Raw genomic sequence first — 80,782 nt, forward strand, 5'->3', positions numbered from 1 at the left:
TTGTACTGATGGCTTGAACATGGGTACCAGTACAAGCTTTTATACTAAATTATTAACTACCAATGCATCAGCCAGGGCTGCAAACTCTTTTAGAGTGAAGGTCTCACCACGGCGGCCGCTGTCGATACCGCTCTTGGCGAAGGCTGCCTCAATGGCTTCCTTGGTGAAGCCTGCCCCCTTCATGGCATTGGCAATGGTCTTGCGGCGCTGGCCGAAGGCCGCCTTTACCACCTTGAAGAACATCTTCTCGTCCTTTACCTCCACCGCCGGCTTCTCCCGCACGTCGCAGACGATAACCACGGAATCCACCTCCGGAGCCGGAATAAAGGACCGCGGTGGTACATCAAAGGCAATATGTGGCTTGGTGTAATACTGCACTGCCACGGACAAAGCACCATATGTCTTGCTGCCCGGCTTGGCAATCATGCGCAGGGCCACTTCCTTCTGAACCATGGTAACCAAAATGCTGATAGGCAAATGCTTCTCCAAAAGCTCCATAAGAATAGGAGTGGTAATGTAATATGGCAGGTTGGCTGCCACCTTAAATGGGCCCTCCCCCATTATTTCCGGAATGTTGACCTTCAAAATATCCCCCGGCACAATGCGGACATTATCATATCCCGCCAAGGTTTCTGCCAGTACCGCCGGCAGCTTCTTGTCCAGCTCTACTGCTGTAACATCCGCCCCGGACTCCGCCAGCCCCTGGGTCAAGGTACCAATACCAGGACCGATTTCCAAAATCTTGTCCCCCGGCTTGGCACCGGCAGCATCCACAATGCCCCGGACAATATTGGCATCCACCAGAAAATTCTGGCCCAACCGCTTGCTGGCCCGAAGATTAAAGGCCTTCATAATATGGCGGGTAACGCTGGGAGTAGCAATGTTGGTTTTCAAGCCATTGAGATTCAGCTTTTTTTCCTTGTGAATCTCGCTATTCATGTCTTTATCTAAATCCAAGCTCATTATTTATCTCCCTCCTCAGCCAGGGCAGCTTCAAATTCTTCCCTGGTGACGCCATAATGATTCAATCGTTTTAAAAAGGTCTTGGCATTGGCATAACCGATGCCCAGACGGGCACCCATTCTGGCCCGCCGTTCACTGGCACCGTCACCGCCGCTGATGCCGGCCTTTATAAGATCTGCCCCGTTAAACTCGTTGCTGGGCTCCCAGTTCAGGGTCCGGACCTTTTCCAGGGCCTTGCGTATGGCCTCCGGGGAGGCCTGCTCAATACCAATGTCATTGTTGGCGGTAGCATCCTCCACAGGCACAAAGGCGTGCTTGGCGTTAGGACAGCGGCGGGTAACGTAGGTACGGATCCGCTCCCCCGCACTGTCAGGGTCTGTCAGGATAATGATGCCCCGCTTTTTATATGCTTTTTCTATGGAGTCAAGGCAGGCAGGCTTCAGATTAAAGCCCTCAGTGATGATGCAGTCGGCCTCAACTGCTTTGTTGATGGCCACCACATCCATCTTGCCTTCGACTACTAATACTTCTTTTATCATATTTTCCCTTCGTTAAACTAACATATTGTATCTTGCGTTATAGGCAGTGGGCTGGTGGATTGAACATTTAGTCACGGTACGTTAAGAAACTTTTTATTGCTATTCCTTGATTATAGTGTAAAAAATCATCTGTCTGAGCGCCCCATTCAAATGGGAAGCGAGTTATGATTTTTTACGCTATATAACAGCAAGAAAAAGTTTTAGTGCCGTGACGGCGTGAAAGCCACAGTCCACTGCCTATAGATAACTCTTTACTGCATTATATACATCTGTGTGAATGGCCTCAATACTGCGTGGCTCCCCATTTTCACTGCACACGACCTTCTTCCAGCCGTATTTGTCTGCCACCCAGTTGTATGCCTCGTGGCAGCGGTGAAGATATGCGGAGTCCTTTTCGTGAATGTCCTTTTTGCGGTCGGCATTCTGGGCTGCCCGTTCACTTATGAGGCGGTCGCTTACTGCCGGATCCATGTCCAGATATACCACCACGTCCGGCACTGGCAGCTTCAGCTTGCCAAATTCAAAGTCCCACAGCCAGGTGAGAAATTCCTCCCGCTCTGCAGGGTCCTGGAGCTTAACCGCCTGATGCACCATATTGGAAGTGGTGTAGCGGTCCGCCAGAATAATGGTTCCTTCCTCATAGGCCTGCTTCCAGTTCAAATGATAGGAGGCATAGCGGTCCACAGCGAAAAAGGTGGAAGCACCATAGGCATCCACATCATCGGCATGCTGACCAAACTCCCCGCCCAGATACATTTTCACCAAAGCAGAGGAATCGGACTTGTAATCCGGATATTCCACCTTCATTACCTTGTAGCCATCCTTTGCCAGATGCTCCATAAGGGCCCTGGTCTGGGTGGCCTTGCCGGAGCCGTCCCCGGCCTCTATTGTAATCAGTTTTCCCTTTGCCATTATTCCTTCACCACTTCTATGTATTTCAGGGTGCTGTCTGAGGGTCCTACCACCCGCATGCCAGCAGCCCGCTGTTTCTGTATTGCTTCAATCAGCTCCGCCCGAATGACCTCTCCCGGGCACAACACCGGCACCCCCGGAGGATAAAAGGCCACTGTCTCCGCCGCCACACAACCCACTGCATCACATAACCTTATTTTTTCCCGTGACGCATAAAAGGCCTCTCTTGGACTCACCGCCACCTCATTGGTGGTAAATAAATCCCTTGGCACGACAGCGCTTTCCATAGCTTCCCCGCCATGGTCCTCAGCCAGCAGCTTCAGTACCTCCAGCAAACGCCGGGCAGTTTCCTCCGTATCAGCCATGGAAATAATAAACAATAAATTATTGTTATCCGACAGCTCACACTGAACCTTGTATTGGTGGCGAAGAATAAGCTCCGCCTCGGGACCGGGCAGACCGATTCCCGTCAAATTCACCGTGATACGGGTCCTGTCCAGCCACTTTGTGGTGGTATTATCAAGAATTTCTTCCCCCACACAGTAAAGTCCTTCTATTTTATTAATTTCCCGCCGCAACCACTCTGACAGCTGCACCGCCCGTTCCAGACGGTTCCTGCCCTCAGTGGCCATCTGCAGCCGGGCAATATCCAGTGAAGCCAGCAACAGCTGGTTGGGACTGGTTGACTGCAGCAAAGCAGCCGCTTCACGTATACGAGCCCCGGATACCCTATCACTGCCAATATGCAGCATGGAGGTCTGGGTCATGCTCCCCAGCACCTTGTGGGTACTCTGGGCCACCACATCTGCCCCCAAATCCAGGGCCTGCCGCGGCATTACCTCCAAAGATTCAGCAAATTTCAAATGGGCCCCGTGGGCCTCGTCCACCAAAAGCAGCATATTATGGTCATGGAGAATGGTGGCAATGGCCTCCAAATCCCCGGCCATTCCATAATATGTAGGGTATACTGCAATCAATGCCCTGGCCTCGGGATGGGCCTGCACTGCTGCTGCCACAGTATCAGCTGTCAACACTCCGGCGATACCCAAAGCTTCAATTATTTCCGGCTCAATATATATAGGCACTGCCCCCGCCAGGATGATGCCCCCGATAATGGAGCGGTGGGCATTGCGGGGTACCAGCACCCTGTCCCCGGGACTCAATGTGCCCATTATCATGGCGTGAATGGCCCCAGTGGTACCATTTATCATAAAGAGGGTATCCTTGGCTCCCCACAGCCGGGCCGCCAGAGCTTCCGCCTCTTTAATGCACCCCGACGGGTCGTGCAGGTCATCCAGCTCCTCCATGAGAGAAACCTCCTGCCGCAGGCCCTCCTCAGTAATTAGCCGCTTCAGGCGGTCATGGGCACCCAGGCCCTGCTTGTGCCCCGGGGTATGAAAAGCAAGGGCGCCGTCCCTGGCATATTTGTCCATTGCTTCAGAAATCGGCGCCTCATTTTGATTAATTTGCAAATTATTACTGTTGGTATCCTTATACATACATCATAAGTCCTGCATTTTTATCTTGGCTGAGGATATGGCATCTTTATATTCACCCTGGTGCCCTTCCCCGGCTCAGAGCTGATGGAAATATTGGCACCTATAATACGTGCCCGCTCCTCCATGCCAATAACGCCAAAATGGCCATCTCCCGATGGATTGCGGCGTTCCTCCGCCAGTTCATCCACATCAAAGCCCTTGCCCTGGTCGGAAACCATAATAGCCAAATGGTCTGCGGTAAACAGCATACGCACAACAGCACTGTCCGTTCCCGCATGACGGTGGACATTGTTCAGGGCCTCCTGCACCATACGGAAAATGGTAACCTCCACATGGTTATCAAATTTATATTCCTTGCCATCAATCTGCAAATCTGCGTTGAGAACCTCCCGCTCAGCCAATTTTTTGGTAAGCTGGCGCAAAGCCGGAATAAGCCCAAGATCATCCAGGGTCATTGGGCGCATATCAAAGATAATCTGACGTACATCCGCCAGACATGTACGAATCTGCCGACGCAGCTCCTGCAAATTGGCCTTGGCTTCATTTGGTCGGGTATCCACAAGGCGCTCCACCACGGAAGCCTGATAAATCAGGTTTACCATTTCCTGGGCTGGACCATCATGTATTTCACGGGAAACTCTAAGACGCTCATTTTCCTGTGCCTTGATAATCTGCATTCCCAGAAATTTGTTCTTGGACACTATCTCCATCTGGGTTACCACATCACTGAGCTGTGAGGTAAGGTAGCCAATTACAGAACCCAGCTTGGTAGCCAGGGTCTCTGCCATGTGCAGTGTCTTCTCCATGCTGTAAAGCCGCAGCTCCAGACGGTCACGCTGACGACGGGTCTGATACTCCTTCTCCTTGGCAATGGCCAGCTTTACCTGTACGGTCTTTACGGCCTCATAGCTTGCCCGGATACGGTCCTCGGAATAATTGGAAAAGTTGCCGCTGACCTGTACCAGCTTCTGCTTTTCCTTTTGTTCCAGCCGAACCAGATCGTCCACTTCGTCCTGCAGCTTGCGGGTCTGCTCCTTCAGCTCCTTGAGCATAGTCCTGGTGGACTCCACATCCTCCTTGGTATTTTCGTATATCTGGAAAATCTGGCCTTTACTGCCTTCCATGGATTCTATACTCTGCTTAAAAGCATCACGAAGCAGGCGTTCACCCTGACCATCATCCATATCCATATTAGATAAATCGATGTTCACGTTAAAAAACCTCCCACCTGTCCTTAGTGTAATTTTAACGTAAACCCCCTATCAATGCAAAGTATTTTTCGTGGTGCCCTGCATATTCTTTCCTTTATGACTTGCATTTAATGAAGAATACTATTAAAATCTTATATGGTTATGTCTATTTTTATCACAAGGAGAGTTCGTATTATATGGGTATATTTGACAGATTTTTACCAAAGAAAAAGCCGGTTGAAATAAAGAATAATATTCCACAGGAAAAAGAAAGCATCAGAAGATCCTTCGGCGTTTATTGCAACAAGAACCACAGCACCAAGGGCGACAAGCTGTGTCCAAAGTGTACCGCACTTTTGGCCACTGTTATGACAAAAATGAACCGTTGTCCTTACGGCATCACCAAGCCAATCTGTGACCGTTGCGAAATTCAGTGCTTCGGCGACAAGAACAACAAGATGTTCAACGAAATTATGAGTGCTTCCAGCACTGGCATGATGTTCAAGCATCCTATCATGTCCTTCAAGCACAAGATGGCCAGCATGAGCGTTGACTATTCCAAGAGCAAGCAGGAAAAGAACGAGCAGGAAAAGGCCAAGGCGAAGGCAAAGAACGCTGCTGAAAAGGCCAAGGCCCGTGAGGAAGCAAAGAAGAAAAAGCAGGAAGAAAAGTAATTTCTTCCATAAAGACATTAAAAAAAATACTCCTGACCAGATGGTCGGGAGTATTTTTATTTCCGAAACTAATTATTTGTAGTTGGTAGGCAGAACCTGGAAATGAGCCTTTGGATGAGCACAAACAGGGCACTCCTCAGGAGCAGCCTCGCCAGTGCATACATAGCCGCAGTTGGAGCACTGCCAGATAACCTTTTCGTTCTTCTTGAATACCTTATCCTGCTCTACGTTCAGCAGCAGAATCTTGTAGCGCTCCTCATGCTCCTTCTCAATGGCTGCTACTGCCTCAAAGAGAGCTGCAATCTTGTCGAAACCTTCTTCACGGGCAACCTTGGCGAACTCTGGATACATGGAAGTCCACTCCTCATTTTCACCAGCTGCAGCTGCCTTGAGGTTCTCAGCTGTGGAGCCAATCTTGCCACCGTTTACCAGCTTGAACCAGATCTTGGCATGCTCCTTCTCGTTCTTGGATGTCTCGGTGAAGATATTCTGAATCTGCACAAATCCATCTTTCTTAGCCTGGGATGCAAAGTACTGATACTTGGTATGAGCCTGGGACTCACCGGCAAATGCCGCCCACAAATTCTGCTCAGTCTTACTACCTTTTAATTCCATGAAAAAACCTCCTTATAATATATATACACACAACGGATACCCATTTTTTCGCAACGGATAATAATTATCCGTTAGATTTAGTATACCACTTTTTAAGGAGTTGTCAACACTTACATATTTTTTACCGGAACAGGGCCACGACTCAAAGCAATGGCGCCAGTTCTGGCTATCTCGATAATCTCGAATTCCTCCAGCATTTCGCAGATGGCATTAATTTTACTCTGGGAGCCGGTGAGCTCAATAACCACATTCTCAGGACTGACATCCACGATTTTTCCCCGGAAAATATCCACAATATTGCGGATATCTGCCAGGGAGCTCTTGGTGGCCCGAACCTTCAACAGGATCAGCTCCCGCACAATGGAATCCACCAAGCCCAGATTAACAATCTTTATAACATCAATGAGCTTGCTCAGCTGGTTTACCACCTGCTCCAGCTCCCGGTCATCCTCCACGGACACCTCAATATTAATACGGGTAACATCCTCATCCTCGGTATAACCGGCGGAAATACTTTCAATATTAAATGCACGACGGCTGATAAGACCCGATACATGGGTCAATACGCCAGGCTTGTTGTCTACCAATACGGCCAATATATACTTTTTCATGCTTCGGCACCTCCCAAAACCATGTTGTCCAGCTGCGCTCCGGGAGCTACCATTGGCAATACGTCCTCGTTGGCCGGCAGCATAACATCAATGAGCATTGGCCCATCCACTGCCAGAGCCTTTTCCAAGGACTGTCGCAGCTCCGCCGGCTTTTCAATACGGCAGGCCTGCATACCCATTGATTCAGCCAATTTTACATAATCTGTCTTGCCCCCCAGCAGGGTCTGGGAATAACGCTTGCCGTAGAACATGCGCTGCCACTGGGTAACCATGCCCAACACCCGGTTGTGGAGCAGAACCACCTTTACATCAATATCATTGTCAGCTGCAGTGGACATCTCCTGACAGTTCATCATGACAGAGCCATCACCTGTAAAGAGTACCACCTTTTTGCCAGGACATCCCAGCTTGGCCCCAAGGGCTGCCGGAAGGCCATAGCCCATGGTTCCCAATCCTCCAGAGGTAATGAACTGGCGTGGATTGCGGCTGTTGAAGAACTGGGCCGCCCACATCTGATGCTGGCCCACATCCGTAACCACAATGGTATTTTCATCCACCAGCTCACTGACCGTATCAATAAGCTGCTGTGGCATAATAAACTGGTCATTGGTTTCGTAGCTGAATGGACACTCCCTGTCCATATCCACCACCTGCTGGTGCCACTTGCCAAAGCGGTTCAGATAATCCTCATTGGATTCACGGAGCTGCTCCCTGAAAATTGGCAGAGACCAGCGAAGATCACCAAGTACTGGATAATGGGAGAAAACATTCTTGTTGATTTCCGCCTTATCCACCTCAAAATGAACAATTTTCGCCTTAGGAGCAAAGGCATCCAGCTTGCCGGTTACCCGGTCATCAAAGCGGACGCCGATACCGATAAGCAAATCACTTTTCTGGACTGCCATATTGGCCGCGTAGGAGCCGTGCATGCCCACCATGCCCACAAAGCCATCCTGCTTGGCCGGAATGCAGCCAAGGCCCATAAGGGAGCTGACCACCGGAATGCCGGTATGGTCCACAATATCCCGCATAACCTCTGTCTGGTCAGACAGGGTAACACCGCCGCCAATGAAAAATACAGGACGCTTGGCCTCCTTCAAGGCCTCCACCACATCGGAAATCTGGCTGTCGTCCCCTGTAAAATCCCCCTTGTAGCCACGGAGCTTCACCTTCTGGGGATAATCATAATCTACCATGGTGGTAAATACATCCTTGGCAATATCAATAACCACCGGTCCAGGACGGCCGGTGCGGGCAATAAAGAAAGCTTCCTTAATGATTCTTGGCAGCTCCGAGGCCTTCTTTACCAGATAATTATGCTTGGTTATAGGGGTAGTGATGCCCACAATATCCGCTTCCTGAAAGGAGTCCTTGCCTATAAGGGGATTGGTAACCTGTCCCGTAAAGCACACCAATGGTACGGAATCCATATTGGCTGTGGCAATGCCGGTAATAAGATTGGTGGCACCAGGGCCAGAGGTGGCAAATACCACACCCACCTTGCCGGTGGCCCGGGCATAGCCATCTGCAGCGTGAACGGCCCCCTGCTCATGGCGGGTCAAAATATGGGGGAACCTGGCCTGATATACGGCGTCATACAAATCCAACACTGCACCGCCCGGATAACCAAAGACCAAATCTACATTTTCTCTTTTCAGGCTTTCCAATATAGCCTGCGCACCATTCATCTGCAAGAAAGACTCCCCCTTATATGTGAATTGGGCTGTAAAGTTGCAATTTAAAAACTGTAAATCACAATTCATGAGCCACGGACATATATAATAACATTGTCCACTGAGTACATATTATACAATAACATCTGTACACTTATCAACAATTTGTTGATAAATTGTGTATACTTTTTAAGAATTATTAACATTGTTATTGGCTATGAACACACAAAAAGAGGCATTTTACCACCTTACAGGCGTTAAAATGCCTCTTGTATATAAATATTCCCTTCAGATTACAGCTTAAACTTCATGGTAGTATCCTGGAGATTCTGTGCGTAATCAGCCAATGTACGGCTTGCAGAGGCAATCTCATCAATTCCGGCAGACTGTTGTTCTGTCGCCGCGGACACTGCCTGGGATTCTCTGGATACATTGTCAGCCTGCTTGGTAACATTGCCAATATTCTTAACCAGCTCATCAATAGGCCCCATAAGGCTCTTAACGGTATCGTTGATGCCGGAGGAGGTTTCACTTACATGATTTACCCTCTCCAAAATCTGGTTAAAGGCGTCTCCCGTAGTGGCCAGATTTGCCTTGCCAGACTCAGCCGCCCTGGCACCCTTTTCCATGGAAGCCACCGCATCATCGGTTTCCCTCTGAATGTTGGCAATAAGGTCACTGATCTGCTGGGCTGCACTCTGGGATTCCTCAGCCAGCTTCCTTACTTCCTCTGCTACAACGGCAAAGCCACGGCCCTGCTCACCGGCCCGGGCTGCCTCAATGGCGGCATTCAGTGCCAGCAGATTTGTCTGTCCGGCAATACCGGAAATAACTGACACAATCTGTCCAATTTCCTTGGAGCGCTCTCCCAGACGGGCCACCCGCTGGGTGGATTCCAGAACAATATCCGTTACGCCATTCATTTCACTGATGGTGGCCGATGCCAGCCTGTTACCATCATTGGCCTTTTCAACAGCTTCGCTTACAGACTGTCTGGCCTCTTCCACGGCTGCAGTTACGTTCTCCATCTCAGCCAAAAGATTTCTGGCCTTTTCATCAGCCTCATTCAGCTCCCGGGTCTGCTGCTCGGAGGACTCTGCCATATCCCCCACAGACTGGGCCACGCTCTGAGTGGCATCCGCCGACTGATGGGCACTGGCCGTCAGCTCCTCGGAGGAAGAGGCAACCTTTATGGCGGTCTGCTGAATATTCTGGCACATGCTGCGTACATTATCTATCATATGGTTGAACTGTACACCGATAGTGGCAAATTCATCTCCACCATTAACATTCACCTTGGTACGAAGGTCTCCTCCTGCCACCATGGTAGAAATCCTTACCAGCTCCTCGGCAGAGGATTTTATGTTTCTGTTGAGAAGAATCATAACGCCGATACAGAAGAGGGCAGCCACCAGAGTAAGGGCCAGGGACATTACAGTTACGGCACTGTATACCGCCTCAGCCTCATCTATGGCATCCTGGGTTCCCTTATCACAGAGTTCTATATCTGCCTTTACCGCATCATGGGCCTCATTAAAGGCCGCATCTGCCTCATCCAGCAATCCCTTCATGTCAGGAGCTGCTTCAGCGGCGGCAGCCTCCCGCGCCCGCAGGGCCTTGTCAAGCTTGCCTACTGTGGTCAGATAGGCTTCCCAAAGCTCTTTTTCTTCCCTTACAGTGTCCAGGTCCCCCTGACGTTCCTCCTCAGTATCGTATTCAGAATTCATAATCAGGGCTTCGTACTCTTTCAGGTCCTCATTTACCTCATCTCTGGCATTGTCAAAGCCACTTCGCAGTGCACTGACCTCATTGGCATTGTCTGCGGAAGAAATAAGCCCCACATAGCCATGGGCCTTTTCCATGTGATTGCTCATGTTGGAAACCAGCAGAGCCGTACTCATCCAGTCTGCAACATTCTGGGCCTCGTTATTTTGTTTTTTTGCAGAATTGTAGCTGTACAGACCCAGGCTCACAATTATAATCAGCAGTATGCCAAATACCACCATTAATTTTTGAGTAAGGCTAAGATTTCGCATTATCCCTTCACCCCTTTATTTTACTTTCATTAATAAAGATATTTTTAGCTTTTAGTTAGAATTCGTTATAAGATAGAAAAACCCTTTTTTTCAGAAACATATTTTATGATAAAAATAGTATTAAAAATTATGGACATGGGCCATTTCATTAATATATGATGAAACTAACAACGATAAAAATGTTTATCAATAATCGCTTGCTAAAATGCTGTTCACTGAGGGTACATATATGTATAAGAGTCATTATTTAAAATTCACACTATTCTTCTGCATAGCACTGGTACTGCTGCTGAACACCTCCTCCCTTCAGGCTGAGGATTTTCAGGGACGGCAGGGACCAGTACGGGTAGGAGTACTGGAAATAAATAAGGATACCAACCCACAGAGCCGGGAGCTGCTGGAGGGATATATACGGTCATATCTCAGGGAACTGTCCAAGCGCACCCATTTTGGATATGAATATATCTCCGTGGCTCCTTCGGAAGGGAAAAAGATGCTGGAGAACGGCACCCTGGACCTTTTGGCACCGATTCAGGAAAATGTTTCCCTTACCCCATCCAGAATATACAGCAATGGCTATGCGGTATATGGCATGCTGAGTCTTTTTACAGCCCCCGGCAGCAAGCTGGATGTTATGGACGGCTCCACCATGAAGGGTGTGACCATCGGCTACGTAACAGCAGGTGACAACACCGGTTATATTAATCACTACGTACAGACCCATGGCTGGCAAAACATAAATTTTGTCACCTTTGCCGATGGCCGGCACATGATTGAGGCCCTGCACCGCGGCGAAATCCAGGCTGCCATGGATGATGGCTCCAACCTTATGGGAGATGAAACAGAGCTGGCCATCATCGCCATAGACACATGTCAGTTTATGGCACTGCCATCAAACCAGCAGCTTATAAATGAGCTTAACGATGCCATTCTTGACATAGAGCTGAAAAACCCTTCCTTCAGTACCCGCCTGGAGCAGGAATACATAGATCCGGCAATACACAATATTGCTGTCTATTCCGAAATAGAAGAAAACTATGTCAAAAATGCCCCTCCAATAAGGATTGTCCTGCCAGGAAAATTTTCTCCGTTCATTGGGAAGCGGACGGGAATTTTCAATGGACTTATTGAAATAATGGGACAGGACAGCGGACTGACCTTCCAGATAATCCTGGCCGACAACTATCGGGAAGCAAGGACAATGCTGGAAAAGGGCGAGGCTGATATTATGCCGTGTGTTTACTACGGCGACAATTACCATAATCCCATGAATTTTACCAATAATTTCATGACCATTGAATACTCAGCCATAACCCATGCAGACGGTTCTTTTGCCGAGCGCCCCATAAACATTGTTCTGCCGGCAAACATCCCCGGTCTTGAAGAATACGTCAAAAAGCTGCACCCCGACTGGGATATAACCACCATGAACACTGTGGATGATTGTCTGGAGGCTGTTGAACGGCAGCGGTTCGATATCGCTTTGGTGCCAAATCTGTATCTGACACAGCACAACAGTCTCATTACCCGACCTCATCTGAAAATCAATGATAAGTACAGCTGCCGTATTTCACTTAGCCTCATGGTGTCCGAAGCCAGTCCGGAGATGCTGGTACGAGTACTGAATACGGCCATCCAGAGACTTTCTCCAGATGTTATTAACCGTACCATAGAGAAGAACAGCAGCCCCGTCATCAATTTTGGGTATCTGCTGCAGGAATATCCCATTCCGCTGGGCATTGGCATATTGGCAGTCCTGCTGACCGTTTTGGGTATTGGCTTTGTTCTCCACAACAGCAGGCAGACCAAAAAACGTAACATTTTGCTGAGTGAAAAGAATGACGAGCTGGAACGGGCCCTTAACGAGGTAAAGGCCCTGACCAAGGACAGGGATGCCTATAAGCAGGAAGCGGAAACTGACCAGCTGACAGGACTTCTTAACAAAAAGGGAATTGCCCTTCGCTGCAGTGAAATTCTCGCCAATCAAATAGAGGGTGAAGCCATCGCCCTTCTCATTATTGATCTGGACCACTTCAAGGAATTTAACGATACTTATGGACACCAGCAGGGTGATGAGCTGCTGATAACCTTTGCCAGATTATTAAAGAGCTGCTGTACCGACCTCAGCGCCGTAGGCCGGTTCGGCGGAGACGAATTTATGATGATGATCAAGCTGCCACAGGGGTCCACCGCGGAGGATATCCAAAAGCAGACCCAATGGCTCCTGACCTGCATAAAGGATATAAGGATTCAGGGCCATGCTGCCAACGTCACCGGCAGTATCGGCATAGCCATCACCAAGGAAATTGGCATAAGCTACGACTCCCTGTTCCGTCATGCGGACCGTGCCCTATACAAGGTCAAGGCTGCCGGACGTGACGGCTATCAGATTTACGAAAATTAAAAAATACATACAAAAAGAAGACTGCGGCATGGTGTCTCGAAACCACTCTAGCCGCAGTCCTCTTTTTATATTAAGCGCATTTACCTAATTTAATTGTCTATTATTACCCGTTGATTACATGAGGTAACGGAGATATACATAGGCAGTACTGATGATGATGGAAAGAATCATCAATGGGAATGCTATCTTCATAAAGCCGATGAAGGAAATCTGTCTGCCGTGCTGAGCTGCCATGGAAGCAACTACAACGTTGGCACTGGCACCAATCAGAGTACCGTTACCACCAAGGCAGGCACCCAAAGCCAGGGACCACCACATAGGCTCCAGATTGTTGAGGCCCATGGCACCCATGTCCTTAATAAGAGGAATCATGGTTGCTACAAATGGGATGTTATCAACGAAGGCAGAAGCGATAGCAGACATCCAGAGAATCAGGATAGCTGTACCCTCTACAGAACCGTGGGTAATCTTGATACCCTCCTCAGCCAGCCACTTGATAACGCCGGTTTCAACCAAACCGCCAACCAAAATAAACAGACCTGCGAAGAAGAAAATTGCAGTCCACTCAACCTTGCCAAGAACCTTTGCAATCATTTCCTCATCCCTTGTAAAGGTAATCAGCAGGAGAAGGCCAGCACCGGAAAGAGCTGCAGTTGCAGACTCAAGACCAAGGGCACTGTGGGCAACGAAAAGGCTCATGGTCAGGGCCAATACAGCCAGACACTTCTTCATAAGAGGCTTGTTGCTGATCTGCTTTCCAGCATTCAGCTTCATTACCTGCTCCTGAAGCTCAGGAGTAGTGTGGAGAGACTTTCCGTAAATCATCTCCAGCAGGAATACAGTTACAATGAAAATGATAATTGCTGGTAAAGTCAGATGGATAATGAAATCCAGGAAGCTCAGACCTACAGCAGAACCAATCATAATGTTTGGTGGGTCGCCTACCAGAGTTGCAGTACCACCAATGTTGGAAGCCAAAATCTGGGCAATCAGGAACGGCTTTACGTCTACCTTCAACTGGGCAGTGATACTGAAGGTTACAGGAACTGTCAGCAGAACTGTAGTCACATTATCCAAAAGTGCGGAACATACAGCCGTCAACAATGCCAGTGCTAAGAGCAGCTTCATAGGGTTAGCCTTAACCCGCTGGGCCGCCCAAATGGCCAGGAAGTTAAATAAGCCCGTTTCCGCCGTAATATTTACGATAGTCATCATACCAATGAGCAAGCCCAAGGTATTAAAATCTATGTGATGAATTGCCACCTCCTGGGACAAAATTCCACAGAGGATCATCAACATAGCGCCAACGATACCAACGATGGTACGATGGACTTTTTCTGAAATAATCAGTGCATATGCAGCTACAAATATCACCACTGCAATGGTTGTTGTATCCACAACACTACCTCCTCTAACCGAAAATATTTGTTTGACGATTTCTTAAATTACCATAACTTTACCATATAATCAATAATTTGTACATAGGGAATTACTATTGTTTTGAATTAAATTTGTATAATGAATAACTTTTTCCGTACTATTGAATTATATTTTAAAGAATTGTAACCTAAGACCTCTTAATCATACACCAATGAGGGGATAAATTGCAAGTAGCTTTTAATAGCTGGTACTAAAATATTTTTCTCCGGTTATATATATAATGTGCTATAGTTATAGGAAGAAGGGCATTCAGCCATAGTTTGGTATTTTTAATGTTGTAAGGAGACAACCCATGAATCACAAAGGCAACAAATATCTGCAGGGCCTGGGAGCCGCTGCCGTTTCCGGATTACTGCTTTTTTCTGCCCTGCCTCTTGCCGCTGCCAGCTCGGAGCTGACGGACAAGGGCTACCAGTTGGAGCATATGGTGGTATTCAGCCGCCACAACTTAAGAACCAGCATTGTACAGGAAGACTCCTCCGCTGCCTCCATGATAAACCACCCATTGCCAAAATGGAATGTTACCAGAGGTTATCTGACCCAGAAGGGCGGTATCAACGAAACCATTTTAGGTCAGTATTTTCACCTCTATCTGGTGGACGAGGGCTTTATGTCCGACTCCTGGCAGCCGGATGAGGGTGAAGTGGACTTTTATGCCAACTCCTTTCAGCGCACCATTGCCACGGCCCGATATTTTTCCACGGGACTGCTGCCGGATACCAACGTAACCATAAGGTATACCACGGAGGCAGGAGGCGATAAGGTCTTTTTCAAGCCTTTTGTTTTGGACACTACGAAGCTGTACAACTGGGGTATGGAATACCACAACCAAAACTTTGAAGCCTATAAGGGGGAGTTCGACAGAAATTATTACAGCTTTGCCAAGGCTACGGACTTCAAAAATTCCCCATACGCCAAAATGCATGGCATTGACCGGGTGGATACCGCCGACCTTAGTCTGAAAATGCTGGGGGATGATGAAAATATCGTCAGCTATGATGGTACTGCCAGAAATGCCTACCAGGCACTGGATGCCGTTATCATGAATTACTTTGAGGAACCGGATGACCATAAGGCAGACTGGGGCACCGGTCTTACTGCCCAGGACTGGAAAAATATAGGTGCCATAGGAACCAGGGGCATTGAAATGGTAGTGGGCAACCCCGCCGTGGCCCTGCGCCATTCCCATGACATTCTGGATATAATCCAGGACGATCTGGAAAATGACAGGCTGAAGTTCGCCTTTTTATGTGGCCACGACACCAACATTTTCACCATACTGACTGCCCTGGAGACGGAGGAATATACTCTGCCGGGAACCATATTGACCAAGGCACCTTTAGGCGTGAAGATTGTTTTTGAAAAGCGGAGAAATGCCCAGGGAGACCTGTTCATCAATCCATATCTGGCCTACGCCTCAGATAATCAGCTGCGTAATTCCAGACAGCTAAGTCTCCGATACCCGCCGATGATTTATCACCTAAGCTTCAGAGGACTTACCAAAAACGATGACGGACTGTATCGCTACGAGGATATAATGGACCATCTGAACAAAATCAGCCATAAATATGAAGAATATTGCCTGAAATAAGCTTCTGACCGGAAACACGGCAACTTAATTTACAAAGCAAAAAGCAGCGCCATTTAAATTGACGCTGCTTTTCATTTCCCTATTTTCATTTAAGCAATAAGTGTATCGTAGCTTCTGTCGGTCCTGGCGAATTTCACAGCTGCCTTGGCCAGCTCATCGGTGGAATCCACGAAAACACCCTCCAGACCGTACATGGCCACAGCAACCGGCACCTCGGTGCAGCCCAGAATAAAGGCCTCAGCCCCCTGTGCCTTCATCTCTGCCAGTAAATCCTTGATATCAGTGGTATCATAATCCTGATTGTTGGCCTTTACCCCATCATAAATCATATCATCAACGATATGCTGCCTATCTGCTGACGGGGAAATGCACTGAATGCCGTTGGCCTCCAAGGCCTTCTGATACAGCCCGGTACTGATGGTACCGCTGGTAGCCAGCAGGCCCACGCTCTTATAGCCCTTTTCCTTGATGCTGGCCACAGCCACATCAATAATGGACAATACAGGAATGGTTATATGAGGCAAAATCTCCGGCAGGAAATAATGGGCAGTATTGCAGGCCATGATGATGAAATCCGCTCCGCCCATCATAAGCCGCTTGGCACTCTTCAGCATTTCCGGAACAGGAGATGCCCCCAGTCCCTTGATGGCCCGTGTGCGGTCCGGAATCATGCAATTGTTGTCCACCAGCATCGGTATATGCTCCTGGTCCACCTTGGCCGGTGTCCCCAGAATAATTTTCTTCATTAAATCCACCGTTGCCATAGGGCCCATGCCCCCCATAATGCCTATTGTCTTCATATCACTCAATCCCCCTATGCTTGCCACAAATTTTATACCCTTTTTTATTACCCTTAACTTGCTAAAAGCATATCATTGGCATACAATATAATCAAATACCTATAATTATATAAACATCATAAAATATTTTTATATTTTATTAATTTTAGGGGGGCATTGTATGACAGGCATGGAATACGTTTATACCGTATATGAAGAAAAGAGCTTTTCCGCAGCAGCCAAAAAACTCTTTATGACCCAGCCCGCCCTGTCGGCGGCCGTAAAAAAGGTGGAGCAGGAGCTGGGAATGCCGATTTTCGACCGCTCCCATTCGCCGCTGAGACTTACGGACGCGGGACAGGCCTATATCGAAGCAACGGAAAAAATATTTCAGGTGCAGAAAAATCTGCAGCGCTATGTGGACGATCTGGCCCAGCTGGAAAGTGGCCAGCTGATTATCGGGGGCACCAATTTCGTAACCGCCTGCTTTCTGCCAAACCTTATCAGAAATTTCAGCGAGAAGCACCCCCGCATCAACATTTCCATCATTGAATCCAGCAGTTCCGAACTCTTTGCGGGGCTGAAGCAGGGAACCATCGACATCGTAATTGACAGTGGCGAATGCGACACCAGGGAATTTGAATCCCTCACCTTTTATCAGGACCGCATTATGCTGGCCGTTCCAAAGTCCATGACGGAAAATATCCCCGCCCCTGCCTTTTCCCAGACAGAAATCAGCTCCGGCAAGCACCTGCAGAAGAATGCCTCTCCCGCCAATTTAATGGATTTTAAAGACCTGCCATTTCTCCTGCTGGGCAAGGGCAACGATATGTATCGTCGGGCAACGGAAATCTTTCATGAAACCGGGCTTACTCCCAATGTCCGACTGTATCTCAATCAGCTCATGACCGCCTATCACATGGCAGCCGCCGGTCTGGGAGCCACCTTCCTTACAGATACCCTTATCAGCATGGCCGCCCCCAACGACAGGCTGAATTATTACCTTTTAAATCATCCTCTGCTGGAGCGGGAAATCTTTATTGCCACCGCCCGCAGCAATTATCATCCCCGGGCCATCCGGGCCTTTTGGGACAGCGTGGATATTTTTCAAAAAAATTAGTTGTAATTTCCGTCATTTTACTATATAATTTGTTTTGTTGATTTCATGTTAATGGGGGCGTAGCTCAGCTGGGAGAGCACATGCCTGGCAGGCATGGGGTCAGGGGTTCAAGCCCCCTCGTCTCCACCATTACGAAGAATAACCTCGGAACCTTTAGAAATAAAGGCTCCGAGGTTTTTTAGTATTTTGATGCATGAATATTGTTAATATGATATATTGTGATTATAACGCCATTGTTCAAATTTTTCTTCTTTAGAAGAAAAATCATCCAATTAGCGTTTCAACGAGCAGGGAGATATGCTCACCAGCTGTTGTAGTTTGTTTTCCCCCACCTAAAGAGGAAGGGGACATCTTAAAGCTCGTTATAAACTACCTGAGGAGGCTGTGATGATGAAAAAGTTACTACTATGCTTTACTATGATGGCCGCTATTACCTTATTTTATCCCCAAACCTTCTGCCATGCCGAAGATATTTGGGTGGAGCACTGGAACGAAGAAGGATGCGATATTTACGTTATGGATGACACCATTATTCAGGGTCCCAATGACGAAAATATCAGCTTCAAGGTAGCCGTAAAACAGATCAAGGACGGCAAGCTTGCCAATGTAGTGATATGCAATTTTGTCAGATGGCCGGACGAGCCTTGGCGTTTCAGGACCAGTGAAAGCGAGGACATTGATTTCCCTCCGGTAGTGGCAAATGACCCGGTATTCGGATATTGCATGCAGCAGCTTGGCTGGGAATATTATCTGGAGAATGGTTTGTCTTTTTAGAGGTGGTGCCAAATGTATCTGGAAAGAAAGCACAAATGCGAGGATATGCTGCGCTGCACCCTTTGTGCCGATGCCCCCTGCGACCAGGCCTGCCCCAAAAAGCTGGAGCCTGCAAAGCAGCTGCGGAGTATCTGGTTTGACAACGAAATTGCGGCAGCCTCCGGTCTGCCCGAAACAAATCCTTGCTCCGATTGCACTGCCCCTTGCGAAGCAGCCTGCATCAGGTCTGGAGAAGTACCGATAAAACAGCTGCTGTCCTTTCTGACAGAGAACGTACGGCCTGCCCTTGATGTGCCATCCCCACAGGATGAAGCCGCCCTGCAGGCAGATATTTGTGGTGTTCCACTGGAAAATCCTTTCCTGCTGTCCTCCTCGGTGGTGGGCAGCAATTACGATATGTGTGCCCGAGCCTTCGAGGCCGGATGGGCCGGTGTGGCCTTCAAAACAATATGCAGCTTTGAAATTCACGAAGCCTCTCCCCGATACTCGGCCATTCATGGGGCCAACGGCGGCTTAGTTGGCTTTAAAAATATCGAGCAGCTTTCCGACCACAGTGTTCCGGAAAACATGGAAATATTCCGCCGGCTGAAAAAAAATTATCCCACCAAGCGCGTTATTGCCTCCATCATGGGACGCAACGAGCAGGAGTGGGAAGATTTGGCCCGCCAGTGTCAGGAAAACGGCGCCGACGTTATAGAATTAAATTTCTCCTGTCCAAACATGATGGACTGGGGGCTGGGCTCAGACATCGGCCAGGTGCCGGAGCTGGTGGAACGGTTTACCGCTGCGGCCCGAAGGGGAGCTTCCATCCCCATTCTGGCCAAGCTCACACCCAATGTAGACCACATGAGCCCGGCGGCCGAGGCCGCCAAACGTGGTGGTGCCGACGGTCTTGCCGCCATTAACACCATCAAGAGCATTATGGAGATAAATCCCCATACCTTTGTTTCCAGCCCTGCCATCGGACGCCATTCTGCTGTAGGCGGCTACAGCGGATCCGCAGTTAAGCCTATTGCCCTGCATTTTATAGCCGAGCTGGGGCATAACCAAAATCTCAGCGGTATGCATATCAGCGGCATGGGTGGTGTGGAAACCTGGAGGGACGCCTTGGAATTCATACTTCTTGGGGCTGGCTCTGTTCAGGTAACAACCGCCATCATGCAGTACGGCTACCGTATTATTGATGATTTAAAGGCCGGACTCAATTATTATCTGCATGAAAAAGGGTATCATTCCGTCAAGGAGCTTATTGGCGAGGGGCTGGAATTTGTCAGCGACACCACTGAGATTCTGGAACGGGACAGCATAGTATATCCTAAATTCAAGCGAAAGACCTGCATAGGCTGTGGAAGGTGCCAGATTTCCTGCGCCGATGGTGGCCATCAGGCTATTCACTTGGATAAAAGCCGTCGCCCGGTACTTGACCCGAAACGGTGCGTTGGCTGCCATCTATGTGTGCTTATTTGTCCTACTCACTCCATAGTGTCATCAGGGAAGCGCATCTACAAAAAGAAGATATAATACTGTATTATTGATTATTATTTCTTTAGGTTTTATCCACATTTTTATCCACAAATAACTTTTTCTGTTAATAACTATTATTTATTAACAGTAGGGGAGCCGCATTATGCGGCTCCCTTTTTACATTTTCGGGGAAAAATTCCAGATGCAGGCTTCTTGAAACCGAACAGTAATTCTGTTATCATATATGTGAAACGTATATTCTATAATTAATACTCAATCCCATTGGAGGCCGGAAACATGGAGGAAAAGACTTATATTGCCATAGATTTAAAATCCTTCTATGCCTCGGTGGAATGTATTAAGGATGACCTTGACCCCCTCACCACCAACCTGGTGGTGGCAGACAAAAGCCGTAGCGGGAAAACTATCTGCCTGGCAGTTACTCCGGCCCTGAAATCTCTGGGGATAAAAGGCCGCCCCCGCCTTTTTGAAGTAGAGCAGAAGGTGAAGGAAATAAACCACCGCCGCCGTGCCATGGCTCCCCGGCACAAATTTACGGGAACTGCCACCAACATCGTGCAGCTTGAGAACGACCCGTCCCTGGCCCTTGATTTCATCATTGCCAGGCCCCGCATGGCCCTCTATGTGGAATTCAGTGCCCAAATTTATGGTATATATTTGAAATACTTTTCTCCCCAGGACATCCACAGCTACAGCGTGGACGAGGTATTCATTGATGCCACCCCATATCTGAGCACCTACCATGTCACCGGCCGTGAGCTGGCCCTAAAAATAATCCATGATGTCCTGAAAAACACCGGCATTACCGCCACCGCCGGTATCGGCACCAATTTGTATCTGGCCAAGGTGGCCATGGATATTATGGCCAAGAAAATCCCCTATGACCAGGACGGATTCCGTATTGCGGAGCTGGACGAAATGAGCTACCGCAGGGCCCTGTGGACCCACACCCCAATTACAGATTATTGGCGGGTGGGCAAGGGCTACGAAAGGCGGCTGCGGGAAATCGGGCTATATACCATGGGGGATATTGCCCGCTGTTCCATTGGCAAGGACTACGAATACCACAACGAGAATTTACTCTATAAGAAATTCGGCATCAATGCCCAGCTTCTCATTGACCACGCATGGGGATATGAACCATGCACCATGAAGGCCATCAAGAAATACAGGCCCGCATCCAACAGCCTCAGCAGCGGCCAGGTGCTTATGAGCGGCTACACCCATGAAAAGGGGCGGCTCATTGTCTGGGAAATGGCCGATGTCCTTGTGCTGGATATGGTGGATAAAGGGCTGGTTACTGACCAGATAGTTTTGTATATCGGCTATGACATCGACAATGTGAAGAATGGCCAGTACACCGGAGATACCCATACAGACCATTATGGGCGGAAGGTGCCAAAGCCCGCCAACGGTTCCATCAACCTGGGGCGGCATACTTCTTCCACTGCCCTAATAACCAAGGCCGTGCTGGAGCTTTTTGATAAAATCACTGACCCCCGGCTCCTGATCCGGAGAGTCAATATCACGGCCAACCATGTAATCAGTGAAGAAGCCATGAAAGAAGAAGCCAACAGACCGGAGCAGCTGGACCTTTTTACAGATTATGAGCAACTGGACAGAGAACGAGCCAAGGCCGAAAAGCAGGAGGCCAAGGAAAAATCCCTGCAGCACGCCCTTCTGGACATAAAGCACAAATATGGCAAAAATGCCATACTGAAAGGTGCCAACCTTCAGGAAGGAGCCATGACCATTGAAAGAAATCAACAGATAGGAGGCCATAAGGCATGACCGACAAAGATAATCCTTATGCTGACATCATCGACTTACCCCGCCCAGTGTCCAAGAAACACCCGCCTCTGACAATGGAACAGCGGGCCGCCCAGTTTGCCCCCTTTGCTGCAGTAAACGGCCACAATGAAGCCATAACCAAAACTGCCATGGCGCATGAAAAGGGTATGAAGCATCAATAAAAATTCAAAACCTGCCAGAGAACCAAAAAAATGCAGCCCGAGGGCTGCATAATTTTTTTAAAACTATTACTTTATTTTCTTGCCAGTATCATCGTATTTGTTCAGTTCCTTGTCCGGGTAAATCTTCGTCCCGTTAATGGAGGCCTCCAGTGTCAGGCCTTTTGTTGTCATCTGATATACCCAAATGCCATTTGCCGCGATAGAGGCGCCATCAATGGAATCTCCTGTCATTCCATCTGTAGCTGACGCATCCGCCGAAGCAGCAAATTTTACATCACCGGAAATAAAGGAGTGCCACGCCGTCTCCGTTCCTATGACAAAAATCAGGTCATATTCTTTCACGCCAAGCCCCAGGCCGACACCCATTTCCTGCATGCGCATATAGACCTTTTCGCCTGTCTCATTGTTTACGGCCACCCCTCTGCCGTGGGAGCTGCCGAAAATACCCAGCTTCATCCCCGTATTGCTCAAGGTTGCGTAGGCGTAACAGTTCTGAATTACCCGCTGTGCCGACGGAACCTCCTCATATAGATTGGTCAGTGCCTTGGTGGACAGATCGTTAATTTCCCCACGTTCCTTCATAACCTTGTTCACGTCAGCTGCCAGGACAGTGGACGTCATCAGGCATAACATAAGCACCGATAACATACACATCAAAGCTTTTTGTATTACACCATTAAAAGATAAATCCGGATTAATCCCTCTGTTCATTATTGACCTCCTCTTGCACAGAAATATAAAACCACTTATTCCTATTCATATATTATACTCTCTAAAATTAAAAAATTCCTAAAAAAAATTTGTATTATGAATTTATTTGTTATATACTATGTCTAACCCGTTTATTTCCTATTCGGGTGCTTGTTTTCGTTACCCTTTTTGTTATCCCACTTCTTTACCAGCTGGCAAAAGCCAGCACCAGCTATATGTTTGCCCCTTCCAACTTACATATAGCCACTCCCTTAAAAAAGCTGCCATGGTGCAGCTTTTTTTATTTTTCTCGCATAATTCATCATACAATATTTCCTTATAACGCCATTGTTCAAATTTTTCTTCTTTCAGAAAAAAAATCTTCCAATTAGCGTTTCAACGAGCTGGGAGATATGCTCGCCAGCTGTTGCAGTTTGTTTTCCCCCACCTAAAGAGGTGGGGGGCATCTTAAAGCTCGTTATATTTTTTGTAATAGATTGGATTTTAAATCGTATGTATAGACAGGAAACAACAAAAAACCACTTTTTATCATAAATGATAAAAAATGGCTCTCCTTACATACTCTCTCATGAGCGGGTTCCCCGACCCGTCCCCTCCAAAGAAGCCGACTGCACACCCGGCTTCTTTTAGTTTCTAAAAAAATTTTGGTAATAAAATATTTTTAGAAAGTTTCATATGTAAACTATTGTTCTTAAATTATTAGTGAGTTATAATTAATTAACAACAGAATTTTTCTTTGTCGTAGAATCCTTTCCAATTGGTGTATTGCTTGTGTACACCAAGCTCCTTTCTTTATCGGGCTATTGTTTCCCATTTTTTCAATAGCCCGTACACATCTCACCGGGCTGCATTTTGCAGCCCGCTTTTTTGTCCGGACGTAAGCTGAATTTCATCAAACTCCAACCATAGATCTGAAACAAAAGAAGAGGCTATTGCAGGCAAGTGATACGCTCACTTATGCAACAGCCTCTTTAATTATGTCTGATTTACCGGAGCTTAGCATGGATTTGACCTCTATGTTTTCTTCTTTCTGTCCTTTATATCCCCGAATTATGAAATATGTTATATTTTTTGAAATTTTTTCGTAGTGCGAAAGGTGTGGTCCATTTTGTATTATATTAGTGCCCATGTTCATATGTATGAGTTTTTTGGTGGTGTTTCAAAAATCCTAATACCGGACAACTGCAAAACCGCAGTGTTGCATGCAGCAGTAAGTGGCTTGGTTTGTGGCGGCCTCCTTCGTCCCCCTTTTTACAATTAAATAACCCCTGTCTGTTACTTGAAGCAACAAACAGGGGCTAGAGAAATCTACTTTAGTGATGAAATCTAAAAACAGATATTTTTCTTACAACATTATCTTTAATATAAAATTCCAAAGCTAAATATGGTGGTTTATCTGTGTTCTCATAGGCATAATAGGTTAATATATGGTCGTAAAAAAGATTATCTCCATATATAGTATCATCGGGATTACCATAAGTCAGAAGAACATTATTGGCCGGACTTCCGACTGTAATGCCATCAGCTGTTTTAACGCCATTTTGAGCATCTATATATATTTCTTCAAAGGTTGGTGAGCAATAAAAAGACTCTCCAAAAACATAGTAGAATTCAGGCTGTGCTTTTGACACACGCTTTATATATACTTTCTTTGCTGGTCCATAAACGCTCTCTGCATATTGTAGCGAACACCCAGGAGCAAGACCACCTAAAACAATTCTTGATGCTGATATTTTAGCAAAACATGTAGCAGCAAACAGCGAAACAACAACCAATACAAAAAGTATTTTATTTATCATATTCCAGACCTCCTATTCCCCTATCTTCAAAAGCAATTCATCAATACCGTTTCCGCTGAAAAATACAACTTTCTTTTTCAGCCTGCAGGCCCGCTCAACTCCTTGTACCACTGGGCATGTGCCATATAATAAATTTCGAACGATTTTCGCACGCATTTTAAACTGTCAAAACCGCTTGTTTACTGGCTTGGTGTTCATAAGTACAGCCATTTCAAACGTATTTCGCACGCATTTCAAACGCATTTTGAACTCTTAAAACCGCTTATTTACTGGCTTGGCGTCCATAAGCACAGCCATTTCAAACGTATTTCGCACGCATTTCAAACGCATTTAGAACGAAGAATGAAAAACGCACATCAAATATGACGTTTTAAAGGATCTAATGCAATTTGTAAAGTGGGCGGATTATTATTGGGGAACAGCTGCTAAATACAGCAATGTTGCAATGGTTCTCTGGGATAATAATATCTATGATAACAACTCAGCAGGCTCGGATGGGGAGTGCCACAGATACATTGATAGAATTACATTGCAGTGGACAGTTCCGGAAATCATCAGTGCAATCATGAAGCACGTTGATGGAACGCCATCCACGATTAATGGCAAGGTGATTCCAACACCAACTCCAAAACCACAGCCTACTCCTGCTCCAACACAGAAGCCTGTAGGTGCCGGTTTAAAGGCTGAGTACACAATCAATAATTGGGGATCAGGTTATCAGGTATTGATCAAAGTAAAGAATGATTCATCCTCGAAGGTTAATACATGGACCGTTAAGGTAAATAAGAAGGATGTAAAGATTGATTCAAGCTGGTGTGTAAATATTGCCGAAGCTGGTAATTATTATGTAATCACACCAATGTCGTGGAATTCTTCCATTGAACCAGGAGCGTCTGTAGATTTTGGAATTCAGGGCAATGGTTCCATTGGTTCAACCGTTGATATAACAGTTGAGTAAGAAAAATCCTTATTTGACGACCCGGACTATGAGCGGACCATTGCCCTTAAATCAAAAAAGGATATGCTATCCTATACCCACAGCTCAAGTGCCTCTGATGTTTGACGTCTTTATAATGATTTTGTAGCGACTTTACATAATAGAAATTTGTGCAAAAACAGGGAGCATATGATGAAAAATCATCTAATATGCCCCCTGTTTAGGGTGATTTAATTCAATGCTTTAGTTTAAGTTTTCGCTTAAGACCTATAGCTTAGCTTCTTAAAATCTCTCAATAAGCTCTCAGCCTGTTCATGTCTTCCAGCCTTTCTGAGCATGCCTACTGCAACATCAACGGTTGCTTTTGCCAAATCATCACCTAGTGGCATTACATTTTTGTACACGAAATAAGCGATTTGAGCGGAATTACAGCCTTTTTTAACCATTTCACCAACCTCAGTGGCGGCCGATATTACCTTCACTGGTATAGCAATTGGTTTAAAAATAGTTAGTCCTATTCCTTTTATGAACCCCCCAACAGACCATCCACCAGCAACTTTATCCAGTTCATCATCAGTAAGTGTTTGTCCTAAAAGGTGATATTCTTCTAAAGTGAAGGGTAAATTCTCCGCTTCAGCCAATGGCTGAAGTACCTCTGCAAAATATTTGTCATCATAGTCCTTTCTGTCAATTTCTGTGGCAGATTCCGGTGGCATGGGATGTTTTTCGCAATAAATGTTGTCTGCTTCTTTTAGTTTTATTGCAAGCTCCTCGTTCTCTAATGCCTTGTTAAAAAACGCTTTTACATTTTCAGTAGACATATTTTTTTCCTCCCTTTAGTTGTATTTTTTTATTTTTGCTTTAAAGTCCCATTTTACTCTGCAAAATCCTTATCCAGTGTATTGAGCTTCTCAGCCAAAGCCGCATCCTGTGCCAGCTTCTCATAAAACTTTCCTACGTTTGCCTTTGCCATAATATTTTACTTAAAATCTTTGAGTGTTGTTTTTCTTTGTCCTTTATATCCCCGAAGTTTGAAAAGTGTTATAAATTTTTTTGGCAATAATTATCCACACTGATTAAAAATATTGCAGTAATGCCCCCACTGTTTCAATGAGCCACTGTTTAGATCTTAGCTGGTTATTTACCCAAAAATCTCCCATATTCTTCCCTACAGAGTACATGACGATAACCTGCAGAATAACCGCCTTTTTCACCTTTACCTACAGACAGTTTAAAACCGGATTTACCTTCAAACAGCATTACACAGTCGGAACCACCGAATAAGAAATAGCCCAGTTCATCCCCTTTTTTCACTTTTGTCCCCGGCTTTATGGTTTCAATAAAATTAACACTGGAAACCTGCCCCATCCCCACTGGAATAACGGCCACCATTCCATAGTCTGTCTTTATAAGAACACAGCCTCTTGTTTCCACACTTTGCCATGAAAGTGAATTTGATTCCAAAACATACAACTCTTTGTTCTTGTCCCAATAAACAACTCCTCCAACCGCATTGGCATAAGGAATTTTATATACTGCTTCAACGACTCCGGACACAGGGAAATGATATCTGTGATAATCATCATAATTTAGATATGTATGTGTCAATATTCCGTTGTGAAATAATTTCGCGTACTCAGCTCCCGGCTCCCCCAGCAGCTGCTCAACAGACACAAAATTGGAATCCTTAATTATTACACCGTCTTCCCGTTTAATAGAATCGGCATAGAACCTTCCGGATTCATCGATATTCCACACGCCCTGGGGAAGGGAATCCGCAGGTGAAACAACAACCCTATCATCGTTAGGTTCGGCAATCGGACGGGCATTTCCATTTGACAGCTTTCTGGAGAAAAATTCGTTGAATGAATGCCAGTTATCCGGTGATTCATACCACCCCTTATCAAGATTCCAGGATGGATCACGAAGAAGCATATCCAAGTACTCCTGTTTCCACGATGCTTCTGAATCCAGGAAATCCCGCCATGTATTGTTGTACTCTGTCAACCACGTATATATTGGTTCAAGGTACTCTACAGACGGATAGAACAGCGCTTTGTCCTTAAGCTCCTCCAGTGGTTGATCCAAAAGCCAGTACACATAGAGGATGCTTTGATCACATTTTGTGGAAAAGTTTCCGTATCGTTCCTCCGGCATGATATTCCAAGGCATACAGGTTACTGTATAATCCAGGAAACCATAGAGCTCATCCAAAGATTGCACTGGATTGGTTTTCCTGTCCGGATTGATAATTGATGCCTGCTTAATAGACTTTTCCACCAATATTCGTATATCTGGATTGTTAATCATTAACTCCCTGAAGCTTGTGGAGGCTTTTGGCCGCCCTACAGACGTTGAAATACCTGATGGCTGTTCAGCTTGCGCAGCTATAGCCTGGCTTATCCACAGCGTACTCATTGCCAGCAATAAGGCACAAAGCCATATTGCCACAAAGCTTTTTCTTTTCATAATAAAATCCTCCTCATCTAATCTTGCAATATCTCTTTAACACTCCGGTTTTCTCAGTTTTTCATAATTATATAATTATCTAATGTCTGCTCAATAATGCCTTGTCTTACACAATTCTATCAACCCACAGCGTAATCCTGCAAAAACAGGATATTTCTTTCCAGCTGCACCAAATTTCGGGCACTACCTCCCTGGCCAAAAGAGTAATAGAACGGTTCTCTGGGATAATAATATCTATGATAACAACTCAGCAGGTTCAGATGGGGAGTGCCACAGATACATTGATAGAACTACATTGCAATGGGTGGTTCCAGAAATCATCAGTGCAATCATGAAGCACGTTGACGGAACGCCAGCTACCATTAATGGCAATGGTTCCATTCGTAATGATGGGTTACATGACTCTCAAAGTCATTATCCGCAATATAGGTAAACTCCCCAACGATTATATTAGGATTTTTTATTATTGGTTTCACATATATTTCTTTATCATATCCCGCTATGGGATGAATAACATTGGGATCAGGATATTTTTTGCTTCCCATGGATATTTCCCCCTAAATAGTGTCATGCAAGGTAATTCGACACCTAGATTTATTTTCCCTTTACTGGATGCCCTGATACTGGAAATCCGCAAGGAACACTCATAAAGCAATTCGAAAATCTGCCGTATCGCAAATTACAAAGCCAGTAGTTATGCAGTATGGCAGGTTTCTTTTGCGCCTGGTACAGCCAAAGTACAGCCACAAATAATGTCATGAAAATCTGCGCCCCAGTGATGACGAAGCAGGCTCTGCTAAAGGCTCCCGCCCTACAAAAAATATTTTTTAAATCTTTGTTGTAACTGTTGACATTACAACTAAATAATGTTATTATCTCATTGTAATCAAGTTAGTTACAACATTAATTCAACTTTAGGAGGAAAACAAAATGAAAAATTACAACAAAATTAGTGTAGCAAATGATGCAAGAACCGAATTACATGACAACTTACAGCTTACCGGGGCTGAAATCAGCGTCAACAACCTTCCAGCCGGAGCCAGTGTTCCTTTCGTTCACTATCACAAAAAGAATGAAGAAATCTACTTCATAGTCAGCGGCAAGGGCAAAGCTGTAATCGATGGTGAAGCTGTTGAGTTGGCAGCCGGTGATTGGCTCCGTATCTCCCCTGCTGCCCGCCGTCAGTTCTTTGCCAGCCCAAATGAAGCAATCAGTTTTATTTGTATTCAGGTTCGGGAAAATTCTTTGGAAGAATATACTGCAGAAGACGCACTCATTGAAAAATAAGTATAATTGACAATATAGACTCATTGTAATACCATAACTTACAATGAGTCTTTTAGTTTAAGGGGAATTGATATGCAGTTTTCATTTCGTATGCCGGTTGCAGTACAAATATTGTTGTGCGTCGCCAAATTTGACGGTGTCTTTAAAACCACCTCTACCTTTCTGGCCTCCAGTGTAAATATCAATCCTGTTATTATCCGCAAAACTCTGGGCCAGCTAAAATCTGCCGGTTTAGTTGAAGTAGCCGCAGGAGTAGGCGGGGCCAAGCTTACAAAACAACCTTGTGAAATTACATTACAGGAAATATTTAATGCTGTTGAAGATGATGAAGACTTGTTTCATATTCAGGATAATCCTAATCCCAACTGTCCTGTAGGGCGAAATATACAACAGGTACTTGGCAATAAATTATCCGTAATAAAAAATAACATGCTGGATGATTTTGCCAAAATAACACTGGAAGATTTACTTGATGACATTAATAAAGCTGAACAAAGCAGATAGTATAATTTTCATTATGCCCTGATACTGGAAATCCGCAAGGAACACTCGTAAAAAATAATCCGCGGGCCGTGCCTAAATTGGTGTGGCTCCGCGGATTTTTTAACTCCATTGACACATAATTATAATATGCTATACTTTCAGACAAAGTTATATAATCGTTGCCGTATGAAAACATTAGGTTTGGAGTGATTATTATGTTCAGGGAAATGAGAAGAAAAAACCAGCAGTTATCTGCTGACGAATGTATATCCATATTGGAAAAATCCACCTCAGGGGTGCTGGCCGTATCTGGTGATGATGATTATCCTTATGCAGTGCCTCTTTCCTTTGCTTATGTTGATAATAAATTGTATTTTCATGTTGCAAAAAGCGGTCATAAGTTGGACGCCCTGCGTAAAAACCCAAAGGCTTCATTTTGCGTAATAAATCAGGATAACATCGTACCAGCGGAATATACTACATATTTTCGCAGTGTAATTGCTTTTGGCACTGTTCGGATAGTGGAGGACAATACCGCTCCGGAAAAACGCCTGGCATTGGACATACTTGCAGATAAATACTGTCCACAGGAAACTATTGAAAGCAGAGAAAAAGAAATCGGAAAACTAATGTCAGCTCTGTATGTGCTGGTAATGGATATTGAACATTTAACAGGCAAAGAGGCTAAAGAACTGGCAGCTACGCGCCCCCATTAAAGCAAAGGGAACACTCTTAAAGCAGTCAGTTAAACTGCCGCCCCGCAAAGTACAAACCCAGTAGTTGCGCGGTGTGGCAGTTTTCTTTTGCGCCTGGTACAGCCCTAAATATAACCGAAAGTACAGCCAAGTAATGCCAGTTTTTTTATGTTTATACACCAAAATTGCATTATCCCCCATTCCCCACTTTTGCCTTTTTTTCCCCATAAAATTGGGACGGGCTCATTAATTTTGTAACAAAAAATCTTTGTGGGTGTACAGCGGGTGTACAGCCACAATTTTGGGGCAAAAAGAAAAGGCTTCCGAATGCTCGGAAGCCTTGATATTACTGTGGTGCCGAAGGCCGGACTCGAACCGGCACGTAATTGCTTACGGCAGATTTTGAGTCAATGTCGACCATGTGTTCTCCTATGTTGTTTCGTGTCGAATGGTGTCGAAACCCAGTAATTTCATGGGTTTATCACCTATATGAAATGTTGTCCCATGTTGTTTGGTTGTGTTCGCTTTTGAGCCCACTGCTGTCTTTTCGCTGTCAGGTGCTGTCAGCTGCTGTCACTTAATCAGCTTCTTGAAGCGCTCGTCTACCCAGTCCCCAACCCTTGAAGCATCTTCATCCTCAATGTGGGTGTAAGTATCAAGAGTAATCTGAACATTGCTGTGACCAAGCTGGCCCTGAATATCCTTTACATCGAAGATATGGGACAGCTTCATGCTGGTGGCCATGTCATGGCGCAGATCGTGGAATCTGAATTTCAAATCTTTCTCCCGGCATATCCTAGAATAAAGGCTGGAGAACACATCCGGGTTATAATACCGCCCGTCATTGGTGGTAAATACCATTTCCGGATGCTCCCAAGTTTTGGAAGCAAGCCGTATTGCGGCCTGCTTCTTTTTATATTCCATCAGTTTCACACAATAATCAGCAGAGAGTTTCAGCTTTCTCACGCTCTTTTCTGATTTGGTCTTGTCAATGTAAATCCTGCGTTTCTTGGTTTCAGGATCCTTGTCACCGATGCCCATGGCCTTGTCAATAATAACTGAACCGCCAGTAATCTTGCCATTATCGTCCCGCTTGATGTCGAAGCTGTCCCAGGTCAGGGCCAGCAGTTCGCTCCTTCTGAGGCCTGTTATATATTCGGTGTATATGGCCATCTGCCAACCATAAAATCCGGCAGGATATTCAAGCAGCGTTTTCCAATCCTCTATAGTAGGCTTAACAAAAGGCCTCTTGGCTGGCTTCTGGGGAAGCTCCAAAAATTCCGCTGGGTTGTCCACTATAAGATGCTCCTGCCTTGCCCGCTTGAAGGCCTGTTTTATTACAGTGCGGAAATACTGACAGGTACGATATTTGTCCGTCCCAATTACCTTGTAAATGACATACTGGAGATCAGAGGTCTGCACCTTGTCCAGCTTCATGTTCCCAATGGCATTGATGCAGATATCCAGTATTCCCCTGTAGGATACCTGGGTGTTCTCCCTTAACTTTGGAACCTTATAAGTATCGAACCACTTATTCAGCCAGTCCTTCACGGTCATTTTGTCTGCATCCACATGAAGGTTGTGGGAATATTTTTCCAGCATCTGCTTCACATAGGCCAGGGCTTCCTTTTGGGTTTTGAAATACTTTAAAGGTCTGCTTATTTTCCCTGTTTTTGGGTCAACCCCTGCTGTAACCTGTGCCACCCATCTTTTTCTGTCCTCACGATAGAAAACAGTTCCTTCATTGTGTGCCCGCGCTTTTTTCTGACTTCCCATTCTTTAATGCCTCCTGTCTTGCTTATAAATACTTAATAACCCATATCGTTTTAAAATCTGCCACATACACGGCTGAAAAATACCACAAGACCAATAACCGTGTGGATAATACCAGATTTTCGGTGGATAACCCCAGAATCCATGTGGATATTACAAAAAAACATGTGGATAATCCCATTAATCTTGTGGATAATCTGTTAATAAACTGTTGATAACTTCAAAAAGTGGTACATGTAGTGGTTCATGTAGTAGTACATGTACTGGTCCATGTAGTGGTACATCTAGTGGCTCATTATGAACCTGTGGATAGTCGCTAGGCCTTGCAGGGCAAGGGCTCCAGCAACCCCTAATATAATATAAGACTATATAAGACAAGACAGTAGTATTAGTAAGCGAGTTATTTACCGCCCAGTCCTTCAACAATAGCCATAATATTCTTCTTCTTATCAGGGGACAGCTTCTTTATGGCATTGGCTATTTCAGCCACTTCCTTGTCCGGCTTGTAGTCGGCGAGATAATCAAGGGTGGTGCTGTAGTAGTCCGCCATCTTGCATATCATTTCCAGCGATGGTCTGGCATAATCCCTTTCGTAATTGTTCAGTGTAGATTTGGGAATACCCAGTTCTTTGGCAGCCTCAGCAATGGATAAGCCCTTGCCTTCGACTCTTAAACTCTTAATTCTTTCACCAAAGGTAGTCATCAGCTTGTTCTCCTTAAATTTTTTTCATGTTGTTTCGTGTTGTTTCATGTTGTCCGATATCAATATACCATAATTTGGTACAGTTTGTATAGAGGTGTTTTAAAAAGTGACATAATTTTTGTGGACAGCCCATAGTCCATGTGTTATATTTGTTTCAGAATCAAGAACGGTTTATTTGGTAATGTATTAGAACCAGATAAACCTAAAAGAGAGGTATTAATGATAATGGAACAGAAAAACCCAATGTTTGTTAGTGTCAAGGACTTCGTTAAGTATTCAGGACTCACGGAATACTGCGTCCGCAGACTTTTGAGAATAGAGGAATTTCCCAAATTCAGATACGGCCACACTATACGGATTCCACTGGAAGCCGCCCAGCAGTGGCTTCTGAACAGTCAAGGTACAGATTTGGACACCCTGTACCCCGCTTGCTATAAATAACCATGGCAAGGGGAAAAACAAGGGGCTGGATTATGGAGCTGAAAGAGTTTTACATTACCCACAACTCCGACAGGATAAGCCCCAATGCTCAGGCCATGTGGCACTATCTCATGTATCGTGCCAATCAGAACTGGTGGCATTATCCCCTTTGTCTTAATGTTCCCGAAATGGCCTTTGCCCTTAAAATGTCCACTGCCAGTGTGAAGCGGGCCAGGGATGAACTCACCAAAAAGGGGTATATTAGGTGGGAATCCCCCGGTGGTGCCAGAGCTGCCAGATATTATATTATGAGCCGGACCGGTTCAAAATATGCAGGGCAGGAAGAAAAGGAACAAAAAGAATAATACGCGATATATCACCCCCGGAAACAGCCAAAAACTTTTCCTCACTCCTTATATTATTTTATTTAATCGTTTCGTTACGCAGTGGCTACTTCTGGGGGTATATGTTATATGGAAGGAAATGATAAAAATGAAAGTATTTATAAATCCGGGCCATGCCCCAAATGGCAATCCCGATCCTGGGGCAATTAACGATTTTTTCAGAATCCGCGAGGCTGATGTGGCCATGGCCATAGGTGAACAAGTGAAGCAATATCTCATAAAAGCCGGATGTGGTGTTAAACTTCTGCAGAGCAATAACCTTTATGGGGAAGCTGCTGGAGAAAATATCATCCAGAGTGCCAACGACTGGGAGGCGGATATTTTCGTCAGCATCCACTGCAATGCCTTTGATAAAACAGTCCGCGGGGCGGAAACTCTGGTGTATGATTTGACCAGTGACGGCCATGAACTTGGAAAGTGCATCCATGCCCAACTAATTGAGGAAATGCAGGATATTGACTGCACCTTTCCCGACAGGGGAATTAAAACCCGTCCCCTTCTGGCGGTGCTTCGCTCCACCATTATGCCAGCGGTACTGGTGGAAACTGCCTTTATAGATAACGACTACGATGCCCTGCTTCTTATGAACCACCAGCAGGAAATAGCCGCCGCCATTGCCCGCGGCATTACTGACTACTGGGTACAAAAACAAGGATAAAGCCTATGATCACCACAGCAAAAACCATTCAAATGCTTTTATATGACGGGGATTTAAGCGGGGTTATGTATATTGAGGATACTTCGTGGCAAATTGGGGCCATGTTTTCATCCCCCAGAGAATCCATTGATGACCTTATCGAAAAGGCGGACTGCAAGCGATACGGGGTCTATCTCCTTTTATCCGAGGAACAGGTCTATGTGGGACAGGCCCGGGATTTGGAGAGAAGGACCCGCCAGCACCTTACGGACAAAAGCTGGTGGGACCACATAATCCTTATGACCACCAAGGACGACAGCTTCAATGCCTCAGATATTGATTATCTTGAATCCAAGCTGATTGAAAAGGCCAAAGATGTGGGTACCGCCTATGTTGACAACCTTAAAAACGGCAATCCCCAGAAGGTTACGGCCTTTCGTGAGGTGGTGCTGGGGCGGTATTTGGAAGAAGCCCTGTTTCTGCTGAAACTTATTGGGGTAAATGTCTTTGAACCCATAAGGAGAAAGCGCACTACTCCGCCCCTTCCCGAAGGAAACCTCTCCGTCAGTGACTTTGTAAAGACCGCCATTATTAACCTTTTGGCTGCAGGGTATGTGTTCAGTGATGAACAGCTAAAATTATATGGCTCCGTGGAAGGAAGCAAGGAATATACCCACCGGGCCCTGCCTATTCTTTGGCTACTAAAAGACGGGGAATCCCGGGAAGATGTGAAAAAGAAAATCCGCCAGCGGTACTGGAAGGATGTATTTTCCAGCGGCACCCAGCGGTTTCTGATGTTCTCCCAATGGTTCAGGGACGGCACCAATTACGGTGCCCATAAGGATGATTTTATTCGCTGGTATGGGAATCTTTGAAAAAAGAAGGATATTTTTAACCAATGTTGAATATATACCATGCTGGGCGGATAGCCCAGATTGCAGATTTTTCATAACATTTCCTGCATTTTCCATTATCGCAGGAGCTTTTGCCGGTAGTATTTGCCGGCCCTTTTTTTCCGGTAACAAAATGGCTTACATTTTTTTTGACACAGGGGGTACAATTATGTTTGATAATTTTAAGAAAAATGTAACCAAAAACGACATCAATACGATTATAGATAAGGGAACAACTATAAAAGGCGACATCAACGGCGAGGAAAATATGCGGGTTGACGGCACCATTGAGGGAAATATCAATCTGGGCGGCAGTGTGTATATTGGTGAATCAGGCTGTGTAATTGGAAATATTACGGCAAAAGACCTTACTATATTTGGTGTGGTGCGAGGTAATGTGAATATCAGCAACCGCCTGTCTATCTGTGCCCGTGGCCAGCTTGAAGGAGATATGATTACCAGCAGCCTCAATGTGGAGACCGGGGGCCAGTTCAATGGCTACAGCAAAATGACCGTTTCCCTGGCTTAAAATTGATGAACTAGATCTGTTAAACCCGCTCCCAGCAGAATAATCTACATAAAAACTCACTTAATATGGGTTTGACAGGTCTTTCATGGGCACTTTGTTCTTGCGGCAAGGTGCCTTTTTTTCCCCCCGAGCCCACAGCTTATCCACAAAGCTATTCACAGCTGTGTATTGTTTTACATCATTTTAACCAAAGGCTCTGTCTTTTAAGGCGGAATTGTGTATTGTTTTGTTACATTTGCTCTTGTAAGGATAGAGGCATCTATGGTAAAATTATTTTATGCTATAATTTCACTCTATTTTGCTGACTCCCACGCCAGCAAAAAGGGGAGCTGCATTCTGTCGCAGCTCCCCGTTTTTTTATAAATTTATTTTACGCTGAAATCATGCTGGCAATAGTATTCGTCGTGATACCCATCAGGGGTTCCCTTCTTACGATACCATTTATTGGACAGCCCTGCCAAAGTACTGTTATCCATTTTCTCCATATCCAGATTCCTGGCGGCATCCCGATACAGCCTGTATTTGGCAACCCTTTCAAAATACTTTGTACCATAAAGAGGATTTGTGTGTTCCACGCCAATCACGACCTCGATATACTCAAATTTCATATTACGATATTCTCTGGAATAGGCCTTCTTAAACATCTTGGCCGCCAGATCGTCGCAATAATCCTCCGTAGGATAATCAACGGACTCCAAAATCACCTCATAAAATGGCTGACGAAAATTTATGTTAATATGGTAGAATTTGCCATTATCCAAAGCCACCTTGTCAAGGGCATCCTCCAAAGGTACTGAACCGCATCCGGCAATAAGAAGCGCAAGGACACAGCATAATATTAAAGTAATTTTCCTAAATAATTTATGCATCCCTGTCACCTCCTATAAATTCCTCTGCCACATATTTATTTTTTTATATATGTTCTATATAGTATGTTAAAAATCCTTTATTCTTTGTTTGATGAAATAGTTGCACCATGTAACCGCATGTGTTAAAATTCATTATAGTAAAATTTTATTCCAATTCTGCTGGGGCTCCACTCCAGCAGTCCCTAAAGCCAGTCCTCCAACTGGCTTTTTGAAACCTTCCTAATTTATGTAAACACAATATAGGCACTCCTGCTGGTCCCCACACCAGCAGGGAAAGAGGCTGGTCTTTGACCAGTCTTTTTCATTTTTGTTAGAATAATACTGTTCTGATAATACATTATAGTTATAGTAGTGACATATCACTCCTTTCGCCGGCCTTATGGCCGGCACTTCTTTGCTTATTGTAAATACAGTTGTAAGACATAACCTTATATGATAAAATTCATTTATACCATTCCATTTGCTGGTCCACTCCAGCAAATACTAAGCCGGTACTCCATGCCGGCTTTTCCCAGAATATAAAATTTTCTACATATACTCTCAACACTCCTGCTGGTTCCCTCCAGCGGAGAAAAAGCTGGTCCTACGCTCAGGCCAGCTTTTTTCTTGCCTGAAATTTGCGCCAGGCAACTTTCTTATGGTAGAATATCCGCATATTAGAATACTTACTTACACAGATTCCCCGTGGGGTACCAGAGCCCTACGGGGGAAAGGGCCGGTCTTAGGACTGGCTTTTTTCAATGTCCATATATGGTATAATGTCGCTACATATAATAATCAATATCCCACTTGTTGATGAATATATTGGAGGTATGAACTATGCGCCGTAAAGACCGCGAAGTAACTGATTTAACAAAGATTACAGATATTCTTAACCGCTGCAACACCATACGACTCGGTATTCATGGCACAGACTATCCCTATGTTGTTCCACTATCTTTCGGACTGGAAATTATCGACAATACACCTATTGTCTATTTCCACTGTGCCCAAGAGGGACTAAAAATCGAACTACTGGAAAAATCCCCAAATATTTGTGTGGAAGGGGATATTTTTCACAAAGTAGAAAAAACAGAAAATGGGATCACTACCCGTTATGAAAGCATTATTGCTCAGGGTAAATGCGAATTTGTAACAGCCCCTGATGAAATAAAGCATGGACTCCGCCTTATCAACCAACATTACGGTTACGATGATTACCCATTGGAGCGGTGTAAGGGGCTTGCTCATTTAAAGATTGGAAAAATAATACTCCATAAAATCACTGGAAAACGAAATCTTGCTTAGTTTATATTTTCCCGTGGGGTACCAGAGCCTTACGGGGGAAAGGCCAGTCTATGGACTGGCCTTTTTGCATTGGCAAAATTAAAGGAGCCGCCCATGGGCAGCTCCGTGTGTGTATTTGAGAACATTCGTTAGAATTGCATTTCAAATTCTACTTAGAAGGGTGTATTGTCTAATACTTCGATTCCTTAACCATAGCACGATTATTCAAAACTTTATATCCGAATTTATCATATAGTCCGTGTGCATCCCTTGTAATTAAAACACCTCTCAGCCCTTTATATTCTGGCAATGCCTCGATATGTGATACCAAAGCCGTACCAAGTCCCATGTGCTGATATGCCGTATCAACAATTACATCGCATAAGTAATAAGTTGTAGCATAATCACTGATAACCCTTGCAAAACCCACCAGCTTTTCCTCGACATCAAGATAAATCCCATAGCAAGCAGAATTACGCATAGATTTTTCAATGTTTTCAAGCGGACGATTCTCCGCCCAGTAAGTCATCTTTAGAAGCCTAACGACATCATTAATTTTCAAATTCTCTGCACCGTCGATAATTCTGTATTGCATAATATGACCTCGTTTAATAGCTATTTATTGGGGGCTGTATTGTTGGAAAAATTATAGCATGATGTGGCAGTTCTTGCTATCAATTTATGGGTGGGATGTATGCCGGGTGGTGGGGCGGCGCTCTCTTTCCGGGTCTGTGTGCTGCCCCGTCGTCCGGCTGCGACGGGAGTGAAACGACATAGTCCCTTCAGGGAGTGGGGGCGACGCGAGCAAAGCGAGCTAGTACCCGAAGGGTAGGTCCCGAAGGGTAGGTCCCGAAGGGTATTCTGGGCGGAGGGCGGGGTAGACCCGTGAGGGATAGCTGGCACGAGTGGACATCTTACTTTCGATAAATGTGGTTATCGGAACCATTGGCCCCCGGAGCATAGCCAGGCGTTCCGATAACCTCTCCGGCGTTTATCGGAAGTAAAATGGCCTGCCTTATGAGGTTGGAGGCTCCTTCCCAGATGCCAAAAACGGATGCCAAGAAGGTGGCTCCGGCCCATACTCATAGGCCCACACTTGGAGCTGGCACCAAGAAACATGACTACAATGTATCAAAAAAATGTGCTGAAAATTGGCTTAATTTTACTGTACAATTAGGTCATGTATAGCAAATTAAAAACTGTACAAAATGGTATTATGTGCAAAAATGTACAGCAGAAAACCCTATGTATTGTGGCATCAAATACTGGAATGTACAGAAGAATATAGGCTAACAGCAGGAAGTAAAAACCTTATACTATAAAGTCATGTATTGGAAGGCCTTGGTTCGTTCCCGGCTTCGGGGCCTCGTGGGGGCCCAGGGAAGCCGTACTTTATTGCGTGGCCATGCTCTGGGGATTTCCGCTTTAAATGGCTTCTGCTGTGGCAGAAGCCGTCCTTCCGCGGAGGGTGAGGCTATGGCTTGCCATGGCCTCATCTTTCGCTACTCTCTGAGATATGGCTGGAACTTTTTTCCGGGGGGAGGATATAGCCCAGCTTTGATGGGATATATGCTACCCTCCGGGGCCGACACTTGGAGAAGTGGTTTTGGCAGTGCTGCCGCCCCAGATAAAAAAGTGGTAGCTCTGCCTCTACTGGCCCTATAGTAGGCACTGGCCAAAATACCGACTGCTGTGTATGGGTTCTGCTTGCAGGTTCCATGCTCTGCTGTTCGGGTCATCACTTAGAGTCGGGGTAAGCGGTGACTGCTTGCAGTGACCGCAATACTAGCCCAGTAGTTGGCACTGGACCACCTTCCGGCGGCTGGGTATGCTCCCAGCTTTCTTCAGATACTGTCAGGGCTTTTCATGGCATAGCCGGAATCCGTGATGTAGGCATGACAGGGAAAGACCTGGGGCCAATGCTGCTGGGGGTATACTCTGCCGTCCGGGGCACCTTCTCGAGTCGGTGTTTCAGACGCTGGAGGTGGCTGACCGCACGTATGGGAGGTCTGACACCGCAAGCGGCTCACTTCAATCAAGGCACCCTAGTTTTTAAGAGTGTGGGTGGTCTCCTTTTATTATATAGGGCACACAATATTACTCATTGCTGTTCCCACACCAGCAAAAAAAAGGCTGGTCACTGGTCTTTTTTTTTGCCCAAAACTAAAGGGCTATTCTCTGAGTTGAGAATAGCCCCGTGATTTTTATTTAGTTGAATGGCCCACCAATTCAATTCAGCAGGTCGTATTGGTTAATAACTGAGACTTACATGAATGGGTGCCTTCATCAGAATCAGTCCAAATAACATCAATAATTTGCTTTTTAATAACCTCATCAAAACTTAATAACATAAAAGCTGGCCCAAATTGTTCATATCCCTCGGCTCCATAAATAATAGTGTTATCCTTTACTTCCAAAATAACACTACCAGACCGCTGGCAAATGTCTTTAATTCTTTCCTCCATTACAGCCATATCAGCCTTCTTTGAAAAAATCAATTTCATGGTATATTCCATCATAACCATCCTCTAAAAATAGGGTTATATTGCTCATTAAGTATAATTTTTCAAAATATCATCCAGACAAGGATAAGTCCCATCAAATGGATCAGTACAATAAGCGCCTATAAGATTCTCCTTGAAGTAGTCGTCATACCGTATATCAAGTAAAGCAGGGCTAAATGTTTCAAAAGAATCCGCCCCCAAAGTAATCGAGTTTTCTGTGTGTTTTAAGAGAACAGTTCCATTTTCATTGCATATACCCTCAGCTTTTTGCAATATCGTTTCCATCTTGGCTTTTGGGGAAAAAATCAGTTTTAATGTATATTCCATTTCCTTAGCAAAAATCATTTTCATGGTATTAGCTACTCTTTAAAACGAACTGAAACACATACCATATACCTTGCTGAGTGTATGGTTTTGGAATTGATACTTTAACCTTCTTTATGTCATATTTATCTTCTAAAGAGTGTTCTGTAAGAAACTTATTCATTGAATCATACAAGCCGTCTTCATTACAACTACAAATACCACCGAGATCTGCACCGTTTGCTTCTGCGTTTACTATTATACGATTGATAAGCTCAATAGTTTTAAGATTCATAATCTCAAATCCTCCATAACATCCTCAACAGTATCAAACGGCCCAACTACATTTCGCTTGTTATTTACATCATTCATAGCCCTCACAGTTTCGGGATTTGGAATATACTCATCCAGTCGTATTACCCTGTTATAAAGACAGGTGAATTTGCCGAAATCCCTGCTCTGGTGCCAGTGGCCGAAGAACCACCGCTTAAATTCTGGCTTGTGGTTGTATATTAGCTGAAGGGCCCTTTCCACAGTGCTGTAGCCTATTGGTTTTAGGTGAAACATGGGATTTATAAGGTCAATGGGGCATGTATGGGTAAGGATATAGTCCACCTTGTTGCCAGCATTTTCAAGATTATCCACGGCCTCGTTGAACTCCGCCCAGGAAGGCACCTCCTGGGGCCACCAGCTCAAGCCCTCTCTGCGGTGCTCCTTGTCGGTGGAATCCGCTCCCCCCAGCACGAAAAAGGTCTGGCCCTCTATTTCATAAACCTGTCCCCGCATAAGGTGGATAATGCTACCATCTTTATGAACCTTGCCCCCATGCCATTCGCTGACTTCCATACTGTTTATCCAGTCATGGTTTTCGTGATTTCCGTCCAGCCAAAGGGTAGTCCATGGCTTTTCCTGCAGCCACTTGTGCCAGTGCCTAAAGGTCTTGTCCTCATGCCAGTAAAGGCCAAAATCCCCCAGAATAATGACGAAATCATCCTTGGTCATTTCCGCCTGCTGGGGAAACAAAGTAGTATTCAGTTTAGATATATCAAGGGGAATATGTGTATCCCCGGTTATGTAGATCATGGTTTCTCACCCGCTAAAAATGCTCTCAGTTGTTTATCGGGAATATCGCAGTTCCTGACAGCCACATCAAGAGCCCCGCCATTTTCCAGCTTAATATCATCACTTTCACACATCTCTCCACTGCAATAAGGGCAATAGAAGCAATAGTCCTCCATTAAATGCTGTAAAGGCTTATCCAAATGGGATTTATATTTGGGAGATAGAAGGTATTTTTTGAATATCTCCTTGGTAATTGTGATAAGCATGCTACAATTCACCCTTTTCTCTGAGTTCTTTTCTTATATCATCAACGAATTTTATGGCTTCTTCCTCTGTTAGCAGTCTTCCATTTGCTTTGATGAAAGATTGTCGACAAGACTCAATGACCTCAGATATTGGGCGATTACTGCGTTTAAATTTCTTCTGTTCTTTTTGGTCCATGTTGACGCACCTCCTCAACCTTTCCTGTAAACAGTCAGCCCAGTGCGGAATATCTCTATTACAAATTTTCCTTTGTTTTCCCTATTTCAATTACCTTGCCCATTTTGCCAAGTATGGCTTTGGCGGTTTCTTCGGCAATGCCCGATATATCCCCGCCACTGGCCTTGGGATGACCACCGCCACCATAAAACTGCTTCATTATTTCGCCAAGATTCAGGTCGTTTCGTATGGTGCGAACTTCTATTTTGTCGTGATTAAAATTCACCATGAAGGCAATATCCACGCCGTATTCCTCACATATTTTATTGCCCAGGGAAGAGGTGTATCTACTGTTATTGTAAGTAAGACAGAAGGTGTATTCCTTACCCTCACTTTCTAGCTTCCCTTTAAATGCAGTTTGCATAAAGCCGCTTACATCCTTGGCTTCCCTTTCAGCCTCATAGGCAAGGATAGTCCGCTCATACTCATTAAATAGGGTAAGCTCGTTTAAATCCTTTTTGGCCAGGCGCTCCGTGAAGGCTTTCACAGTGTACTGCAAGCCCAGCTTAAATACCATTGTTGCCAAATATTTTGGCATCTGGCTGGGATACTTGGCATATTCCCATGTATCAAAAAGGCGCACCTGCTCAATGAAAAAATCTCTTTTAGTAATAAGCCCCTTGTTCTGCAGATATCTGTAAAACAGCTCCGCCCCGCAGGTAGGTCTGCCATCCAGCATTTCAGTCACAGTGGCCCACTTATAATCCTTGAAGGATTCCACTGCTGTTATATGGTGATCAAAGAGCTTTATATGATTGAGAATTTTGGGGTTCTGCAGCCTTACTTCCTCAATATCAAAGCTGCAGTCCGTAACAAAAATCCCCTCATAATCCTTGTATTCCGTTCCCATGGCTATCAGCTTTTTGGTGCAGTCATTGGGATTATTTAGATATGTAATATCTGTATTGCCCTTGTAGGCAATATTGGCCAGTACGGCACAGGCCGCCCCGTCCATATCAGTATGGGTCAGTAATTTATATGGTTTCATTATTAATTATTCCTCCCGCTAAGTGGACAAATTCACTTTCCCCAAAAGAAGCTCATTATCCTCTGCCAGCCTGATTTATCACTGTTTATCAGCTTTTTGACATCTTCCTTGGTAAAGCCTCTGGCAGCATTGGTGTAGTAGATATTCAGCTCCGGGGCGGTTTTAAACAGGGATTTGTCATCATCAAAAACGATATAATCCCTGATATTATGCGCCTTGCAGTAATTCAGTACGCTCCGCCCCCTGTCCAGCTGGTCAAGCTCCTCAGTCTTATCCAATATGCGGATTTTCTCAGGGGCCATGGCGTGAATTAACTCCTTTATATACACTGCATGGTTCCCGTCACTATTAAAGCCCGTTTTCCAAGAAGAAGTAAGGACAATGCCCACCTCATGGTTATACTTCCCGTTAAGATAGGTCATATATTCAAGAAAACAGCTGATACATTTGCTATTTAAGGTGAAAGGGCGCTTCCAGTCCATTTCAGTGTTCAGCACCCCATCCACATCCAGAAATATGTAAAACATAAAATCACGATCCTTATATGATAGTTTTTAATTGATAGCTGCCATCAGACCTCTTTTAATATATTTTCCAAACAAGATTCAGCGCCTTCTTTCTTGTCAAACCAAATAGCTTCTACAAGATATGGCTTTATTTCTTCAACATAACCTAAACGAACATACGCGACGGCATACTTTTCAAACTCCGTAGCCCCATAAATGATGGTGTTATCTTCATACTTGATAATTCCGCATCCGCTTTTAAGACATACTTCCCGTATACAGCCTAGCATTTCTTCCATATTAGCATCCGGGGAGAAAGTCAACTCCATAGTATAATCCATCGCTTTTCTTGCTGGCGGTGCCAATAATTCAGGTTCTTCATTCAAGTCAAAGCAGTCGCTACGGCGAAGATACTCTATCAGGGCATCTGGATTAGCGCATAGCTTTCTGATTTCATCCTCTCTTGGCAACAGCACCACATGTTCAAGGCCGTCGTATTCCTCAATGCGGTAGTTGTACCCATCTGGAACCTCCGCGATTTTTAATTTACAATCTGGGGCTGCAGCCTTTTCCTTTAAATCAGTTATGGTTTTTATGAGATTAGGATCGTCCCTGCCCAAATAATAAATAACGCCATTAACGCCCCATGCCCGTGGATTATCAATAGACAATTTAATGGGACTAAAACTGTTATAGTATTTTGCCCCTTCCTCCGACAAGGTAAAAGCACCATAACTTTCATTAATTACGATTTGCTTCATAAAATATCACCTTTTCTATTCTGAAGTACTTGCTTGGTTCAGGCGTTCTTTTATTTCATCCTTCAGCTCTTTTAGTATTTCCTTGTTATCAATAATAAATACAGAATTATCATCCATATTTACACATTCATTTCCTTCTAACATTGCCAAACATTCAAAAACATCGACCAACAAAAAGGAATCCAGCTGCTTTATTTTTTCTGTTCTTTCCTGCTGACTCATAGCTAGAATCATCTGATATGTTCTGACGGTATTTACTATTGTGTGTTTTTCTTTCATAGTAACAGCCCCTTCCAAATATTCATCAGCTAAAGGCCAGATACAGTGACCTATAGAAAGCCCTGACATCTTGGCGGTCGGATAAGCCCGATACACTGCCATCACCTGTTTCAATTACCTTCCACGAGCCGTCAGCCAATTCCGCATAATCCACGGTATAAAAAGGACTTTCCACTGACTGGTATTTTTTCAGCATTTGCGCTGGCGGTGCGGGAGTGAAGGTCCCCTGACCGGAATTTGGTTCAAAGGAAATCATTTCATTATTGGCATAAAATGCCCTGTATTCATTGGTCTTCCCATCATATTTCTTCAGATTGAGATATTCCTTGATACATATTCCCCCAGTCAGAAGATCACCGCGGTATTTGTAAAATACCTCCATCCAGTGATCAAAATCCTCCTGGCTAAAGGAGCTATCAAAGAATTTCGGGAAATCCGACCCTTTAACCGATTTGACAAAATCCTTCACCATAAACCACGGAAACTCCTTTAAAACAGAGGATATCTGAATTGGCTCATGTAGCTTGAAGCAGAGAATACGGGCACTGTCCTCCTTTACGTAGGGATAGGCATTTGGGAAAACGTGAAGCCGCCCATATTCCTCTGGGCTAGTGGTAAGGAGAATATTCCTCTCCTTCAGTGCTTCATAAAACTGGGCATATTTCTCCGGCTGCATCATCCAGCCACGATAAACAGCCTTGGAGGCAGTCTTTGGCAAATCACCGGAAAGAATCATTTTTCCCTGCTGAAACCACCCTTCATAGCTAAAGATGAGAGGCATAAGGTTTGGCTGCTCCAGCACTGCCCTATATTCATTTTCAAAGTCCCCATCCACAACTGAAGGATTAAAATAATCCGAAGGGAACAATACTATACTTAAACGTTGCTTTTTCTTATCATATATGGATTCCATTCTATAAGCTCCTCATAACACTCATCACAAAATGGTGATATCCAGCGTAGGTTACCCCGCATGGTTCCTTCAGCCCCGCACATGACACAGGTATGTTCACTCAGTTCAACATATTTACTTTTAATCTGCTTCAATTTGGCATGGCGGCTGCAGTCATTATCATACCAACGGAGAGAACCAAACTTTTCCTTGATCTGCTTAACCCAATAGCCCTCCAGCATATTTTCTTCAAAGAGAAACGCCTTAATTTCCCTGCATATATCCTCACCAAATGCTTTCTTCCAGCCCTTTGGCATAGGGTCCAGCATGGTACAGCTGTAATCCTCCCCGTCCAATATCTCCCCGTTTTCACGTTTTCTTGGTATAAGGAAAGGATATTCCTTCATTAATCTTTTATTTTCCTTAATACTCTCCTCTGTCTTATCCTCGGCGCATTCCCAGATAACATTCTTAAGGTTGCAGATATGACGGATATGGTCATCTGCCACATCCTCGGAAAAGCCAACCTTGTATATAACTCTTCCGCTGGGCAGATTCATATTTATAGTGTTAAACCTGTCTTTTTCCACATCCCACTGCCTGACAAAGACACGGACATACTTCTCTCCACTATCTGATGTCAGTATATTTGAGAAAGTTATTTTAGTACCGTCAGGGAAAGCTATATATTCATGTCCTTCTTTAAACGTTGAAATTCTATCCACCATGCTCCCCCCTGAAAACCTTTATTTACCTAATATTATCAAAGCCGCAAAGCCTTATCAATCAACGTTTTGACTGTGTTTATACAGTCAATTTGAATATATCATCATGCTAATAATCTCTTGAATCATATTATTGGTGGATTGTTTTCCATACCAATAATAAAATCCTCCATTGTTTCTGCTGCACTATATTCATATCGGAGATTTTTCAAGCCATACGTATAAAACAAACTTCGCATAGTTTCAAACGGATTCCTCATAATATCCATCTCCTCATCAAACAGATTCCAATGCTGTTTCAAATACAGTTCCGCCACATAATTTCTTTTTCCCTTATAATTTCGTACCTTAGTCAAAATCTCTTGTGTCAATTCTTCGCTAAAATCATATTCTTCATATTCTCCAACCAAACCATTTGCCATGGAGCAAATTGCCTGAAATATGCGAACCAGTTTATCATTGATTTCTTTGATATCCCCCTTGCAAGAAATTCCCGAAAAATATAGTTCAAATATAATATGTACGATTTTTTCCTCCTTAGGCATTTCTGATAATTTTCTACATTCAGCGATTTTGTTTATCACTGAATAATCATATTTCAGGCTATCGCACAAAATCCTTGATTCCATAGTATATTGTGCCTTCTGGGCTATATTAAACATTGTTTCACGCTGCTTGGTGATTTCTTTCCTCACTTCTTCATTAACATATTCATATATTTTGTCTTCCAAATTTTGTTTTAGTTGATTGTACCATTCACGTGATATCTCAATTATTCCATTGCGAGTTATCATTTTACACAGATTTTTTTCATCACTATCAAAATCTATTTTTTCACCAACCCATACATATCCCTGCATTGCGTCACGAACAAGGCTTAAATAATCATCACTTTTTGAATTAGTAAGCAGACTATCCACTGTAATCTCCAAGAAATCTGCCATCTTTACAAGCAGTTCAAGATCAGGCTGTCTCTTATTGTTTTCATATTGACTATATGTGGTATAGGGAATTCCCAATGCGTCTGCAAAAGCCTTTTGAGTATGGTATTTCTTGCTCCGCGCTGACTTAAGGTTATCTCCGAAATTATTTCTATTATTTTTCATTTATTTCGCCTCCAAATCTTTTTTATATCTTATATCCGCAATACGAGAAAATCAATAAGCATTTTGCACATTTTATTCTCAATATGAGTATATTTGAGTCAATACATACAAAAACCCCAGCATCATCACTGGGGTAACGAATCACATATTGGCTTTATCACTAATATATTACAATTTCATTCAACTATTCTCATATTCTGCTATTTTTAAGATTCTTATAGGCATTATCCCAAATATCATCATCAAAACTTTCATCTTGCCGGGAAATAGTCGTCTCACCCAATTCGTTCTTTACAGTATTCCTTTCGGCGATTTTATAGAAATAATCCCTATGTTCTTCAAATACTGATTTTTGTAATCTTTTCATGTCATTCACCACTACGCCTATACAATCATTTTTTTACTTAATCATCCAACTCCATTAACGCCGGCAAACAATCCTCAACCTCATCATCTATGGTACTTATTATTGACTTGAAATAATGTGGAAACTCTTTATTATTATGCGAATACTCTATAACCCAGTCTATAATTATACAATATGAGTTTCTGTCAGTAGGCAAAGTAAAAAAACCATATTCTGGTTCAGAGATACCTTTTTCTCTGGCATATTCCCTCATTGGAGCCAGCAAAGCCTCTGTCGTAGTCCCAGCTGCTTCCACCGCTTCCATATTAAAATTAAATCTAAGGGTGGTAAGATTGTCATAATATCGTGTCCCTGCCTTTTCCAAGGCTTTTATATAATCTCGGGCAAATTCATATACTCCACGCACCCGAAGCATATCGTCCATAGTAGAATATTTCGGTGATAATAAGTCGTGACATATCTCAGCCAATTTATTTTGAAATATAGATAAAGGGCTTGATGATAAAAATACCTTATTATCCGTTGCTCTGTGAAAATCTGCAAGTAACCCCCAATATAACTCATGGAATATTTCTATTTGTTCAATAACTTCATAATCTTTCATAGTTGTTCCTCTCTGGGCAAAATCCCCCATTCTTGTTAGGTTACTTATCATAATATCAATCCTGCAAAGCCCTATCAATCAACGATTTGAGTGATTAATAAGGCAAAATGAGTATCAAACTTTTCTATACAAAAAGCCCCAGCTTTGCCAGGGCCATGTAGTTATAATAATTCAAAAATCTATACAAAAAGAGGATTCCCAAGACATTACGCCTATATCACCTGTTTTCCCAATGCGGACAATTCATATACTCTGCGTTCTGTCCATTCACGTACGAGAAAATTTCTGGCTGCCGCGTCCAACAAACATCTTCGCTTCTTAGATCTGCCAATAATAACAGGAGCAATACTCAGAAAATCCTCTTCTTGCCAAAATTAATCAAACCTCTACGGTTGTTTCCAAGTCCAGACGGTCTATCTCTGAAGACAGCTTTTCAGCTTCATCAGACAATTGCCGGGCCCTATCTGCATATTTTGCAATATCATAGGTGGTTACATTCACCAACTGCGTGCAATCCGATCCGAAACCACCACGGTCGCGCATTCTTGGATTTTTGGAACCCAAAGCACTACAATACTTGGCTTCCTTCCGTAACATAATGGTCTTTTCAACCATTGTGGCAATGTCGTTTTTGTTTGCGCTCGGTGCCGCCCCCACATTGGCCAGTCGTATAACCCGTCCAACTTCAATAAGGCGGTCAATGCAGTCATCAATCTTCTTTGTAACCTCATCTACTGATACATCAATAAAGTCCATTGGATTTTCCTCTGGCATTATTGTCACAATAGCTACTCCATCCCGCTTTTCTACAAGTCTATCCAATTCCTTACCCAAGCGGGCCTTCAATACTCTGGCTTCCTTTAAGGTCATCTTTTCCATATTATCAGCCTCCAATCGTTAAGCCATACGGTGATTTATTTTTTCCCGTCAATTCTGTCCATATCATCCAATAATGCTTTCAAATCGTGGGTTTCCAGTCTTCGACTATTAAATATTTCGAGACATGAAGCAATCCAAAGGTTATCAGTAATCAGACCCTCAATGACCTTTTTCAATTCTCCATCAGTTGTAATTTTTTCTGACACATAACTGCCAAAATCCTTGCTGTAGTAAAAACCATAATCCTTCATATAGTCAGCAATTATCTTGTCTGCTTCCTCTACTGAAGTACCAGGATTGGCATCTTTCAGCTTTTCAGCATCAAATTTCCACTCAATGCTCATCCGAGCGACAAAGTTTTTTTCATATCTTTCATAGGCTTCAGCATATTTCTCATCATTAATATCACGCATTTTTTGACCTCCGCACTTCATTTTTGGCTATTAGCAACAACATTTATCACTTCGATAAATATGATGTTTTCCTACATTTGCCTAATATATTATCACTTAAATTTTCTACATTCAATCAACGATTTGAGTGGATTTATCCAGTCAATTTGAATATAAAATACGGCAATAAACCGAGATACTATTCATTCCAATAAAATAGGCCCCAGCTTTCGCCAGGGCCGTAAATTCATAGATATACTATTTTTATAATATGTATCAATAATGATAAATATATCCACCCATAGGGTATTCGGTGCAAGGACGAATCCATTGAATATCCATTCCTTCCTGCTGGCGTGTAAGCCTGAGAGCTCTTTCCCAGTCTCTCACATTCGCAATGACAGAAAGTTTTATAGGTTCGATGACTTTATTAGGATAAAGCTCAAAATAGGCCTTGAGTCGTTTTGAGGCACTACTAAGTTGCATTATTTCCTTGATTTCGTCTGTTTTATCATCTTTAAAAAATGCCTTCTTCCCTCCGTTACAGTCTGAACACAGGGTCCATAGGTTATCGATGGTAGTATCTCCTCCCATATCTACCGGAAGTTTATGGTCCACCGCCAAGCTGACATTTGGTTTATTGTGTATGTTTGCCCCACACCGTTGACATGTGCTGTTATCTCTTTGCAAAACAGCATATCTAAGCTTATCATCGATTGGTTTTCTAATTTGTGGGGTATTTACGGGGGTGGCAGAAGTTAGAATATATCCTTCTTTTTGGGAAACAATATCTAACCCAGTTTCCTGACGAAGCTGGCGTAATGAGCGCTGCCAATCCTGAATATTCCCGGCAACATTGCGCAGGGTTTCTCGATCAATTATTTCACCTACATGTTGTAAAAAATAGTCGTGAAGCTTGTCTTTTGCACTTGCCATAATTAATCCTCCTTGATAAAAATATATGAATCCCTCAATATCTTCCTGCTTTTGTTTTTGGGTATGTATTTAATTTTCATTCCCGTATGAGCACGAAGATATCGAATTTGTCTTGTCCATTCCCTTGTTTTTGCTATAACAGACAGGCGATCTGCTGCTATAGGTTCATTTGGATGATGTAAAAAATAAACCTTGAGCCGGTCTTCGGTGTTCGTTTGGTTGCTTACTTCTTTCATAACAGCCGTATCCTCACCTTTAACCCATGCCTGTTTTCCTTCGTTGCATTCACGACAGAGGGCCTGAAGATTATCTAACTCTGTTTTTCCGCCCCATTCAACTGGTACTATGTGGTCAGGACTTAATTTGATGGCATCATCTGAAACAGTACGCCCACATCCCTGACAAGTGAAGTTATCACGATTAAATACCAAAAATCTTAATTTTTTACTTATTGCTTTCCGTTTATTAGGGTTTGGTTTTATCTCTAAAGAACATAATTTGTACCATTTACCCCGCTTATTTTCTATATTGTATCCTTCCTGAATCCAATTCCGTATCACCCGATCCCAGTGATGCAGGCCGTTGGATGCACATAGTGAATTAAGTTCCTCTAGGGGAATTTCTCTGCCAACATTATCTATCAAGTATTGCTTTAAAACTTTTGATCCACTCATGATAATGTATCCTCCTTCTCACAACTTTTTATTATATCAGAAGAAAGTGTCTCTTTATAGAGATTTCACTATATGCCTCATAATATAGAGCAGTGTAGTTTATGTTCTGAGGTTCTTTTATCATCAAAATATAAAAGCCCTGGGCATTATATATGGCCAAGGCTTACGGTAAATATTTCATTATTTCAGCAATTACACCATTTATGTCTTTCTTTATGTCCGACTCCCAGAACCGAAGCACCAGCCACCCTGCCTGGGTTAGCTGGTCGTTTACCTCTTTGTCCCGCTCCACATTGCGGGACAGCTTCTTCTTCCAGAAGTCTTTATTTGTGCCCACTTGCTCCCCAGGTGCCTGTTCATGGCCACGGGCATGCCAAAAATCGCCATCCACAAAGACAGCTATTTTATATTTTGTAATGGCAATATCCGGGGAGCCAGGGAGCTTTCGCCAATTTTTCCGGTATCTGATACCCCGATGCCATAAAGCAAGGCGAAGCACCCGCTCCGCCTTAGTGTTTTTTGATTTTATATTGGCCATATTATGGCTACGCTGTTGTTTGGTATGAGTATCCATAGCATTAATTCAATATATCATTTTGGAACTATATATAAGTCCATTAACCTGCTTTTTGTTCCTTTTTATCATCGAGTAAAACATTAACAGCATCATTTCCTGTTACATTCTCTCGTGCCAAAACTTTAAGTATCTCCTTGGCTATGGCTTCAATAACATTCACTGTAACGCTGTTGCCAAACTGCTTATATAAGTGGGTATCGGCAATTCCGTCTAGATTATAACTGTCTGGGAACCCTTGCAGTCTTGCCCATTCTCTTGGGGTCATTTTTCTTATATCTTCTTTATTTATTTCACCCTTAATATGAGTGACTGGCTTCATGGAATGGGGTCTGGCATCTATAAGCAGATTTCTTTCCCGACCCATGCCGCCACAAACAATAGCCCCAGCGATATCGTCCAAATCCCTTATCTCATAACCAAAGCCATGTCCCTTTGCTGCATGGCGTTCCTTATGTCTGCGAAGAGTGTCTACATAGACATCACTAAGATAATATTTAGGGGATATAGGTGCATCTTCCATTATATCCCTGATGCATACTTTTTCCTTTGACCCCTGCGGAAACCGGAATGAAGAAGCATCAATATCATTTCTGAAACATACAATGTAAATTCGTTCCCGGTTCTGTGGAACACCAAAATCTTTACTGTTAAGTACCTTATCATATACAGTGTAACCAATCTGCTCAAAGGCTCTTTTGATAACCTTAAAGGTTCTGCCCCTGTCATGGATAGTTAATCCTTTTACATTCTCACAGAAAATAACTTTTGGCTTGTGATGATCGCAAATTCTGACTACCTCTTGGAACAAAGTGCCTCGGCACATTCCTTTGTAGTCATCATCAAAGCCCATGTGTTTACCGGCAAGCGAAAATGCCTGACAAGGAAATCCGGCCAGGCAGATATCAAATTCTGGTATGTCGTTTTCATCAATTTTAGTAATATCTCCAGCTATATCAAAATTATCAGCGAAATTCTGTCTGTAAGTTTTCTGTGCGAAATCATCCCATTCGCTGACAAAAACCGTTTCTATATTCTTTTTAAAAGCATTATCAAAACCAGTTCTGATACCACCAATACCAGCAAACAGATCAATAGACTTATACATTACAATCACCATAAACCTTTCATCAGATAACACACATATTATACCCTATTATGGAAAATAAAATAACAATTATTTTCCCAAAAATGTGCTTTTCCCCCCCTTGTAACCGAACATTATTTCTGTTATCATTATACAAAACACACATTCTAAATTCAAGCAATATTTTCAAAAAGAAAGGAGTTTTTTATATGGTTCTCTACCGCCCACGCGCCAAAGACTATGCCATGGCCATGCGCAATTTAAAGATTTTCGATTCCCCAACGGAAATGGACAATTATCTGATACACTTCCACAACCTCTATAATTTAATAGATGATGATTACTTCCCAAAAATCATTGTCCCAAGCAAGGAAGAAAAGGCCGACCACCGGAACGGCTGGCTTCACTCCCGCTATGTGCTGCTGGGTAATGTGCCCCTTGGCATATTTGACTCGGATACTTTGGAGCGGATAAAAAAGCCCCTGCTGGAAATCGAGGACGATGGAAACGGTGGCCTTAAATGCCAGTTTGAAATACTGAACGAAGGATATATTTTCTTCCTTGGCTCTGACCAGTGGTATGGCCATACCACCATGCTGGGATATAAGCGCTCAAACATGACCGCCCCATGTGCCCGTGTGGATGATATTGCCGTAAATTCCGATGCCTTCACCCAGGCACTGGAGCATTTTATAGCAGAACGGGCCATTAAAATCGTGGAAACCCAACGGAAAATAAAAGAGAAATACAATGAGAAGAAAAGAGCATAGGCCTATCAAAAAATAAATGACGCACTCAATGTTGATGAGTGCGTCATTTTATTAGCCATCGTTATCACTATCACGGATTATTTTTGTTTTTTCAGTCCAGTCGGATAGGCTGATAAAACAAGTTGAATATCTCGTGAATCTATGTCTCTTTTTCGCTTTGTTTGCGGATTGTTGTCATACTGGGCAACCGCCCCCCTCTTTAGAACATAATCCCTGTCTACTGATATAAGTCTGAAAGCAACTTTGTCGTCCACATCAGCATTGACAATTTTATGTACAGCTTCATCAAGAATTTTCCCATCAAATTCACTAAGAATTAAATTTTTAATAATAACCTTTAGTTTCTTTTCTCGGTCATCCGACTTAAAATTACCTTCCAGTTTGTTGTATGGCAAATATATGTCTGCATGGAATATAAATGCTTCTTCTGGCATTCCATCAATATAAAAATCAATAGTACCAGTTTGATCACCACCAGCAAAGGTTGTACCAAACAGATTCTTGTGATTACCTACATTTAACCCCTCTTGGACCAACCCAGGAATAATAATATCCTTTAATGATTCATCATCGGTTACTTTGGATTCCTCAATGACATTATTATTATAAATCTCTAAAATACTATAAACATTACGAATTGTATTCAGAGAAGCTGGTCGATAGCGTGTATCATGAACATCACTGTATTCCATCATTCCATCATGATCTTTAGGCTCAGGAATTCCGCCTGCACCCCAGAAGAAATAATAGACAACGCCCACCAATATGCCTATTTTTAATATTTTCTTACGATGATTTTTTATATGAGAAAATAACTTCTTTATTGGCGCCGGAATAAATGATTTTTTTCCCCCGCCCGATCTGGCAAGTTTTTCTTGTTTTTCAACAATCGCACATCTTCTGTCAACCGCATCAATATTAGGTATATTGAATTCAGCCGCAAGGTCCTTTCGCAGTTCTGTGCTAACAGAACCAAATCTCTGAATTATATCCCTTATTTTTGCATCCAAACTACTTGGAGACATATATACCTTTATCATGGCCTCTCTGACATATCGTTCCCTGATAGTGTCATCCATTAGTTCATCAATTATAGTCTCTTTTTTCAGCTTGATAAACTCAAGCTCTTTTATACTTACAGTATCACGACGACCATCTAAAGTTTTTAATACATTATTTAATTGTATTTCAATTTCTTCCCGCGTTGTCGCAGGCGGGTCAAAAGGAAGCCCAAATCTCAAATACCAATTATTATTGTTCATTTTTTCATTCCTCGAGCTGATATTTCAATTTTTACACCATTCTGTTTTCTAATAAACTGATCTGTATTTTTAATAACATAATCCCTGTTATTCCCCATACTTCTTAGGCAAACAGTATAATCTCTCTCACGCATCATGAGATAATATGCTCTCAAATATGAAGCGAAATTTGTTGGTGACATATCCACCCGTGAAAATCTGGCTGCATTTGATACCGCTAAAATCAAACCGTTTTCCACTTTATTATTTGAAATAACGTTTAAAATGTTCGAAAAAATCATAGATGCATCACTCTGATTATATCCTGGTGGAAGATATACAACGAGCTTAGTGAGCAGACCATTTTTATTTGTATAGATACCTACACCGGAATCCTTATCACTAAAGCCTGCCTTGTACCAATATGTATCATGTTCGTTGCTTATGCCCGCTTCTGGTGCAGAAAGTTGAAACTTTGAATTAGCTCCTATAGAAGAATTATATTTTTCTATGAACTCCGTTGCTGACAGTTCATCGTTTATTTGGACCTCATCCTTACTTATTTGACTGTATTTAATAATTGAATCCTTGGTCTCATTAGTATTTAAAACGAAGAAATAGGTAAATGCCAAAATACCAGCTATTGCAACATATGATGCTAAGGTGGCTTTTTTCTTTATCCTCTCCCATTTGCTGACATAAATTACCCGCTTTTTGTCAACTTTGTAATTTTTTTCGTTACAATAATCATGGATTATGGATAAGCATTCTTCGGGGGTCTTATCTACTAAATTTGACAATGTCTTTGAATATTGTTCTGATGAATCAAAGGTTATAACCCCTATACGCTCATGATCCTTATCTATTTCCCCAAACAATCTTAACCGGAATTTTTTATTCAGATACGAATCATAAGCCGCCTTGCTGGCATCATCATTGAATATAATACGTATTTTATTTACAGCTTTGTTGATGTCATTTCTGGCGCCTTTATATTTGTTCTTCAAATCCGTTGCCTTTTGTTTTAATACTTCAGGACTATCACTTGGATTACCGCCAATTACATCGTAAGCATTTTTCTTCCCCAGAACTTGTAATATATCCACAAAGGTATCAACTTCATAATTATTGCGCTCATCAATAGTGAGAGGTTGCCAGTATTTATCATTATCCATAATCTCAAATCTCCGTAAACATATGCGAGCAGAGAGCAAAATACCCTCCGCCCGCACCAATATTATTTTACCTTACAGCAATGGCAGTTGTTTTTTCTTTTAGTGACATTAACGCTGTACTAGACATGCCTGTATTATGTGAAGTCTGCATATCTGCATCAACATAGTTATTAGATGAGATATCCTTTCCGTGAACATGAAGAATTCCTTCTTTGTTCAGTGTAAAAGTTACATCCAGCTGGGAACCTTTAGGCAGATTTGGTCCCATTTTTAACGAACATTTCCCCAGTACAGGTACTATTCCAAGATCATAAACTTCATCAAGTATATCACTTTCACAAACCTGTAATTCAACAGTAGTCTGATTATCGTGTCTAGTATAAAACGGCTTGGTAACTGATACGGAGCCATAAGGCATTGATTGATTTTTTATGATCAAATTCTCACATTTTTCAACATCGTTAATATATGTAATCAAGGCATAACTCTTAGTTGTCGCCATTGTTATCATTTCAGTTATTTTATGTGATGATACACCTGTAATGCTGGAAGAACTTACTGCAGCTTCTTCCTCGTAAAGAACGGCTTCCTGCTGTTCTGCTACAGTAAGAGCCATATTTTTCTCTTTCCTTTCTTTCCATTCTTCAACCTTATTTTCATATACACTTAAAGCATATATTGCTGCTCCCTTGGCCACAGCCTCATCAGGCTCATTGAATTTAGGTTCAATATGGAAATTATTAACCAGCATCTCTCTGACCTGTGGCATTCTGGTAGAACCGCCAACCAACAGGATTTCATCAATATCATAACCTTTTTCTTTAGCCTCGCTGATTATTTGCTTAGTAACATCAAGTGTAGTCTCCAACAAATCAGCTGTCATTTTTTCAAAATCTTCTCTGGTAACAGTAATACGGGCTTTACCAGCATCCAGCTTTAAATTAATATCCTTGGACTCACGCTGAGAAAGTGCTTTTTTTACCTCCTCCGCCTTAGCAGCAAAAGCCTGGCAATCATCCTCATTAAAATCTCCAGTAAAACCAGTTGCAGAGTAAAATTGATTTTTCATGTTGTTGACCAAACATTTATCCCAATCATAACCTCCAAGTAACCGCTCGCCACCAGAGCATACTACCTTAATATCACCAGCGTCATCTATTCTTAATACAGTAACATCAAATGTACCGCCGCCCAAGTCATAAACCAAAACAGTTTTTCCTTTGGATGATTTAGTGATTCCATAATATAAAGCCGCAGCCGTAGGCTCACCTATTAATTCCAATACATTGAGCCCAGCCAGGATACCAGCATTTTTAGTGGCCTCACGTTCTTCCGTACCAAAATAAGCCGGACATGTGATAACTACATCCTTAACAGGGGAACCAATAGATTTTTCTGCGTCAGAAGCAATTTTTTTCAAAATATACGAAGAAATCTCTTCCGGGCTCTTTTCTTCTCCATGAATTAATTTGTCAATTTTATTACTACTACCAATAAGACGCTTTACGAAGTCCACAGTCTTATCAGGGGACAGCTCTATTTCATCTTTCGCAGCCTGTCCAACAATTACCTCATCCTTACTAGGAAAGAATACCACTGATGGTGTAGTATTAGTGCCTTCAAGATTCTCAATAACCTGGGCAATGCCATTGTCATCAACATAAGCAATACATGAATATGTTGTACCTAAATCAATTCCATAAATATACTTTTTCTCGCTCATCGTTTGTCCCTCACTCTTCTTCATAAATATAACGTTTAACCCATTCAGGATATACTATCTTACCTTCATAGGAATAACCATACGATAATGATTCAGCCACTTTGCCATGCAGTTCTTTATCATGGGTTTTTTCCATAATTTTTTTTGCACGCTGACGACCAGAAACAAATTCATCACCTTTATTGCTACGATACATTTCTACACCCATCTTATCCAGCATATCAAATATATCTTCCTCGGCATATGCGATAACCTGATTTTGGCTTATAAAGGCCTGGTCATTGCTGTTGGCATCCTGACAGTCATTTAATATGTCTTCACGAAGCTGAATCATATCAACTATAAACGGTCGTATCATGTTGAATAACAAGCCCTTCTTGTAGGACTGCAACTCATCATTCATATTTTTTCTTGAGGTTTCCTCAAACTCTGTATATCTAATCCTTTCATTAAACAACTCCGTCAATTTATTAATCTGCTCATTCATATTTTTCATCTGAGCAGCCAGTGATGCTACTTCATCCCGTAACAACCGATTTTCAGCTTGTAACTGAGAAACCATATTCAAATCCGGTTTTTCATTATCCTGTTTTAAAATGGTATCTTCACTCAACCCGTCATTTCGCTCTTGTTCTTCCTGAACCTCCATATCCTGCCCCCCTGTTCTTATTATTAAATTAGCAATAACACATCCTCAACATATTGCTATACTTACCAACATTTTATAAAATCATATTACAAAACAATACGCTCGTAAATATATATTCACAACATTTATTGACTATCATTTTTTCATTGAAGGGATGCGTACTTATGAAACAAAAGTATTTATCTATCGCGCTGTTAGCCACTCTATTGATAACGTTTTTTTCATCGACCTGCGTCGCTGCAAAGAAAGAAATTGATCCAGCCACAGATCCGGATTTAATATCCATACGAGAAATAACGCAATACATCGATTCTATTTATACACTTCACTATGGTATGCCTGAAGAAGAATTTCTGGCAAACTTTACCAATGCTCCAGGATGGTATGATTACAGCACGGGAAAACCAGTTGATAGCTCTATAGCCTCGCGTTTAGTCTTTGATAACATGCCATCAGTCAGTTATTTGATTTCCAGAAAAAGAGACCGTGTATATGAAGATTTGAATATAGGATTTAATAACAACATTTTAGAAATACCACAAATCGCCCTGACAACAAATGATTCGACAATTTATACAAAATCTCTCAAATATGCCGTTAATTCCTATACTTCACGTCTTGGAAATCCTGAACTAAAGTATTTAAAAACCCGTGGAGACGATATCCCTGTATATACATATAAATGGTATACTGAGAAGCAATTATTATATATGATTGCAACAAATGCTCCACAAAATATCAGCGGTTCAACTCACAATTGCCAATATACCATTACCATACAAATTATTGACAGAGAAAACCCAAATTGGGAACTCTATGAAACTCTCGATAAAAACGCAAACTATTATCGACATATACGATAGCCAGCTTATCACTGGATACATGATTCGTCATGGTCCAGTGATTTATTTTTTCCCGTCAATTCTGTCCATTTCATCCCATAATGCTTTCAAATCGTGAGTTTCAAGTCTTCGGCTATTAAATATTTCAAGGCATGAAGCAATCCAAAGGTTATCAGTAATCAGACCATCAATGACCTTTTTCAATTCTCCATCAGTTGTAATTTTTTTCTGATACATAACTGCCAAAATCCTTGCTGTAGTAAAAACCATAATCCTTCATATAGTCAGCAATTATATTGTCTGCTTCCTCTACAGAAGTACCAGAATTGGCATCTTTCAGCTTTTCAGCATCAAATTTCCACTCAATGCTCATCTGAGCAACAAAATTTTTTTGATATCTTTCATATGCCTCAGCGTATTTCTCATCTGTCACATCACGCATTTTATGCCTCCACAATAATGTAATATAAAATGACTCTATCCTTTTGAAATTCTCCTAACGTGTCCTCATTTCCTGCATTTTGCCTCAATATTAAATTTTGAAATTTAATACTCAATTTACTGAGTTTTAAGGCCAAAAAACTCAATTATCTGCTCCACTGACACGGGATAAAATCCATTGGCATCCACTCCCACATCATATCTGAGGATGCCTTCCTTGCGATTCTCCAGATTATATGATTCATCATTGTGCATGTGCCCATGGAGCATAATGCTGCCATAATGACTCTTGGGCCAGGACAGCATCGGGTAATGCATCAATGAAATGGACTGCCCTTTATATACAATGGTCATGAAATCCCTTATTTCCTCAAAAAGCGAAGGGTCGTATTTCTTGTCATGGTTTCCCTTTAAAAGGTACTTCTTGCCATTGAGCTTGGATATAAGTTCATTGGTCTCCTCCGCCTTTATACGGTGGGCAATGTCTCCCAGAATATAGACTGTATCATTTTTGTGTACCACTGCGTTGTAGTTCGCTATGATGGTACGGTTCATTTCATTTTCATCTGCAAAGGGCCTGTTCTGCATATATATTACAGCCCTGTGCCCAAGATGCAGGTCACTGGTAAAATATATCATTCTAACACGTCCTCATTTCCTTCATACTCAGTTTCTTTTCCTTCAAATCCCTATTAATATCATACCGCTTGGTTACCACTGGCTTCTGGCCACGGCGGAAGAAGTATTCCTGTCCAATAGGCATATTCAGCACATCATTCATTGGGCAGTTCAGGCGTTTGCTCACATTAGTGGCAGTGTCCACATCCATTCCCCCAAGGTAAATATATGTATCGCAGTTATTGATGATGGTGGTTGCATTCTCCTTGCCGTACATGGCGGAAAGCTGGGTTTCAGACTGAACAAGCATGGTGGCAGATATGCCCTTTTCTCTGAAGATGGAAATCAGTTCATGGAAGTCCTGCACCTTACAGCCCGTGGCAAAATCATCACAGAGGACCTGGACTGGGTGTGGTAATACGCCATCTGCTCCCCCCTCCCCCAATTCAAAAAGGCGCTTGAAAAGCTGCTGGTACAATATGGAACAGAAGCGGTGCTGGGCCGTATTCACTGGTGATATATAAATAAATATCACAGTCTTCGGCTTAAGCAGTTCTCTGGCATCCACCTGAGGGAGATTCCCCTTAAACAGACATCTGATTTCATCGGTAAACATGGTATTTATTGGTATCATTGTGCTGGTGGCTACACTTGCGCCGGTAACTTCTCCCAAGCCCAGAAAACGCTTCCATATTTCGTAGATATCCTTGTCGAATTTATACCATTTGCGCATTTCATAATGAAGAGGGTGTTCCCTTTTCATATCCCTTTCACGTTCCAATATGCTATTCTTTGTTGTTCCATCTCTACATGTGTATTTCCCTTCTCTGAAGTCCTTCAGTGTAGGAGGGAGCGTTTCAAAATCACTGTCATCTTTATACATCAAACGGTCCAGCAAATACAATGCCTCTTTCATGGAACGCCCCTTGCTATAATGGCCTTCATAAACGTAACGCAAAACCAAATAAGTAAGGCTTTCCGCACTCTGCAACCAGAAAGGATCTTTGGGTAAATCATTTTTTGAAATTTCACTATAAGCAATTGTGTGGGCCAGATTCCGCACATCCGTAAGAGAATTGCACTGGAGCAACGGATCATAGCCGTAAGGGCTTCGGGTTGGGTCATTAAGGTCCACAAAAAGTATATTGTATCCCTTTTCCTCCAACAGCTTCTTGGTCTTGTCGTAAATACCACGCTTGGTGTGAACCACCACCGCATTGGAGTTTTCGAGATTGCAAATCATAGGCAGCAGAACACTGACGGTCTTACCGGAGCCGGAGCCCCCTACCACCATGATGTTATTGTTAAGTCCCGTCTTGGTGCAGTCCGTGGAAATATGGCACCGCTTATCCTCCCCCAGAGGGAATATTTCATTTATATTCTTATCCATAATTCACGCCTCCATCATCTCAGCAAATCCCATCACTTTATCTGCAAGGCCAAATTTTACCGCTTCCTCCCCTTTAAAATAGGCATCATTCAGGGTAATTCTCCGCAGCTTGCGCTTGGTCTGGCCCGTGTGCTTTGAAAGGATATCCACCATTTCTTCCTTGGTTTTCTTCAAATCCTCCGCAATGGTCTGAACAGAGGAAGTCTTTCCCCCAGCCCCGTAAGGAATCAATGGCTCATGAATCATGACCTTGCTGTGGGGCAGAAGATAACGGCCATGGCCACCACAGCAGAAAAGCACCGCCGCCATGCTGTAGGCCCTACCCAGACAATAGGTTTTTATGGGCATTGGGGCACTCTGGATAATGTCATATATCACCATACCAGCGTCAATACTGCCGCCCCCAGAGTTAATAAAAATCTTCACTGGTTCAGTGGCGTCTTCCTTAGTCAGCTGGCTCAGCTCCTTGGAAACCTTCACCGCCATTGCATCATTGATTTCGCCCTCTATATAAATCATTCTCTTGCTGCGGAGCATGCCATCAACTGTAAGCTCTTGGTAGCCGCTGTTGCTATATATTACTGTGTTCATTGTTGTCATCTCCCCGTTGTATTAATCACGTAACAGATATTTTACTCTTTTATTATCTTTCAACGGCACATTCTTAGGCTGTATTTTAGCCAGCCCATTAAAGAAAAATAAAGTGCTAAAATTAACCCTTGGCAGGGAAGTATTCTCCAGCCATTTTTGATTATCTTCTGAAAGCTCCCAATAAGTGTACAGTCCTATTTTTATGTATTTATCTATTTCCTTGTCCAGGGGTTCTCTACCAAAAATTTTTGAACGACCTTCCCAATCCTCTGGAGGTAACCCAATTTCGTCAAATGGGTGACTGTAACCGTTATCTTTATTTAACCAATAATTTTCCTCCATATCATATCCAAATATAAATGCATGTGCTTGTGCCATGTACCAATGTAAATTGCCATATAGGTTGTGCACAAATTCATCTGTATGAAGTCCGAAAAAATATAAATTGTATATTATAAAAGCCAGATCATTATTTCTATAGGGCTCGCCCTTGAACTGCCAGAACAGCAAATCTTTAATCACATTAATATCATAGCCAAGATGTTGACACAGTACTTCAATTTCAAAGTTTGAGGTTTCATTCTCCCCCGCCAGCTCGGCACGTTTACTATCGATTTCTTCGCGTATCTGTTCTTTCAGCGTTTCCCGAAAATTATAGTCAGCCTTCTCTATCAGGTGTTCATAATGGCTGTATGGAATTTCTATATCGCCGCGGGGCGTTTTTATAACACAATCTACATCCTTATCAATATTAGTTTCTAATATTTCATTTGGATGGATACTGTCTTTTATATAATCCCGTACATATCCCAAATAATCATCTGTTGCAGAATTATGGCCATTTAGCAAATAATCTATACTGGTATCCAACAGTGAAGCAATACGCTTTAAAGTTAAAATAGACCGAGGCCACCTTTTCCCCTGCTCATATTGGCTATAGCTAGACAAAGGCATGGGAAGCAACTTGGCAAATTCCTCCTGAGTTCTAAATTTTTCCTTACGTTTTTTCTGAAGATGTTCACCAAATTTTAACAAAGCACTTTCTTTTCCTTCTATTTCATCTCTTTCGTCCATTTCGTCCATTTCGTCCATTTCTTCTTCATATCTTTCTTCTTTTTTTGCCATTGCATTCACGCTCCTTTTTCTTGCTTTCAGTTTAACAAATCGTTTTTGACTGTTCAATAAACAAATTGAGTGTATAAATTACTCAATTTGAATAATGACGGAATATTAAAAAGGCATGCCAGCAACGGCACGCCAAATTCATTTTAAATCATATTCTTTTTTCGCAGAACTTCCACATACATTTCGTAATCAAAGCTGCTGTCCACCAGAACATCAATCGGGCAAGTGAACTGTTCCGCCAAAAGGCGAAGGTCGTCCAGCCAGGGTTCCCCAACTCCTGACTCCCAGCCTGTATAAACAGCTTCTTCAACCCCTATGCTGCATGAAATTTCTGTAACTGAAAATCCTCTTATCAAACGCAGTCTTTTCAGATTACCACCAAATGTCATTTAAAAACTCCCCCTAATGATTAATGCGTTATAGTGTCCCAAATTTTCCCCTCCAATAATGAGACAATGTGCCTACAACGCTTTTATTATAAGGGATACAGCCCTTTATGACAAATTGCAATTAGCTAATAATTAGCAAGCAAAACCTCTCCTTTTTGCTTCACTAATAATAGCTTTTCCAAATTGTACTAATATGTTAAGAAAAACAGCCTCTTTTTATGGCGTTTCCCCTTATTTTATTAGCACTTTGCACTATTTTTTCTTTTTTGCTCCAAAATCAGGCAGCTTTCCATATTCACCACACCGGGAAATGAATGTATTTGTGCCAATATCTCCGCCATATGGTCTGTATCCCTGCCCACAGTCTGAATTATAAAATCATATTGCCCTGCAGAACTGCCATACCATATAACATATTTGTTGGAATCAAGGTAAATACGAAAAGCATCCCACTGGTCACGCTTCTGCATCTTAATCATGGACTGCATGGTCACGGGCAGATCATCGGACAGTTTTCTCCCAGGAACCACGGTATATCCTGCAATATACCCATCCTTTTCCAGCCGCTTTATCCGCTCACTGACTGCTGGCATTGACCTTGAAACCTTGGTAGATAATTCACTTATGGTAATACGGGCATTATTCGACAGTTCATAGTAAATAATCTCATCTACCTTATCAAGTGTTGCTTTTTTATCCATTTTCATCCTCCTAATTATAAAAATAGACGACTTTACTATTATAACAATTAAATAAATTTTGTCTAGGACCTAATACTTATATTTAAAAATAATGTAATACTTTCCCATATTGATCGTATGTGTAAATGTAATATAAAATTACACACTTCTACTCATTCTCTCCCCTGCCTGTTCCCCTTTCAAAAACAGGCAGGGCCTTTTTTTATTTTTTGTAATACATCATTTCATTATCCGTAAGTATGGACATAAAAGATAAAACAAAACGGGCACAGCCCATAAAGAAGGGAGATAAATATTATGAACAAGAAATATGAACTCAACGAAATGGAATTAAATCAGGTAGCCGGTGGCCGCCCACGCATTCGCCTTCATGGCCCACGCCGTAAGCCTTTCCAGATCATCCGTGATATTATTGATTTAGTAAAGGATATCACAAGCCCTAAGAAGGATACTCCACAGCAGACTCCACAGGAGCCAAAGAAGGCTGCATAAAAAATAACAGTCCTTTCTTCTAAGTGGATTTAGAGGAATTAATATATCGCCCATCTCCTTCTATCTGCTTGTTTCTCCTCTCCAAGAATCAGGCAGAAGATATAAATAGATCCCCTGGCTACAAAGTCAGGGGATTTCTATTGCACTTCTTAAATCCAAAATATAATAAATGTGTTATAAAAAATATGTATTATTAGTAATACTCTGAGTATTTAGTCGTATGTATAGGCAAGAAAAGAAAAACATAAACAACAAAGAAAGGGGTGCTGAAAATGAAAAAGGCAGAGATGATGAACAAGATGGAACTGGACATCATGGCAATGGAGAATGTATCAGGTGGAACTGTTCCTCCTGAGATTCCACCTGCTCTTGTTAACGAAACTGGCCCACTGGGCACCTGCGACCCGCCAAAAGGCACTGGCCCTCTCGGCAACGCAGTTGGTCCTGTGAATGATTGGCGCCGCTAATCCTGTTGGCGAGGATGCCAAGGAGTTGGAAATCCGCAAGGAACACACGGAAGCAGACAGAAAATGAATACCCTGGCTAAAAAAAGCCAGGGTATTTCTATTGGAAAGGGTATAAAGGAAGCCACCCACAACCGCCCCCTCTTATGGGCTTCCCGCCCCGGCCCCAGACCGTGGCTCCAGCTCCAACGATGGGCCAAAGCCACTTACTGGGTGCCACCGATGGAAGTGAGCCGTGAAAGCCGGGCGGCTTCCCATTCGTCCAGCCACCCAACTTTCCCGTCTGCCCTACTCGTAGGCTCTCTCCGAACAGTAGAGTATGGAACCTGCAAGCAGAACCCATACCCTACTGTCGGCATGTGGGCCAGTGCCAACTACCAGGCCAGTATCAGCGGTCACTGTCCTGTCGCTCCCTTCCGCTCCGCTTCATCAGCAGCTTATTCTGCTTCTCTCCAGTCCGCGCACTCCAGCCACCGCTAAAACCACGACTATAAGAGAGGCCCCGGAGGGTATCACTACACCCCAGAGTGGCGTAGTCATACCCCCGTTTTTTATTTCTCATCTTCTCTAAGAGAGTAGCGGGCGCATACTGCCCCCGCGGTAGGTTGGCTTTTGTTACGGCAAAAGCCATTTTAAGCGGGAGGCGACTCTGGGGCTACTACTATGAGTATGGCAGGGGACCCTGATGGAGCATCCAGCCGTGTCACGCTCTTAAACCGACACTCCCCCTGTATGCTCTGGGTTTTGTCCCCAGCTCATAAGGCAGTCTGGTGAGCGTCCGATAAGTTCCTTTCGTCTATCGGAAGTAAAACCAGACCCGCCAGGACCGCCACCCTCTTTTACTGTCCGATAGACAAACTTATCGAAAGCTGACCAGTCTTTCGTGCCCTCTCTCCCTCGCGGGACCCCACCCACCAGCCGGGGCCGCAGCTGCACACAGACATAAAAAGAGAGCGCAGCCGCACCCCCGGCATACGCCCCGCCCATAAATTAAATAATATAATTTCTCCAAGCAAAAAGAGAGCCATTTCTGACTCTCTTACTTTTTTAGTTCCTCATTTATACGGCTGAGGTTCACCGACATTTCTTAAGACTCACTTAACGGTAGAGATTCACCGACTTTTTCTTGCTTCGAGTATAAACGGTATTTTTGATATTGTCAATTATGACAGCTAAGGACTACCAGAGCACCCCCTATCTCTAACGTTTATCATTATATGAAGTGTTTGAGTACCCCTGTTTATTTAAATTCTCAATAAACTTATCCAATTTCCTTCGTCCTATTTCTTTAAACCATTTTTTATCACCAACAATTTTCACAATTTGTGGGCTGATAGCATAATAGCACTTAATAAACAGGCGACCATACCATGAGGATCCCAAACAATAATCTCGATATCGGCGTAATGTCCAGACTTCTGGGCAATCATATGAACCGTATACACACGTTGCAATATAACAGCCAGCTTTTTGTGCGCCAGTACCACCTTTTGTTGGTGAAACAAGTCTTGAAGGAAGAATATAATCCGGTTCTATTTTTCTTCTTTCGTTCAAGATAAATTCCGCCACATCATAGCAATACTGTGCCCCTTCATTGGAAATATAATGCGTGAGTCCCCTATCTATAGAATCATTATATTTTTTAGTGCACGCTAATAATTCAGATATAATATTATCCATTGTCAATAAAATATCATCTTTCATTTTTTTATAGTTTGCAAAAACAGCTATTTCGTACGATAACAATGATGTCTGTAGTTTTAATATTTCTGAACTAATATCAAGAAATTCTTTATATGACGACTCTATAACTTTTTCATTATCGTCTATATACACATCAACAGCAAGATTATGTAAGCTTACGACTCTACTTGTTACCAGGCTACACGCCGACACTATTTTTCCTTCTTTGATACTATATGATAAATCGGTATCATTCTCCACTGATTCAATATATTCATCAAGATGATTGATAGGTCCATTAATTGCTGAACGTGTATTTATAGTAATAGCTGATGCAGATGCTATCATACGCTTAAATTTACGCTCATAATCAGCTGGATCGTCTTCTACAACTTCAGTGTAATATTTATATGCCTCCTGCCAATCTCCACGCTCATACGCTTCATCACCAAGTTTCTTTATGTGAGCAAGATTATCTTTCTTTATAGTAATTGTACCTGTAACTTCAATAGGGCCATCCGTTATAAGTTTCCTTGCTTCATCTAATGTATATTTGCAACCACAATGCTGACAAACAAATACGCCATCGTGTTTAATAAGGTCATTGCTTCCGCACATTTCACATTTAATAATTTGCATTACTATCCCCTCCATAAAAAAACAAATCGCAGTTATATTTATTCTATTTGAAACAATAAAACCCTTTTCGCTTTTTAATGACCGTATTATCCCAGCCCACCAGCCAGGGCCAAAAAAGCAAGCGTTTTCCTTACTTCTAACCTTATCAGAGAATCTATATATTATGAAATAACCTTTGGTAAGTATTATTACATCATGCTATAATTTCCAAAGACACAGAAAATACCTTTAAAAGTTTTTATTTGGACTCTATAGGCATATTCAAATTGGAGAAATAGTTATGGTTCCACTAGACAAAACCAAAACATATAACGATCATGAAGAAATAAAAAAAATGGGAGCTATATGGAATGGTAGATTTTGGTACGTTCCACCCAACAATGATTATAAAGAATTCACAAGATGGCTACCAAATCACATTTTACAGCCCTTACTAAATCACGAAGAAATCATTTTAGCATCATATTTTAAAAAAACACTTTATTCCATTTTAAAACGCGGTTTTAAGGACGATATAAAACAAGGAAGGGCAAACGAAGATGACTGGACCCTGTATACTTACTGGATAAATAATGCCGATTGGCTCTCAATGGAATCCTTATTAGAAAAAGCAGATCTTGATGTTTTCCCTATAATCGAATTAAACAACCTCCCCTTCAACAAATGCCCTAGAGGCTTTGAGGTAAGGGGAATCGGGGATTACTGTTCTTATAACGATGTGTTTGAGCAATATCAAACAACAGGTCTTTTCTTCACAGATGAACTAAAATTTGCCGTTTATTTTTATAAAAAAATTAACGAAAAATATTATTTCCAAGAAAGGGATATAGATATTTACGAATTTTACGATGATAATGCCGAAGAACAAATTTTTAATGATATATTTGAAACACTAAAAACAGGTCCAAGACACAACAAATTTTAGTCAGTAACCATCCCGATTCGGCCATTATTCAACATGATTCAAGGACTCACTCATTTTTTATGTATGAGTCCTTTTGGGTGCAATACTCTCATATAAACTCCCAAAATAAAAAAGCAGCCGCTTTCTTTCTGGCTGCCTTTAATGTAAGAATATCACTTTTTCTGCATTTTTTTATTTAACTTAATGATATATGACTTTGCCATATTATAGATCTTTTCTTCTTCATATAAATCAAGCAAATACGTTCCCGATAACAAATTCATATATTTACCAGTTTGCTGGATTATTATTTTCCCTACTTTCACCCCTTTTCTGTCTTTATCCGGAATCCCGCTTTCTTCCTCTGCCATATACGCCTTGTCCAAATCATACAAAGCCTTCAATACACCGTGCATCACATTGTATTGCTGGCATACAGGCTGCTCGCAAATAAACTGGATAACATCTGTATGAGTACAAACAAATTGTGTAAGTTCATACGGATCACTGTAACTATCATCCTTTGTGACCCTTCCTATCCACCACAACCGTGACATTCCATTTCTGAACAAAGAACGGTGCGGACCATACCCAAATAAATATTTTGTACAAACAGCCTGCTCATTTGTTGCAGGCCAACGCTTCTTCATATAATCAAGCTGCTCGGACAATGTATATGCAGCCCACAGTTTTTCCTCTGATGCCTGGGAATCTGTGAGTCCCTGCATGGATTCATAAACCGCCTTAACGTTATATATATCTTCCTGTAATTTATTTTCCCCTGAACATTTTAACTTAAATTCTTTGATTTCCAACGACATGCTTTTTATAATGCTCTCATCATCAAAAAGCTCATGCAAGCTCTTTTTGTTTGAGCAAATCACATCATCATATATTTTTTTGGCATTACGACGGCACATTGCCACAGAATCTGAGTTCATGTATTTAACTTTCATTATTATCGACTCCTATTTCTGTAAGTTTTATTAATCCGTTAAATACTGGGTCCTGCAGGAGTTTTTGAGTTTCTTCATAGGGTTCAATATTTTTAATTTCAGCCTCCAAATTCCTGCCATTCTTCAGATAGTAATTTTTCAGACTAAGATACCAGCGGCTGTCCTGAACCGTTTCTATACCGCCTTCCTGTTTTAGCTCGTAAAACGCTTTCATAAACGCAGGTACTATCAACATACTGTATAAAACCTCTTTATATCTTGGGTCTTTTGATAAAGAACGGTATGCATTAAATGCTTCCTTGGACAAATAAACTTGTATTTTTTGATCGCTGGTGTCAATTCTTGCCTGTTTAGCACTTAAATCCATTAAAACCGAGCAAATACTAGGTTTATCTGAAAATTCATCATAGGTCTTATTAATAATGCACTCAACTCTGTGACCTATCCCCAGAATCATTCCCTGCTGAACATTAAATTGCAGCCCTTTATAATCTTCAATAAAATCATCACTGCCAAAATTATTGATATCTTCTGCTGCCATCAGAAAGGTTGAGACCTCCGTCTTGCCGTTCAAAAAGGTATCTTTTACTGAAATTACTTCATCCAATGACGATAATATATACATTTTTCTGAAACATGTCTGTTTGCATTCAACATGGCAACCGATTACAACTTTTCCAATTTTGAAAAGATTTTCCAGTTCTTTATTATGCATCTCGGTCTTAACCCTTATTGCCACATCAGACATATCGTGCTTTATTTCTATATTGGTTTTAAAATAACTGGCATTATAATTATCTGTCGTGCTTCCCAAAAGCGGGATAGGATAATAATTACTACGCCTTTTCATAAGCCTTCACCTCGATTGAGCAATATATATCTGTATCCAATACGGCATCAATTATCTTTTTTTCACCCTGAACAAATTTCATCTTGCCTATAATATTATTCTTTACAGGCAATATTTCATCGCCAATGGATGCGCTGATAATTTCTACCGGATATATTTCTGTTTCCGCAGACAAATATATTTCCATTTCACAGTCAGCCGCATCCCTGCTTGGTACAACCAGCAAACGGTATTTGCCATTTTGCGGATCAAGGCAAATCGACCTTAAACTGCTTAAATTTACCAGTATTTTATGATTAGCGGTATTGTCACCTTTTTCCTCTGTATCAACATCATCAAATAATGGTATCTCTGGTTCAGGGGATGGCTCGGATTCAGATTCAGGATCAGATTCACTGCTTTCTGACCAGTCCTCTTCATCCTGTTCATTATCGTCGCCAGCATCATCGCCATTATCCGCAGCCGGAATATCAGTATTGTCATCATCGAGGCGTGTATCATCATTGCCCAACGGAGCTATATGAGGATCTTCATCTACCATGATATCAATAGTATCCGTTGAATCAGGTACTTTCTCTTCAGATGATATTTCATCCCCATTATTGATTGTTGTATTTTCATCATCATCTTCATCCGGCAGTATGCTTCCCAGTCCTGCAACATCCATTTCAGATACATTTGTAGTGTTAAATATTTCATCAACAAACGCTTTGATTTCTTTGCGCAGAGAATCCAATAATTTTTTTGCTTCCCGTCTGGCTTTATTATCCAATAAATTATCAACCATCCAGTCTGTGTGCTCAGGATTTTCAAGTTCCCTTAACCTTTCATTAATTACTTCTCCGCTAATCCAACATATACCGGCAAATGGGGCATTTTTAAAACGATCCCATTCCTGAATAGACATTCCGTTCTTTCTTATCATTTTAATTTTGTGATGGCAGTTAGGGTCATTTTCAATAATCCATATATCCACATCACCCATACCCTGGAAATTGATTTTCTTATGATGAACATCTGGTTCCTGTTTGGTCAAAATATTATAGTACAAATCCTGGCAATCTAATTTGTCCTTATACTTATCAACGAAATCTCCTATCGTAGATTTATTTAAAATATGCCCACCGGCCCTAATCTCAAGTTCTCCTTTGTAAATAGCAAACAAGAAATTATCAATAACTGATGCCAATAATTTTATTGCCCAGTCTTCATCATCTGACAGTTCAGAAAAGCCAGCAATATAAATATCCGTTCCATAGTCATTTTCTTCGCGTTTATAATTCTTGTCCAGAACCAATTCGCCATCTACAGGGGCATTTTTCCCCTCACAATAATAACCAACACTTCTGTATTCATTACCTTCTTTATCCTCGAAGGTAGCAAAACGGGCTACTCCCTGATGTAAGTGTTCCTCTTCAAGGGTATAGGTGCTATATAATATGGTTCTTAATATAGAACAGGCAAATGGGGCATTTTTTCCCAGTCCATAGCTTCCACCCGCACCAGCCTCTTTATTTGACGACCCAGTGGAACGGATTAAATTTTCCCATTCACTGTGATTATTTCTTCTCACACCGGTTGTATTATGGTCACTTATACGAAGAAATGGTATTTTCTTTTTATTAATACAATCAAGTGATTCCTTAAATGCTGCTATTTCATTTGGCTGGCCTTTTTCAACCCAATATTCATAACATTCAGTTAGGTATTCTTTATATTTTTCGTACTGAGGAATTTCTTTGCTTGATATTGTGAAAGATTCGAACTCCAACACAACTGGAATCGATGCATCCAATTCCTTATTTTTGGCATCCAAAGAGTTCTGGCATATTTCTCTTGCCAATGATGGAATACGATAACTACGAAATTTTGCTGCATAGCTTGAATTAATTCCTTCTCTTTCCCCACCATCATTTTGTGGAAAACGCCAATTACTCATATATAAGCCCCCTTATAAAATAAAACGCTTCCTTTTTTTAGTATTTAATTTAAACAATGCTTCCTGTTCATCCAATTCATTTCTTATACTTGCAAATATCTTCTCTACTTCTTTTGAGGTATACTCATAATTTGATGTATTGGCACAATTACCCAACAACCGTATCATATTAAGTATTTTTTCTGTGCGACTGGTTGCCAGTCTAATAAAACGTTCATGCTTGCTTTCTTCCATAGCGCACCTCCTCAATCACATTATATTATATTCTATAAATTTGCACAATATTTTTCATATATTGTTCTATTCTTACATATATTGCACAATTATTTACATATTGTAAACAATTATACTCGTTCCGAGTAATCACAGTGAGTAATCCAAGGAACAAAAAAACCACTATCTTAACGACAGTGGTTTTTATATTAATTTTTAAAATCGATGTTACAATCTACATGGTCATATTCCACATCCGCCATTGTTTTCAGAACAGCTTCAAATATTGCTTTTGCGCCGGCAACCGGCACAGCCATTCCAATCTGACGACGGACTTTTTCCTTATTGCCCATAAACACATAATCATCCGGGAAGGTCTGCAATCTGGCACGTTCCCGGTTAGTTAATGCTCTCGGTTCTTTCCAGTGATAAATATGAGTACCACCACCGCCAGAACCTGTTACTGTGTATGATGGTGCATCAGGAACCAATCTTCGATAAATCTGACTGATTGTGGCCCCTTTAACTTTCAGCTGCAACTCAGGATGCTTTTTTAACTCTTCTGCATTAAAAGCATTTTCGCCTGGTTTTATATAGGATAGTCTCTCTCTTACCCTTTCAGTCATAAATGATGGCTCGTTATTTGGTGCTGTACGCGGAATACCAGACAGAGCTTTTTCCGCTGAAACATCTATATCACTATACATTTTAGGTGATGGCGGATAATATACCTTCTTTATGTCATCTTTTATACCAATGATAATAATTCTGTGTCTGGTCTGAGGTACACCATATTCCTCAAATTTATACAGATGCGGATAAAGATGATAGCCACATTCCCTCATATCATTCATTATTTGAGAAAAGGCCTTGCCATCATTTGCACTGGTCAGACCGCTAACATTCTCAGCCAAAAACCATTTTGGTTTAAATTTATCTAATACTTTAACCCCATAAGAATACAGTGCCCCATACTCTCCATCTAAACCATTCTTCTCTCCAACATTGGAAAAATCATTACACGGAAAGCCAAACGCAAACGCATCAAATGGATGATCCCTAAACAACGGATTATTCTCACTGATGTCAATACTTCTTACATCAGCGCAAATCACACTGTTGGCATTGTCATTTCTGCATATATTGCGCTTATATGTATGACATGTATCTTCATCTCTATCATTTGCCCATGAGTGTTTAATACTCCATTCGCCTTTTCCAGGAACACGCACTTTAGCCTGCATCGCCCCACAGGCAAGACCTCCTGGGCCCGAAAAGAATTCGCCTAGTTTATACTGCATAAAATCACACCTTGGGTAAATAAATACTATATTTCTTACCCATTATAACACAAATTAAAAGAAAAAAGCAGCCCTGTTCGTATTTATTTTGAATACATTTTTTTATTTTCGTTCCACTTATTGACACTTTATCCACAACTGTGTATAATTTAATTAATCGAATATGATGTCATTGCGGAATGACTATTATACTACCTGATTTCTCTCCTGGCCGGGATAGGAATATATTGTCATTCCGCGAAAAGTCCGCGGTATGGCTCCGCGGGCTTTTTGCGTTGAGTGAAAGGCCTCCGGAAAATATTTTGTTTTATTTTATCTTATGAAGGAGGTCAAGAATATGATCATCAAATCCAATGACTCCAGCTCCATTAAGCTGAAGGTTGTAACCGATATGGAGAGGGGCAAGGAGACTTACTCTGTGGTAACCTTCTCCGGCATCAGTTCCGAAGTATCTGATGACAACTTCATGGCGCTTGCAGATGCTCTGGCTGCAGTCCAGACCTATCCAGTGAAGTCTGTAACCCGTATCAACACCTACAAACTTGTAACTGAGTAATGGAAGGAGGATGATTTATTATGGCACAGAAACTCTACTGTGAGTATGAACTCAACAACGACCCTAAGAAGCTCAAGACCGTGGTAATCGCCAACCCAAAGGCTGGCCTGACCAAGGCTGAGGCTCTTGAGATGATGCAGAAGTTCGTTGACCTTAAGGCTTATCCTGAGGTTACCGGCGTGCATAACGCATATCTTAAGGAAACCGTTGTCACCAAGCTGGCCTAAGTGGCCGCAATGATTGCCCCTCTGCTCGCCCAGCGGCCTGCAGGGGGGCTTTCTTATCAAAGAAAGGAGTAAACCTATGGAAGAAAAGATTTTATCGGCTGTCAGCACCGTAGGCTTCCCGATAGTCATAACCTTTTATCTTCTGATAAGGTTCCAGACTACCATGGACAAGTTCTGCGACAAGCTGGATGCCCTGATACTGGAAATCCGCAAGGAACACTCGTAAGCAGTCACATAAACTGCCGCTCCGCAAGTTACAAACCCAGTAGCTGCGCGGTGTGGCAGTTTTTTATTTTTGCCATACAGCCAAAGTACAGCCAAATTTTCTGCTTTTACAGCCACAAAAAAATGGCCCGTTTTGGGCCAAAATCTTCAATTCCCCACTTTGAAATCATATAGGTTTAAAATTTGGGATTATGTTGTTTCGTGGTGATGCGTATTTTCCTGAACGCTGTCATTTCGCTGTCAAAACGACCTTTCGCTGTCAAAAAGAAAAGGCTTCCGAATGCTCGGAAGCCTTTATTTTCAAGTGGTGCCGAAGGCCGGACTCGAACCGGCACGTATTTGCATACGGCAGATTTTGAGTCAAAGAAAATTAGCTATTTTCTTAATATTTTTCTTTTGTATCGGAAAATATTTTGTGTTTCTTTGAAATTATTATAGCATAACTTTTATATTTTTTGCAAAATTTTTATCTTATTTGCCCGTGGCTGTCTTTTGGCTGTCATTGGCTGTCCCCTTACCAACCAGTTTTTTGAACCGGCCATCAACCCAATTATCCACCTTTTCCATATCCTTTTCTTCAAGATGGGTATAGGTGTCCAGAGTAATCTGGATATTGCTGTGGCCCAGCTGGTGCTGGATATCCTTGAAATTAAACTCATGGGACGAGTTCATGCTGCTGGCGAAGTCATGACGCAACATGTGGAATGTGGTCTTTATATCGTATCTCTTGCATACGCTGGAATAAAGACTGGAGAACACATCCGGATTATAATACCTTCCATCATAGGTTGTAAATACCATTTCGGGATGCTCCCAGGTCTTGGCTTTCAGGCGCAGCTTGTTCTGGTGCTTCTTATATGCCAGCAATTCCTGAATGTAATCGGCGGGAATAGGCAGGGTGCGTACACCGCTGCTGCTCTTGGTCTGGTCAATATAAATTCTCCGCCGCCCCGTCTTGGGATCCACATCACCAATGCCTATGGCCTTGTTGATGGTAACAGTTCCGCCCTTAATAACATTCTTTTCCTTAACAATATTGAAGCTGTCCCAGGTCAGTGCCAATATCTCACTTCTCCGCATCCCGGTAACCATGACCGTGAGAATAATCATCTTCCAGCCATAATGTGCCACCTCTGCCTCTATCAAAGTTTTCCAGACTTCCGGGGTAGGCTTGTAAAATGGCTTCTTGTCCGGCTTGGCCGGAAGCTCCAAATCATCAGCCGGTGAAGTGATAATAAGCCGCTCCTTCACCGCCCGGGCGAAAGCCTGCTTTATTACAGTGCGGAAATACTGACAGCTGCGGTAATGCTCCTTGCCTATTACATTATAAATAACATTCTGCAGATCCGATGGCTGAACCTTCTCCAGCTTCATATACCCGATGGCCTCATTGCAGATATCTATAATGCGTCTGTAGGACACCTGGGTATTCTCCCGGAGCTTTGGCACCTTGTAGGTTTCAAGCCACTTGTTAAGCCATTCCCTCACTGTTATTTTGTCCGCATCGAAATGGATTTTATGTGCATATTTTTCCTGAAGCTCCTTTAATTTTTCAAGGGCTTCTTTTTTTGTCTTGGCATATCTGACCGGCCGCTTCCTCTGACCAGTTTTGGGATCATATCCCAGAGTAATCTGGGCCACCCAGCTTTTGCGGCTCTCCCTATAAAAGACTGTTCCTTCGTAATTTCCCCGTATACTGCTTCTTGCCATTTTGCTTTCCTCCTAACTACATTTTAATCCTTTTCCGGGGTTTTGTCCCAATATCTACGACAAGGAAGTCATTTAAAAACCCATACAGTATGTGCCTTGTTCTTTAAACTACATTGTATGGGGATAACCTTGAAAAATCTGTGCATAAGTGCAAATTTGCTGTTGATAACCTGTTTATTCGGTGTGGATAAAGGCCCACTGTGGTATACACTGCGGGTATCTGTGTGGTCTGTACTGTGGTACACAGTGTGGTATCAAGTGCAGACATTATATAACCGCACTCTGTCCACCGACCCGCTAAACCGAAGGCCTTGGGCGGCTCTAATATAAGATAAGAGAAGATAAAATAATATATTAGTAATAGAAGGTCAGGCCTTGTCATTTACCATATTATTATAATCCTCGATAATAGCCGCAATGTGGTCCTGATATTCTTCCGGCAGGTTCTCAAATATGGCCATAGCTTTTGCATGGCTGGATTTTCTTTCATATCCAGTAAGATAATCTACAGTGCAGTTGTAGAAGCTGGCCAGTTTACACAGCATTTCAAGGGATGGTTTTGCTATCCCCCGCTCCCAGTTGTTGACATTGGATTTAGAAACGCCTAGTTGTTTGGCAGCTTCAGCCAGAGTCAGCCTCTTGACATCCACTCTTAGACTTTTTAATTTTTCACCAAAACTCTGCATATCTTTTGTAAACCTCCATAAGTTTTGTACTAAAAAGAGAATACCATATTTTAACAAAAAAAGCCATAAAAATTTCATTTTATACTACTTTTCTTGTAGACAGTGCGTTTTTGCTGTGTTATATTTGTAGTAGCTTTTGGAATATTTCAAATCATATTTACTAAAATATACGACAAAGAAGGTATTTTTTATGCAACCAGAAGAAAAAATGTTTGTTACTGTAAAAGATTTTGCGGCTCTCACCGGAATTAAGGAGCATAGCATCCGGGTTCTCACACGGATACAGGATTTCCCCGCCCTGCGAATTGGAGTAAAGACCATGATTTTATTGGACGAGGGGAAAGCCTGGCTGGTGAAAAACGCCAAGGGTTACGGACATTCTGAAATTCATCCCCTCAGTGAATAATCATGGGGACCAGAAAAAGCAATTCCGGCTGGATCATGGAAATACTGCATTTCTATATAGCCCATAACTGCAACCGGATATCCCCCAGCGCTCAGGCCATGTGGCACTATCTTATGTACCGGGCAAATGAAAACTGGTGGAACTATCCGATATGTCTGAACGTACCGGAAATTGCCTATGCCATAAACAGCTCAATTTCTACGGTAAAAAAAGCCCGTGGAGAGCTGACCCAGAAGGGCTTTATCCGCTGGGTAAGTCAGGGGGCCAACCGCCCGGCCCAGTATTATATACTGAGTCGCACCGGCAGTCCTTATGCTGGCCAGCGAAAAGAAAAAGAATGAAAGGAGCCATATATATTATATGGAAGGAACTGATTAAAAAATGAAGGTTTTTATTAATCCAGGACACGCCCAAGGTGGTCAGCCAGACCCAGGGGCACTGAATGACTTTTATAATTTGCGTGAGTGCGATATTGCCCTTGCCATCGGCAAGCTGGTTCAGGGCTTTTTATCCAAGGCAGGCTGTGAAGTGAAGCTGCTGCAGAGCCATAACCTTGCGGGGGAAGCCCCGGAATATGGGGAAAGTGTAATAGATGCTTCCTCCAGCTGGGGGGCGGATGTCTTTGTCAGCATCCACTGCAACGCCTTTGATACCACCGCCCGGGGGGCGGAAACCTTGGTGTATGACCTTGTGGGTGATGGCCATGCCCTTGGCCAGTGTATTCAGAACCAGCTGGTGGATGCCATGCAGAAAATTGACCCCACCTTTCCGGACAGGGGACTAAAGCGCCGCCCCCTGCTCTGCGTACTGCGGGCCACCCCAATGCCCGCCGCCCTTGTGGAGTGTGCCTTTATTGACAACGATTTGGACGATAAGCTGCTTATGACCCGCCAGACAGAAATAGCTGCAGCTATCTCCCGTGGGGTAACTGACTACTGGCAGAAACTAGGCTGATTATGAACACAAAAACCATTAAACTCTTATTTTTCGGCGGGGATTTTGACGGAATTATATATATTGAAGATAACTCATGGCAAGCAGGAGAAATGTATTATTCCCCCCGCCAGTATATTGATCACCTGATGGAGCGGGCCAACTGCAGAAAATACGGCGTATATCTGCTGCTGTCGGATGAACAGGTCTATGTGGGACAGGCCCGGGATTTGGAAAAGCGTACCCGCCAGCACCTTACAGACAAATGCTGGTGGAACCGCATTATCCTCATAACCACCAAGGATGACGGCTTCACCGCCTCGGATATTGATTATCTTGAATCCAAGCTAATAGACAAGGCCAAGGCCGCCGGCACCGCCTATGTGGACAATGTAAAAAACGGCAACCCAGAAAAGGTGGGAACCATCCGGGCCGTGGAGCTGGACTGCTTTCTGGAGGAAGCCTTTTTCCTTTTAAGGATTATTGGTGTAAATGTCTTTGAACCGGTAAAGGGACACCCCAACAAGCCGCCCCTTCCGGAAGGAAACCTCACTGTCAGCGAGTTTGTAAAAGCTGCCATGAAGAATCTGCTGGATGCGGGATATACCTTCAGCGAAAGACAGCTGAAAATATATGGCTCCGTGGAAGGAAGCAAGGAATACACCCACCGGAGTCTGCCTATCCTGTGGCTCTTGAATAAGGGCCAGTCCCGGAAAAGCTGTCCCAAGAAAATCCGCAAGCGGTACTGGAAAGAGGTATATTCCGCCGGGGGGCGGCGGTTCCTCATGTTCTCCCAATGGTTCCAGGACGGGAACAACTACGGGGCACACAAGGACGATTTTATAAAATGGTACAAGACTTTATAAAAGTTTCATGTGTAAACTATTGATTTCTGAATAATATATAAGTTATAATTAATTAACAAAACTATTGCTTTTGTCTTAAAATCCTTTCCATGTGGTGTGGTTTATTGTCCGCACCATACTCCTTCCTTGCGTGGGCTATTGTTTCCCATTTATTCAATAGCCTATACACACTTTGGATCAGGGCTGCATCAGCAGCCCGCATTTTTTGTCCAGACGTAAACCGGGATATCTTAAAAACCTAAAAAAAACAAACTCATACGACACTTACACTATATTCCGGTTACTGGGGCTGCTGATGCGGCCCTTTTTATTTTGGGCGGCGGGCCCCGATTTTTTATTGTAACTTTTTATGGGCATTTTTACCCATAAAACCATTGCAATTACTCACTCTTTTAACTATAATATCTCCTTGGGGCTATAATACTTCCTACCACATTTATACTTTATTTTTCAATACTCTTATTCCATTAGGTATAATCCCATAAAATTATAGCCCCATAAATTTCTTAGGACTGAATTACCGTAATGAACAACATTGATTATGATACATTGACCCATAAAATACATAATAGTTTACTGGAAATTAAAGATTTGCGTTGGTCCCTAAATCAGATAAGCACCACGCTTGATGATATCAGAGATAAAATAGATCCAATAGAAAAAGGACTCCGGCAGAAGCTGGAGGAAATCGAAGAAGAACGATAAGGCTGCAGCTGCAGCTCCTTTTAATTTTGGACATAAAAATAGCCCTGATATATATTGATATCAAGGCTGAAATTGTTGAGTTGAACGCCCCGCCAAATTT

The 80,782-nt window shown here is 42.7% G+C and carries 97 protein-coding genes and 1 tRNA gene; 33 read left to right on the forward strand and 65 right to left on the reverse strand.

Annotated elements, in window-relative coordinates; all coding sequences use genetic code 11:
• Positions 1-39: 39 nt before the first annotated feature.
• The 5 genes from rsmA to D081_RS09865 form a co-directional block, all read right to left on the reverse strand.
• Positions 40-939 (reverse strand): 16S rRNA (adenine(1518)-N(6)/adenine(1519)-N(6))-dimethyltransferase RsmA, encoded by a 900-nt coding sequence (gene rsmA, locus D081_RS09845; RefSeq protein ID WP_085024093.1) that lies wholly within the window; start codon positions 937-939, stop codon positions 40-42.
• A gap of 23 nt (positions 940-962) precedes the next feature.
• Entirely contained in the window at positions 963-1,502 is a 540-nt protein-coding gene (rnmV, locus tag D081_RS09850; protein ID WP_085024008.1) for a ribonuclease M5, read from the reverse strand.
• A gap of 237 nt (positions 1,503-1,739) precedes the next feature.
• Positions 1,740-2,414: a deoxynucleoside kinase gene (locus D081_RS09855; RefSeq protein ID WP_085024009.1), complete on the reverse strand. Its 675-nt coding sequence runs from the start codon at positions 2,412-2,414 to the stop codon at positions 1,740-1,742.
• Positions 2,414-3,913, reverse strand: coding sequence for an aminotransferase class I/II-fold pyridoxal phosphate-dependent enzyme (locus D081_RS09860; protein WP_085024010.1), 1,500 nt, complete (start codon positions 3,911-3,913; stop codon positions 2,414-2,416). The genes D081_RS09855 and D081_RS09860 overlap by 1 nt, the downstream gene beginning before the upstream one ends.
• Before the next feature lie 20 nt (positions 3,914-3,933).
• Positions 3,934-5,124 (reverse strand): sensor histidine kinase, encoded by a 1,191-nt coding sequence (locus D081_RS09865; RefSeq protein ID WP_143272188.1) that lies wholly within the window; start codon positions 5,122-5,124, stop codon positions 3,934-3,936.
• Positions 5,125-5,300: 176 nt separating this feature from the next.
• Between D081_RS09865 and D081_RS09870 the strand changes: the two genes are divergently transcribed.
• Positions 5,301-5,777 (forward strand): nitrous oxide-stimulated promoter family protein, encoded by a 477-nt coding sequence (locus D081_RS09870; protein WP_085024012.1) that lies wholly within the window; start codon positions 5,301-5,303, stop codon positions 5,775-5,777.
• Positions 5,778-5,849: 72 nt separating this feature from the next.
• Here the strand turns inward: D081_RS09870 and rbr are convergent, their stop codons facing one another.
• The 4 genes from rbr to D081_RS09890 form a co-directional block, all read right to left on the reverse strand.
• Positions 5,850-6,392 carry a rubrerythrin gene (gene rbr / locus D081_RS09875; RefSeq protein ID WP_027397854.1) on the reverse strand — a complete coding sequence of 181 codons (543 nt, stop codon included), beginning with the start codon at positions 6,390-6,392 and terminating at the stop codon, positions 5,850-5,852.
• Between the two features lie 110 nt (positions 6,393-6,502).
• Positions 6,503-7,003: an acetolactate synthase small subunit gene (gene ilvN, locus D081_RS09880; protein ID WP_085024013.1), complete on the reverse strand. Its 501-nt coding sequence runs from the start codon at positions 7,001-7,003 to the stop codon at positions 6,503-6,505.
• A complete protein-coding gene (gene ilvB / locus D081_RS09885; protein WP_198941987.1) occupies positions 7,000-8,691 on the reverse strand; it encodes a biosynthetic-type acetolactate synthase large subunit in 1,692 nt (563 codons plus the stop codon). Before ilvB ends, ilvN begins: the two co-directional genes overlap by 4 nt.
• Before the next feature lie 278 nt (positions 8,692-8,969).
• A complete protein-coding gene (locus D081_RS09890; RefSeq protein ID WP_085024015.1) occupies positions 8,970-10,712 on the reverse strand; it encodes a methyl-accepting chemotaxis protein in 1,743 nt (580 codons plus the stop codon).
• Positions 10,713-10,941: 229 nt separating this feature from the next.
• Here D081_RS09890 and D081_RS09895 point away from each other — a divergent pair, with 229 nt between their 5' ends.
• A complete protein-coding gene (locus D081_RS09895; RefSeq protein ID WP_158087633.1) occupies positions 10,942-13,116 on the forward strand; it encodes a GGDEF domain-containing protein in 2,175 nt (724 codons plus the stop codon).
• Between the two features lie 114 nt (positions 13,117-13,230).
• Here D081_RS09895 and D081_RS09900 read toward each other — a convergent pair whose 3' ends face one another.
• Complete coding sequence (locus D081_RS09900) at positions 13,231-14,514, reverse strand: ArsB/NhaD family transporter (protein WP_085024017.1); 1,284 nt, start codon at positions 14,512-14,514, stop codon at positions 13,231-13,233.
• 334 nt (positions 14,515-14,848) lie between these two features.
• Between D081_RS09900 and D081_RS09905 the strand changes: the two genes are divergently transcribed.
• Complete coding sequence (locus D081_RS09905) at positions 14,849-16,147, forward strand: histidine-type phosphatase (protein ID WP_085024018.1); 1,299 nt, start codon at positions 14,849-14,851, stop codon at positions 16,145-16,147.
• Positions 16,148-16,236: 89 nt separating this feature from the next.
• Here the strand turns inward: D081_RS09905 and D081_RS09910 are convergent, their stop codons facing one another.
• On the reverse strand, positions 16,237-16,947 hold the full coding sequence (locus D081_RS09910) for an aspartate/glutamate racemase family protein (RefSeq protein WP_085024019.1): 711 nt from the start codon (positions 16,945-16,947) through the stop codon (positions 16,237-16,239).
• A 160-nt stretch (positions 16,948-17,107) separates the two neighbouring features.
• Here D081_RS09910 and D081_RS09915 point away from each other — a divergent pair, with 160 nt between their 5' ends.
• The 6 genes from D081_RS09915 to D081_RS09940 all read left to right on the forward strand — a co-directional run bounded on the left by D081_RS09915 (position 17,108) and on the right by D081_RS09940 (position 22,278).
• Positions 17,108-18,046: a LysR family transcriptional regulator gene (locus D081_RS09915; RefSeq protein WP_085024020.1), complete on the forward strand. Its 939-nt coding sequence runs from the start codon at positions 17,108-17,110 to the stop codon at positions 18,044-18,046.
• Between the two features lie 53 nt (positions 18,047-18,099).
• Positions 18,100-18,175 (forward strand) — tRNA-Ala (locus tag D081_RS09920).
• A gap of 258 nt (positions 18,176-18,433) precedes the next feature.
• Positions 18,434-18,820, forward strand: coding sequence for a hypothetical protein (locus tag D081_RS09925; RefSeq protein ID WP_143272189.1), 387 nt, complete (start codon positions 18,434-18,436; stop codon positions 18,818-18,820).
• A gap of 12 nt (positions 18,821-18,832) precedes the next feature.
• Positions 18,833-20,341, forward strand: coding sequence for an NAD-dependent dihydropyrimidine dehydrogenase subunit PreA (preA, locus tag D081_RS09930; RefSeq protein WP_085024022.1), 1,509 nt, complete (start codon positions 18,833-18,835; stop codon positions 20,339-20,341).
• A 240-nt stretch (positions 20,342-20,581) separates the two neighbouring features.
• Entirely contained in the window at positions 20,582-22,096 is a 1,515-nt protein-coding gene (locus D081_RS09935) for a DNA methylase (RefSeq protein ID WP_085024023.1), read from the forward strand.
• Entirely contained in the window at positions 22,093-22,278 is a 186-nt protein-coding gene (locus D081_RS09940) for a hypothetical protein (protein ID WP_085024024.1), read from the forward strand. The genes D081_RS09935 and D081_RS09940 overlap by 4 nt, the downstream gene beginning before the upstream one ends.
• Before the next feature lie 66 nt (positions 22,279-22,344).
• On the opposite strand, the gene D081_RS09945 is transcribed toward D081_RS09940, so the two are convergent.
• Both D081_RS09945 and D081_RS09950 read right to left on the reverse strand, forming a co-directional pair.
• Complete coding sequence (locus tag D081_RS09945) at positions 22,345-22,989, reverse strand: YSC84-related protein (RefSeq protein WP_085024025.1); 645 nt, start codon at positions 22,987-22,989, stop codon at positions 22,345-22,347.
• A 1,313-nt stretch (positions 22,990-24,302) separates the two neighbouring features.
• Positions 24,303-24,788 carry a hypothetical protein gene (locus tag D081_RS09950; RefSeq protein WP_085024026.1) on the reverse strand — a complete coding sequence of 162 codons (486 nt, stop codon included), beginning with the start codon at positions 24,786-24,788 and terminating at the stop codon, positions 24,303-24,305.
• Positions 24,789-25,170: 382 nt separating this feature from the next.
• Here D081_RS09950 and D081_RS09955 point away from each other — a divergent pair, with 382 nt between their 5' ends.
• The gene (locus D081_RS09955; RefSeq protein ID WP_198941988.1) at positions 25,171-25,746 is read left to right on the forward strand and encodes a cellulose binding domain-containing protein; all 576 of its coding nucleotides are present in this window, start codon (positions 25,171-25,173) and stop codon (positions 25,744-25,746) included.
• A 239-nt stretch (positions 25,747-25,985) separates the two neighbouring features.
• Here the strand turns inward: D081_RS09955 and D081_RS09960 are convergent, their stop codons facing one another.
• From D081_RS09960 to D081_RS09970, 4 genes are all read right to left on the reverse strand, one after another.
• Positions 25,986-26,546 (reverse strand): Nif11 family protein, encoded by a 561-nt coding sequence (locus D081_RS09960; RefSeq protein ID WP_085024027.1) that lies wholly within the window; start codon positions 26,544-26,546, stop codon positions 25,986-25,988.
• A 53-nt stretch (positions 26,547-26,599) separates the two neighbouring features.
• Entirely contained in the window at positions 26,600-26,698 is a 99-nt protein-coding gene (locus D081_RS12555) for a Nif11 family protein (protein ID WP_143272190.1), read from the reverse strand.
• A gap of 164 nt (positions 26,699-26,862) precedes the next feature.
• Positions 26,863-28,194, reverse strand: a complete 1,332-nt coding sequence (locus tag D081_RS09965) for a phosphatidylserine decarboxylase (protein ID WP_085024028.1) — start codon at positions 28,192-28,194, stop codon at positions 26,863-26,865.
• 362 nt (positions 28,195-28,556) lie between these two features.
• The gene (locus tag D081_RS09970) at positions 28,557-28,739 is read right to left on the reverse strand and encodes a hypothetical protein (protein ID WP_198941989.1); all 183 of its coding nucleotides are present in this window, start codon (positions 28,737-28,739) and stop codon (positions 28,557-28,559) included.
• Between the two features lie 385 nt (positions 28,740-29,124).
• Between D081_RS09970 and D081_RS09975 the strand changes: the two genes are divergently transcribed.
• The 3 genes from D081_RS09975 (at position 29,125) to D081_RS09985 (ending at position 30,680) form a co-directional block, all read left to right on the forward strand.
• Positions 29,125-29,481, forward strand: a complete 357-nt coding sequence (locus D081_RS09975) for a cupin domain-containing protein (protein WP_085024029.1) — start codon at positions 29,125-29,127, stop codon at positions 29,479-29,481.
• A 72-nt stretch (positions 29,482-29,553) separates the two neighbouring features.
• The gene (locus D081_RS09980) at positions 29,554-29,985 is read left to right on the forward strand and encodes an Rrf2 family transcriptional regulator (RefSeq protein ID WP_085024030.1); all 432 of its coding nucleotides are present in this window, start codon (positions 29,554-29,556) and stop codon (positions 29,983-29,985) included.
• 194 nt (positions 29,986-30,179) lie between these two features.
• Positions 30,180-30,680: a pyridoxamine 5'-phosphate oxidase family protein gene (locus tag D081_RS09985; protein ID WP_085024031.1), complete on the forward strand. Its 501-nt coding sequence runs from the start codon at positions 30,180-30,182 to the stop codon at positions 30,678-30,680.
• A gap of 552 nt (positions 30,681-31,232) precedes the next feature.
• Here D081_RS09985 and xerC (D081_RS09990) read toward each other — a convergent pair.
• Together xerC (D081_RS09990) and D081_RS09995 are read right to left on the reverse strand one after the other, a co-directional pair.
• Positions 31,233-32,435, reverse strand: coding sequence for a tyrosine recombinase XerC (gene xerC / locus D081_RS09990; protein ID WP_085024032.1), 1,203 nt, complete (start codon positions 32,433-32,435; stop codon positions 31,233-31,235).
• Positions 32,436-32,832: 397 nt separating this feature from the next.
• Positions 32,833-33,135 (reverse strand): helix-turn-helix domain-containing protein, encoded by a 303-nt coding sequence (locus D081_RS09995; protein WP_085024033.1) that lies wholly within the window; start codon positions 33,133-33,135, stop codon positions 32,833-32,835.
• 225 nt (positions 33,136-33,360) lie between these two features.
• Between D081_RS09995 and D081_RS12955 the strand changes: the two genes are divergently transcribed.
• The 5 genes from D081_RS12955 (at position 33,361) to D081_RS12690 (ending at position 36,018) form a co-directional block, all read left to right on the forward strand.
• A complete protein-coding gene (locus tag D081_RS12955; RefSeq protein WP_143272191.1) occupies positions 33,361-33,576 on the forward strand; it encodes a helix-turn-helix domain-containing protein in 216 nt (71 codons plus the stop codon).
• A 32-nt stretch (positions 33,577-33,608) separates the two neighbouring features.
• Positions 33,609-33,920, forward strand: a complete 312-nt coding sequence (locus tag D081_RS10005) for a helix-turn-helix domain-containing protein (protein WP_158087635.1) — start codon at positions 33,609-33,611, stop codon at positions 33,918-33,920.
• Positions 33,921-34,047: 127 nt separating this feature from the next.
• A complete protein-coding gene (locus D081_RS10010) occupies positions 34,048-34,617 on the forward strand; it encodes an N-acetylmuramoyl-L-alanine amidase (protein ID WP_085024036.1) in 570 nt (189 codons plus the stop codon).
• A 5-nt stretch (positions 34,618-34,622) separates the two neighbouring features.
• Positions 34,623-35,471 carry a GIY-YIG nuclease family protein gene (locus D081_RS10015; protein ID WP_085024037.1) on the forward strand — a complete coding sequence of 283 codons (849 nt, stop codon included), beginning with the start codon at positions 34,623-34,625 and terminating at the stop codon, positions 35,469-35,471.
• Between the two features lie 187 nt (positions 35,472-35,658).
• Positions 35,659-36,018, forward strand: a complete 360-nt coding sequence (locus D081_RS12690; protein ID WP_158087637.1) for a polymer-forming cytoskeletal protein — start codon at positions 35,659-35,661, stop codon at positions 36,016-36,018.
• Positions 36,019-36,383: 365 nt separating this feature from the next.
• On the opposite strand, the gene D081_RS10025 is transcribed toward D081_RS12690, so the two are convergent.
• Entirely contained in the window at positions 36,384-36,887 is a 504-nt protein-coding gene (locus D081_RS10025) for a hypothetical protein (RefSeq protein ID WP_085024039.1), read from the reverse strand.
• A gap of 819 nt (positions 36,888-37,706) precedes the next feature.
• Here D081_RS10025 and D081_RS10030 point away from each other — a divergent pair.
• Entirely contained in the window at positions 37,707-38,174 is a 468-nt protein-coding gene (locus D081_RS10030) for a pyridoxamine 5'-phosphate oxidase family protein (RefSeq protein ID WP_085024040.1), read from the forward strand.
• A gap of 169 nt (positions 38,175-38,343) precedes the next feature.
• Here the strand turns inward: D081_RS10030 and D081_RS10035 are convergent, their stop codons facing one another.
• Together D081_RS10035 and D081_RS12695 are read right to left on the reverse strand one after the other, a co-directional pair.
• On the reverse strand, positions 38,344-38,748 hold the full coding sequence (locus D081_RS10035) for a GNAT family N-acetyltransferase (protein ID WP_085024041.1): 405 nt from the start codon (positions 38,746-38,748) through the stop codon (positions 38,344-38,346).
• 319 nt (positions 38,749-39,067) lie between these two features.
• A complete protein-coding gene (locus D081_RS12695) occupies positions 39,068-39,214 on the reverse strand; it encodes a hypothetical protein (protein WP_158087638.1) in 147 nt (48 codons plus the stop codon).
• Positions 39,215-39,494: 280 nt separating this feature from the next.
• On the opposite strand from D081_RS12695, the gene D081_RS10040 reads away from it, so the two are divergent.
• Positions 39,495-39,818 (forward strand): hypothetical protein, encoded by a 324-nt coding sequence (locus tag D081_RS10040; protein WP_143272192.1) that lies wholly within the window; start codon positions 39,495-39,497, stop codon positions 39,816-39,818.
• Positions 39,819-40,387: 569 nt separating this feature from the next.
• Here D081_RS10040 and D081_RS10045 read toward each other — a convergent pair.
• From D081_RS10045 to D081_RS10135, 21 genes are all read right to left on the reverse strand, one after another.
• Positions 40,388-40,672, reverse strand: coding sequence for a hypothetical protein (locus D081_RS10045; RefSeq protein WP_085024043.1), 285 nt, complete (start codon positions 40,670-40,672; stop codon positions 40,388-40,390).
• 33 nt (positions 40,673-40,705) lie between these two features.
• Positions 40,706-41,008, reverse strand: a complete 303-nt coding sequence (locus D081_RS10050; protein ID WP_085024044.1) for a hypothetical protein — start codon at positions 41,006-41,008, stop codon at positions 40,706-40,708.
• Positions 41,009-41,012: 4 nt separating this feature from the next.
• Complete coding sequence (locus D081_RS10055) at positions 41,013-41,255, reverse strand: hypothetical protein (protein WP_085024045.1); 243 nt, start codon at positions 41,253-41,255, stop codon at positions 41,013-41,015.
• Entirely contained in the window at positions 41,252-42,043 is a 792-nt protein-coding gene (locus D081_RS10060; RefSeq protein WP_085024046.1) for a metallophosphoesterase, read from the reverse strand. The genes D081_RS10055 and D081_RS10060 overlap by 4 nt, the downstream gene beginning before the upstream one ends.
• Positions 42,040-42,288 carry a hypothetical protein gene (locus D081_RS10065; protein WP_085024047.1) on the reverse strand — a complete coding sequence of 83 codons (249 nt, stop codon included), beginning with the start codon at positions 42,286-42,288 and terminating at the stop codon, positions 42,040-42,042. The genes D081_RS10060 and D081_RS10065 overlap by 4 nt, the downstream gene beginning before the upstream one ends.
• A 1-nt stretch (position 42,289) precedes the next feature.
• Positions 42,290-42,463, reverse strand: a complete 174-nt coding sequence (locus D081_RS12700) for a hypothetical protein (protein ID WP_158087639.1) — start codon at positions 42,461-42,463, stop codon at positions 42,290-42,292.
• Between the two features lie 58 nt (positions 42,464-42,521).
• Positions 42,522-43,490 carry a DHHA1 domain-containing protein gene (locus D081_RS10070; protein WP_085024048.1) on the reverse strand — a complete coding sequence of 323 codons (969 nt, stop codon included), beginning with the start codon at positions 43,488-43,490 and terminating at the stop codon, positions 42,522-42,524.
• 32 nt (positions 43,491-43,522) lie between these two features.
• Positions 43,523-44,017, reverse strand: a complete 495-nt coding sequence (locus D081_RS10075; protein ID WP_085024049.1) for an HAD domain-containing protein — start codon at positions 44,015-44,017, stop codon at positions 43,523-43,525.
• 44 nt (positions 44,018-44,061) lie between these two features.
• A complete protein-coding gene (locus D081_RS10080) occupies positions 44,062-44,757 on the reverse strand; it encodes a hypothetical protein (protein WP_085024050.1) in 696 nt (231 codons plus the stop codon).
• A 15-nt stretch (positions 44,758-44,772) separates the two neighbouring features.
• The gene (locus D081_RS10085) at positions 44,773-45,036 is read right to left on the reverse strand and encodes a hypothetical protein (protein ID WP_085024051.1); all 264 of its coding nucleotides are present in this window, start codon (positions 45,034-45,036) and stop codon (positions 44,773-44,775) included.
• Between the two features lie 25 nt (positions 45,037-45,061).
• On the reverse strand, positions 45,062-45,949 hold the full coding sequence (locus tag D081_RS10090) for an ATP-grasp domain-containing protein (protein WP_198941990.1): 888 nt from the start codon (positions 45,947-45,949) through the stop codon (positions 45,062-45,064).
• A complete protein-coding gene (locus D081_RS10095; RefSeq protein WP_085024052.1) occupies positions 45,913-46,656 on the reverse strand; it encodes a hypothetical protein in 744 nt (247 codons plus the stop codon). Before D081_RS10095 ends, D081_RS10090 begins: the two co-directional genes overlap by 37 nt.
• Before the next feature lie 122 nt (positions 46,657-46,778).
• Positions 46,779-47,759: a helix-turn-helix domain-containing protein gene (locus tag D081_RS10100; protein WP_085024053.1), complete on the reverse strand. Its 981-nt coding sequence runs from the start codon at positions 47,757-47,759 to the stop codon at positions 46,779-46,781.
• 190 nt (positions 47,760-47,949) lie between these two features.
• The gene (locus D081_RS12705; RefSeq protein WP_158087641.1) at positions 47,950-48,126 is read right to left on the reverse strand and encodes a hypothetical protein; all 177 of its coding nucleotides are present in this window, start codon (positions 48,124-48,126) and stop codon (positions 47,950-47,952) included.
• A 37-nt stretch (positions 48,127-48,163) separates the two neighbouring features.
• Entirely contained in the window at positions 48,164-48,730 is a 567-nt protein-coding gene (locus D081_RS10105) for a hypothetical protein (RefSeq protein WP_143272193.1), read from the reverse strand.
• A gap of 378 nt (positions 48,731-49,108) precedes the next feature.
• On the reverse strand, positions 49,109-49,609 hold the full coding sequence (locus D081_RS10110) for a hypothetical protein (RefSeq protein ID WP_085024055.1): 501 nt from the start codon (positions 49,607-49,609) through the stop codon (positions 49,109-49,111).
• Positions 49,610-49,644: 35 nt separating this feature from the next.
• Positions 49,645-50,022 (reverse strand): hypothetical protein, encoded by a 378-nt coding sequence (locus D081_RS10115; protein ID WP_085024056.1) that lies wholly within the window; start codon positions 50,020-50,022, stop codon positions 49,645-49,647.
• 255 nt (positions 50,023-50,277) lie between these two features.
• Positions 50,278-50,937 (reverse strand): HNH endonuclease, encoded by a 660-nt coding sequence (locus D081_RS10120; protein WP_085024057.1) that lies wholly within the window; start codon positions 50,935-50,937, stop codon positions 50,278-50,280.
• 2 nt (positions 50,938-50,939) lie between these two features.
• Positions 50,940-51,611 carry an HNH endonuclease gene (locus tag D081_RS10125; protein WP_085024058.1) on the reverse strand — a complete coding sequence of 224 codons (672 nt, stop codon included), beginning with the start codon at positions 51,609-51,611 and terminating at the stop codon, positions 50,940-50,942.
• Positions 51,612-51,774: 163 nt separating this feature from the next.
• Positions 51,775-52,185, reverse strand: coding sequence for a very short patch repair endonuclease (locus D081_RS10130; RefSeq protein WP_085024059.1), 411 nt, complete (start codon positions 52,183-52,185; stop codon positions 51,775-51,777).
• A gap of 43 nt (positions 52,186-52,228) precedes the next feature.
• A complete protein-coding gene (locus D081_RS10135; RefSeq protein ID WP_233127474.1) occupies positions 52,229-53,326 on the reverse strand; it encodes a DNA cytosine methyltransferase in 1,098 nt (365 codons plus the stop codon).
• Between the two features lie 155 nt (positions 53,327-53,481).
• Between D081_RS10135 and D081_RS10140 the strand changes: the two genes are divergently transcribed.
• Complete coding sequence (locus tag D081_RS10140; RefSeq protein ID WP_085024061.1) at positions 53,482-54,042, forward strand: hypothetical protein; 561 nt, start codon at positions 53,482-53,484, stop codon at positions 54,040-54,042.
• A 77-nt stretch (positions 54,043-54,119) separates the two neighbouring features.
• Here D081_RS10140 and D081_RS10145 read toward each other — a convergent pair whose 3' ends face one another.
• The 4 genes from D081_RS10145 to D081_RS10160 form a co-directional block, all read right to left on the reverse strand.
• On the reverse strand, positions 54,120-55,304 hold the full coding sequence (locus tag D081_RS10145; RefSeq protein WP_085024062.1) for a hypothetical protein: 1,185 nt from the start codon (positions 55,302-55,304) through the stop codon (positions 54,120-54,122).
• Positions 55,301-56,458: a hypothetical protein gene (locus tag D081_RS10150; protein ID WP_085024063.1), complete on the reverse strand. Its 1,158-nt coding sequence runs from the start codon at positions 56,456-56,458 to the stop codon at positions 55,301-55,303. Before D081_RS10150 ends, D081_RS10145 begins: the two co-directional genes overlap by 4 nt.
• Before the next feature lie 67 nt (positions 56,459-56,525).
• Complete coding sequence (locus tag D081_RS10155; RefSeq protein WP_085024064.1) at positions 56,526-58,181, reverse strand: Hsp70 family protein; 1,656 nt, start codon at positions 58,179-58,181, stop codon at positions 56,526-56,528.
• Between the two features lie 10 nt (positions 58,182-58,191).
• Positions 58,192-58,830 carry a hypothetical protein gene (locus tag D081_RS10160; protein WP_085024065.1) on the reverse strand — a complete coding sequence of 213 codons (639 nt, stop codon included), beginning with the start codon at positions 58,828-58,830 and terminating at the stop codon, positions 58,192-58,194.
• Between the two features lie 164 nt (positions 58,831-58,994).
• Between D081_RS10160 and D081_RS10165 the strand changes: the two genes are divergently transcribed.
• Positions 58,995-59,693 (forward strand): hypothetical protein, encoded by a 699-nt coding sequence (locus tag D081_RS10165; protein ID WP_085024066.1) that lies wholly within the window; start codon positions 58,995-58,997, stop codon positions 59,691-59,693.
• A gap of 42 nt (positions 59,694-59,735) precedes the next feature.
• Here the strand turns inward: D081_RS10165 and D081_RS12710 are convergent, their stop codons facing one another.
• From D081_RS12710 to D081_RS10200, 8 genes are all read right to left on the reverse strand, one after another.
• Positions 59,736-59,909, reverse strand: a complete 174-nt coding sequence (locus D081_RS12710) for a hypothetical protein (protein WP_158087642.1) — start codon at positions 59,907-59,909, stop codon at positions 59,736-59,738.
• Complete coding sequence (locus D081_RS10170; protein ID WP_085024067.1) at positions 59,884-60,114, reverse strand: hypothetical protein; 231 nt, start codon at positions 60,112-60,114, stop codon at positions 59,884-59,886. The genes D081_RS12710 and D081_RS10170 overlap by 26 nt, the downstream gene beginning before the upstream one ends.
• 116 nt (positions 60,115-60,230) lie before the next feature.
• A complete protein-coding gene (locus D081_RS10175; RefSeq protein WP_085024068.1) occupies positions 60,231-60,752 on the reverse strand; it encodes a metallophosphoesterase in 522 nt (173 codons plus the stop codon).
• Between the two features lies 1 nt (position 60,753).
• The gene (locus D081_RS10180; protein WP_085024069.1) at positions 60,754-62,121 is read right to left on the reverse strand and encodes a type IV secretory system conjugative DNA transfer family protein; all 1,368 of its coding nucleotides are present in this window, start codon (positions 62,119-62,121) and stop codon (positions 60,754-60,756) included.
• A 3-nt stretch (positions 62,122-62,124) separates the two neighbouring features.
• On the reverse strand, positions 62,125-62,712 hold the full coding sequence (locus tag D081_RS10185) for a ClpP family protease (RefSeq protein ID WP_158087643.1): 588 nt from the start codon (positions 62,710-62,712) through the stop codon (positions 62,125-62,127).
• Positions 62,713-62,733: 21 nt separating this feature from the next.
• On the reverse strand, positions 62,734-63,837 hold the full coding sequence (locus D081_RS10190) for a helix-turn-helix domain-containing protein (RefSeq protein ID WP_085024071.1): 1,104 nt from the start codon (positions 63,835-63,837) through the stop codon (positions 62,734-62,736).
• Positions 63,838-63,980: 143 nt separating this feature from the next.
• Positions 63,981-64,226, reverse strand: a complete 246-nt coding sequence (locus tag D081_RS10195; RefSeq protein ID WP_085024072.1) for a helix-turn-helix domain-containing protein — start codon at positions 64,224-64,226, stop codon at positions 63,981-63,983.
• Between the two features lie 239 nt (positions 64,227-64,465).
• Positions 64,466-64,927, reverse strand: coding sequence for an Lrp/AsnC family transcriptional regulator (locus tag D081_RS10200; protein ID WP_158087644.1), 462 nt, complete (start codon positions 64,925-64,927; stop codon positions 64,466-64,468).
• 297 nt (positions 64,928-65,224) lie between these two features.
• On the opposite strand from D081_RS10200, the gene D081_RS10205 reads away from it, so the two are divergent.
• On the forward strand, positions 65,225-65,419 hold the full coding sequence (locus tag D081_RS10205; RefSeq protein ID WP_085024074.1) for a hypothetical protein: 195 nt from the start codon (positions 65,225-65,227) through the stop codon (positions 65,417-65,419).
• 272 nt (positions 65,420-65,691) lie between these two features.
• Positions 65,692-65,886: a hypothetical protein gene (locus tag D081_RS10210; RefSeq protein WP_085024075.1), complete on the forward strand. Its 195-nt coding sequence runs from the start codon at positions 65,692-65,694 to the stop codon at positions 65,884-65,886.
• 141 nt (positions 65,887-66,027) lie between these two features.
• Here the strand turns inward: D081_RS10210 and D081_RS13030 are convergent, their stop codons facing one another.
• From D081_RS13030 to D081_RS10220, 3 genes are all read right to left on the reverse strand, one after another.
• Positions 66,028-66,153 carry a hypothetical protein gene (locus D081_RS13030; protein WP_255375012.1) on the reverse strand — a complete coding sequence of 42 codons (126 nt, stop codon included), beginning with the start codon at positions 66,151-66,153 and terminating at the stop codon, positions 66,028-66,030.
• Positions 66,154-66,271: 118 nt separating this feature from the next.
• The gene (locus D081_RS12715) at positions 66,272-66,445 is read right to left on the reverse strand and encodes a hypothetical protein (RefSeq protein WP_158087645.1); all 174 of its coding nucleotides are present in this window, start codon (positions 66,443-66,445) and stop codon (positions 66,272-66,274) included.
• A gap of 638 nt (positions 66,446-67,083) precedes the next feature.
• Positions 67,084-68,205, reverse strand: a complete 1,122-nt coding sequence (locus D081_RS10220) for a CFI-box-CTERM domain-containing protein (protein ID WP_085024077.1) — start codon at positions 68,203-68,205, stop codon at positions 67,084-67,086.
• A 280-nt stretch (positions 68,206-68,485) separates the two neighbouring features.
• Here D081_RS10220 and D081_RS10225 point away from each other — a divergent pair, with 280 nt between their 5' ends.
• Entirely contained in the window at positions 68,486-69,130 is a 645-nt protein-coding gene (locus D081_RS10225; RefSeq protein ID WP_085024078.1) for a DUF5710 domain-containing protein, read from the forward strand.
• A 152-nt stretch (positions 69,131-69,282) separates the two neighbouring features.
• On the opposite strand, the gene D081_RS10230 is transcribed toward D081_RS10225, so the two are convergent.
• The 5 genes from D081_RS10230 to D081_RS10250 form a co-directional block, all read right to left on the reverse strand.
• Positions 69,283-70,065: a DUF6339 family protein gene (locus tag D081_RS10230; protein ID WP_085024079.1), complete on the reverse strand. Its 783-nt coding sequence runs from the start codon at positions 70,063-70,065 to the stop codon at positions 69,283-69,285.
• Entirely contained in the window at positions 70,055-70,915 is an 861-nt protein-coding gene (locus D081_RS10235) for a hypothetical protein (RefSeq protein ID WP_085024080.1), read from the reverse strand. Before D081_RS10235 ends, D081_RS10230 begins: the two co-directional genes overlap by 11 nt.
• Positions 70,902-72,854, reverse strand: coding sequence for a hypothetical protein (locus D081_RS10240; protein ID WP_085024081.1), 1,953 nt, complete (start codon positions 72,852-72,854; stop codon positions 70,902-70,904). The genes D081_RS10235 and D081_RS10240 overlap by 14 nt, the downstream gene beginning before the upstream one ends.
• A 12-nt stretch (positions 72,855-72,866) precedes the next feature.
• Entirely contained in the window at positions 72,867-73,088 is a 222-nt protein-coding gene (locus D081_RS10245; RefSeq protein WP_085024082.1) for a hypothetical protein, read from the reverse strand.
• Between the two features lie 188 nt (positions 73,089-73,276).
• Positions 73,277-74,368 (reverse strand): DNA cytosine methyltransferase, encoded by a 1,092-nt coding sequence (locus D081_RS10250; RefSeq protein ID WP_085024083.1) that lies wholly within the window; start codon positions 74,366-74,368, stop codon positions 73,277-73,279.
• 337 nt (positions 74,369-74,705) lie between these two features.
• Here D081_RS10250 and D081_RS10255 point away from each other — a divergent pair, with 337 nt between their 5' ends.
• The 3 genes from D081_RS10255 (at position 74,706) to D081_RS10265 (ending at position 75,377) form a co-directional block, all read left to right on the forward strand.
• Positions 74,706-74,924 carry a hypothetical protein gene (locus D081_RS10255; RefSeq protein WP_085024084.1) on the forward strand — a complete coding sequence of 73 codons (219 nt, stop codon included), beginning with the start codon at positions 74,706-74,708 and terminating at the stop codon, positions 74,922-74,924.
• Between the two features lie 20 nt (positions 74,925-74,944).
• Positions 74,945-75,151 carry a DUF2922 family protein gene (locus tag D081_RS10260; RefSeq protein WP_085024085.1) on the forward strand — a complete coding sequence of 69 codons (207 nt, stop codon included), beginning with the start codon at positions 74,945-74,947 and terminating at the stop codon, positions 75,149-75,151.
• 76 nt (positions 75,152-75,227) lie between these two features.
• The gene (locus D081_RS10265; RefSeq protein ID WP_071997202.1) at positions 75,228-75,377 is read left to right on the forward strand and encodes a YvrJ family protein; all 150 of its coding nucleotides are present in this window, start codon (positions 75,228-75,230) and stop codon (positions 75,375-75,377) included.
• A 470-nt stretch (positions 75,378-75,847) separates the two neighbouring features.
• Here the strand turns inward: D081_RS10265 and xerC (D081_RS10270) are convergent, their stop codons facing one another.
• Together xerC (D081_RS10270) and D081_RS10275 are read right to left on the reverse strand one after the other, a co-directional pair.
• Complete coding sequence (xerC, locus tag D081_RS10270; protein ID WP_085024086.1) at positions 75,848-77,086, reverse strand: tyrosine recombinase XerC; 1,239 nt, start codon at positions 77,084-77,086, stop codon at positions 75,848-75,850.
• A 368-nt stretch (positions 77,087-77,454) separates the two neighbouring features.
• On the reverse strand, positions 77,455-77,772 hold the full coding sequence (locus D081_RS10275) for a helix-turn-helix domain-containing protein (RefSeq protein ID WP_158087646.1): 318 nt from the start codon (positions 77,770-77,772) through the stop codon (positions 77,455-77,457).
• A 190-nt stretch (positions 77,773-77,962) separates the two neighbouring features.
• Here D081_RS10275 and D081_RS10280 point away from each other — a divergent pair, with 190 nt between their 5' ends.
• The 5 genes from D081_RS10280 to D081_RS10300 all read left to right on the forward strand — a co-directional run bounded on the left by D081_RS10280 (position 77,963) and on the right by D081_RS10300 (position 80,682).
• A complete protein-coding gene (locus tag D081_RS10280) occupies positions 77,963-78,178 on the forward strand; it encodes a DNA-binding protein (RefSeq protein ID WP_085024088.1) in 216 nt (71 codons plus the stop codon).
• 35 nt (positions 78,179-78,213) lie between these two features.
• The gene (locus D081_RS10285) at positions 78,214-78,519 is read left to right on the forward strand and encodes a helix-turn-helix domain-containing protein (protein WP_255375013.1); all 306 of its coding nucleotides are present in this window, start codon (positions 78,214-78,216) and stop codon (positions 78,517-78,519) included.
• Positions 78,520-78,559: 40 nt separating this feature from the next.
• Positions 78,560-79,132 carry an N-acetylmuramoyl-L-alanine amidase gene (locus D081_RS10290; RefSeq protein ID WP_085024090.1) on the forward strand — a complete coding sequence of 191 codons (573 nt, stop codon included), beginning with the start codon at positions 78,560-78,562 and terminating at the stop codon, positions 79,130-79,132.
• A gap of 92 nt (positions 79,133-79,224) precedes the next feature.
• Complete coding sequence (locus tag D081_RS10295; protein WP_158087647.1) at positions 79,225-79,977, forward strand: GIY-YIG nuclease family protein; 753 nt, start codon at positions 79,225-79,227, stop codon at positions 79,975-79,977.
• 525 nt (positions 79,978-80,502) lie between these two features.
• Entirely contained in the window at positions 80,503-80,682 is a 180-nt protein-coding gene (locus D081_RS10300; RefSeq protein WP_085024092.1) for a hypothetical protein, read from the forward strand.
• The last annotated feature ends 100 nt before the right edge of the window (positions 80,683-80,782 follow it).

It is taken from the genome of Anaerovibrio sp. JC8 (assembly GCF_002100115.1).
Classification (GTDB): domain Bacteria; phylum Bacillota; class Negativicutes; order Selenomonadales; family Selenomonadaceae; genus Anaerovibrio.

What these genes read in the sequence shown, in the direction of transcription:
- D081_RS10110 (WP_085024055.1), bottom strand. Translation starts at nt 49,609, where the DNA reads ATGGAAAAGATGACCTTAAAGGAAGCCAGAGTATTGAAGGCCCGCTTG.
- D081_RS12715 (WP_158087645.1), bottom strand. Translation starts at nt 66,445, where the DNA reads ATGAGAAATAAAAAACGGGGGTATGACTACGCCACTCTGGGGTGTAGT.
- D081_RS10300 (WP_085024092.1), top strand. Translation starts at nt 80,503, where the DNA reads ATGAACAACATTGATTATGATACATTGACCCATAAAATACATAATAGT.
- D081_RS10075 (WP_085024049.1), bottom strand. Translation starts at nt 44,017, where the DNA reads ATGTTTTACATATTTCTGGATGTGGATGGGGTGCTGAACACTGAAATG.
- D081_RS09940 (WP_085024024.1), top strand. Translation starts at nt 22,093, where the DNA reads ATGACCGACAAAGATAATCCTTATGCTGACATCATCGACTTACCCCGC.
- D081_RS10165 (WP_085024066.1), top strand. Translation starts at nt 58,995, where the DNA reads ATGAAACAAAAGTATTTATCTATCGCGCTGTTAGCCACTCTATTGATA.
- D081_RS10095 (WP_085024052.1), bottom strand. Translation starts at nt 46,656, where the DNA reads ATGGTGGATAGAATTTCAACGTTTAAAGAAGGACATGAATATATAGCT.
- D081_RS09895 (WP_158087633.1), top strand. Translation starts at nt 10,942, where the DNA reads ATGTATAAGAGTCATTATTTAAAATTCACACTATTCTTCTGCATAGCA.
- D081_RS10155 (WP_085024064.1), bottom strand. Translation starts at nt 58,181, where the DNA reads ATGAGCGAGAAAAAGTATATTTATGGAATTGATTTAGGTACAACATAT.
- D081_RS10010 (WP_085024036.1), top strand. Translation starts at nt 34,048, where the DNA reads ATGAAAGTATTTATAAATCCGGGCCATGCCCCAAATGGCAATCCCGAT.
- D081_RS12705 (WP_158087641.1), bottom strand. Translation starts at nt 48,126, where the DNA reads ATGAAAAGATTACAAAAATCAGTATTTGAAGAACATAGGGATTATTTC.
- D081_RS10265 (WP_071997202.1), top strand. Translation starts at nt 75,228, where the DNA reads ATGGAAGAAAAGATTTTATCGGCTGTCAGCACCGTAGGCTTCCCGATA.
- xerC (WP_085024086.1), bottom strand. Translation starts at nt 77,086, where the DNA reads ATGGCAAGAAGCAGTATACGGGGAAATTACGAAGGAACAGTCTTTTAT.
- D081_RS10245 (WP_085024082.1), bottom strand. Translation starts at nt 73,088, where the DNA reads ATGGAAGAAAGCAAGCATGAACGTTTTATTAGACTGGCAACCAGTCGC.
- D081_RS10170 (WP_085024067.1), bottom strand. Translation starts at nt 60,114, where the DNA reads ATGCGTGATGTGACAGATGAGAAATACGCTGAGGCATATGAAAGATAT.
- rnmV (WP_085024008.1), bottom strand. Translation starts at nt 1,502, where the DNA reads ATGATAAAAGAAGTATTAGTAGTCGAAGGCAAGATGGATGTGGTGGCC.
- D081_RS10035 (WP_085024041.1), bottom strand. Translation starts at nt 38,748, where the DNA reads ATGCAATACAGAATTATCGACGGTGCAGAGAATTTGAAAATTAATGAT.
- D081_RS10275 (WP_158087646.1), bottom strand. Translation starts at nt 77,772, where the DNA reads ATGCAGAGTTTTGGTGAAAAATTAAAAAGTCTAAGAGTGGATGTCAAG.
- D081_RS10105 (WP_143272193.1), bottom strand. Translation starts at nt 48,730, where the DNA reads ATGAAAGATTATGAAGTTATTGAACAAATAGAAATATTCCATGAGTTA.
- D081_RS10225 (WP_085024078.1), top strand. Translation starts at nt 68,486, where the DNA reads ATGGTTCCACTAGACAAAACCAAAACATATAACGATCATGAAGAAATA.
- D081_RS09915 (WP_085024020.1), top strand. Translation starts at nt 17,108, where the DNA reads ATGACAGGCATGGAATACGTTTATACCGTATATGAAGAAAAGAGCTTT.
- D081_RS12710 (WP_158087642.1), bottom strand. Translation starts at nt 59,909, where the DNA reads ATGTATCAGAAAAAAATTACAACTGATGGAGAATTGAAAAAGGTCATT.
- D081_RS09910 (WP_085024019.1), bottom strand. Translation starts at nt 16,947, where the DNA reads ATGAAGACAATAGGCATTATGGGGGGCATGGGCCCTATGGCAACGGTG.
- D081_RS09905 (WP_085024018.1), top strand. Translation starts at nt 14,849, where the DNA reads ATGAATCACAAAGGCAACAAATATCTGCAGGGCCTGGGAGCCGCTGCC.
- D081_RS10140 (WP_085024061.1), top strand. Translation starts at nt 53,482, where the DNA reads ATGGTTCTCTACCGCCCACGCGCCAAAGACTATGCCATGGCCATGCGC.
- D081_RS09870 (WP_085024012.1), top strand. Translation starts at nt 5,301, where the DNA reads ATGGGTATATTTGACAGATTTTTACCAAAGAAAAAGCCGGTTGAAATA.
- D081_RS10235 (WP_085024080.1), bottom strand. Translation starts at nt 70,915, where the DNA reads ATGAAAAGGCGTAGTAATTATTATCCTATCCCGCTTTTGGGAAGCACG.
- D081_RS09995 (WP_085024033.1), bottom strand. Translation starts at nt 33,135, where the DNA reads ATGACTACCTTTGGTGAAAGAATTAAGAGTTTAAGAGTCGAAGGCAAG.
- D081_RS10065 (WP_085024047.1), bottom strand. Translation starts at nt 42,288, where the DNA reads ATGCTTATCACAATTACCAAGGAGATATTCAAAAAATACCTTCTATCT.
- D081_RS10070 (WP_085024048.1), bottom strand. Translation starts at nt 43,490, where the DNA reads ATGAAACCATATAAATTACTGACCCATACTGATATGGACGGGGCGGCC.
- D081_RS10250 (WP_085024083.1), bottom strand. Translation starts at nt 74,368, where the DNA reads ATGCAGTATAAACTAGGCGAATTCTTTTCGGGCCCAGGAGGTCTTGCC.
- D081_RS09955 (WP_198941988.1), top strand. Translation starts at nt 25,171, where the DNA reads ATGCAATTTGTAAAGTGGGCGGATTATTATTGGGGAACAGCTGCTAAA.
- D081_RS10210 (WP_085024075.1), top strand. Translation starts at nt 65,692, where the DNA reads ATGAAAAAGGCAGAGATGATGAACAAGATGGAACTGGACATCATGGCA.
- D081_RS10285 (WP_255375013.1), top strand. Translation starts at nt 78,214, where the DNA reads ATGGAAATACTGCATTTCTATATAGCCCATAACTGCAACCGGATATCC.
- D081_RS09975 (WP_085024029.1), top strand. Translation starts at nt 29,125, where the DNA reads ATGAAAAATTACAACAAAATTAGTGTAGCAAATGATGCAAGAACCGAA.
- D081_RS10180 (WP_085024069.1), bottom strand. Translation starts at nt 62,121, where the DNA reads ATGGATAAGAATATAAATGAAATATTCCCTCTGGGGGAGGATAAGCGG.
- D081_RS10220 (WP_085024077.1), bottom strand. Translation starts at nt 68,205, where the DNA reads ATGCAAATTATTAAATGTGAAATGTGCGGAAGCAATGACCTTATTAAA.
- rbr (WP_027397854.1), bottom strand. Translation starts at nt 6,392, where the DNA reads ATGGAATTAAAAGGTAGTAAGACTGAGCAGAATTTGTGGGCGGCATTT.
- D081_RS10175 (WP_085024068.1), bottom strand. Translation starts at nt 60,752, where the DNA reads ATGATATATTTTACCAGTGACCTGCATCTTGGGCACAGGGCTGTAATA.
- D081_RS09950 (WP_085024026.1), bottom strand. Translation starts at nt 24,788, where the DNA reads ATGATAAATAAAATACTTTTTGTATTGGTTGTTGTTTCGCTGTTTGCT.
- D081_RS09925 (WP_143272189.1), top strand. Translation starts at nt 18,434, where the DNA reads ATGATGAAAAAGTTACTACTATGCTTTACTATGATGGCCGCTATTACC.
- D081_RS10130 (WP_085024059.1), bottom strand. Translation starts at nt 52,185, where the DNA reads ATGGATACTCATACCAAACAACAGCGTAGCCATAATATGGCCAATATA.
- D081_RS09945 (WP_085024025.1), bottom strand. Translation starts at nt 22,989, where the DNA reads ATGAACAGAGGGATTAATCCGGATTTATCTTTTAATGGTGTAATACAA.
- D081_RS09890 (WP_085024015.1), bottom strand. Translation starts at nt 10,712, where the DNA reads ATGCGAAATCTTAGCCTTACTCAAAAATTAATGGTGGTATTTGGCATA.
- D081_RS10145 (WP_085024062.1), bottom strand. Translation starts at nt 55,304, where the DNA reads ATGAACAATAATAATTGGTATTTGAGATTTGGGCTTCCTTTTGACCCG.
- D081_RS10185 (WP_158087643.1), bottom strand. Translation starts at nt 62,712, where the DNA reads ATGAACACAGTAATATATAGCAACAGCGGCTACCAAGAGCTTACAGTT.
- D081_RS10200 (WP_158087644.1), bottom strand. Translation starts at nt 64,927, where the DNA reads ATGGATAAAAAAGCAACACTTGATAAGGTAGATGAGATTATTTACTAT.
- D081_RS10120 (WP_085024057.1), bottom strand. Translation starts at nt 50,937, where the DNA reads ATGGCAAGTGCAAAAGACAAGCTTCACGACTATTTTTTACAACATGTA.
- D081_RS10060 (WP_085024046.1), bottom strand. Translation starts at nt 42,043, where the DNA reads ATGATCTACATAACCGGGGATACACATATTCCCCTTGATATATCTAAA.
- D081_RS10280 (WP_085024088.1), top strand. Translation starts at nt 77,963, where the DNA reads ATGCAACCAGAAGAAAAAATGTTTGTTACTGTAAAAGATTTTGCGGCT.
- D081_RS10100 (WP_085024053.1), bottom strand. Translation starts at nt 47,759, where the DNA reads ATGAAAAATAATAGAAATAATTTCGGAGATAACCTTAAGTCAGCGCGG.
- D081_RS09855 (WP_085024009.1), bottom strand. Translation starts at nt 2,414, where the DNA reads ATGGCAAAGGGAAAACTGATTACAATAGAGGCCGGGGACGGCTCCGGC.
- ilvB (WP_198941987.1), bottom strand. Translation starts at nt 8,691, where the DNA reads ATGAATGGTGCGCAGGCTATATTGGAAAGCCTGAAAAGAGAAAATGTA.
- preA (WP_085024022.1), top strand. Translation starts at nt 18,833, where the DNA reads ATGTATCTGGAAAGAAAGCACAAATGCGAGGATATGCTGCGCTGCACC.
- D081_RS10080 (WP_085024050.1), bottom strand. Translation starts at nt 44,757, where the DNA reads ATGAAGCAAATCGTAATTAATGAAAGTTATGGTGCTTTTACCTTGTCG.
- rsmA (WP_085024093.1), bottom strand. Translation starts at nt 939, where the DNA reads ATGAATAGCGAGATTCACAAGGAAAAAAAGCTGAATCTCAATGGCTTG.
- D081_RS10240 (WP_085024081.1), bottom strand. Translation starts at nt 72,854, where the DNA reads ATGAGTAATTGGCGTTTTCCACAAAATGATGGTGGGGAAAGAGAAGGA.
- D081_RS09985 (WP_085024031.1), top strand. Translation starts at nt 30,180, where the DNA reads ATGTTCAGGGAAATGAGAAGAAAAAACCAGCAGTTATCTGCTGACGAA.
- D081_RS12955 (WP_143272191.1), top strand. Translation starts at nt 33,361, where the DNA reads ATGGAACAGAAAAACCCAATGTTTGTTAGTGTCAAGGACTTCGTTAAG.
- D081_RS10025 (WP_085024039.1), bottom strand. Translation starts at nt 36,887, where the DNA reads ATGCATAAATTATTTAGGAAAATTACTTTAATATTATGCTGTGTCCTT.
- D081_RS10055 (WP_085024045.1), bottom strand. Translation starts at nt 41,255, where the DNA reads ATGAATCTTAAAACTATTGAGCTTATCAATCGTATAATAGTAAACGCA.
- D081_RS10195 (WP_085024072.1), bottom strand. Translation starts at nt 64,226, where the DNA reads ATGACATTTGGTGGTAATCTGAAAAGACTGCGTTTGATAAGAGGATTT.
- D081_RS12690 (WP_158087637.1), top strand. Translation starts at nt 35,659, where the DNA reads ATGTTTGATAATTTTAAGAAAAATGTAACCAAAAACGACATCAATACG.
- D081_RS10015 (WP_085024037.1), top strand. Translation starts at nt 34,623, where the DNA reads ATGATCACCACAGCAAAAACCATTCAAATGCTTTTATATGACGGGGAT.
- D081_RS10085 (WP_085024051.1), bottom strand. Translation starts at nt 45,036, where the DNA reads ATGAAAGAAAAACACACAATAGTAAATACCGTCAGAACATATCAGATG.
- D081_RS10190 (WP_085024071.1), bottom strand. Translation starts at nt 63,837, where the DNA reads ATGGCAAAAAAAGAAGAAAGATATGAAGAAGAAATGGACGAAATGGAC.
- D081_RS09980 (WP_085024030.1), top strand. Translation starts at nt 29,554, where the DNA reads ATGCAGTTTTCATTTCGTATGCCGGTTGCAGTACAAATATTGTTGTGC.
- D081_RS10295 (WP_158087647.1), top strand. Translation starts at nt 79,225, where the DNA reads ATGTATTATTCCCCCCGCCAGTATATTGATCACCTGATGGAGCGGGCC.
- D081_RS09935 (WP_085024023.1), top strand. Translation starts at nt 20,582, where the DNA reads ATGGAGGAAAAGACTTATATTGCCATAGATTTAAAATCCTTCTATGCC.
- D081_RS10290 (WP_085024090.1), top strand. Translation starts at nt 78,560, where the DNA reads ATGAAGGTTTTTATTAATCCAGGACACGCCCAAGGTGGTCAGCCAGAC.
- xerC (WP_085024032.1), bottom strand. Translation starts at nt 32,435, where the DNA reads ATGGGAAGTCAGAAAAAAGCGCGGGCACACAATGAAGGAACTGTTTTC.
- D081_RS10205 (WP_085024074.1), top strand. Translation starts at nt 65,225, where the DNA reads ATGAACAAGAAATATGAACTCAACGAAATGGAATTAAATCAGGTAGCC.
- D081_RS10030 (WP_085024040.1), top strand. Translation starts at nt 37,707, where the DNA reads ATGCGCCGTAAAGACCGCGAAGTAACTGATTTAACAAAGATTACAGAT.
- D081_RS10005 (WP_158087635.1), top strand. Translation starts at nt 33,609, where the DNA reads ATGGAGCTGAAAGAGTTTTACATTACCCACAACTCCGACAGGATAAGC.
- D081_RS09960 (WP_085024027.1), bottom strand. Translation starts at nt 26,546, where the DNA reads ATGTCTACTGAAAATGTAAAAGCGTTTTTTAACAAGGCATTAGAGAAC.
- D081_RS09965 (WP_085024028.1), bottom strand. Translation starts at nt 28,194, where the DNA reads ATGAAAAGAAAAAGCTTTGTGGCAATATGGCTTTGTGCCTTATTGCTG.
- D081_RS12555 (WP_143272190.1), bottom strand. Translation starts at nt 26,698, where the DNA reads ATGGCAAAGGCAAACGTAGGAAAGTTTTATGAGAAGCTGGCACAGGAT.
- ilvN (WP_085024013.1), bottom strand. Translation starts at nt 7,003, where the DNA reads ATGAAAAAGTATATATTGGCCGTATTGGTAGACAACAAGCCTGGCGTA.
- D081_RS10090 (WP_198941990.1), bottom strand. Translation starts at nt 45,949, where the DNA reads ATGGAATCCATATATGATAAGAAAAAGCAACGTTTAAGTATAGTATTG.
- D081_RS10230 (WP_085024079.1), bottom strand. Translation starts at nt 70,065, where the DNA reads ATGAAAGTTAAATACATGAACTCAGATTCTGTGGCAATGTGCCGTCGT.
- D081_RS10160 (WP_085024065.1), bottom strand. Translation starts at nt 58,830, where the DNA reads ATGGAGGTTCAGGAAGAACAAGAGCGAAATGACGGGTTGAGTGAAGAT.
- D081_RS10150 (WP_085024063.1), bottom strand. Translation starts at nt 56,458, where the DNA reads ATGGATAATGATAAATACTGGCAACCTCTCACTATTGATGAGCGCAAT.
- D081_RS10050 (WP_085024044.1), bottom strand. Translation starts at nt 41,008, where the DNA reads ATGAAAATGATTTTTGCTAAGGAAATGGAATATACATTAAAACTGATT.
- D081_RS09970 (WP_198941989.1), bottom strand. Translation starts at nt 28,739, where the DNA reads ATGGGAAGCAAAAAATATCCTGATCCCAATGTTATTCATCCCATAGCG.
- D081_RS10260 (WP_085024085.1), top strand. Translation starts at nt 74,945, where the DNA reads ATGGCACAGAAACTCTACTGTGAGTATGAACTCAACAACGACCCTAAG.
- D081_RS09860 (WP_085024010.1), bottom strand. Translation starts at nt 3,913, where the DNA reads ATGTATAAGGATACCAACAGTAATAATTTGCAAATTAATCAAAATGAG.
- D081_RS10125 (WP_085024058.1), bottom strand. Translation starts at nt 51,611, where the DNA reads ATGAGTGGATCAAAAGTTTTAAAGCAATACTTGATAGATAATGTTGGC.
- D081_RS12700 (WP_158087639.1), bottom strand. Translation starts at nt 42,463, where the DNA reads ATGGACCAAAAAGAACAGAAGAAATTTAAACGCAGTAATCGCCCAATA.
- D081_RS10115 (WP_085024056.1), bottom strand. Translation starts at nt 50,022, where the DNA reads ATGCGTGATATTAATGATGAGAAATATGCTGAAGCCTATGAAAGATAT.
- D081_RS10045 (WP_085024043.1), bottom strand. Translation starts at nt 40,672, where the DNA reads ATGATGGAATATACCATGAAATTGATTTTTTCAAAGAAGGCTGATATG.
- D081_RS10255 (WP_085024084.1), top strand. Translation starts at nt 74,706, where the DNA reads ATGATCATCAAATCCAATGACTCCAGCTCCATTAAGCTGAAGGTTGTA.